Origin of the sequence: Georgenia ruanii, from assembly GCF_009193175.1 — a bacterium.
Classification (GTDB): domain Bacteria; phylum Actinomycetota; class Actinomycetes; order Actinomycetales; family Actinomycetaceae; genus Georgenia; species Georgenia ruanii.
In genome coordinates, this window is sequence record NZ_VUKE01000018.1 from 1 (window position 1) to 98,767 (window position 98,767).

80 protein-coding genes and 1 tRNA gene are annotated in these 98,767 nt (G+C 75.4%); 38 read left to right on the forward strand and 43 right to left on the reverse strand.

Annotated elements, in window-relative coordinates; translation table 11 throughout:
- Positions 1–1,319: NAD-dependent malic enzyme (locus GD880_RS16045; RefSeq protein WP_152232629.1), on the reverse strand; the 1,319-nt coding region annotated here is incomplete at its 3' end.
- 112 nt (positions 1,320–1,431) lie between these two features.
- Between GD880_RS16045 and GD880_RS16050 the strand changes: the two genes are divergently transcribed.
- Entirely contained in the window at positions 1,432–2,178 is a 747-nt protein-coding gene (locus tag GD880_RS16050; protein WP_152232630.1) for an IclR family transcriptional regulator, read from the forward strand.
- Positions 2,179–2,311: 133 nt separating this feature from the next.
- Here the strand turns inward: GD880_RS16050 and pucL are convergent, their stop codons facing one another.
- The 4 genes from pucL to GD880_RS16070 form a co-directional block, all read right to left on the reverse strand.
- Positions 2,312–3,271, reverse strand: a complete 960-nt coding sequence (gene pucL / locus GD880_RS16055; protein WP_152232631.1) for a factor-independent urate hydroxylase — start codon at positions 3,269–3,271, stop codon at positions 2,312–2,314.
- Positions 3,272–3,342: 71 nt separating this feature from the next.
- The gene (gene uraH, locus GD880_RS16060) at positions 3,343–3,681 is read right to left on the reverse strand and encodes a hydroxyisourate hydrolase (RefSeq protein ID WP_152232632.1); all 339 of its coding nucleotides are present in this window, start codon (positions 3,679–3,681) and stop codon (positions 3,343–3,345) included.
- Positions 3,678–4,181: a 2-oxo-4-hydroxy-4-carboxy-5-ureidoimidazoline decarboxylase gene (gene uraD, locus GD880_RS16065; protein ID WP_152232633.1), complete on the reverse strand. Its 504-nt coding sequence runs from the start codon at positions 4,179–4,181 to the stop codon at positions 3,678–3,680. The genes uraH and uraD overlap by 4 nt, the downstream gene beginning before the upstream one ends.
- 213 nt (positions 4,182–4,394) lie before the next feature.
- Positions 4,395–5,891 (reverse strand): nucleobase:cation symporter-2 family protein, encoded by a 1,497-nt coding sequence (locus GD880_RS16070; protein ID WP_152232634.1) that lies wholly within the window; start codon positions 5,889–5,891, stop codon positions 4,395–4,397.
- A 447-nt stretch (positions 5,892–6,338) separates the two neighbouring features.
- On the opposite strand from GD880_RS16070, the gene GD880_RS16075 reads away from it, so the two are divergent.
- The gene (locus GD880_RS16075) at positions 6,339–6,899 is read left to right on the forward strand and encodes a DoxX family protein (protein ID WP_152232635.1); all 561 of its coding nucleotides are present in this window, start codon (positions 6,339–6,341) and stop codon (positions 6,897–6,899) included.
- A gap of 159 nt (positions 6,900–7,058) precedes the next feature.
- Here GD880_RS16075 and GD880_RS16080 read toward each other — a convergent pair whose 3' ends face one another.
- The 5 genes from GD880_RS16080 to GD880_RS16100 form a co-directional block, all read right to left on the reverse strand.
- Entirely contained in the window at positions 7,059–8,486 is a 1,428-nt protein-coding gene (locus GD880_RS16080) for an NAD-dependent malic enzyme (protein WP_152232636.1), read from the reverse strand.
- Between the two features lie 178 nt (positions 8,487–8,664).
- Complete coding sequence (gatB, locus tag GD880_RS16085; RefSeq protein WP_152232637.1) at positions 8,665–10,170, reverse strand: Asp-tRNA(Asn)/Glu-tRNA(Gln) amidotransferase subunit GatB; 1,506 nt, start codon at positions 10,168–10,170, stop codon at positions 8,665–8,667.
- Positions 10,167–11,675: an Asp-tRNA(Asn)/Glu-tRNA(Gln) amidotransferase subunit GatA gene (gatA, locus tag GD880_RS16090; protein WP_152232638.1), complete on the reverse strand. Its 1,509-nt coding sequence runs from the start codon at positions 11,673–11,675 to the stop codon at positions 10,167–10,169. The genes gatB and gatA overlap by 4 nt, the downstream gene beginning before the upstream one ends.
- Positions 11,672–11,971, reverse strand: a complete 300-nt coding sequence (gene gatC / locus GD880_RS16095; RefSeq protein WP_152232639.1) for an Asp-tRNA(Asn)/Glu-tRNA(Gln) amidotransferase subunit GatC — start codon at positions 11,969–11,971, stop codon at positions 11,672–11,674. Before gatC ends, gatA begins: the two co-directional genes overlap by 4 nt.
- Positions 11,972–12,024: 53 nt before the next feature.
- A complete protein-coding gene (locus GD880_RS16100; RefSeq protein ID WP_152232640.1) occupies positions 12,025–12,435 on the reverse strand; it encodes a pilus assembly protein CpaE in 411 nt (136 codons plus the stop codon).
- 89 nt (positions 12,436–12,524) lie between these two features.
- Here GD880_RS16100 and GD880_RS16105 point away from each other — a divergent pair, with 89 nt between their 5' ends.
- Complete coding sequence (locus GD880_RS16105; protein WP_152232695.1) at positions 12,525–13,808, forward strand: phospholipase D-like domain-containing protein; 1,284 nt, start codon at positions 12,525–12,527, stop codon at positions 13,806–13,808.
- A 3-nt stretch (positions 13,809–13,811) separates the two neighbouring features.
- Here the strand turns inward: GD880_RS16105 and GD880_RS16110 are convergent, their stop codons facing one another.
- On the reverse strand, positions 13,812–14,324 hold the full coding sequence (locus tag GD880_RS16110; protein WP_226909732.1) for a GNAT family N-acetyltransferase: 513 nt from the start codon (positions 14,322–14,324) through the stop codon (positions 13,812–13,814).
- Positions 14,325–14,631: 307 nt separating this feature from the next.
- On the opposite strand from GD880_RS16110, the gene GD880_RS16115 reads away from it, so the two are divergent.
- Genes GD880_RS16115 through xdhC form a run of 3 tightly spaced genes read left to right on the forward strand, consistent with a single transcriptional unit; the run spans position 14,632 to position 19,404 of the window.
- Positions 14,632–16,131 (forward strand): xanthine dehydrogenase small subunit, encoded by a 1,500-nt coding sequence (locus tag GD880_RS16115; protein ID WP_152232641.1) that lies wholly within the window; start codon positions 14,632–14,634, stop codon positions 16,129–16,131.
- Positions 16,128–18,560: a xanthine dehydrogenase molybdopterin binding subunit gene (xdhB, locus tag GD880_RS16120; protein WP_152232642.1), complete on the forward strand. Its 2,433-nt coding sequence runs from the start codon at positions 16,128–16,130 to the stop codon at positions 18,558–18,560. Before GD880_RS16115 ends, xdhB begins: the two co-directional genes overlap by 4 nt.
- Position 18,561: 1 nt before the next feature.
- Positions 18,562–19,404 (forward strand): xanthine dehydrogenase accessory protein XdhC, encoded by an 843-nt coding sequence (xdhC, locus tag GD880_RS16125; protein ID WP_152232643.1) that lies wholly within the window; start codon positions 18,562–18,564, stop codon positions 19,402–19,404.
- Between the two features lie 10 nt (positions 19,405–19,414).
- Here the strand turns inward: xdhC and ligA are convergent, their stop codons facing one another.
- The gene (gene ligA / locus GD880_RS16130) at positions 19,415–21,715 is read right to left on the reverse strand and encodes an NAD-dependent DNA ligase LigA (protein WP_226909745.1); all 2,301 of its coding nucleotides are present in this window, start codon (positions 21,713–21,715) and stop codon (positions 19,415–19,417) included.
- A gap of 252 nt (positions 21,716–21,967) precedes the next feature.
- Here ligA and GD880_RS16135 point away from each other — a divergent pair, with 252 nt between their 5' ends.
- The 3 genes from GD880_RS16135 to GD880_RS16145 all read left to right on the forward strand — a co-directional run bounded on the left by GD880_RS16135 (position 21,968) and on the right by GD880_RS16145 (position 24,886).
- The gene (locus GD880_RS16135) at positions 21,968–22,777 is read left to right on the forward strand and encodes an SOS response-associated peptidase (protein ID WP_152232645.1); all 810 of its coding nucleotides are present in this window, start codon (positions 21,968–21,970) and stop codon (positions 22,775–22,777) included.
- A gap of 139 nt (positions 22,778–22,916) precedes the next feature.
- On the forward strand, positions 22,917–24,197 hold the full coding sequence (locus GD880_RS16140) for a sensor histidine kinase (RefSeq protein WP_152232646.1): 1,281 nt from the start codon (positions 22,917–22,919) through the stop codon (positions 24,195–24,197).
- Positions 24,194–24,886 carry a response regulator gene (locus GD880_RS16145; protein WP_152232647.1) on the forward strand — a complete coding sequence of 231 codons (693 nt, stop codon included), beginning with the start codon at positions 24,194–24,196 and terminating at the stop codon, positions 24,884–24,886. Before GD880_RS16140 ends, GD880_RS16145 begins: the two co-directional genes overlap by 4 nt.
- A gap of 136 nt (positions 24,887–25,022) precedes the next feature.
- Here the strand turns inward: GD880_RS16145 and GD880_RS16150 are convergent, their stop codons facing one another.
- Genes GD880_RS16150 through GD880_RS20870 form a run of 3 tightly spaced genes read right to left on the reverse strand, consistent with a single transcriptional unit; the run spans position 25,023 to position 27,173 of the window.
- Positions 25,023–26,396, reverse strand: coding sequence for a glutamate decarboxylase (locus tag GD880_RS16150; protein ID WP_226909733.1), 1,374 nt, complete (start codon positions 26,394–26,396; stop codon positions 25,023–25,025).
- 54 nt (positions 26,397–26,450) lie between these two features.
- Positions 26,451–26,975: a hypothetical protein gene (locus GD880_RS16155; RefSeq protein ID WP_226909734.1), complete on the reverse strand. Its 525-nt coding sequence runs from the start codon at positions 26,973–26,975 to the stop codon at positions 26,451–26,453.
- A gap of 9 nt (positions 26,976–26,984) precedes the next feature.
- Positions 26,985–27,173: a hypothetical protein gene (locus GD880_RS20870; protein WP_226909735.1), complete on the reverse strand. Its 189-nt coding sequence runs from the start codon at positions 27,171–27,173 to the stop codon at positions 26,985–26,987.
- Positions 27,174–27,485: 312 nt separating this feature from the next.
- On the opposite strand from GD880_RS20870, the gene GD880_RS16160 reads away from it, so the two are divergent.
- The 3 genes from GD880_RS16160 (at position 27,486) to GD880_RS16170 (ending at position 34,604) form a co-directional block, all read left to right on the forward strand.
- Positions 27,486–28,259: an ABC transporter ATP-binding protein gene (locus GD880_RS16160; RefSeq protein ID WP_152232649.1), complete on the forward strand. Its 774-nt coding sequence runs from the start codon at positions 27,486–27,488 to the stop codon at positions 28,257–28,259.
- Positions 28,259–30,853, forward strand: a complete 2,595-nt coding sequence (locus GD880_RS16165; protein ID WP_152232650.1) for an ABC transporter permease — start codon at positions 28,259–28,261, stop codon at positions 30,851–30,853. Before GD880_RS16160 ends, GD880_RS16165 begins: the two co-directional genes overlap by 1 nt.
- Before the next feature lie 109 nt (positions 30,854–30,962).
- Entirely contained in the window at positions 30,963–34,604 is a 3,642-nt protein-coding gene (locus tag GD880_RS16170; RefSeq protein ID WP_152232651.1) for an FtsK/SpoIIIE domain-containing protein, read from the forward strand.
- Here the strand turns inward: GD880_RS16170 and GD880_RS16175 are convergent.
- Entirely contained in the window at positions 34,565–35,002 is a 438-nt protein-coding gene (locus tag GD880_RS16175; RefSeq protein ID WP_152232652.1) for a hypothetical protein, read from the reverse strand. The genes GD880_RS16170 and GD880_RS16175 overlap by 40 nt on opposite strands.
- Positions 35,003–35,246: 244 nt before the next feature.
- Between GD880_RS16175 and GD880_RS16180 the strand changes: the two genes are divergently transcribed.
- Positions 35,247–35,495 carry a WhiB family transcriptional regulator gene (locus tag GD880_RS16180; RefSeq protein ID WP_152204242.1) on the forward strand — a complete coding sequence of 83 codons (249 nt, stop codon included), beginning with the start codon at positions 35,247–35,249 and terminating at the stop codon, positions 35,493–35,495.
- A gap of 167 nt (positions 35,496–35,662) precedes the next feature.
- On the opposite strand, the gene GD880_RS16185 is transcribed toward GD880_RS16180, so the two are convergent.
- On the reverse strand, positions 35,663–37,114 hold the full coding sequence (locus GD880_RS16185) for a sensor histidine kinase (protein ID WP_425552173.1): 1,452 nt from the start codon (positions 37,112–37,114) through the stop codon (positions 35,663–35,665).
- Positions 37,115–37,269: 155 nt separating this feature from the next.
- On the opposite strand from GD880_RS16185, the gene GD880_RS16190 reads away from it, so the two are divergent.
- The gene (locus GD880_RS16190; RefSeq protein ID WP_152232653.1) at positions 37,270–37,764 is read left to right on the forward strand and encodes a DUF2505 domain-containing protein; all 495 of its coding nucleotides are present in this window, start codon (positions 37,270–37,272) and stop codon (positions 37,762–37,764) included.
- Positions 37,765–37,818: 54 nt separating this feature from the next.
- Here GD880_RS16190 and GD880_RS16195 read toward each other — a convergent pair whose 3' ends face one another.
- Together GD880_RS16195 and GD880_RS16200 are read right to left on the reverse strand one after the other, a co-directional pair.
- Entirely contained in the window at positions 37,819–41,430 is a 3,612-nt protein-coding gene (locus tag GD880_RS16195) for a proline dehydrogenase family protein (protein ID WP_152232654.1), read from the reverse strand.
- 280 nt (positions 41,431–41,710) lie between these two features.
- Positions 41,711–43,153, reverse strand: coding sequence for a glucose-6-phosphate dehydrogenase (locus GD880_RS16200; RefSeq protein WP_152232655.1), 1,443 nt, complete (start codon positions 43,151–43,153; stop codon positions 41,711–41,713).
- A gap of 95 nt (positions 43,154–43,248) precedes the next feature.
- On the opposite strand from GD880_RS16200, the gene GD880_RS16205 reads away from it, so the two are divergent.
- From GD880_RS16205 to GD880_RS16215, 3 genes are all read left to right on the forward strand, one after another.
- A complete protein-coding gene (locus tag GD880_RS16205; protein WP_152232656.1) occupies positions 43,249–43,725 on the forward strand; it encodes an OsmC family protein in 477 nt (158 codons plus the stop codon).
- Positions 43,722–44,402 carry a hypothetical protein gene (locus GD880_RS16210; protein WP_152232657.1) on the forward strand — a complete coding sequence of 227 codons (681 nt, stop codon included), beginning with the start codon at positions 43,722–43,724 and terminating at the stop codon, positions 44,400–44,402. Before GD880_RS16205 ends, GD880_RS16210 begins: the two co-directional genes overlap by 4 nt.
- 74 nt (positions 44,403–44,476) lie before the next feature.
- Positions 44,477–45,274: an aldo/keto reductase gene (locus GD880_RS16215; protein ID WP_152232658.1), complete on the forward strand. Its 798-nt coding sequence runs from the start codon at positions 44,477–44,479 to the stop codon at positions 45,272–45,274.
- Between the two features lie 36 nt (positions 45,275–45,310).
- Here the strand turns inward: GD880_RS16215 and GD880_RS16220 are convergent, their stop codons facing one another.
- The 5 genes from GD880_RS16220 to GD880_RS16240 all read right to left on the reverse strand — a co-directional run bounded on the left by GD880_RS16220 (position 45,311) and on the right by GD880_RS16240 (position 48,079).
- Entirely contained in the window at positions 45,311–45,796 is a 486-nt protein-coding gene (locus GD880_RS16220; protein WP_152232659.1) for a flavodoxin domain-containing protein, read from the reverse strand.
- A gap of 91 nt (positions 45,797–45,887) precedes the next feature.
- Positions 45,888–46,421, reverse strand: coding sequence for a flavodoxin domain-containing protein (locus GD880_RS16225; RefSeq protein WP_226909747.1), 534 nt, complete (start codon positions 46,419–46,421; stop codon positions 45,888–45,890).
- 140 nt (positions 46,422–46,561) lie between these two features.
- On the reverse strand, positions 46,562–47,560 hold the full coding sequence (locus tag GD880_RS16230; RefSeq protein WP_152232661.1) for a zinc-dependent alcohol dehydrogenase family protein: 999 nt from the start codon (positions 47,558–47,560) through the stop codon (positions 46,562–46,564).
- Positions 47,561–47,779 (reverse strand): DUF1918 domain-containing protein, encoded by a 219-nt coding sequence (locus GD880_RS16235; protein ID WP_152232662.1) that lies wholly within the window; start codon positions 47,777–47,779, stop codon positions 47,561–47,563.
- 66 nt (positions 47,780–47,845) lie between these two features.
- Positions 47,846–48,079, reverse strand: coding sequence for a hypothetical protein (locus tag GD880_RS16240; protein ID WP_152232663.1), 234 nt, complete (start codon positions 48,077–48,079; stop codon positions 47,846–47,848).
- Between the two features lie 182 nt (positions 48,080–48,261).
- Between GD880_RS16240 and GD880_RS16245 the strand changes: the two genes are divergently transcribed.
- The gene (locus GD880_RS16245; RefSeq protein WP_226909736.1) at positions 48,262–50,175 is read left to right on the forward strand and encodes a heavy metal translocating P-type ATPase; all 1,914 of its coding nucleotides are present in this window, start codon (positions 48,262–48,264) and stop codon (positions 50,173–50,175) included.
- On the opposite strand, the gene GD880_RS16250 is transcribed toward GD880_RS16245, so the two are convergent.
- Entirely contained in the window at positions 50,162–51,502 is a 1,341-nt protein-coding gene (locus GD880_RS16250; RefSeq protein WP_152232664.1) for a nicotinate phosphoribosyltransferase, read from the reverse strand. The two genes, GD880_RS16245 and GD880_RS16250, sit on opposite strands and share 14 nt — an antisense overlap.
- A 39-nt stretch (positions 51,503–51,541) precedes the next feature.
- Positions 51,542–52,120, reverse strand: a complete 579-nt coding sequence (locus tag GD880_RS16255) for an Hsp20/alpha crystallin family protein (RefSeq protein WP_226909737.1) — start codon at positions 52,118–52,120, stop codon at positions 51,542–51,544.
- Between the two features lie 236 nt (positions 52,121–52,356).
- Here GD880_RS16255 and GD880_RS16260 point away from each other — a divergent pair, with 236 nt between their 5' ends.
- Positions 52,357–52,911: an HdeD family acid-resistance protein gene (locus GD880_RS16260; protein ID WP_152232665.1), complete on the forward strand. Its 555-nt coding sequence runs from the start codon at positions 52,357–52,359 to the stop codon at positions 52,909–52,911.
- A gap of 21 nt (positions 52,912–52,932) precedes the next feature.
- Here the strand turns inward: GD880_RS16260 and GD880_RS16265 are convergent, their stop codons facing one another.
- Positions 52,933–53,520: a GNAT family N-acetyltransferase gene (locus tag GD880_RS16265; RefSeq protein WP_264372294.1), complete on the reverse strand. Its 588-nt coding sequence runs from the start codon at positions 53,518–53,520 to the stop codon at positions 52,933–52,935.
- 257 nt (positions 53,521–53,777) lie between these two features.
- Here GD880_RS16265 and GD880_RS16270 point away from each other — a divergent pair, with 257 nt between their 5' ends.
- The 6 genes from GD880_RS16270 (at position 53,778) to GD880_RS16295 (ending at position 57,713) form a co-directional block, all read left to right on the forward strand.
- Entirely contained in the window at positions 53,778–54,224 is a 447-nt protein-coding gene (locus GD880_RS16270; protein WP_152232666.1) for an Hsp20/alpha crystallin family protein, read from the forward strand.
- Positions 54,225–54,424: 200 nt separating this feature from the next.
- Positions 54,425–54,886 (forward strand): Hsp20/alpha crystallin family protein, encoded by a 462-nt coding sequence (locus GD880_RS16275; protein ID WP_152232667.1) that lies wholly within the window; start codon positions 54,425–54,427, stop codon positions 54,884–54,886.
- A 148-nt stretch (positions 54,887–55,034) separates the two neighbouring features.
- Positions 55,035–55,847 carry a thymidylate synthase gene (locus tag GD880_RS16280; RefSeq protein WP_152232668.1) on the forward strand — a complete coding sequence of 271 codons (813 nt, stop codon included), beginning with the start codon at positions 55,035–55,037 and terminating at the stop codon, positions 55,845–55,847.
- Positions 55,847–56,341, forward strand: coding sequence for a dihydrofolate reductase (locus tag GD880_RS16285; RefSeq protein ID WP_193314564.1), 495 nt, complete (start codon positions 55,847–55,849; stop codon positions 56,339–56,341). The genes GD880_RS16280 and GD880_RS16285 overlap by 1 nt, the downstream gene beginning before the upstream one ends.
- Positions 56,342–56,496: 155 nt before the next feature.
- Positions 56,497–57,087 (forward strand): hypothetical protein, encoded by a 591-nt coding sequence (locus tag GD880_RS16290; RefSeq protein WP_152232670.1) that lies wholly within the window; start codon positions 56,497–56,499, stop codon positions 57,085–57,087.
- Positions 57,084–57,713: an OmpA family protein gene (locus tag GD880_RS16295; RefSeq protein WP_152232671.1), complete on the forward strand. Its 630-nt coding sequence runs from the start codon at positions 57,084–57,086 to the stop codon at positions 57,711–57,713. Before GD880_RS16290 ends, GD880_RS16295 begins: the two co-directional genes overlap by 4 nt.
- Here GD880_RS16295 and mgtA read toward each other — a convergent pair.
- The 3 genes from mgtA to GD880_RS16310 all read right to left on the reverse strand — a co-directional run bounded on the left by mgtA (position 57,701) and on the right by GD880_RS16310 (position 61,925).
- Entirely contained in the window at positions 57,701–60,442 is a 2,742-nt protein-coding gene (mgtA, locus tag GD880_RS16300; RefSeq protein WP_152232672.1) for a magnesium-translocating P-type ATPase, read from the reverse strand. The genes GD880_RS16295 and mgtA overlap by 13 nt on opposite strands.
- A gap of 146 nt (positions 60,443–60,588) precedes the next feature.
- On the reverse strand, positions 60,589–61,536 hold the full coding sequence (locus GD880_RS16305) for a VOC family protein (protein WP_226909738.1): 948 nt from the start codon (positions 61,534–61,536) through the stop codon (positions 60,589–60,591).
- Positions 61,537–61,848: 312 nt separating this feature from the next.
- Positions 61,849–61,925, reverse strand: a tRNA-Met gene (locus GD880_RS16310).
- A 519-nt stretch (positions 61,926–62,444) separates the two neighbouring features.
- Here GD880_RS16310 and GD880_RS20435 point away from each other — a divergent pair.
- Positions 62,445–62,708, forward strand: coding sequence for a hypothetical protein (locus tag GD880_RS20435; RefSeq protein WP_193314565.1), 264 nt, complete (start codon positions 62,445–62,447; stop codon positions 62,706–62,708).
- A 159-nt stretch (positions 62,709–62,867) separates the two neighbouring features.
- On the opposite strand, the gene GD880_RS16320 is transcribed toward GD880_RS20435, so the two are convergent.
- Entirely contained in the window at positions 62,868–65,888 is a 3,021-nt protein-coding gene (locus GD880_RS16320) for a UPF0182 family membrane protein (protein ID WP_226909739.1), read from the reverse strand.
- Between the two features lie 271 nt (positions 65,889–66,159).
- Here GD880_RS16320 and GD880_RS16325 point away from each other — a divergent pair, with 271 nt between their 5' ends.
- On the forward strand, positions 66,160–66,720 hold the full coding sequence (locus GD880_RS16325; protein WP_152232675.1) for a PPA1309 family protein: 561 nt from the start codon (positions 66,160–66,162) through the stop codon (positions 66,718–66,720).
- 13 nt (positions 66,721–66,733) lie between these two features.
- Here GD880_RS16325 and GD880_RS16330 read toward each other — a convergent pair whose 3' ends face one another.
- A complete protein-coding gene (locus tag GD880_RS16330) occupies positions 66,734–67,945 on the reverse strand; it encodes a YlbL family protein (RefSeq protein ID WP_226909740.1) in 1,212 nt (403 codons plus the stop codon).
- A 211-nt stretch (positions 67,946–68,156) separates the two neighbouring features.
- Here GD880_RS16330 and GD880_RS16335 point away from each other — a divergent pair, with 211 nt between their 5' ends.
- Together GD880_RS16335 and GD880_RS16340 are read left to right on the forward strand one after the other, a co-directional pair.
- Entirely contained in the window at positions 68,157–69,665 is a 1,509-nt protein-coding gene (locus GD880_RS16335; RefSeq protein ID WP_152232677.1) for a zinc-dependent metalloprotease, read from the forward strand.
- Positions 69,666–69,890: 225 nt separating this feature from the next.
- The gene (locus GD880_RS16340; protein WP_193314566.1) at positions 69,891–71,021 is read left to right on the forward strand and encodes a ThiF family adenylyltransferase; all 1,131 of its coding nucleotides are present in this window, start codon (positions 69,891–69,893) and stop codon (positions 71,019–71,021) included.
- A gap of 17 nt (positions 71,022–71,038) precedes the next feature.
- Here GD880_RS16340 and GD880_RS16345 read toward each other — a convergent pair whose 3' ends face one another.
- The 3 genes from GD880_RS16345 to GD880_RS16350 form a co-directional block, all read right to left on the reverse strand.
- The gene (locus GD880_RS16345; RefSeq protein ID WP_319593270.1) at positions 71,039–71,413 is read right to left on the reverse strand and encodes a WhiB family transcriptional regulator; all 375 of its coding nucleotides are present in this window, start codon (positions 71,411–71,413) and stop codon (positions 71,039–71,041) included.
- 117 nt (positions 71,414–71,530) lie between these two features.
- A complete protein-coding gene (locus GD880_RS21070) occupies positions 71,531–71,665 on the reverse strand; it encodes a hypothetical protein (RefSeq protein ID WP_264372295.1) in 135 nt (44 codons plus the stop codon).
- 268 nt (positions 71,666–71,933) lie between these two features.
- On the reverse strand, positions 71,934–73,970 hold the full coding sequence (locus GD880_RS16350; RefSeq protein ID WP_152232679.1) for an ATP-dependent DNA helicase UvrD2: 2,037 nt from the start codon (positions 73,968–73,970) through the stop codon (positions 71,934–71,936).
- Between the two features lie 142 nt (positions 73,971–74,112).
- On the opposite strand from GD880_RS16350, the gene GD880_RS16355 reads away from it, so the two are divergent.
- The 5 genes from GD880_RS16355 to GD880_RS16370 all read left to right on the forward strand — a co-directional run bounded on the left by GD880_RS16355 (position 74,113) and on the right by GD880_RS16370 (position 83,838).
- A complete protein-coding gene (locus tag GD880_RS16355) occupies positions 74,113–74,373 on the forward strand; it encodes a mycoredoxin (protein ID WP_152232680.1) in 261 nt (86 codons plus the stop codon).
- A gap of 336 nt (positions 74,374–74,709) precedes the next feature.
- Positions 74,710–75,018 carry a hypothetical protein gene (locus tag GD880_RS20440; protein ID WP_193314567.1) on the forward strand — a complete coding sequence of 103 codons (309 nt, stop codon included), beginning with the start codon at positions 74,710–74,712 and terminating at the stop codon, positions 75,016–75,018.
- A complete protein-coding gene (locus GD880_RS16360; protein WP_193314568.1) occupies positions 75,015–77,750 on the forward strand; it encodes a vWA domain-containing protein in 2,736 nt (911 codons plus the stop codon). Before GD880_RS20440 ends, GD880_RS16360 begins: the two co-directional genes overlap by 4 nt.
- 23 nt (positions 77,751–77,773) lie before the next feature.
- A complete protein-coding gene (locus GD880_RS16365) occupies positions 77,774–81,244 on the forward strand; it encodes a tubulin-like doman-containing protein (RefSeq protein WP_152232682.1) in 3,471 nt (1,156 codons plus the stop codon).
- The gene (locus GD880_RS16370; RefSeq protein WP_152232683.1) at positions 81,241–83,838 is read left to right on the forward strand and encodes a hypothetical protein; all 2,598 of its coding nucleotides are present in this window, start codon (positions 81,241–81,243) and stop codon (positions 83,836–83,838) included. The genes GD880_RS16365 and GD880_RS16370 overlap by 4 nt, the downstream gene beginning before the upstream one ends.
- Positions 83,839–83,876: 38 nt before the next feature.
- On the opposite strand, the gene nudC is transcribed toward GD880_RS16370, so the two are convergent.
- Both nudC and GD880_RS16380 read right to left on the reverse strand, forming a co-directional pair.
- Positions 83,877–84,830, reverse strand: coding sequence for an NAD(+) diphosphatase (gene nudC / locus GD880_RS16375; RefSeq protein ID WP_226909741.1), 954 nt, complete (start codon positions 84,828–84,830; stop codon positions 83,877–83,879).
- A gap of 137 nt (positions 84,831–84,967) precedes the next feature.
- The gene (locus GD880_RS16380) at positions 84,968–86,809 is read right to left on the reverse strand and encodes a hypothetical protein (protein WP_152232685.1); all 1,842 of its coding nucleotides are present in this window, start codon (positions 86,807–86,809) and stop codon (positions 84,968–84,970) included.
- 637 nt (positions 86,810–87,446) lie between these two features.
- On the opposite strand from GD880_RS16380, the gene GD880_RS16385 reads away from it, so the two are divergent.
- On the forward strand, positions 87,447–87,824 hold the full coding sequence (locus GD880_RS16385) for a nuclear transport factor 2 family protein (RefSeq protein ID WP_152232686.1): 378 nt from the start codon (positions 87,447–87,449) through the stop codon (positions 87,822–87,824).
- 118 nt (positions 87,825–87,942) lie between these two features.
- Here the strand turns inward: GD880_RS16385 and mnmA are convergent, their stop codons facing one another.
- The 3 genes from mnmA to GD880_RS16400 form a co-directional block, all read right to left on the reverse strand.
- Positions 87,943–89,085, reverse strand: coding sequence for a tRNA 2-thiouridine(34) synthase MnmA (mnmA, locus tag GD880_RS16390; protein WP_152232687.1), 1,143 nt, complete (start codon positions 89,083–89,085; stop codon positions 87,943–87,945).
- Entirely contained in the window at positions 89,085–90,317 is a 1,233-nt protein-coding gene (locus tag GD880_RS16395; RefSeq protein ID WP_152232688.1) for a cysteine desulfurase family protein, read from the reverse strand. The genes mnmA and GD880_RS16395 overlap by 1 nt, the downstream gene beginning before the upstream one ends.
- Before the next feature lie 222 nt (positions 90,318–90,539).
- Positions 90,540–91,181, reverse strand: coding sequence for a hypothetical protein (locus GD880_RS16400; protein WP_152232689.1), 642 nt, complete (start codon positions 91,179–91,181; stop codon positions 90,540–90,542).
- 219 nt (positions 91,182–91,400) lie between these two features.
- On the opposite strand from GD880_RS16400, the gene GD880_RS16405 reads away from it, so the two are divergent.
- On the forward strand, positions 91,401–92,006 hold the full coding sequence (locus tag GD880_RS16405) for an NADPH-dependent FMN reductase (RefSeq protein ID WP_152232690.1): 606 nt from the start codon (positions 91,401–91,403) through the stop codon (positions 92,004–92,006).
- 174 nt (positions 92,007–92,180) lie between these two features.
- On the opposite strand, the gene GD880_RS16410 is transcribed toward GD880_RS16405, so the two are convergent.
- Together GD880_RS16410 and GD880_RS16415 are read right to left on the reverse strand one after the other, a co-directional pair.
- On the reverse strand, positions 92,181–93,149 hold the full coding sequence (locus GD880_RS16410; RefSeq protein WP_152232691.1) for an electron transfer flavoprotein subunit alpha/FixB family protein: 969 nt from the start codon (positions 93,147–93,149) through the stop codon (positions 92,181–92,183).
- A gap of 13 nt (positions 93,150–93,162) precedes the next feature.
- Positions 93,163–93,972, reverse strand: a complete 810-nt coding sequence (locus GD880_RS16415) for an electron transfer flavoprotein subunit beta/FixA family protein (protein ID WP_152232692.1) — start codon at positions 93,970–93,972, stop codon at positions 93,163–93,165.
- Between the two features lie 204 nt (positions 93,973–94,176).
- Here GD880_RS16415 and glgX point away from each other — a divergent pair, with 204 nt between their 5' ends.
- Together glgX and trpS are read left to right on the forward strand one after the other, a co-directional pair.
- Positions 94,177–96,573 carry a glycogen debranching protein GlgX gene (glgX, locus tag GD880_RS16420; RefSeq protein WP_226909742.1) on the forward strand — a complete coding sequence of 799 codons (2,397 nt, stop codon included), beginning with the start codon at positions 94,177–94,179 and terminating at the stop codon, positions 96,571–96,573.
- 142 nt (positions 96,574–96,715) lie between these two features.
- Positions 96,716–97,852 carry a tryptophan--tRNA ligase gene (gene trpS, locus GD880_RS16425; RefSeq protein ID WP_152232694.1) on the forward strand — a complete coding sequence of 379 codons (1,137 nt, stop codon included), beginning with the start codon at positions 96,716–96,718 and terminating at the stop codon, positions 97,850–97,852.
- A 144-nt stretch (positions 97,853–97,996) separates the two neighbouring features.
- Here the strand turns inward: trpS and GD880_RS16430 are convergent.
- The coding region (locus GD880_RS16430) for a transposase (RefSeq protein WP_193314569.1) at positions 97,997–98,767 on the reverse strand (771 nt) is incomplete at its 5' end.

Sequence of the window (98,767 nt, forward strand, 5' to 3'; positions counted from 1 at the left end):
CCGGGGATGACGAAGGCGCTGTTGAGCTCCTCGGCGCTGACCACCTCCGCGATCGCGACGGCCGCCACCCGCAGCATCTCGTCGGAGATGTACGAGGCCCCGGCGTCCAGCAGCCCCCGGAACAGCCCCGGAAAGGCCAGGACGTTGTTGATCTGGTTCGGGTAGTCACTGCGCCCGGTGGCCACCACCGCCGCGGTCTCCCCCGCCTCGATCGGGTCGACCTCCGGGGTCGGGTTGGCCAGCGCGAACACGATCGCCCCCTCGGCCATCCGCGCCACGTCCGCCCCGGTCAAGATGTTGCCCGCCGAGACCCCGATGAACACGTCCGCACCCACCAGCCCCTCCTGCAGCGAGCCGGTGAACCCCTCCTCGTTGGTGTGCTGAGCGATCCAGTTACGGTACTCATCCCCGTTGACCTCACCGCGGTGCAAGGCCCCCTGACGCCCGAAGCCCACGATGTGCCGGGCCCCCTGGGCCTTGAGCAGCTTGATGATCGCCGACCCCGCAGCACCGACCCCGGAGACGACGATCCGCACGTCCTCCATCTTCTTGTCCACCACCCTCAGCGCGTTGAGCAGCGCCGCCAGCACCACGATCGCCGTGCCGTGCTGGTCGTCGTGGAAGACCGGGATGTCCAGCTCCTCGCGCAACCGCGCCTCGATCTCGAAGCACCGCGGCGCGGAGATGTCCTCCAGGTTCACGCCCCCGTACACCGGCGCCAGCGCCTTGACGATGCCGATGATCTCCTCGGTGTCCTTGGTGTCCAGGCACACCGGCCACGCGTCCACGTTCGCGAACTGCTTGAACAACGCCGCCTTGCCCTCCATCACCGGCAACGCCGCCGCCGGGCCGATGTCCCCCAGCCCCAGCACCGCCGTGCCGTCGGTGACCACCGCGACCGTGTTCCGCTTGATCGTCAACCGGCGCGCGTCCTCGGGCTTCTCCGCGATCGCCAGGCACACCCGCGCCACCCCCGGGGTATACGCCCGCGACAGGTCCCGCCGGGTCTTCAACGGCACCTTCGCGTTCACCTCGATCTTCCCGCCCAGGTGCAACAAGAACGTCGAGTCGCTCATCTTCAGCACCCTGACCCCCTCCAGGGCATTGAGCGCCTCGACGATCCGGTCGCCGTGCTCGGCATCGACCGTGTCGCACGTGACGTCCACGACCAGCTTCGTCGTGGTCGAGTGGGCGATGTCCACCCCCATCACCGCCCCGCCCGCCTCGGCCACCGCCGCGACGAGCATGCTCGTGGCACGCTGCGAGGCAGGCACCTCCACGCGCATGGTGATGGTGTAGCTAGGGCTGGGCATGGCCATGACGGGTCGTCCTTTCGACTGACAGCGACTTTCGACATGTGGAAGAATCTTTCTGTGCGCCGCGTCGGGCGCGCAGTCCCGCCGGGCGAGCCCGGCACGAGGGAGGCGAAGCATGGCGGATGGCGTGCAGTCCGTGGACCGGGCGATCGACCTGCTCGAGATCATGACCGACCTCGGCGGCGACGCAGCGCTCAGTGAGCTGGCCACCAGCTCGGGCCTGCCGCTGCCGACGATCCACCGCCTCATGCGCACGCTGGTCCTGCGCGGCTACGCCCGCCAGCTGCCCTCGCGCCGCTACACCCTGGGCCCCCGGCTCATCCGTCTGGGCGAGAGCGCGGGCCGGCAGCTCGGCGCCGGGGCCAAGCCGCACCTCGAGCGGCTGGTCCGCGAGCTCGGCGAGTCCGCGAACCTGGCGATGATCGACCGGGACATGGCGGTCTACGTCGCTCAGGCCTCCTCCCAGCACTCGATGCGCACGTTCACCGAGGTCGGCCGGCGGGTGTACTGCAGCTGCACGGGCGTCGGCAAGGCGGTGCTCGCCCAGCTCCCCGACACCACCGTGCGCGAGATCGTCGGCCGCACCGGCATGCCGGCGGCCACCGACCGCTCCATCACCGACCTCCGCACGCTCCTGGACGAGATGGCGAAGGTGCGGGACCAGGGGTACGCCGTCGACGACGGCGAGCAGGAGATCGGCGTGCGGTGCTTCGCGGTGCCGGTCCCCCACGCCCCGACGCCGTCGGCGCTGTCCATCTCCGGGCCCGCCGCCCGGGTGTCCTTCGAGTTCGGCGAGCAGGCCCTGCCGCTGCTCCACGAGATCGCCGGCCACATCTCGGACGAGCTCATCACCGCCCGCTGAGAGGGCGGCGCGGGCGCCGCCGGTCGGGTGTCCTCCCCCGGCCCCGCCGCGCCGTCCGGGACACCATCGGGTGCACCACCGCCAGGACGCGATGGTGGTCATGTCGCGCTCCTTGGTGTCGGACGGCTCCCGGTCAGCAGAACCCCGTCACGGTCGCCCAGGCACGCGGCTCGGGGGTGACGTCGGAACGCTTCACCTCCGCCTCGATGAGCCCGTAGGGCCGGTCCGCGGCGTAGAACACCTCCTTCGGGTTCTCCAGCCCGAACGGGGCGAGGTCCACGAGGAAGTGGTGCAGGTTCGGCATGGAGAACTTGATCTCCCCGATCTCCGGGTGGGTCTCCAGGACCCGCTTGCCCATCTGGTACAGCGTCTGCTGCAGCGCCAGGGAGTGCACGTCCGCGAAGGTCTCGAGCATGACCCGCCGCACGTCGTCGTAGGCGGCGTTGAAGTCGATGTCGGTGGTGGTGTAGCGCCACCGGGCGGTGACGGAGGTCGCGAGGATCCGGTCGTCCGTCTCCACCAGGGTGGTGTACCGGTCGCGCGGGAAGCCGTGGAACTCCGAGCCGGTGGACTTCAGCACCGAGAGGTCCTCGAGGCCGGCGACGACGAAGACGTCGTCGCCGTCGCGCTGGACGACGGCGGTGCGCGTCTCGGTGCCCGCCTTGACGAAGGCATGGTCGTGCTCGCCGTCGGAGGCGTTGGTGGTCAGCGAGGTCGGGATGTGCTCCCAGGTGTACTCCTTGACCTCCCACCGCCCGCCGGTGACCCAGTCGAAGGAGGAGGTGAAGTGCTCGGCCAGCCGCATCGCGAACTGCTCCGGGGAGCCGACGCCGTCCTTGGCGAGCGCGAAGATCGTGTTCTTCTGCGTGTCGGTGGCCACGACCGGGGAGTTGTCACCCTGGGTGTGGGCGACCGTGAAGTCCCCGCGGAGCTGGGAGGTCACGGACAGGTCGGTGATGCGGTGGCGGGGCTTGTCCCGGTCGACCTTGACGACCCGGACCTCGGCCTTGCCGTACTGGTTGTCGCCCAGGACGATCGCACCGTCCTGGCCCGCCTCGGAGGCGGGGGCGGGGGTGGCGATGGTGTCGCTCATCTTCTAGCTCCTTCGATAGGTCGTGCGACGGGTTGCGGGTCGGTGGGCTGGCGGCGAGGCGCCCGACCCGGTCAGCTGCCCCGGTAGGTGGAGTAGGCGAACGGGCTGAGCAAGATGGGGACGTGGTAGTGGTCCTGCCCCTCCTCCACGCGGAAGTCGATGGTGACCTGGGGGTAGAACGTCGGCCGGCCGGCGGCGGCGAAGTACTCGCCGGTGGCGAAGACGAGGCGGTAGGTGCCCGGCTCGAGCACGGCGGGGCCGAGCTCGCGGTTGCGGCCGTCGGCGTCGGTGCGGCCGGTGGCCACCTCCGCCAGCCCGTCACCGGCGTGGCGGGACAGCGTCAGTCCCACGCCGGCGGCCGGGACCCCGGCGACGGCGTCGAGGACGTGGGTGGTGATGTGGGACGTCATGCGAGCTCCTTCTCGAGGCGGAGGACGGCGATCTCCCGCAGCTGCTCGGCGGCGATGCGCCGCTCGGTCGCCGGGTCGTGGGTGAGGCGCTCCTCGAGCGCGGCGAGGATCTCCGCGGCGCTGCGGCCCGCGGCGCGGACGAGGAAGACGTGGCCGAACCGCGCCTCGTAGGCGGCGTTGCCCTCGCGCAGCCGGCGGGCGACCTCCGGGTCCGTGCCGTCGACGGCGGCCTGCTCCCGGCGGGAGTGCGCGGCGTCGGCGTCCGCGCCCTGCGGGCGTTCGCCGATGCGCGGGTGGCGGGCGAGGGCGGCGTCCACCTCCTCCTCGCTCCAGGGCTCGGCGGCCGCGCGCGCCGCGACCAGTGCGGTCTCGACGTCGGCGTAGGGTCGGCGCTGGACGATCTCCTCCGCCCAGCGCGGCACCGCGGCGCAGGTGAGCAGCAGCGCCCGGGCCTCCCGCGCGTCGGCCTCGTTGAGCCGCGCCAGGCCGGTGAGCGTCATTCTCGACTCCCTCGTCGCTGTTTCGTATCGCGGAAGTGGCTTTCCGTTCTAGAAAGTAGACCCTGGCGTCACGAGGCCTGTCAAGACGCTGCGGCGACCCCCGCGGCGACCCCCATTCGGACCGTCGCGTCGCGCCGCGGCGGGCACGGCGGCGGGCGCCGCCCCGGGCCGAGAACCCCGGGGCGACGCCCACCGGACCGCGCGGCCGCTCGGCTAGGCCCGCTCGGGCGCGGCCACCCGGTCCGGCCCACCCTGCGGGACCAGGGGAACCTCGCGGCCCTGGGCGTCGACGAGCCGGCCGCCCTCGACGCGGTCCCCGTCCTCGAGCACCTCGAGCAGCTCGGGGCTGACGTAGCGCGCCCCGCGCGCGACGAAGACCGAGGACTGCGGGGCGTTGCCCGCGCGGAGCACGTTGAAGACGAGGTTGAGCAGCACCGCCATGATCGCCGCGGAGCTGATGCCGGAGTGGAAGATCGTCACGAACCACGCCGGGAAGCCCTCGTAGAAGCTCGGGGAGACGATCGGGATCATGCCGAAGGCGAGCGAGCTGGCCACGATGACGAGGTTCATGTTGCCCTCGTAGTCGACCTTCGCCAGCGTCCGGATGCCGCTCGCGGCGACCGTGCCGAACAGGACGATCCCGGCCCCGCCGAGCACCGGCGTGGGGACCGCCGCCACGAGCCGGCCGAGGACCGGCAGCAGGCCCAGGACGACCATGATGACGCCGCCGGCGCTGACGACGAAGCGGCTGCGGATCCCGGTGATGGCGACCAGGCCGACGTTCTGCGCGAAGGCCGTCTGGGTGAAGGAGTTGAACACCGGCGCCACCGCGCTGGAGAGCATGTCCGCCCGCAGCCCGTCGGCGATGCGGCGGGAGCCGACCTTGGTGCGCACGATCTCCCCGACGGCGAGGATGTCGGCGGTCGTCTCGGTCATCGTCACCAGCACGACGATCGTCATCGAGATGATCGCGGCGATCTCGAAGTGCGGCATGCCGAAGGCGAACGGCGTGGGCACGGCCACCACCGCGCCGTCGCCCACGCCGGAGAAGTCGGCCATACCCAGGGCCGCCGCCACGAGCGTGCCGACGACGATGGCCAGGAGGATCGAGAGCCGCGAGACGGCGGCGATGCCGACCTTGCTCAGCACGAGGACGACGACGAACGTCAGGGCGGCCAGCCCGATGTTCGCGGGGCTGCCGTACCCCTCGGCCTGAGGGTTGCCGCCCAGGGTCCAGCTGGCCGCGACCGGCATGAGCGTCAGCCCGATCGTGGTGATGACGACGCCGGTGACCACCGGCGGGAAGAACCGGATGACCTTGGCGAAGAAGGGGGCGAGCACGAGCCCGACGAGCCCGGCGACGAGGACGGCGCCGAAGACCGCCGGCAACCCGCCGCCGCTGGCGAGGATCGCCAGCATGGTCGCCACCCCGGCGAACGAGACGCCCTGGACGAGCGGCAGCTGGGACCCGAAGAACGGCACGCCCCAGCTCTGCAGGATCGTCGCCGCGCCGCCGACGAACAGCGCCGAGGCGATGAGGACGGCGATGTCCGGGCCCTGGAGCCCGGCGGCGGTCCCGACGATGAGCGGCACGGCGATGATCCCGCCGTACATCGTGAGCACGTGCTGCAGCCCGTACACGAAGGAGCGGGCGACGGGCAGCCGCTCGTCCTCGGGCCGCGCCGCCGTGGTCGTGGTTCGACTTGCCATCCGTTGACCTCCTCGTCAACCGGCCCTCGGGCCGCATCGATGTGTGCCTGCCGCGCCGGGGGGCGGACGACCCCCGCTGGTCCGCCTCGGAAGGGCCCACGTCACGCCGCCACCTCCGGCAGCGTTTCCGTGATGTGGAACACATCTTCCGAGCAGGCGCGGTCAACGTAACCGGCCCGTGGGGCCGCGTCAAGGGGCCGGTCCCGGCCCCGAGGCCTCTCCGTCGGTCGCACGGGCCGGCCCTGCGCCTGCTCCACGGGTGCGACGACCCGGGACCTTCGCCCCGCCGTCGCCCCGGCCGCCGCGAGGTCGCGACGGGACGCCGCCGCGTCGGGACGTAAGCCCCAGGAACCGGACATTGCGGGCGGCCATGCTTGAGACCAAGGAGCTCAACCCGAGCCCGACACGGAGCAAGGTCGCTCCACCACTGCTCACAAGGAGAGCATGATGGCCACCTCATTCGAGCACCGCACCGCGGGCACCACCCCTCGCCCGGCAGCCCGGTACCAGGAAGAGCTCGTCACCGCCCCCGCGGCCCGCAGGGTGCTGGCCGCCGGCCGCATCATCATCGGCTGGGTGTTCCTCTGGGCCTTCCTCGACAAGCTGGTCGGCCTGGGCTTCATGACCACGGCCGACAAGGCCTGGCTCCACGGCGGCACCCCGGCCCAGGGCTTCATCAAGGGCATCGAGGGCCCGTTCCACGGCGTCTTCCAGGTCTTCGCCAACCCGTTCGGCGACACGCTGTTCATGCTCGGCCTGCTCGGGATCGGCGTCGCGATGATGCTCGGCGCCGGCCTGCGCATCGCTGCCGTGACCGGCACGCTGCTCCTGCTGTTCATGTACCTCGCGGAGCTGCCCCTGGCGATCGGCGGCACCAACCCGGTCGTCGACTCCCACTGGATCGAGGCGATGCTGCTCATCATCTCCGCGGTGACCCTCTCGGGCGACACCTGGGGCGTGGGCAAGTGGTGGGCCGGCGTCATCGGTAAGAACACCTGGCTGCGCTGACCGACGCCGCCCCCTCGGGCGGCCGACTCGGAGACCCGGCCCGTCCCGGGCGCCCGACACCATGACCGAGGCCCTGGTCCGATCGGACCAGGGCCTCAGTCTCGAGACGACGGCGCATGCCTTCTTCAGCCCCGGGGGGCCGGCGTGGCGCCGCCGCCGTCAGGCGGTGACGGCCTCCTCGGCGGCGCCGGCCTGCTCGGCGAGGTACTTCTCGGCCTCCGCGCGCACGGCCTCGGCGACGGCCTCGGCGACGCGGTGGTCGAACACGCCGGGGATGACGAAGGCGCTGTTGAGCTCCTCGGCGCTGACCACCTCCGCGATCGCGACGGCCGCCACCCGCAGCATCTCGTCGGAGATGTACGAGGCCCCGGCGTCCAGCAGCCCCCGGAACAGCCCCGGAAAGGCCAGGACGTTGTTGATCTGGTTCGGGTAGTCACTGCGCCCGGTGGCCACCACCGCCGCGGTCTCCCCCGCCTCGATCGGGTCGACCTCCGGGGTCGGGTTGGCCAGCGCGAACACGATCGCCCCCTCGGCCATCCGCGCCACGTCCGCCCCGGTCAAGATGTTGCCCGCCGAGACCCCGATGAACACGTCCGCACCCACCAGCCCCTCCTGCAGCGAGCCGGTGAACCCCTCCTCGTTGGTGTGCTGAGCGATCCAGTTACGGTACTCATCCCCGTTGACCTCACCGCGGTGCAAGGCCCCCTGACGCCCGAAGCCCACGATGTGCCGGGCCCCCTGGGCCTTGAGCAGCTTGATGATCGCCGACCCCGCAGCACCGACCCCGGAGACGACGATCCGCACGTCCTCCATCTTCTTGTCCACCACCCTCAGCGCGTTGAGCAGCGCCGCCAGCACCACGATCGCCGTGCCGTGCTGGTCGTCGTGGAAGACCGGGATGTCCAGCTCCTCGCGCAACCGCGCCTCGATCTCGAAGCACCGCGGCGCGGAGATGTCCTCCAGGTTCACGCCCCCGTACACCGGCGCCAGCGCCTTGACGATGCCGATGATCTCCTCGGTGTCCTTGGTGTCCAGGCACACCGGCCACGCGTCCACGTTCGCGAACTGCTTGAACAACGCCGCCTTGCCCTCCATCACCGGCAACGCCGCCGCCGGGCCGATGTCCCCCAGCCCCAGCACCGCCGTGCCGTCGGTGACCACCGCGACCGTGTTCCGCTTGATCGTCAACCGGCGCGCGTCCTCGGGCTTCTCCGCGATCGCCAGGCACACCCGCGCCACCCCCGGGGTATACGCCCGCGACAGGTCCCGCCGGGTCTTCAACGGCACCTTCGCGTTCACCTCGATCTTCCCGCCCAGGTGCAACAAGAACGTCGAGTCGCTCATCTTCAGCACCCTGACCCCCTCCAGGGCATTGAGCGCCTCGACGATCCGGTCGCCGTGCTCGGCATCGACCGTGTCGCACGTGACGTCCACGACCAGCTTCGTCGTGGTCGAGTGGGCGATGTCCACCCCCATCACCGCCCCGCCCGCCTCGGCCACCGCCGCGACGAGCATGCTCGTGGCACGCTGCGAGGCAGGCACCTCCACGCGCATGGTGATGGTGTAGCTAGGGCTGGGCATGGCCATGAGGCGGGCCTTTCAAAGGTGGGACGAATCACGATGAGCGGCATGAATCGTAACCCCCCGCACACCCGGGCCCCGACCCGCCACCCCCGGGACGACGACGCCCCCTTCCCGGCGGCAGGCGGGAAGGGGGCGTCTGGAGGCTCGACCGGTGCGGTGCGAGCCCGGTGCGGTGATCGCGTCAGCCGATGCGTTGCATGAGGAGCTCGCGCACGCGGGCGGCGTCGGCCTTGCCGCGGGTGGCCTTCATGACCGCGCCGACGATCGCGCCGGCCGCCTGGACCTTGCCGCCGCGGATCTTCTCCACGACGTCGGGGTTGGCGGCCAGCGCCTCGTCGATGGCCGTCTCGAGGGCGCCGTCGTCGGAGACGACCTCGAGGCCGCGGGCGACGACGACCTGCTCCGGGGAGCCCTCGCCGGCGAGCACGCCCTCGAGCACCTGCCGGGCCAGCTTGTCGGTGATCCGGCCGGCGTCGACGAGGGCGGCGAGCTCGGCGACCTGCTGGGGGGTGATCGCCAGCTCCTCCAGCGCCACGCCGTCGGTCTTGGCGGTGCGGGCCAGCTCGCCCATCCACCACTTGCGGGCGGCGGCCGGGCCGGCGCCGGCGGCGACGGTGGCCTCGACGAGGTCCCCGGCGCCGGCGTTGACCAGGTCGCGCATCTCGGCGTCGGAGTAGCCCCACTCGGCCTGCAGGCGGCGGCGGCGCACGGCCGGCAGCTCGGGCAGGGTGGCCCGCAGCTGCTCGACCCACTCGCGCGGCGGGGCGAGCGGGACGAGGTCGGGCTCGGGGAAGTACCGGTAGTCCTCGGCGTCGGACTTCACGCGCCCGGGCGAGGTGGTGCCGTCGTCCTCGTGCCAGTGACGGGTCTCCTGGACCACCCGCTCGCCGGCGTCGAGCACGGCGGCCTGGCGGGAGATCTCGTAGCGCACCGCCCGCTCGACCGAGCGGAAGGAGTTGACGTTCTTCGTCTCGGTGCGGGTGCCCAGCGGCGAGGTCGGCGTGGGGCGCAGGGAGACGTTGACGTCGGCGCGCACGTTGCCGCGCTCCATGCGGGCCTCGGATACGCCGAGGGCCCGGAAGATGTCGCGCAGGGTGTTGACGTAGGCGCGGGCGACCTCCGGCGCGCGGGCGCCGGCGCCCTCGATGGGGCGGGTGACGATCTCCACGAGCGGGATGCCCGCCCGGTTGTAGTCGACCAGGGAGTACTCCGCGCCCTGGATGCGGCCCGCGGCGCCGCCGATGTGGGTGTTCTTGCCCGCGTCCTCCTCCATGTGGGCGCGCTCGATCTCCACCCGGAAGATCGTGCCGTCCTCGAGCTCGACGTCGAGGTGGCCGTCGTGGGCGATGGGCTCGTCGTACTGGGAGGTCTGGAAGTTCTTCGGCACGTCCGGGTAGAAGTAGTTCTTCCGGGCGAACCGGCAGCTCTCGGCGATGGAGCAGTTCAGCGCCAGGCCGATCTTCACCGCGTACTCGACGGCGGTGGCGTTGACCACCGGCAGCGCGCCGGGCAGGCCGAGCGAGACGGGCGTGACGGCCGTGTTGGGCTCGGCGCCGAAGGTCTGCGGGGCGCCGTCGAACATCTTCGACCTCGTGCCCAGCTCGACGTGGACCTCGATGCCCAGGACGGGGTCGTAGCGGGTGACGGCGTCGTCGAAGTCGACGAGGAGAGACGTCTGCGTGCTCATCGGGAGGCCACCTCCAGCTCGGGGGCCTGGGCCAGCAGCGGGCCGCCCCACTTCTCGGTGAGCAGGCGCTCGAGCACGCCGCCCACCCGGTACAGACGGGCGTCCTCGCGGGCGGGCGCGAGGACCTGGAAGCCCACCGGCAGGCCGTCGTCGCTCAGGCCCGAGGGGAGCGAGATGCCGGGGATGCCGGCGAGGTTCGCCGGGATGGTGGCGACGTCGTTGAGGTACATCGCCATGGGGTCGTCGAGCTTCTCGCCGAAGCGGAACGCCGTGGTCGGCGCGGTGGGCGAGACGAGGACGTCGGCCTTGGCGAAGGCCTGGGCGAAGTCGCGCTGGATGAGGGTGCGCACCTTCTGCGCCGAGCCGTAGTAGGCGTCGTAGTAGCCGGCCGAGAGCACGTGGGTGCCCAGGATGATGCGGCGCTTGACCTCGTCGCCGAAGCCGGCGCCGCGGGTGGCGGCCATGACGCGCTCGGCGGTGACCGGGCCCTCGGCGGGCTCCACCCGCAGGCCGAAGCGCATGCCGTCGAACTTGGCGAGGTTGGAGGAGGCCTCCGCGGGCATGATCAGGTAGTAGGCCGCGAGCGCGTAGTCGAAGCTGGGGCAGGAGACCTCCACGACCTCGGCGCCGGCCTGCTTGAGCAGCTCGACGGACTCGAGGAAGCTGCGGCGCACGCCCTCCTGGTAGCCCTCGCCGCCGAGCTCCGTGACGATGCCCACGCGCAGGCCCTTGAGGTCCGCGGCGCGGGCGGCGGCCACGTAACCGGTGGCCGGGTCGGTCAGCGAGGTGGAGTCGAGCGGGTCGTGGCCGCCGATGACCTCGTGCAGCATCGCGGCGTCGAGCACCGTGCGGGTGACCGGGCCGGCCTGGTCCAGGGAGGAGGCCATGGCGATGAGGCCGTAGCGGGAGACCGAGCCGTAGGTGGGCTTGACGCCGATGGTGCCGGTGACGGCGGCCGGCTGGCGGATCGAGCCGCCGGTGTCGGTGCCGATGGCCAGCGGCGCCTCGTAGGCGGCGACGGCGGCCGCGGACCCGCCGCCGGAGCCGCCCGGGATGCGCTCGAGGTCCCAGGGGTTGCGGGTGTTGCCGTACGCCGAGTGCTCGGTGCTCGACCCCATCGCGAACTCGTCGAGGTTGGTCTTGCCCAGGATCGGCATCCCGGCGGCGCGCAGCCGGCTGACCAGGGTGGCGTCGTAGGGCGGCACCCAGTTCTCGAGGATCTTCGAGGCCGCGGTGGTCACCTGCCCGCGGGTGACGACGATGTCCTTGACGGCGATCGGCACGCCGGCCAGCTCGGGCAGCTCCTCGCCGGCGCCGCGGCGGGCGTCGACGTCGGCCGCGGCGGCGAGCGCCTCGTCGGTGTTGACGTGGAGGAAGGCGTGGACGGCGCCGTCGACGGCGGCCATGCGGTCCAGGTGGGCCTGGGTGACCTCGACGGCGGAGACGTCGCCGGCGGCGAGGAGGCCGGCGAGCTCGGCGGCGCTGCGGCGGGTCAGGTCGCTCATGCGTCCTCCCCGAGGATCTGCGGGACGGCGAAGCGGCCCTCGGCGGCGGCCGGGGCCGCGGCGAGCACCTCGTCGGCGTCGAGCGTGGCCACCACCTCGTCCGGGCGCATGACGTTGGTCAGCGGGATGGGGTGGGAGGTGGCGGGCACGTCGGGCGTGGCGACCTCGTTGACCCGAGCGACCGCGGAGGCGATGACGTCGAGCTCGCCGGCGAGGCGCTCGACCTCCTCGGGCGTCAGCTCGATGCGGGCGAGCGCCGCGACGCGCGCGACCTCGTCGGAAGAGATGGTGGACATACGAGCGAGTCTAAACGTCCGCCGCCCCGCGGCGCCGGGGCCGGCGGCGTTCCTCAGATGGCGGCCGGCCCGATGAGCTCGAGCAGCGCCCGGGCGTAGGCGTCCGCCGCCCCGGGGGCGCGGTGCTCGACGGCGCCCCGGCCGGGCACGGCGGTGGTGACGAGGAAGGCGCCGTCCTCGCGGCGCAGGGACCGGAAGGTGCCGCCGAGGAGCTCGCGCAGCTGGTCCTCGCGCGGCAGCCAGACCGTCTGGTCGAGCGTGACGGCGTCCAGCGCCCACTCCACGGTGCCGTTGAACCCCAGCACCGTGCCGGTGGGAAAGCGATGGGTCTCGATGCTCATCTCGGCGACCGTGAACACCTCCCCGACCAGCCCGGGCTGGTCGATGGTGAACCGGTCGCCGGACGCGGGACGCCACCGCAGCCCGGCGGCGCGCAGCGCCCGGGCGAGCTCGAGCGAGATCACCGGGCCAGTATCCGGTCAGGGCCGCCCGGCCGCGCGCGATCGGCTGCCGGGTCCGAGGGGCGCCGAGCCGTTAGGTTGACGCCATGCCGATGAGATCACGCCTGGGGCACGCCCTCCTGCGGGCGCAGCGCATCCAGGGCCGCGACGTGTGGCGCGCCGTCCGCTGGTACGTGACGGGCACCGTGGCGGTCCAGGCCGCGGCGGCCGCCGCCGTCGTCTCGGTGGACCGGGTGCGCAAGCGGCGCCAGCCGCCCACGGGCGAGTTCCCGCGCACGCCGCCCGCCACGTTGCCGGTGGCGCACTCGACGGTGACGACCTACACCTTCGGCGCGGACCTCTACGAGGACATGCTCGCGGCCATCCGCGACGCCCGCCGCACCGTCTACTTCGAGACCTTCATCTGGAAGTCCGACGACGTCGGCCAGCGGTTCAAGGACGCGCTCCTGGCCGCCGCGCGCCGGGGCGTGGAGGTCTACGTCGTCTTCGACAGCTGGGCGAACCTCGTGGTGCCGCCGGCATTCCAGCGGTTCCCTCGGCTGCCGACCCTGCACGTCCTGCGCTTCCCGCTGGTCCGGCCGGGCCTGCTCACCCTCAACCTGCGCAAGACCGGCCGCGACCACCGCAAGATCCTCGTCATCGACGGCGAGGTGAGCTTCGTCGGCGGGTACAACATCGGCTCGCTCTACGCCACGCAGTGGCGCGACACCCACGTGCGCGTCGAGGGCCCGAGCGCGTGGGAGCTGGAGAACGCCTTCGTCGACTTCTGGAACGACCATCGCAAGCGGAGGCACCCCCAGATCCCGGACCGCGGCGCCCGGGCCTGGGAGGCGCGCATCCGCGCCGCGCAGAACGCCCCGAACCGGCTGAGCTTCCCCGTGCGCGGGCTCTACCTGGAGGCGATCGACCGGGCCGAGCACCGCATCTACATCACCCAGGGGTACTTCATCCCCGACCGCGACATCCTGCGGGGACTCGTCCAGGCCGCCCGCCGCGGCGTCGAGGTCAAGGTGCTCATCCCCGAGGTCTCCAACCACGTGCTGGCCGACTGGGCCGCCCGCGCCTACTACACCCAGCTCCTCGAGTCCGGCGTGCAGCTGTGGCTGTTCCAGGACGCGATGGTCCACGCCAAGACCATGACGGTCGACGGGCGGTGGACCACGGTGGGCACCACCAACATCGACCGCATGTCGATGACGGGCAACTTCGAGGTGAACCTGGAGATCTACGACGACGACCTGGCCGCCCAGATGGAGAAGATCTTCGCCACCGACCTCACCAACTCCCGCCAGCTCACCCTGCGCGAGTGGGAGTCGCGCGGGCTGCTGTCGAAGATCGGCGAGCGGATCCTGCGCCGGCTCGGCCCGCTGCTGTAGCGCTCAGACCTCCAGCTCGTAGAACCACATGACCGCCGTGGGGTCCCAGGAGCCGACGTAGTCGCGGCCGGGGTTGCGCCGGTACCCCACGCGCTCGTAGAGGCGGTGCGGGATGGCCGGGCCCGCCACGGACAGCACCGACAGCACCAGTCGCGGATAGCCCTGCTCCGCCGCCCACTCCTGGGCGGCGCGCAGCAGGGCCTCGGCGACGCCGCGGCGCTGGGCGGCGGGGTCGACGGCGAGCATGCGCACCTCGAGCTCGTCCTCGCGCGCCAGGTCGGCGTAGGCGGTGCCGGCGGCGGCGAGCGTGAGCGTGCCGAGCACCTCCCGTCCGGCGCGCGCCACGAGGACGATCGCCTCGGCCGCCCGGCGGCCCACGTCGCGCAGGGCGAGGGCGTACCCGTCGTCCTCCTCCGCCATGCCGGCCGCGCGGTAGGCGGCCACGCTGAGCTCCCCGACGCGGTCGAGCTCCTCGGGACGGACGGTGGAGACGGTGATCGAGGCGGTGTGCGGCACGCGACCATTATCGCGTGGCGGCTCGCCCGTCCCGGGCCCCTGGGGACCGGCAGCTGCGGGCCCGCGGCCGGGCACCCGTGGGGACCGGCAGCGTGCGGCGCGCGGCGCCCCCAACTCCGGCAGGCGGAAAACTTCTTCCGCAATTGTGGAGCCGGTCGGCCCTCCCCATGTATGGTCCGTGTCACACCGAGTCGCTGTTCGGCATGGATAACCAGCGGCTCGGGCCGGCTCCCAACCATGCCTCGCACGCCCGCGCGCAATGGCGCCGCCGGGGCGGAGCGGGAACAGTAGACGAGGAGTGTGAGCCATGAGCGGCATCCGGGTCACGGTCAACGGCGAGACCCGTTCGGCCACGGCGGTCTCGCCCCACACGCGGCTGCTCGACTGGCTGCGCGGCGAGGGGCTGACCGGCGCGAAGGAGGGGTGCGCCGAGGGCGAGTGCGGCGCGTGCGCGGTGCTCGTCGCCCGCCCCGACGGCGCCGGGCGCACCCGGTGGACGGCGGTGAACGCCTGCCTGCCCGCCGCGGCCGCCTTCGACGGCCAGGAGATCGTCACCGCCGAGGGGCTCGGCGCCGCGCCGGGCGTCGGCACCGGCGCCGCGCTGCACCCCGTCCAGCGGGAGATGGCCGAGCGCGGCGGGTCCCAGTGCGGCTACTGCACGCCGGGCTTCGTGTGCGCCATGGCCGCCGAGTACTACCGGCCCGGCCGCTCCCCCGCCGACGCCGACGACGCCGCGGGCACCGCCGTCGCCGGCCCGGAGCACGCCGCCGACCACACCACCGGACCCAACGGCTTCGACCTGCACGCCCTGAGCGGCAACCTGTGCCGGTGCACCGGCTACCGGCCCATCCGCGACGCCGCGTACGCCCTGGGCGCCCCCGAGCCGGCCGACCCGCTCGACGCCCGGCAGGAACGCCCCGCGCCCGGCGCCTGCCCCACCCACCTCGCCGGGGACGGGGCCGAGCTCGTCCGCCCGGCCACGCTCGCGGAGCTGCTCGCCCTGGTGGCCGGGCGGCCGGAGGCGCGCCTCGTCGCCGGCGCGACCGACGTCGGCGTGGAGGTGAACATCGGTCAGGCCCGCCCGCCGCTCGTCCTGGCGGTCGACCGGCTCGAGGAGCTGCGCACCCTCGAGGTCTCCGCCGAGCGGATCGAGATCGGCGCGGCCCTGACCCTCTCCGAGATCGAGCACCGCCTGGCCGGGCGGGTGCCGCTGCTGGCCGAGCTCTTCCCGCAGTTCGCCTCCCGGCTCATCCGCAACGGCGCCACGCTGGGCGGCAACCTCGGCACGGCCTCCCCCGTCGGCGACGCCGCGCCCGTGCTGCTCGCGCTCGACGCCGCCCTGGTGCTCGCCTCGGTCGACGGCGAGCGGGAGGTGCCGCTGGCGGAGTACTTCACCGGCTACCGCCGGACGGTGCGCACCGCGCAGGAGATCATCCGGGCGGTGCGCCTGCCGCTGCCGGTGGCGCCGCACGCGGCGTTCTACAAGATCGCCAAGCGCCGCTTCGACGACATCTCCTCCGTCGCCGTCGCCATCGCCATGGAGCTCGACGGCGGGACGGTCGCCTCGGTGCGCATCGGCCTGGGCGGCGTGGCGGCCACCCCCGTCCGCGCCCGCGCCACCGAGGCCGCGCTCACCGGCCGGCCCTGGGACCTGACCACCGCCACGGCGGCCGCGGCCGTCCTCGCGGCCGAGGGCACCCCGCTCGACGACCACCGCGCCAGCGCCCGGTACCGCACCGCCATGCTCGAGCAGTCCCTGCTGCGCTTCCTCGACCAGACCCAGCCCGCCATGGAGGTGGCCCGATGAGGTCCCTGGCCGACCGCCCCGAGAGCCCCGTCGTCGGGCTGCCCGTCGCCCACGAGAGCGCCGACCTGCACGTCACCGGGGCCGCCCTGTACACCGACGACCTCGTCGGGCGCACCCACGACGTCCTGCACGCCTGGCCCGTCCAGGCCCCCCACGCCCACGCCCGCGTCACCGCCCTGCGCACCGCGCCGGCCCTCGAGGTGCCCGGCGTCGTCCGGGTGCTCACCGCGGCCGACGTGCCCGGCGTCAACGACGCGGGCATCAAGCACGACGAGCCGCTCTTCCCCGACGAGGTCATGTACCACGGTCACGCGGTGTGCTGGGTGCTCGGCGAGACCCTCGAGGCCGCCCGCCGCGGCGCCGCGGCGGTCGAGGTCGACTACGAGCCGCTGCCCTCGCTGCTCACGCTGCCCGAGGCCATCGAGGCGGGCAGCTTCCAGGGCAACCAGCCCACCGTCAGCCGCGGCGAGGTCGAGGCGGGGCTGCGCGCCGCCGCCCACCGGTTCACCGGCGAGACCACCATCGGCGGGCAGGAGCACTTCTACCTCGAGACCCACGCGGCCCTGGCCCAGGTCGACGAGGCCGGGCAGGTCTTCGTCCAGTCCAGCACCCAGCACCCCTCCGAGACCCAGGAGATCGTCGCCCACGTCCTCGGCCTGCACAGCCACGAGGTCACCGTCCAGTGCCTGCGCATGGGCGGCGGGTTCGGCGGCAAGGAGATGCAGCCGCACGGCCTGGCCGCGGTCGCCGCGCTCGGCGCCGCGGTCACCGGGCGGCCGGTCCGGGTGCGGCTGAACCGTACCCAGGACATGACGATGACCGGCAAGCGGCACCCCTTCCACGCCACCTGGGAGGTCGGCTTCGACGGCGAGGGCCGCCTGGTGGCCCTGCGCGCCACGCTGACCAGCGACGGCGGCTGGAGCCTGGACCTGTCCGAGCCGGTGCTCGCCCGCGCGCTGTGCCACGTCGACAACGCCTACCACGTCCCGCACATCGAGGTCCGCGGCCGGATCGCCAAGACCCACAAGACCTCGCAGACGGCGTTCCGCGGCTTCGGCGGCCCGCAGGGGATGCACGTCATCGAGGACATCCTCGGCCGGTGCGCCCCGCTGCTCGGCGTCGACCCGGCCGAGCTGCGCCGCCGCAATTTCTACCTGGCCGGCCAGGCCACCCCGTACGGCCAGCCGGTGCGCCACCCGGAGCGGCTGCACGCCATCTGGGCCCGGCTCACCGAGCGCGCCGAGGTGGACCGGCGCCGCGCCGAGATCGCCGCGTTCAACGCCGCCCACCCGCACACCAAGCGCGCCCTGGCGCTGACGCCGGTGAAGTTCGGCATCTCCTTCAACCTCACCGCCTTCAACCAGGCCGGCGCGCTCGTGCACGTCTACAAGGACGGCTCGGTGCTGATCAACCACGGCGGCACCGAGATGGGCCAGGGCCTGCACACGAAGATGCGGCAGGTGGCCGCCACCGCGCTGGGGGTGCCGCTGGAGTACGTCCGGCTCGCGCCCACCCGCACCGACAAGGTGCCCAACACCTCCGCCACCGCGGCGAGCTCGGGAGCGGACCTCAACGGCGGGGCCGTGAAGAACGCCTGCGAGCAGATCCGCGAGCGCCTCGCCGAGGTGGCGGCCCGCAAGCTGGGCATCCACCCCGACGACGTGCGCTTCACCGACGGCAAGGTCACCGGCATCCGCTTCCACGACCGCGACCTGGCCTGGGCCGACGTCGTCCGCGACGCCTACTTCCAGCGCGTGCAGCTCTTCGCCGCCGGCTACTACCGCACCGAGGGGCTGCACTGGGACGGGGCCCGCATGCAGGGCGAGCCGTTCAAGTACTTCGCCTACGGCGCCGCCGCCACCGAGGTCGAGGTGGACGGGTTCACCGGCGCCTACCGGTTCCTGCGCGCCGACATCGTCCACGACGTCGGCGACTCCCTCTCCCCGCTCATCGACGTCGGGCAGATCGAGGGCGGGTTCGTCCAGGGGGCGGGCTGGCTGACGCTGGAGGAGCTGCGCTGGGACGTCTCCGACGGCCCGGGCCGCGGCCGGCTGCTCACCCGGGGGGCGAGCACCTACAAGCTGCCGAGCTTCTCGGAGATGCCCGAGGAGTTCCACGTCCACCTCTTCGAGCAGGCCACCGAGCGCGGGGTGGTGTACGGGTCGAAGGCGGTCGGCGAGCCGCCGCTCATGCTCGCCTTCAGCGTCCGCGAGGCCCTGCGCGAGGCGGCCGCCGCGTTCGGTCCCCCTGGCCGGTCGGCGGAGCTGGCCAGCCCGGCCACGCCCGAGGCGGTGTTCTGGGCGGTCCAGGCCGCCCGGCAGGCCACCGCGGCAGACGGGGACGGCGCCACAGGCACCACGGGCACCGCCGGCGACGCCGTGGCGGCCGGCGGTGCGGAGCCCAGCCCGCGGGCGCTGTCGAGGGGCTGAGGTGGACTGGCTCGCGGCCCTGGAGCACCTGCGCGAGCAGGGCCGCTCCGGCGTGCTCGTGACCGTCACCACCGTGCGCGGGCACGCCCCGCGCGACGCCGGGGCGAAGATGGTGGTCGCCGCCGACGGCACCTGGGACAGCATCGGCGGCGGCAACCTCGAGGCCACGGCGATCGACCGAGCGCGGGCGATGCTGCGCGACGGCGCCGAGGCGCCCGAGACGCTGCTGCTGCCGCTCAACGAGCACGTGGCGAACCGGCACGGGCAGCAGTGCTGCGGCGGGGAGGTGACGGTGCTGCTCGAGCCGCTGCGCGCCTGGCCGACGGTGGCCGTCTTCGGCGTCGGCCACGTCGGCCACGAGCTCGCCCGGATCCTGTCCCGGCTGCCGCTCGACCTGCACCTCGTCGACAGCCGGCCCGGGCAGCTCGCCGACGACGCGCTCGCCGACGTCCGCGGCGGCCGCGCCCGGGTCCACGTCCATCCCGCCCCGGCCCCCGAGGCGGTGCTGCGCACCCTGCCTGCCGGCGCCCACGTGCTCATCATGAGCCACGACCACGCCGAGGACTTCGTCCTGTGCGACGCCGCGCTGCGCCGCGGCGACCTCGAGGTCGGGCTCATCGGCTCCCGGGCGAAGTGGGCCCGGTTCCGCCACCGGCTGCGCGGCGAAGGCCACGCCGACGCCGCCGTGGACCGGATCGTGTGCCCCATCGGCCTGCCGGGCCTCGGCGGCAAGGACCCGGCCGTCATCGCCGTCAGCGTCGCCGCCCGCCTGCTCCAGGACCTCGAGGGCACGCCGCCGCCTGCCCCGGCGCCGGAGCGGCGCGCGTCGGCCGCGCCGGCCTGACCCGGGCGCGTCAGGACGCGGCGCCGGCCTCCACCCGGTCGGCCACCGCCGCCGGACCGCCCTCGAGCAGCGCGACGAAGCCGGCCTCGTCGAGGATGGGCCGGCCGAGCTCGCGGGCCTTGTCCTCCTTGGAGCCGGCGTTGGCGCCCACGACGACGAAGTCGGTCTTCTTGGACACCGACCCGGCCGCCTTCCCGCCGCGCACGATGATCGCCTCCCTGGCCGAGTCGCGGCTGAAGCCCTCCAGCGAGCCGGTGACCACGACGGTCAGGCCCTCGAGGGTGCGCACGATGGACTCGTCGCGCTCGTCGGCCATCCGCACACCCGCGGCCGCCCAGCTCTCGACGATCTCGCGGTGCCAGTCCTCCTCGAACCACGCCTGCAGCGCGGCCGCGATGACGGGGCCGACGCCGTCGACGGCGCTGAGCTCCTCCAGGCCGGCCGCTCGGATGGCGTCGAGCGAGCCGTAGTGGGTGGCCAGGGCGCGGGCGGCGGTCGGGCCGACGTGGCGGATGGACAGCGCCACGAGGACCCGCCACAACGGCTGCGCCTTGGCCTTGTCCAGCTCGGCGATCATCAGCTCGGTGGTGGCGGTGGGCTTGGACGGCTTCGACACCGTGCCGTCGCGCTTGTAGGTCGGGGTGGTCCAGAAGAACAGGCGCTGCTCCCACCGGCCGGTGCCCACGCCGTCCTTCTTGATCTCGCGCCACACCCGCACCTCGCGCAGGTCCTCGGCGGCGACGTCGAACAGTCCGGCCTCGGTGGTGAGGACGGGGCGCTGGCGCGGCGGCAGCTCGGTCTCGGCCACGGCGAGCTGCTCGGGGGTGGGCACGGGGCCGTGGCCGGCCTGGACCGCCAGGGCGGCGGCCGCCAGCTCGCGGTTGGCCTCGGGGTCGGTGAGGGCGAGCGCGGCCTCGCCGCCGAGCGCCTCGATGTCGAGGGCGCCGCGGGAGGCGATGTGCGCCACCCGCTCGGTGAGCTGGGCGGGGCAGGAGCGGGAGTTGGGACAGCGCAGGTCGACGTCGCCCTCCTTGGCCGGCGCCAGCGGGGTGCCGCAGGAGGGGCACCGCTCGGGCATGACGAACTCCCGTTCGTGCCCGTCGCGCAGGTCGACCACGGGGGCGACGATCTCCGGGATGACGTCCCCGGCCTTGCGCAGCACCACCGTGTCCCCGATGAGCACGCCCTTGCGCTTGACCTCGTTGGCGTTGTGCAAGGTGGCCATCGCCACCGTGGAGCCGGCCACGAGCACCGGCTCCATGACGCCGTAGGGGGTCACCCGCCCGGTGCGGCCGACGTGGACGCGGATGTCCAGCAGCTTGGTGTTGACCTCCTCGGGCGGGTACTTGTACGCCGCCGCCCACCGCGGGGCCCGGGAGGTGGCCCCCATCTGCCGCTGCAGCGCGTAGTCGTCGACCTTGATGACGATGCCGTCGATCTCGTGCTCGACGGTGTGCCGGTGCTCGCCGTAGTAGGCGATCATCTCCTCGGCCTCGGTGCGCGAGCGCACCAGCCGGGTGTAGGTGGAGACCGGCACGCCCCACTCGCGCAGCTGCGCGTACAGGCCCCACTGGGTGCGCGTCTCCGGCGGCGCGACGCTGCCCCAGTTCACGGCGCCGACGCCGTGGGCGATCATGTCCAGCGGCCGCGACGCCGTCACCCGCGGGTCCTTCTGGCGCAGCGACCCCGCCGCGGAGTTGCGCGGGTTCGCGAACGGCGCCTTGCCGGCCTCCACCAGCGAGGCGTTGAGCTCCTCGAACTTCTCGACGGGGAAGAAGACCTCGCCGCGGATCTCGATGCTGGCCGGGTGGCCGTCGCCGGCGAGCTGGTGGGGCACCGAGGCGATGGTGCGCACGTTCAGGGTGACGTCCTCGCCGGTGCGCCCGTCCCCGCGGGTGGCGGCGCGCACGAGCCGGCCGTCCTCGTACAGGAGGTTGACGGCGAGACCGTCGATCTTCAGCTCGCAGGTCATCGCGACGTCGCTGCGCCCGGCGGCGGCGTGGACGCGCGCGGCCCACTCCCGCAGCTCCTCGAGGGAGAAGACGTCGTCCAGGCTCATCATCGGCTCGTGATGGGTCACCGTGGCGAACTCGGTGGAGAACGTGCCGCCGACGCGCTGGGTCGGCGACTCCGGCACGCGCAGGTCCGGGTGCGCCGCCTCGAGGTCCTCCAGCTCGCGGAACAACCGGTCGTACTCGGCGTCGGAGAGCGTCGGGGCGTCGCGCACGTAGTAGGCGAACTGGGCCGCCTCGACCTGCTCGGCCAGCTCGGCCCAGCGCTGGCGCACGTCCGCGGCGGCCGCGGCCGGCACCGCCGCGGCGGCTTCGGTGACGGGGCCGGCGTCGTCGGGGGTCGGGGTGCTGGTCTCGCTCACCGTCACATCATGGCGCAAGGCACCGACACCGGCCCCGCCACCGCACCGCCGCCGATGGCACGCGCGCCGGCGCGAGAGGAGGCTGCGCGGCGGCGCGGGGGACGCCGGGCGGTGCGCGGGCGGGGGCCGCGCGCGCCGGGACGCGACCGCCGTCCGCGCCCTGTCACCGGGCGGTGGCACCCTGGGGGCATGTGCGGCCGGTACGCCTCCTTCCGCCAGGCCCAGGACCTGGCGGACTTCTTCGACGTCGCCCTCGTGGACGACGACGCCGCCGAGCTGCCGCCGTCGTGGAACGTCGCGCCGACGGACGGCGCCCGGGTGATCGTCGAGCGGGTGCTGCCCGCGGGCGCCACGCCGTCGGGCGATGGTGGCGAGGGGGCCGGACAGCGGCCGACCGGGCAGCGGCCGGCGGGTCGGCGGCCGGCCAGCCAGCAGCCTCCGCCCGCGGTGCGCCGCGAGATGCACGTCGCCCGGTGGGGCCTGGTGCCGGAGTGGGCCACCGACCCGTCCGCCGGCGCGCGGATGTTCAACGCGCGGGTCGAGTCGGTGGCGACGAAGCCCGCGTTCGCCGCCTCCCTGCGCACCAGGCGCTGCGTCGTCGTCGCCGACGGCTACTACGAGTGGCGCAAGCCCGCGCCCGGTGAGACGCGGAAGACGCCGTTCTACATCCACCCCGCCGACTCCGGGCCGCTGGCCCTCGCCGGCCTGTACTCCTGGTGGCGCGCCCCGGCGCCGGCCGGCGCACGAGGACCCTGGCTGCTCAGCTGCACCGTGCTCACCGGCGCGGCGCAGGGTCGGATGACCGAGCTGCACGACCGGGTGCCGGTGGTGCTCGACCGTGCCGCGGTGAACCGCTGGCTCGACAAGACGGTCACCGCGCCCGACGGTGCGCTCGCCGCCCTGACCGCCCCGCCCGAGCTGACCTGGCACGAGGTGTCGCCCGCCGTCGGGGCCGTGCGCAACAACTCGCCCGAGCTCGTCGCCCCGGTCGCGGCCTGAGCCGGCGCGCACCATCCGGAGCCTCACGCCCGGCCGGGACGAGCCGCGCGCCCGTCGTCCCCGGGCATGACCCGCGGGCCGGCGGCGTCCACCTCCCGATGGATCCGGACGGCACTGTCCCGCTCGTAGGCTGAGCCATATGGGACGGACAGGGCTGGGGGCACGCCTGCGTGATCCCGTGCTGCGCCGGACCACGGTCGACTCGTTGGTGGCGCTCGGGCTCCTCCTCCTGGTCGGGCTGACGTCGGCCGGCGTGGCGCTCCGGAGCACGGCGGGGCCGGCATCCATGGCGGTGGCCGCCGCCGTGATCGCCATGCCCGCCGCGCTGGCGTGGCGCCGCACCCACCCGGTCGCGTCCGCGGTGGCGGTCTACCTCTGCGCGCTCATGCACCTGGTGCTCGGGGTCGCGGCCTTCTCGTCGGACCAGCTGATCGTCGTCCCCACCGACGTCCTCGTGCTGGTGGCCCTGTACTCGGTCACCGTGTACGGACCGCCCTGGGCGCGCCGCGCCGCCCTCGCCGGCGCGCTGCTCGGCGCCGTGCTGCTCGCGCTCGTCGCGGCCACGTGGTTCGGCGGGGCGGGCCTCTGGAACTTCCTGGCCACGCTCGTCGGCGTGGCCGGGATGGTCCTGGCGACCTGGGGGTACGCCCAGTTCCGCCGCGGGCGCATCGAGCGGCTGGAGAACCTTCTCGAGCGCGCCCGCCGGCTGGAGATCGAGCGTGACCAGCAGGCCCAGCTCGCGACCGCCGCGGAGCGCGCGCGGATCGCCAGGGAGATGCACGACGTCGTCGCGCACACCCTCTCCGTCGTCATCGCCCAGGCCGACGGCGGGCGCTACGCCGCGCGCACGGACCCGGTGGCCGCCGAGCGGGCGCTGACGACGATCGCCGAGATGGGCCGCGACGCCCTGGCCGACATCCGCCGCATCCTCGGCGTGCTGCGCGACGGCGACGCCCGGGCGACCGCCCTGCTCCCCCAGCCCGTGGACGCCGATCTCGACGCCCTGGTCGAGCAGATCCGCACCTCCGGCGTCGCCGTGTCGCTGGTGCGGATGGGCGAGTCTCGCCCGCTGCCGCCGGGCGCCGGCCTGACGATCTACCGCATCTGCCAGGAGGCGCTGACCAACGCCCTCAAGCACGCCGGCCCCGGGGCGCGGATCACCGTCCTGCTGCAGTGGCTGCCCGGCGCGCTCACCCTCCAGGTCGACGACGACGGCCGCGGCGCCGCCGCGCCGAGCGACGGCAAGGGGCAGGGCCTGGTCGGCATGCGCGAGCGCGCCGCGCTCTTCGGCGGCACGGTCCAGGCCGGCCCGCGCCCCGGCGGCGGCTTCCGGGTGCGCGTCCAGCTGCCCCTGCCCGAGCTCGGCGCCGCGACCACCGCCCCCGCACCGGTTTCCCCCCCGATCGAAGGAGCCCGATGACCACCCCGACCACCGACCCGGCCCCCATCCGCGTGGCGCTGGTCGACGACCAGCAGCTCGTGCGCGCGGGCTTCGCCATGGTCATCGGCTCCCAGCCGGACATGGAGGTGGTCCTCGAGGCCGGCGACGGCGCCCAGGCGGTACGCCTGCTCGGCAGCCACCGCGCCGACGTCGTCCTCATGGACGTGCGCATGCCCACCATGGACGGGCTCGCGGCGACCGCCGAGGTCACGGGCGGGGCGGACGGCGAGGGCCCGCGGGTGATCATCCTGACCACCTTCGACGTCGACGAGTACGTGCTCAAGGCCATCAAGGCCGGGGCGAGCGGGTTCCTCCTCAAGGACGCCCCGCCCGAGGAGATGCTCGCCGCCATCCGCACCGTCCACGCCGGGGACGCCGTCATCGCGCCGTCGTCGACGAAGCGGCTCATCGGCCACCTCGCCCAGGTGCTGCCGGAGACGGAGAAGGCCCCGCCGGCCGTGCTCGACGCGCTGACCGACCGCGAGCGCGAGGTGCTCGTGCTCATGGCCCGGGGCCGGTCCAACACCGAGATCGCGGCCGACCTCTACGTCGCGGAGGCGACGGTGAAGACCCACGTGGGACGCGTGCTGGCCAAGCTCGGCGCGCGGGACCGGGTCCAGGCGGTAGTGCTCGCCTACGAGACCGCGTTGGTCACCCCCGGCTCGTAGGGCCCGGCCGGGCCGGGACCTCCGGCCGGACGCACGGAGGCCGCCGGTGCACCCTCCGCCGGCCCGGCGCGGGGTCCGCCCTCGGGTCCGCCCTCCGCCGGCCCGGCGCTCGGTCCGCCCTCCGCCGGCCCGGCGCTCAGTGCCCGCTGCCGGTGACCACCTTCTGGCGTTCGGACTCGTGGGCGCCGCCCTTCTTGGCCAGGGTCGTGCAGGCCTCCTCGATGTCCCGCGCGAGGGTGTCGACGTGCTCACGGGTCAGCGTCTGCTTCACGAGCGCCCGCATGATCGTCACGTCCTGGGCGTCGGGCGGGAGGCTGTAGGCCGGGACCATCCAGCTGCGCTCGGCCGCGAGCTGCCAGGCGATGTCGAACTCGTCGTAGCCGGGGTCCCCGGCGAGCCGGAAGGCCACCAGCGGCAGCTGCTCCTTGTCGGCGCCGATCAGCTCGAAGCGGCCCATGGCCTGCAGCTTCTCCGCCAGGGCCTGCGCGTTGAGCTGCATGTTCCGCATGATGTAGGCGTAGCCCGCCCGGCCGTAGCGGACGAAGTTGTAGTACTGCGCCAGGACCATCGCGGAGCCGGTGGAGAAGTTCAGCGTGAACGTCGCGTCGGTCTTGCCGAGGTAGTTCTCCTCGAACACCAGCTCGGGGGCCAGGTCGGCCCGCTCCTTGAAGATCAGCCAGCCGATGCCGGGGTAGACGAGCCCGAACTTGTGCCCGGACACGTTGATGGACCGCACCTGCTCCAGGCGGAAGTCCCACGGGGTGTCGGGGTAGAGGAACGGCCAGACGAAGCCGCCGCTCGCGCCGTCGACGTGCAGGGGGACGTCGAGCCCACGCTCGGCCTTGAGACGCACGAGCAGGTCGTTGATGCCCACGATGTCGTCCTTGTGCCCGGTGAAGGTCGTCCCGAGCACGGCGGCCACGCCGATGGTGTTCTCGTCGACGTGCGGCGCGACGTCCTCGGGGCCGATCGTGTACTTGCCCCTGCTGAGCGGCACGATCCGCGGCTCGACGTCGAAGTAGCGGCAGAACTTCTCCCACACGACGTGGACGTCGCCGCCGAACACGAGGTTGGGGCTCGACGTCGACTCCCCGGCCGCCTCCCGGCGCTTGCGCCACCTCCACTTCAGGGAGAGCGCGCCGAGCATGATCGCCTCGGACGATCCCTGGGTGCGGGCGCCGGTCGTCTCCCCGGGCGCGTGGAACAGGTCGGCGAGCATGCGGATGCACCGCTGCTCGATCTCGGCCGTGCGCGGGTACTCGGCGTGGTCGATGAAGTTCCGGTGCAGGTTCTCGGCGATGAGGCGCTGCGCCTCCGGCTCCATCCAGGTGGTCACGAAGGTCGCGAGGTTGCGCGCGGGATCGCCCTCGAGGGCCAGGTCCTCCGCGACCAGCCGCATCGCGTCCACGGCGGTCATGCCGTCGTCGGGAAACTCCCTCGTCGGCACCTCCTCGATGGCGAAGCGGTTACCGAACAGTGCCGCGTCGGCAGCGTGGGGCAGGACGCTCATGGACATCTCCTTCGGTCGAGGGCGGGGCGACGTGGTGCCCCAGCCCGTGCTGCGTCATCCGGGGTCGGTTAGCGGGCCGGCGGGGTGCGCGCGCTGTCGCGACTCCACGGCCGACCTCCACGCGGGGAACATGAGGCCTGCTCCCGCGAGGAAGCACAGCGCTCCGAGCAGGGTCCCGGCGCCGGAGAGCCGGGGGCCGAGCATCTCTGCCGTGCCGGGGAGCACATAGCTCGCGACCGCCGAGGCCATGAAGAAGACGGAACCGATCATGTTGAGCCACGCGATGCCCCTCGGCACGAGATCGGCCCATGCCTTCCGGATCCGGCCACCGACGGCGACGATGCCGAACGCGCTCGCCACGAGGAAGAGCGTCGACCCGAAGAAGTCGGGGCGCCAGATGCGCCGGTTCTCCTCGGCGACGGTGGCGTTGTACGTGAGGGCGGCGAAGGTGCTGACGTTGAAGAAGAGGGTCCCAGGAAACTGTGTGGCGGCGGCGAGCCAGCTCGGGTCGCGGGGCCGCCAGCCCCGTAGGCGCAGCGACTGCCGGGCGTGCTGACCGGTGAGGTCGACGTCGGTCATCGCCGGGGTCTACGCCTGCAGCAGCTGGGCGAACGAGGCGGCCGTGAAGAAGAGCGAGCCGACGAAGAACGTCACGGAGTCGACCGCCGCGCCGACGGCGTTCTCGTAGCTCGGCACCGCGCCCAGCGCGAAGCACGCCGCCCCGATGATGAACAGCCAGGCGATGGCCGCGTTGAACGCGACCGGCCGCACCATCATGCCGGTCCCAGCCGCACCATCATGCTGATCCCCTCTGCCGGGTTCTCACATGCTGCGCCCGGCGCCGCGGCAGGAGACTCATCCTGTTCGGGTGAGCGGGCCGCACCGGCGGCCCCCTCCCCAGCGCCCCCCACCCCGGCGTCCCGCCGGATCCCCGCGCTCCCGGCCGTGTCCCCCCACGGGATGACGTGGGGTCCAGACCGAGGACCGACGCCGCGTCCGGTGTTCGTCCGTAACGTCGGAGGGGCCGGCACGTTCCCGGCGACGGCCCGCGCGTCGGCGCGCCGTCCCGCACGACCCAGGAGCCTTCCCATGACCACCCCGACCCCGCCCGCCTCGACCGAGGGCCGCGCCGCCGTGCGCGCCGTCGGGCTGCGCAAGACCTACGGCACCGGCGACGTGGCCGTCCACGCCCTCGACGGCGTCGACGTCGCCTTCGAGGCCGGCCGGTTCACCGCGATCATGGGGCCCTCCGGGTCGGGCAAGTCCACCCTCATGCACCTGCTCGCCGGGCTGGACGAGGCCAGCGCGGGGCGGGTCTTCCTCGGGGAGACCGAGCTGACCGCCCTGGACGACCGGGCCCTGACGCTCCTGCGCCGCGAGCGCGTCGGCTTCGTCTTCCAGTCCTTCAACCTGCTGCCGATGTACACCGCCGAGCAGAACATCACCCTGCCCTGCGAGCTGGCGGGCACCGAGCCGGACCGGGCGTGGCTGCAGCAACTGGTGGCCACGCTCGGGCTGGGCGAGCGGCTGGGCCACCGGCCGGCCGAGCTCTCCGGCGGCCAGCAGCAGCGCGTGGCCATCGCCCGCGCCCTCATCACCCGCCCCGACGTGGTCTTCGCCGACGAGCCGACGGGCAACCTCGACTCCCGGGCCGGGACGGAGGTGCTCGCCCTGCTGCGCACCAGCGTGCGCGAGCTCGGCCAGACCGTCGTCATGGTCACCCACGACGCCGGCGCCGCCGCCTACGCCGACCGGGTGGTGCTCATCGCCGACGGACGCATCGCCGGGGAGATCTCCGACCCCACCCCCGAGGCCGTCCTCACCGGGCTCGACGCCCTGCGCACCCTGGACGGGGTGGCCTGATGCTCCGCCTCACCCTGGCGCAGATGCGCCAGTCGGCCGTCCGGCTGGCCGCCGCCGGCGTCGCCATCGTCGTGGGCACGGCGTTCGTCGCCGCCACCCTGCTGGCCGGCGCCCTGATCCGCGACACGACCTACCGCACGGTGACCGCCTCGCTCGGCGACGCCGACGTCGTCGTCCGCCCGACCGACGCGCCGCTGACGGCGGAGACCGTCGCGTCGATCGCGGCGCTCGACGGCGTCGCCGCGGCCGACGGCGTCGCCACGCTCGGCGGCCAGCTGCGGGCGGCCGGCCGGCAGGACGCCGCGCTGCTCACCGCGGTGGCCGCGACGGAGCGGCTCGACCCGTTCACCGTCGTCGCCGGCCACGTGCCGACCGCCAACACCGAGATCGCCGTGACGGCGGCCAGCGCCGAGCGGCTGGGCCTGGCGGTGGGCGACCCGGTGCGGGCGGAGTGGGACGTCTTCGCCGCCGACCCGGCCGCCGACGGCGGGGGGACCTGGACCAGCGCCGGCGCCGACCTCGTCCTCAGCGGCATCCTCGCCGACCCGCCCGCGATCGCCGCCCCCGGCTCCGCGGCCCTGGTGACCCGGGCGAACCTCGAGCGCTGGCGGGCCCCCGACGACACGACCGGCTACGACCGGGTGCTCGTCGCCACCGACGCGGACCCGGAGACGGTGGCGCACGAGATCGCCCAGCTCGGCGCGGACGTGCGCACCGCCCAGCAGGAGGCCGAGGAGCAGACCCGGATGCTCACCGGCGACACCCAGACGCTGACCTATCTCGTGCTCGGCTTCGCCGCGGTGGCGATGTTCGTCGCCGGCCTGGTCATCGCCAACACCTTCCAGGTCCTCGTCGCCCAGCGCACCCGCTTCCTCGCCCTGCTGCGCTGCGTCGGGGCGACGACCGGCCAGGTGCACCGCTCGGTGCTGCTCGAGGCCGTCGCCCTGGGCGTGGTCGCCAGCGTGGTCGGGCTCGTGGCCGGGCTGGCGCTGGGACAGGGCGCCCTGTGGGTGCTGCACGGGGCCGACCTCGGCCTCGAGGTCGCCCCGACGATCACGGTGACCCCCGCCGTCGTCGCGGTCCCGCTCCTGACCGGCACGGTGGTCACCGTGCTGGCCGCGCTCGCCCCGGCTCGCTCGGCCACCCGGGTGCGGCCGCTGGCGGCGCTGCGCCCCGCCGCCGCGCCCACCGCCCGCGGCGGGGGCCGCGGGCGGCTGTGGACGGCCGTCGCGCTGACCGGGGTCGGCGCCGTCCTGCTCGGCGCCGGCGCGGCCGTGCCCCACCTGCCCGGGCTCGACGGGATGTCGGCGATCGGGCTGGCGCTGATGGTCGGCGTCCTCGGCGGCATCTTGTCCTTCGCCGGCGTCATGGTCGGCGCCGTCTTCCTCGTCCCGCGGGCGCTGCGCGGCCTCGGCCGCGCCCTGACGGCGCTGGCGCCCCGCGCCTGGCGGCCCACCGTGCGCCTCGCCACCGTCAACGCGACCCGCAACCCGCGGCGCACCTCGGCGACGGCGTCGGCGCTGCTCATCGGCGTGGCCCTGGTGACCATGATGGCCACCGGCGCGGCCGGGGCGCGCGCCAGCCTCGGCGCCGCGCTCAGCGCGCAGTTCCCGGTGGACGTGGCGGTGATGTCCCCCGAGGGCCCCGACGCCGCCTTCTCCGTCGGCCAGCTGGAGGCGGTCGCCGCCACGCCCGGCGTCGCCGAGGCGATCCCCACGCCCACCGCGAAGGCGTGGCTGGACTCCGGCTCGGCGGCGACCGACACCTCCGTGGTCGCGCTGACGGCGGGAGACGCGGCCACGGTCGTGCGCGACCCGGGCGCGTTCGGGGTGCTCGCCGACGGCGTGGTGCTGCTCGGCGACGACCTCGCGACCACGCTCGACGTCGCCGACGGCGACGAGGTCACCCTCGCCGGTCAGCCGACCGGCGACGACGCACCGGCGGGCGCGACGGTGACGGTGCGGGTGCTCCGCGACGGCGGCTACCTGGCCGTCGCGGAGCCCGCGACGCTGGCCCGCGCGGGACTGGCGGCGCCCGTCGGCGGCGCGTGGGCCCGGCTGGACGGTGACGATGCCGCGGGCACCGTCGTCGCGATCCAGGACGCCCTGGCCGCGGCGACGACGACGACGGACCCGGTGCCGTACGTCGTGGGGGCCGCCGCCGAGCGGCAGCAGTACGAGCAGATCATCGACACCCTCCTGGCGATCGTCGTGGGGATGCTCGGCGTGGCGGTCGTCATCGCGCTCATCGGCGTGGCGAACACCTTGTCGCTGTCGGTGATCGAGCGGCGCCGGGAGCACGCCCTGCTGCGCGCCACCGGCCTCACCCGCGGTCAGCTGCGGGGCGTGCTCGCCACCGAGGGTCTCCTCATCGCCGGCGTCGGGGCGCTGCTCGGCGCCGTGCTGGGGCTGGTGTACGGCTGGGCCGGCACCGCGGTGATCCTCGGCGGCACGGGCGACGTGGTGCTGGCGGTCCCGTGGCTCTCCCTCCTCGGCGTCGGCGCCGTCGCGGCGCTGGCCGGGCTGCTCGCCTCGGTGCTGCCGGCCCGCTCGGCCGTCCGCACCCCGCCGGTGGCCGCGCTGGCCGCGGAGTAGCCGCCTGCGGCGGTGGCGGCCGCCGCGCAGCCACCGGCGAGATGCGGTGAGGTGGCCAGGTCCACAGGCGCGCGCCACCGCTCGACGCGGGTCGGGCACGCTGGGCGACGTGGGCGGCGATCCGCACGACGGCGGCGACCCGGCGGGCCGTGAGGGCCTCGCCGCGGCGGCGCTGCGCGCCGCCTGGCACCTCGCCGTCGTCGCCGGCCCGGACACCGGGTGGTGCCTGCCGCTGGCGCCGGGCCCGGCCACCGTCGGGCGCGGCACCGCAGGCCTGACGGACCCCGCGGTCTCCCGCCGCCACCTGGAGGCCCGCACCCGTGGGGGTCGGGTCCAGGTCCGGGACGCCGGCTCGGCCAACGGGACCCGGTGGCGCGCGCCGGGCCGCCTCCGCCGGCCGCGCCGGCTGGGGCGACGCTGGCGCGCCGTGCCCGCGGGCACCCGCCTGGCCGTGGGCGGCACCGTGCTGGAGGTGCGCCCGCGCCCCACCCGCCTCGCCCTCGCCGACCTACAGGCCGGCGACGACCGCGTGCCCGTGGACCTTCTCCGGGTGGCGATGCCGGTCCTCATGTGCCTCGGCCTCGCGCCGCTGCTCGCCTCGTCCGGGGCCGGCGGCTGGCGGTGGGCGCTGCTCGCCCTGCCCGCCGGCGCCCTCCTGCTCACCGTGCTCGAGGCGCGCCGGCGGTCGCGGCGGGCGCCATCCGAAAGCCCCGGGTCCGGTGCGCGGGTCCCCGGGCGGGGGACGTGGGGCGCCGGGCGCCGCGCGGGGGCCGGCCGGACCGGGCCCGACCCGGCCTCGTTGCTCCTCCTCGCGGCGGCCGGCCCCGTCACGGCCGAGGGAGGCGAGGTGCTGCGCGTCGCCGTCGCCGGCACGCGGCGTCGATGGCCCGAGCCGGGCCCGCCCCTGGGCCGGCGGAGGCGGCGCCAGGTGCCCACTATCGAGCTGGCCGGCGGCGACCGGGTGGCGCTCGTCGGGCCGGCGGCGCGGGTGCTCGGCGCCGGGCGCTGGGTCGTCGCCCAGCTGCTGGTGCGCCACGGGGCTGCGATGTCGTGCTCCCTGCCGCCCGACTGGCCCTTCGCCGGTCATCCGGCGGGCGGCCGCCGTCACGACGCGCCGGCGCGGGCCGGCCCGTGGCACCTCGACGTGCGCGCCCCGGCTGCCGGTCCCGCACGATCGCGCGTCAGCTCCGCGGCGGCCCCGTCACCCCCGCCGACGGCCACCGAGCCGGGCGGCGGCCCCCCGCCGGCCCCACCGACGGCGCGGCACGCCGTGCTGGTCCTGGCCGAGCGGCTCGAGCAGGTGCCCACCTGGTGCACCCGCGTCGTCCCGCTACCCGCCGAGGCCGTGACCGTCACCGCGGCGTGGCTGGCCGCCGTCACCGCCGTCCTGGCGCCGACGGCGGGCACCGGCCTCCCGGCCGGCGTCCCGCTCGCCGGCCTGCTCGGCGACCTCGAGCGCCTCGAGCGCCGCTGGGCGGCGCCGCCGCCCGGCCTGGCCGCCGTCGTCGGTGTCGACCGCGCCGGGCCGGTCGAGCTCGACCTCGCGGCCGAGGGCCCGCACGCCCTCGTCGCGGGCACCACCGGGGCGGGCAAGTCCGACCTGCTGCTCGCCTGGCTGCTCGGCCTCGCGGTGCGCCACTCCCCCGGCGACCTCCAGCTCGTGCTGGTCGACTACAAGGGCGGCGCCACCTTCGACGTGCTCGCCGCGCTGCCGCACACCGCGGGGGTGCTCACCGACCTCGACCCGGCGGCGACCACCCGCGCCCTGGCCAGCCTGCGGGCGGAGGTCCGCCGACGTGAGCGGGTGCTGGCGGGCGCCGGCGCCCGCGACCTCGCCGCCTACCGCGCCGCGGCGGGCAACGCCACGCCGGACAGCATCGCGCCGGACAGCATCGCGCCGGGCGGCGCGGCGCGGGGCATCGCTGCGCTGCCGCGCCTGCTCGTCGTCGTCGACGAGTTCCGGGCCCTCGCCGACACCCATCCGGCGGCACTCTCCGACCTGGTCCGCCTGGCCTCGCAGGGCCGGTCCCTGGGCATCCACCTGGTGCTGGCCACCCAGCGTCCCGCCGGTGCCGTCACCCCCGAGATCCGCGCCAACCTCACCGCGCGAGTCTGCCTGCGCGTGCTGGACGCCGCGGACTCCCTCGACGTCCTGGCCGTGCCCGACGCCGCCCGGCTGCCGGCGTTGCCCGGCCGGGCGCTCCTGCGCACCGCGGCGCTGCGCGAGATCCAGGTGCCCTGGGTCGGCGCGGACGGCGCGCTGGCGGCGACCGTCGTCGCCGCCGCCCGGTCGGCCTGGCGTCGCGCCGGGCACGGGACGGCACCCGCCCGGCCGTGGGCCGAGCCGCTGCCCGCCGCGCTGGCGCTCACGGACCTGCCGCTCCCGACCGCCGGTGACTCGGGGGCCGGCACCGCGGCAACCGGCTCGGCCGCGGCCGACTCCGCCGCGGCCGACCCAGCACCAGCCGCGCTCGCCTTCCCGCTCGCCCGCACCGACCTGCCGGCCGAGCAGCGCCTGGGCGTGTGGACCTGGGACGGCGCCACGCTGCTGGTCACCGGCGGGCCGCGCACCGGTCGGACCGAGGCGCTGCGCGCCGTCGTCGCCCAGGCGCTGCGCGCCGGCGTGGAGGTGCACGTCCTGGCCGCGGCGCCGGAGCGGTTCGCGGACCTGCGCGGCCCGGCCCTCGGCACGGTCGTGGGCGCCGAGGACCCGCGGCGGGCGGCGCGGCTGCTCCGCCTGCTCGCGTCCGGACGCCCCGGCGCGGCGGTGCTCGTCGTCGACGACGCCGACGTCGTCGCCGACCGGCTCGACCTCACCGGGCCGGGTCGGGGCGTGGCGGCGCTCGGCGGGCTCGTGCGCGGCGCGGGCCGGGTCGGGCTCGCCGTGGCCCTCTCCGGCCCGCCGTCGATGGCCACCGTCCGGTGGGTCGAGGCGGTGCGCACCCGCCTGGTGCTGGCCCCGCGCGACGAGACCGAGGCGCTCCTCGCCGGCGTGCCCGCCGCGCTGCGCTCGCCGCACGCCGGTGCCGGCCGCGGCGTGCTCCTCGCGCCCGGCGCCGCGACCGTGGTCCAGCTGGCTCGGGCCGCCCCGGTGCGGCTGGCCGGTGCGCCGGTGCCGGGCGTCCCCCGGCTCGCGCCGCTGCCGACGGGCGTCGCCGCGGCGGACCTGCCCGCCCCGTCGGGGCACGAGGTCGCCGTGGGCCGCGGCGGCGACGACGGCGGCCCGGTGCGGGTGGCGTGCGGGCCGGGCGCCCGCGTGCTCGTCGTCGGCCCGCCGGGCAGCGGGCGCACGACGGCGCTGGCGACGGTGCGGGACCAGCTGCGGCGGGCCGGCCGCACCGCCGCCGCCCCGATGCTTCCCGGCGCCCTGCCGCGGGCCGACGCGCTCGTGCTCGACGACGTCGACGGCTGGCCGCCCGGGGCGCTGGACGAGGCGGCGCCCGCGCTGCACGCGTACCCCGGCGCCGTCCTGGCGGCGGCCGGGGTCGACGCCGTGGTGGCGGCCTACCGCGGGCCGCTGGCCACCTGGCGCGGCGGCGCGACGCTGCTGGTGCTGCGCCCGGCGGCGATCCCCGTCGCCCAGCTCACCGCGGCCGACGTCGCCGCGGCGGCCGATCCTGCCCGGCCGTTCCACCCCGGACGCGGGGCGCTCGTCGAGCGCGGCGTCGTCGTGCCCGTCCAGGTCGCCCGAGTGTCTAGTGGTGAACCCGCTCAGGGCAGGAACGAGGGCGTGCCGGTGTGGGAGGCGTAGTCGCGCGAGGACGGCCAGAGCACCCCGACGATGACGCCGACCGAGACGAGGATGAGGAGCACGACGAGGTAGATCGGCAGCGCGCCGGCGGTGGCGACGGCGACGACCGCCTGGAGCAGCTGCCAGGTGATGACGGGCCCGCGCCCCCAGCGCCGCCGCCGCCACAGCGCCCGCCCGCCGACGATGAGCAGCAGCGCCAGCCCGACGAAGAACACCGCCATCGCGACGGTGGTGCTGACGTCGACGACGAGGCCCCGCACGACGTCGAGCAGGAAGGCCACCGCCATGCCGAGCAGCGCCGCCGCCTCCAGCACGACGGCGAGCAGCGCGGCGGCGAGCGGTGCGGGAACCGGCTTGTGGCCCTCGGGGGCGGTGGAGGCGTCGCGGGTGGTGCTCACCCCACGAGCCTAGTCGGCGCCCCCGCGGCCGCCCGCGGGGCCCCGACCTGGGGCGATGGACGAGCCCCCATATCATGTGACGAAGGCCACGTCCGTAACCGGATAGTCACTTGTCCGAAACCTCTTGTCGTCGCACCTTTGACCGTGCCAACCTTGGTGTCAGCCGCAGAACCCCCCAAGAAGTTGGGCCCCATTCCCCGTGCCGAGGAGTCGGACCCGACGCGTGCCCTGAAGGAGCCCCCGAATGGATTGGCGTCACCGCGCTGCCTGTCTCACCGAGGATCCGGAGCTGTTCTTCCCCATCGGGAACACCGGCCCCGCCCTCGCGCAGATCGAGGAGGCGAAGGCCGTGTGCGGGAAGTGCGAGGTGGTCGACACCTGCCTCAAGTGGGCCCTGGAGACGGGTCAGGACTCGGGCGTGTGGGGTGGCCTGAGCGAGGACGAGCGGCGCGCGCTCAAGCGGCGCACCGCCCGCGCCCGCCGCGCCGGCTGACCGCCGCGCCCCACGCTTCACCACGACGCCGTCGGGAGACCGGCGGCGTCGTCGTGTCTGCGGGCACCGCCGGGGAGCCGGCGTCGTGGTGGACCCAGGCACCGCGGCCGACGGGCCGCGCGCGAGTCTCGGCCGGTCGCACCCGCCGGACGGGCCTCGACCGGTCCTCACCGCTCCCGCTGACGCGCGTGCAGGATCACCTCGGTGCCGCCCTCGGGCACGGCGCGCCACTCGATCGACCCGCCGAGCTCGCCCGTGACGAGGGTCTTGACGATCTGCGTCCCCAGCCCGGAGAGCACCTTGCCCTCCGCGATCCCCCGCCCGTCGTCGTGCACCCGGACCTCCAGCTCGGACCCGTCGCGCTCGGCCTGCACGGTCACCGTGCCGGTGCGCCCGTGCAGGCCGTGCTCGACGGCATTGGTCACCAGCTCGGTGAGCACGACCGCCAGGGTGGTCGCCGCCTCGGCGCCGACGAGGCCAAAGCTGCCCTCCACCACCGTGCGCACCGAGGAGTCCGGGGAGGCGACGTCGGCCGCCAGGCGCAGCACCCGGCCGAAGACCTCGTCGAAGTCGACGACCTCGTCGATGTTCTGGGAGAGCGTCTCGTGCACGAGGGCGATCGTGGACACCCGGCGCTCGGCCTCCTCGAGGGCGTCCTTGGTCTCGGGGTTGTCCGAGCGGCGGGCCTGCAGCCGCAGCAGCGCCGAGACGGTCTGCAGGTTGTTCTTCACCCGATGGTGGATCTCCCGGATGGTGGCGTCCTTGGTGATGAGCTCGCGCTCGCGCCGGCGCACCTCCGAGACGTCCCGGCACAGCAGCAGGGCGCCGCGCCGCTCCCCGCGGTCGGTCAGCGGGACGGCGCGCAGGCTCAGGGTGACCCCCCGGACGTCCACCTCGGTGCGCCAGGCGGCCCGGCCCATGACGACGACGGCGAGGGTCTCCTCCACCGAGGAGGACTCCTCCAGCAGCTGCGTGACGACCTCGGCGAGCACCTCCCCGCGCAGCTGCCCGATCACGCCCAGCCGGTGGAAGTTGCTCACCGCGTTCGGGCTCGCGTAGATGACCCGGCCCTCGGCGTCCAGGCGCACCAGGCCGTCGCCCACGCGCGGGGCGCCGCGCCGGGACCCGGTGGGGGCGCCGGCCTGCGGGAACTCCCCGCGGGAGACCATCGCGCAGAGCATGTCCGCGATCTCGGTGTAGGAGATCTCCAGGCGGGAGGGCACGCGGGTGGCCGGCAGGCTGGACTCGCGCGTCATGACGCCGAGCGCGCGGCCCTCGTGCACGACCGGGACGAGCACCTCCCGGACCCCGTACGCGGTGCGCGACTGCTCGGCGCGCAGGTGGATCCCGCCGTCGACCATGGTCTGGCGCAGGAGCTCCTGGCGCTGCTCGGGGATGCGGTGCCCGACGATGTCGTCGTAGTGGACGGTCGCGGCCGTCGAGGGGCGGCAGTGCGCCGCGGCGACGAAGCCGCCGTCACCCGTCGGCAGCCACAGCACCAGGTCGGCGAACGCCAGGTCCGCCACCACCTGCCAGTCCCCGACGAGCTGATGGAGCCACTCGGTGTCCTGGGGCTCGAGCTCGACGGTCTCCGCGATCATGTTCGCCAGGGTGGGCACGCCCCCACCCTAGTGCCGCCGCCACGCCCGGCCCGCCGGGGGCCGACCCCGCGGCCCGGCCCCCGGCCCCCGATTCGGTCGCCCTCGCCGGTTACGCTGTCGAGGTCCCGCCGGCCCGCACGTCGCGCCGGCGTCCACGACCCCGAAGGAGCACCGTGCACTTCTCTGCCACGTCCGACTACCCCGCCGACGCCACCACCGTCGCCGCGATGCTCGCGGACGAGGACTTCGCCCGCCGCCGTGCCGCGGCGACCGGCCCGCTGGAGCAGTCCACCGAGGTCACCCGGGACGGCGAGGCGTTCACGGTCACGACGAAGCTGAAGATGCCCACGACGATGGTGCCGCCGAAGTTCCGGTCGTTCGCGCCCAGCTCGCTCAACGTCACGCTGGTGGAGGCGTGGGCCGCCCCGGCCGCCGACGGCGTGCGGACCTCCGCGTTCACCGTCGACATCCAGGGCGTGCCGGCCAAGGTGCGAGGCACGCAGAAGCTGGCCCCCTCCGCCGCGGGCAGCACGATGACCTACGACGGCGAGGTCACCGCCTCCATCCCGCTGGTCGGCAAGAAGATGGAGCAGATGGCGGTCGCGGCCGTGGACAAGATCGTCCAGGTGGAGCGTCGCGTCGCCCTGGAGTACCTCGCCGAGCACTGAGACGCGGGAGACGGGGCGCGTCCGGCCGCGCAGGCCGGCCGGACGCGCCGCCGCTCAGTGGCGCTCGGCCGGCAGGTGACCGAAGCGGTGCCGCGTGAGCGAGATGGCCTGCTCGCGCAGCACCGTGAGCAGCTCGCGTCGGCCGGTCGCCAGCACCGGCTGGGTCAGCAGGGAGACGTCCTCCCCGGCGAGCGCACCGGGCAGGGACGCGGCCTCGTCGCCGATGACCCGCACCCGCCCGGTGACCTCGCCGCGACGGACCCGGCCGATCAGCTGGTCCGCCGACTCGGCCGCGTCGACGTGGGCGGCCAGGCGCCGCAGGCCCAGCCGGGCGGGCTCGCCCGTGGCGTCGAGCGCCTTGAGCGCGTTGGAGAGCTCGGGGTGCAGGCTCACCCGGACCTCGCTGCCGGCCAGCTCGCCCGCGAGCAGGACGCGGACGAGCTCGACGGCGCTCGCGCCGACCCCGGCCCGCACGGTCACCGGCACGGGCCGGTAGCGGAAGGTGTTCTCCTCGCTGCGCAGCCCGGTCCAGTCGACCTCCCGGCCGAGCTCGCCGGCCCAGGCGGCGGCGTCGGAGGCGACGGCGGCGCGCAACCAGGACCGGTCGGCCTGGGAGGTGATGAGCCCGGTGTAGTCCGCCAGGGCGCGGCGCACCTCCCGGGCGGGCTCGCCCTGGCGCCCCGGGACGCCGTCGGCCGCCCAGGTGCCGAGCTGAGCGACATAGTTCGGCCCGCCGGCCTTCGCGCCGGGGCCGACGGCGGAGTCCTTCCACCCACCGAACGGCTGGCGCTGGACGATCGCGCCGGTGATGTGCCGGTTCACGTAGGCGTTGCCCACCTCGACGCGGTCGAGCCAGGAGGCGATCTCGTCCTCGTCGAGGGAGTGCAGGCCGCCGGTGAGGCCGAAGGCGGTGGCGTTCTGCAGCGCGACGGCCTCCTCGAGGGTGCGGGCCCGCATGATCCCGAGCACCGGGCCGAAGCACTCGGTGAGGTGGAAGAACGAGCCCGGCGCTACGCCCTCCTTCAGCCCGGGCGCCCACAGCCGGCCGGTCTCGTCCAGGCGGCGGGGTTCGACGAGCCAGGACTCCCCCGGCTCCAGCGTGGTCAGCGCGCGCTCGAGCTTGCCCGTGGGCGGCTCGATGACCGGGCCCATCGTCACGCCCAGATCGTCGGGCCAGCCCACCCGCAGGGACCGCACCGCGTCGACGAGCTGGCGGCGCAGCCGCTCCGACCGCCCGGCGGAGCCGACCAGGATGACCAGCGAGGCCGCCGAGCACTTCTGCCCGGCGTGGCCGAACGCGCTCTTGACGAGGTCGGCCACCGCGAGGTCGTAGTCCGCGGCGGGGGTGATGACGAGGGCGTTCTTGCCCGACGTCTCGGCGTACACCCGCGGGCCGCCAGGCCGCTCGGCCCGCCACCGCTCGAACATCCGCGCGGTCTCGATGGCGCCGGTGAGCACGACGGTGTCCACGCCCTCGTGGGCCACCAGCGCCCGGCCGACCTCGCCCTCGTCGGTGCGCACCACCTGCAGCAGGTCCGCCGGCGCCCCGGCGGCCGCGAGCGCCGCCTGCACCGCCCCCGCGGCCACCTCGGTGCAGCCGGGGACGGCGTGGGCGGGCTTGATGACGACGGCGGAGCCGGCGGCCAGCGCGGCCAGCACCCCGCCGGTGGGGATGGCCACGGGGAAGTTCCACGGCGGGGTCACGAGCGTGAGGGTCGACGGGGTGAAGGCTGCGCCGTCGGTGGACAGGTGCCCGGCGTCCGGGGCGAGCTCGGCGGCCCGGTCGGCGTAGTAGCGGGCGAAGTCGATCGCCTCGGAGACCTCCGGGTCGGCCTCGGCCACGGTCTTGCCGCCCTCGGCGGCCATCACGGTGACCAGATCGCCGCGGCGGGCCTCGAGCTCGTCGGCGGCCGCGCGCAGGACGGCGGCGCGTTCGGCGCCGCTGCGCGCGGCCCAGGCCGGCTGCGCGGCGCGTCCGGCGGCGACCACGCGGTCCACCTCCGCCGGCGAGTCGAGCACCGGTGAGCTCGGCGGCGCGGGCCGGGCGGTGACCCGGTCCCCGGCCCAGGCGCGCACGGCGGGCAGCGCGGGGTCGGCGTCGGTGGTGTTGGCGAAGCGCTCGCCGGCGCGGGGGTGCTCGGGCGTGCGGCGCGGCTCGGCGGGCACGGTCGCCATCGCGGCGACCGAGGCACGGAACCGGGCCTCCTGGTCCGCCATCGCGCCCGCCGGCCCCGCGCCGTCCCCGGCCGCCGGCCCAACGCCGTCGCCGCCCGCCGGCCCGACGCCGTCGCCGCCCGCCGGCCCGACGCCGTCGCCGGCGAACAGCGCGTGGAGGAAGTTCTGCGACTGGGAGTTCTCCTCCAGCCGGCGCACCAGGTAGGAGACGGCGACGTCGAAGTCCTCCGGCGCCACCACCGGGGTGTAGAGGATGACCGCGCCGACGGTGTCGCGCACCGCCCGCGCCTGGGCCGGGGCCATGCCCTGGAGCATCTCGACGTCGAGCGAGGCGCCCACGCCGCGGCGCTCGGCGAGCAGGTGGGCCAGCGCCACGTCGTAGAGGTTGTGCGACGCCACGCCCAGCCGGACCACACCGGCGAGCTCGGGCCGCAGGGTCCGCTCGATCAGCCGCAGGTAGTTCGCGTCGACCTCGGCCTTGTCGGCGTAGGGCGCCTGCGCCCAGCCGTGCAGCTCGGCCTCGACGCGCTCCATCGACAGGTTCGCACCCTTGACGAACCGGATCTTGATGCCCGCCCCGCCGGCCATCGCCCGCTTCTCGGCGAAGGCGATGAGTCGCTCGAGCGCGGCGCGCGAGTCGGGCAGGTAGGCCTGCAGCACGATGCCGGCCTCGAGGTCGCGCAGCTCCGGCTCGGCCAGCAGCGCCGTGAACACCTCCACGGTGAGGTCGAGGTCGCGGTACTCCTCCATGTCGAGGTTGACGAACGCGTGCGGCGAGCGGGCCCGCGCGGCCTGGTAGAGCGGCCGCAGGCGGCGCAGCACCCGCGCGCAGGTGCCCTCGGTGTCCCAGGTGGAGATCTGGGAGACGAGGGAGGAGACCTTGATGGAGACGTAGTCGACGTCCTCGCGCGCGAGCAGCGCGAGGGTGCGCTCGGTGCGGGCGGTCGCCTCGGCCTCGCCGAGCACGGCCTCGCCGAGGAGGTTGATGTTGAGCCGGAAGCCCTGCTCCCGGGCGCGGGCGAGGTGCTCGGCCAGCGCGGGGTCGTGGGCGTCGACGACCAGATGGCCGACCAGCTGGCGCAGCCGCTTGCGGGCCAGCGGCACCACGACGCCCGGGGCCAGCCGCGCCACCCGGGCGCCCACGGCGAGCAGCGCCTGGTCCGTGGGGCGCAGGAAGCCCGCGGCGCCGGCCGAGATGCCGGCGAGCTCCTTGGCGGCCACCCGGGAGTCCTCCGGCCGCGCGACCTGGTCGACGAAGCGCACCGCGAGGTCGAGGCCCTCCGGGTCGCCGACGAGCCCGGCCAGCTGGGTGGTCGCGACGCGCTCGGCGTCGGTCTGTCCGGCCTCGGTCGCCGCCAACCAGCGGCGGCCGAGCGCGACGGCGTCGTCCACCAGCGCCCCGACGTCGTCGCGCACCACGTCCGCGGCGCGCGTCCGGCGCCCCTGCGGCACGTCGTCGGCGGCGGAGGTAGGAGCGTGCTGGGTGGTCATGGGGTGGCCTCCTCACCAGACGGGCGGCGGGGTTCGCCGCTGCCGACGGCCCGCGGGGTGCGCCGGCCGGGTCGGCGTGTCGCGATCCACGGTACTGGGCACCCTGCCACGCGCGCATGGGTCGGGCACCCGCAGCGGGCCTGTCATCTGCGCTCTTGCACGCTGGGTCCCGGCCGGGGCCGGGGGCAGTGATGCCCTGGCTCGCCGTTGAGCCAGGTGCGTGACGTACGTTACACCCCCGAAACACGTGCTCGGGGGATCTGCGGACCGGTACGCGCCGCTACTCGCCCAGCATCCACCGGTGCGGCGCGGCGAGGCGGCGCGCCTCCTCCGGCCCCCAGGAGCCGGGCGGGTAGGGCAACGGGGCGGGTCGGTCCGGTCCCTGCAGCGGCGCGAACGCGGTGAACGCGGCCCGCAGGCCCTCCGCCGTCGTGAACAGCGACCGGTCCCCGACGAGGGCGTCGTTGATGAGCGAGGCGTAGGGCGAGAGCCCCTCCCCGCCGACGACGTCGTCGAGGTTGAGCCGGGCGCGCCCGGAGGAGTACGTGAGGTCCGGGCCGGGGGTCTTGACGGTCATGCCCAGCGCGACCTCGCCCTCGCCGGCGAAGTCGATCTCGACGGTGTTGGGCACCTTGAGCTCGTGGGCGAGCGGGCCGAACGGCGGGCGGAGGACCAAGGTGATGCGCTGCTGCTTGGTGGCCATCCGCTTGCCGGTCCGCAGCAGGAAGGGCACGCCGCGCCAGCGCTCGGTGTCGACCCACAGCCGGGCGGCGACGAAGGTGTCCTGGGTGGAGTCGTCCGGGACGCCGGGGATGTCGCGGTAACCGTCGAACTGGCCGAGGACCACGTCCTCCTTCGGGTCCAGCGGGTGGAAGGACTTCAGCACGGCCTCGCGGGCCTGCAGGACGCTGTTGGGGTCGCGCAGGTCCATCGGCGGCTCCATGGCCACTTGGCTGGCGACCTGGAAGAGGTGGGTGACGAGCATGTCGAGGGCGGCGCCGGTGGCCTCGTAGAACGTCGCCCGGTTGGCGACGTCGAGGTCCTCGGGCACGTCGATCTGCACCTGCTCGATGCTGGAGCGGTTCCACTCGGAGCCGAAGAGCTGGTTGGCGAAGCGCAGCACGTAGATCGTCTGCACGCCCTCCTTGCCGAGGAAGTGGTCGATGCGGAAGACCTGCTCCTCGGCGAGCACCTCCTTGACCAGGGCGTCGAGCTTCTCGAAGGACTCCAGCGAGGTGCCGTACGGCTTCTCGAAGATCACCCGGGCGCCGTCGGCGAGGTGGTGCGCGCCCAGCCCCCGGGTGATGGGGGCGAAGGCCACCGGCGGCACGGCGAGGAAGTGGATGACCACCGGCTCGCCGCCCGTCTCCCGGCGCAGCTCCTCGCGCACCTCCCCCAGCACCTCGGGCAGCCGCCCGGGGTTGTCGACCCCGAAGGTCCCGGCGCAGTAGCGGACGTTGCCGCGGATGTGGGCCCAGTCGTCCGGCAGTCCGCCGCCGCGGCGGGCGACCGCCTCGTCGACGTGCCGGCGGAATCCTTCATCGTCGAGCTCGTCCGCCGCGCAGCCGATGATGCGCCACGCCCGCGGCATGAGGCCCCGCTCGTGCACCTCGACGATCGCGGGGAGCACCATGCGGCCGGCGAGGTCGCCGGTGGCGCCGAACAGGACGATGACGGCGGCGTCGGGCAGCTGCTGGGTGGTCGACGACGGGGTGTGCGGCATGCCCGCAACCTACGCGGCCCCCGCGTTCCGGGCGCGCCGACCCCCGCCCCCCGGTTGCGAGCGACGGCGCCGCGGTGACGTGCGACGATCAGGCCATGACCGACGTCGACCCGGACCTGAAGTCCGCCGCCTCCCCCGACCTGGAGGCCTCCCCCTCGCCGGCGCTGTGGGCCGAGCGCACCGGCACCCGCACCTACACCGGGCGCAACACCCGCGGCGCCCAGGTGCTCATCGGCGACAGCAAGGACGACGGCGTGTTCTCGCCCGGCGAGCTGCTCCAGATCGCGCTCGCGGCCTGCAGCGCGCTGTCCGCCGACCACCGCCTGGCGCACGCCCTGGGCCCCGACTTCCGCGCCGTCGTCGGGGTCTCGAACGCGAAGAACCAGGAGGAGAACCGCTACGAGTCGATGACGGTGGAGATCGTCACCGACCTGTCGGGCCTGGACGAGGCCGCGCGGGCCAAGACGCTCGAGCGGGCGGAGATCGCCATCGAGCGGCAGTGCACGGTCGGGCGCACCCTCGAGGCCGGGGCCTCGCACACCATCGTCTTCACCGACGAGGCGGCCGGATGAGCACGACGACGGCCACCAGCCCGGGGTCGCCGCTCGAACGGCTGCTCGACCGTGCCGTGCGCCGCTCGAAGGGGCACGAGGTGGCCCTCGAGCTGCGGCAGGAGCACCCGGGTGCCACGCCGGCCGAGCTCATCGGCCTCCTCGAGCGGCGCTACCTGCGGCGGTCCGCCCTGCTGGGCGGGGGCGTCGGGGCGGCCGCGACCGTGCCGGCGGTCGGCACCGGCACCGCGGTGGTGCTCACCGCAGGCCAGGTGGCCTCCTTCCTCATCTCGTCGGCGACCTTCGCCATGGCCGTGGCCACCGTCCACGGGGTCGAGGTCGACGACGTCGAGAGGCGCCGGACGCTCCTCGCCGCGTCGCTGCTCGGCGAGGAGGGCGCCGAGATCGTCTCCGGGCAGGTCGGCCTGGGCACCTTGTACTGGGCGCGGACCCTGCTCACCAAGCTCCCGATCGGGCGGATCCGGGCGGTGAACAAGCTGCTCGCCCGGCGCCTCATGCGCTTCGGGTTCGCGCGCGGCGGGGCGCTGGCGCTCGGGCGCCTCGTGCCGTTCGGGGTCGGCGCGGTCATCGGCTACGTCGGCACCCGGGGCATGGGGCAGAACGTGGTCGACGGCGTGCACGAGGCCTTCGGGCCGCCGCCGGCCCGCTTCACCGCGGACCTCGAGCCGGCCCGCTGACCCGGCCGCCGGCGTCGGCCGCCCCGGCCGCCCGCCCCCGCGCCGCACCGGGCCCGGTCCGGCACGATGGGCACGTGAGCGTCCCCGTCCCGTCCGTCCCCCTCACCGCGCCGGGCGGCGTCGTCGAGATCCCCGTGCTGGGGCTGGGCACGTGGCAGGCGCGGGGCGCCGAGGCCTACGACGCCGTCCGGGCCGCCCTCGACGCCGGGGTCCGCCACGTCGACACCGCGACGATGTACGCCAACGAGCGCGACGTGGGCCGGGCCCTGGCCGACTCGGGCGTGGCTCGCGAGGAGCTGTTCGTGACCACCAAGCTCCCGCCGGACCGGGCCGGGCAGGAGGCCGCCACCCTCGAGGCGTCGCTGCGGGCGTTGGGACTGGACCACGTCGACCTCTGGCTGGTGCACTGGCCGCCGCAGGGGCGCGCGCGGCCGGAGACCTGGGAGCGGTTCATCGAGGCGCAGGCCGCGGGCCGGGCCCGGGCGATCGGGGTGTCGAACTACTCGGCCGCGCAGATCGACGAGCTGGTGACGGCGACCGGCGTGACGCCCGCGATCGACCAGATCCCGTGGAGCCTGCCCGACTACGACCCCGCCGTGGTCGACGCGCTGCGCTCCCGGGCGGTGGTCCTCGAGGGCTACAGCCCCTTCAAGCGGACCCGCATGTCGGACGCGACGCTGAGGGCCGTGGCGGACGCCCACGGCGTCACCCCGCAGCAGGTCGTCCTGCGCTGGCACGTCCAGCACGGCTTCGTCGTCATCCCCAAGTCCGTCACGCCCGCGCGCATCGCGCAGAACGCCGACGTGTTCGGCTTCGCGCTCACCGACGAGGAGATGGCGGCCCTCGACGGGCTCGGGCAGACCCGGCGCTGACCACCGGTACCGTCGGCGCGGGCCCCGGCCGCCCGCTCAGCTGCTCATCTCGGCGGCGATGTGCCGCGACCAGCGGGCGACGGCGTCCCAGTCGCGGAAGTCGCCCACCGGCGCGTGCAGCGCCCGGGCGACGGCGCGCTCGGCGTAGGCGAGCTTGTGCTTGTCGAGGCAGCCGGGGAAGACGGTGTGCCCGCGCGCGGCGGTCGTCACCATGACGGAGGAGATGTCGACGTCCTCGGAGGGCATCGGGGGGTCGCCGAGCGGGCCCGAGGAGAACAGCCACACCTCGCGCGCGGCGAGCTCGGGGCCGAGGCGCTCGACGAAGTCGTACCCGCTCTTGAGCCACCGGCCGGCGTAGATGGCGCTGCCGAGGACGACGGCGTCGAAGGCGGTGACCTCGTCGACGTCCTCGACCCGGCGGTAGTCCACGTCGTGGCCCGCGTCGGCGAGGTGGCGCGCGACCGTCCGGGCGATCTCCGCGGTGGAGCCGTGCCGGCTCGCGGCCGTGACGAGGACCTTCATCGCCGCACCTCCCCGGTGCCACCCCCAGCATCCTCCCGGCGCAGACGTCCGCGCCAGGGTGCTCCGCCCGTGCGCGGGCGGGCGAGGGGCCTCACAGGCCCGGCGAGGGGGCGGCGAGGTCCCGCGCGATCTCCCGTGCCCAGCTCTCGACCTCGTCGACGTCGGCGGCCTCCTCGCCCGCCCGCGGGCCTTCCCCGGGCTGCGCGCGCCCGGCCCGCCCGGGCGGGCCGACGTCGCCGGACGGCAGGGCGGCGGAGAAGGCGTGGTGGTCGCGCGGCCGCAGGGTCTCGGCGATCGAGGCGAGGTCCTCCGGTGCCGCGGCGCCGCCGTCCTCCCGCGCCGCGCCGCCGGTGCCGGCGCCCGTCGGTCCGTTGCTGAACAGCCACACGGGGCGGTAGAGCAGCTCGTGCATGTGGGCACGCAGGAAGGCGACGACCTCGGGATGCCAGCGCCCCAGGTGCACCGACCCTCCGACGACGAACGCGTCGTACCCGGACAGGTCCCCCACCGTGCCCACCGGTCGGACGTCCACGACCTGCCCGGCCGCGCGCAGCACCTCCGCCACCCGGTCCGCGATGCCCCGCGTCGCCCCCTGCCTGCTCCCGTAGGCCACCAGCACCGGCATCTCGCTCACCCCTCCCCGGCGTCGCTGCGCGCCGGGCCCGCGGCGCGCCCACTTCCCACGATGCCCGCCCCGGCCCGCTCGCGGAGGCCGAACGCGCCCCCGGCTTCGGGCGGGTCGGGCCGGGCACGCCCTCCCGGTGCTCAGGGCACCAGCACGGCCGCGCCCTCGTAGGCGTCGGCGGCGAGGTCGGCCAGGGTGTCCGCGGCCGCCGCGAGCGGCCGGACCGTCGTCGTCGGCCGCAGGTCCAGCGTGACCGCCAGGCGCAGCAGCTCCTCGCCGTCGACGCGGGTGTTGGCGGTGACGCTGCGGATCTCCTTCTCGTAGAACACCTCGCGCTCGTAGCTCAGGGGCGGGATGTCGGTGAGGTGGATGCCGGCGATGACGCAGACGCCGCCGCGGTCCAGGGCCCGCAGCGCGGGCGGGACGAGCGTGCCGACCGGCGCGAAGAGGATGACGGCGTCCAGCGGCTCGGGCGGCGCGGCGTCGGCGCCCACCGCCGAGGCCGCGCCGAGGTCGAGCGCCAGGCGGCGGGCCGCCGGCGACCGGGTCATGACGTGGACGACGGCGCCCTGCCGGATCGCCACCTGCGCCACCAGGTGCGCGGAGGCGCCGAACCCCGACAGCCCCAGCCGCCCGCCGGGCGGCAGGCCCGCGCGCTTGAGGGCCCGGTAGCCGACGATGCCCGAGCACAGCAGCGGGGCCGCGGCGGTGGCCGGGACGCCGTCGGGGACGCGGTAGGCGAAGCGCTCGTCCACGACCGCCCGCTCGGCGAACCCGCCGTCGGCGTCCCACCCCGTGAAGCGGGCCGACGGGCACAGGTTCTCCCGTCCGGAGCGGCACCAGCGGCACCGGCCGCAGGTCCCGCGCAGCCACGCCACCCCGATCCGGTCCCCCACCGCGAACCGTCCGGCGCCGTGGCCGAGCCGGTCCACGCGGCCCACGACCTCGTGCCCGGGGACCGTGCGGGGCCGGCGCGGGGCGAGGTCGCCCTCGGTCAGGTGCAGGTCCGTGCGGCACACCCCGCACGCCTCGACGACGAGGCGCACCTGCCCGGGCCCCGGCTCGGGGTCGGGCAGCTCGGTCCACTCCAGCGGTCCGGTGGCGACCGGGCCGGGCCGGGCGACCACCCAGGCGCGCACTCAGGCCTCCGCCCGCTGGTGCTCGACGCCGGCGGCGGTGTGGATGACGGCGTCGGGCCCGGGGTAGAGGAGCGAGACGTGACCGGTGTCCGACCAGCGCACGAGGTAGGGCGCCGTGCCGCCCGGTCCGCGGGCCTCCAGCACCTCGCCGTCACACTCGGGCCCGCCCACGCGCACCGCCTGGACGACGATCCGGTCCCCCGGCGCGGCCGGCGTCATCGCCGTCCCTTCGCGCACGCCCCCGCCGCAGTCATCGGCGTCGCCCCGACCGCACCCCGGCCGCCCTCACCGCTGCGGCTGGCCGGCGCGGCGGGCGAGGTCCTGCCCCCAGGCCCGGGCCCGCTCCCGCTCGCCCGCCCGCAGCGGCCCCTCGACGTCCTCGACGACGAACCGCTCGGGGTCACCCACGAGGGTGGAGCCGTGGCGCCGCAGACCCCGGGCGATGCCATGGCTCGCGCCGCCCGAGAGCGGGGAGGGCAGGTGGGTGTCGAGGGCGGCCGCGCGCCACTCCCCCTCCACCGCCGGCAGGGTGCCACGACAGCGACGTCCATCGGTCACCTCCGCCGGGGCCGGCGCCGGTGCCGGTGCCGGCCGTCGTCCTCATGGTCCTCCCACCCGTCGGCGGCGGGAAGGGTCTTGCGGCCCGCCGGCCGGGTCGAAGGCCCCTTCCCCCGCTCCGGGGGGCGGGTCATGCTGGCTGCATGACCGGCGCCATGGCCGCCGTGGGCCGGGCGGCGCGCAGCTACCCGGTGGTGGCCGCGACCCTGGCCGTCGGCGCCGTCGGGGGTGTCCTCGAGCTGACCGGGGCCGCGCCGGCGGCCCGGGTCGTCCTGTCGGTGTACGCGCTCGTCGTCGCGCTGCGCCAGTCCCGCGGCATGGTGGCCGACCTGCGGGCCGGCACCTACGGCGTCGACCTCCTGGCCGTCCTCGCCGTCGTCTCCACCGTCCTCGTCGGGGAGTACTGGGCGGCCCTGGTGGTGTGCCTCATGCTCTCCGGGGGCGAGGCGCTGGAGGCCTACGCCGCGGGCCGCGCCCGGCGGGAGCTCTCCGACCTGCTCGCGCGGGTGCCACGGGTCGCGCACCGGGTCCGGCCCGACGGCGGCTCCCTCGACGTGCCGATCGACGAGATCGGCCCCGGGGACGAGCTGTGGGTCCGGCCCGGCGAGCTCGTCCCGGTCGACGGCGAGCTGCTCACCGCCGACGCCGCGTTCGACGAGTCCTCGGTGACCGGGGAGTCGCTGCCGGTGGAGCACCGCCGCGGCGACGCCCTGCTGTCCGGCTCGGTCAACGGCGGCGAGGCCGTCCGGGTGCGGGCCACCGCCACCGCCGCCCAGTCGCAGTACCAGGCCATCGTCGCGCTGGTGGAGGAGGCGCAGGCCTCCAGGGCGCCGTTCGTCCGGCTCGCGGACCGGGTCGCCGTGCCCTTCACCCTGGTCGCCCTGGGCATCGCGGCGGTGGCGTGGGCGGTCGCCGGCCAGGCGTCCCGCTTCGCCGAGGTGCTCGTCGTCGCGACGCCGTGCCCGCTGATCATCGCCGCCCCGGTCGCGTTCATGGCCGGCATGTCCCGGGCGGCCAAGACCGGGATCATCGTCAAGTCCGGCGGCACGCTCGAGCAGCTCGCGCGGGTGCGCACGGTCGCCTTCGACAAGACCGGCACCCTCACGCACGGGGTCCCCGTGGTCGCGGCGGTCCACCCGGCCCGGTGCTGGGGGGCCGACGAGGTCCTGGCCCTGGCCGCGGCGGTGGAGCAGTACTCCGCGCACCCGCTCGCCGCCGCGATCGTCGCCGCCGCCCGGCAGCGGGCGCTGCCGGTCCCCGCGGCGCGGGACCCCGAGGAGCACACCGCCCACGGGGTGCGCGCCACGGTGGGTGGCCGCGCCGTCGTCGTGGGCAAGCAGGGGTTCGTCCGCTCCGCCGCGCCCGACGTCGCCGGCGCCCCGCTCGCCCCCGGGCAGACGGGGGTGCACGTGGGCGTGGACGGCGGCTACGCCGGCGTGGTGGCCCTGGCGGACGAGGTGCGCGCCGAGACCCCCGCCACCCTCGCCGCGCTGCACCGCAGCGGGGTGCGCTCGACCCTCATGCTCACCGGCGACGCGGAGCCCACCGCCCGGCACATCGCCGGCCGGATCGGCATCGACGACGTCCGGGCGGGGCTGCTCCCCCAGGACAAGGTCGACGCCGTGCGCGCGGTGACCGACCGCCCGGTGATGATGGTCGGCGACGGCGTCAACGACGCCCCGGTGCTCGCCGTCGCCGACATCGGGGTGGCGATGGGCGCGAAGGGCTCGACCGCGGCGAGCGAGTCGGCGGACGTGGTGGTCATGCTCGACGACCTCTCCCGCACCGTCCGCGCGGTCCGGATCGGCCGGCGCACCCTCCGGGTGGCCTGGCAGGCCATCGGCCTGGGCGTCGGTCTGTCGATGGCGCTCATGGTGGTGGCCGCCTTCGGGCTGCTGCCGGCCATCGTCGGGGCGTGGCTGCAGGAGGCTGTCGACCTGGCGTGCATCCTCTGGGCGCTGCTGGCCTCCCGCCCGGGCCGGGAGGAGCGCGCCGCGGAGCCCCTCCCCCTGCCCGCCCCGCTCCGGGTGCCCGCGGGCGGGTTCAGCCGGGGGTGACCGCGGCCGGGGGCGCCGAGGCCGTCCGCAGGCCCGCCCGCACCTCCTCGTGGAGCCGCTTCAGCCGCTCGCCGGTGACGCACACGGCCGGGACCGGGTCGCGGACCCGCTTCGCCTCGCCCGGCAGCCACGCCAGGCCCTCCGCCAGCCGCGCGTGGGCCTGGGCGAGCGTCGCGGCGGGGCGCAGCCGCCGGCCGCCGCGCACGACGGGCTCGAGCAGCGCCCGAGCCCCCGGTGGGCCCTGGTCGTCGCGAGGGGTGAGCACGTCCGCCGCGCCGGGGCGGCGCCACACCTGCTTGGGGCCGGGCGGGTACCCCTTGCCGGCGGAGAGCTTCGTGACGGGTCGCCCGTGGTACTGCGCGAGCTTGTAGGCGGAGTCCAGCGACGGCGCGTCGGCCGCGGTGCCCACGCGGGTGCCGACGGCGAAGACGTCTACCGGGGCGCCGCGGGCAGCCAGGTCGTCGACGGCGAGCTCGTCCAGGCCGCCGCTCACGACGATGCGCACGGCGGGCAGCCCGGCGTCGTCGAGCAGGCGCCGGGCGAGGCGGGCCTCGGCGGCGAGGTCGCCGCTGTCGAGCCGGACGGCGGCCCGTTCGGCCAGCCCCCGCGCCTGGATGACCGCGGCCGCCGCGCGGACCCCGCCGGCCGTGTCGTAGGTGTCGACGAGGAACGTCGGGCTCGCCGGGAACGCCGCCGCGAACGCCTCGAAGGCGGCGCGCTCGTCGCCGGTGGCCTGCACGTAGGAGTGCGCCATCGTCCCCGTGGCCGCCAGGGCGAGCTGGCGGGCGGCGGCGACGTTGCTCGTGGCGGCGAACCCGGCGAGGGCGCCCGCGCGCGCCGCCGCGGTGGCCGCCTCGAGGCCGTGGTCCCGGCGCAGCGAGAAGTCGACCACCGGCCGGCCGCGGGCCGCCAGGACGCACCGGACCGCCTTGCTCGCCAGCGCCGTCTGGTAGGTGACGGCGTTGAGCAGCATCGACTCGGGCACCTGGGCCTCGGGCAGCGGCGCCGTGATCTCGAGGAGCGGCTCGCCGGCGAGGACCACCGTGCCCTCCCGGACCGCCCAGGCCTCCCCGGTGAAGCACAGGCCGGCGAGCGGGGCGAAGGTGTCCTCGCCCGTGCCGAGCTGGGTCGCGAGCCAACGGGTGTCGGCGTCGGTGACCTGCCAGGCGAGCAACCGGCCCACCGCCTCGTCGACCCCGGCCGCCACCAGGAAGCCCCGGTCGGGCGGCAGCGTGCGGACGAACAGGCTGAAGGTCGCCGCCGCCTCCATCCCCCGGCGACGGTAGATCGCCGCCATGGTCAGCTCGTACAGGTCGGTGACGAGCATCGCCCCGTCCTCCCCGCGGAAGCCGGCCCCCGGCCGCCGTCAGCTGCGCTGGACGTCGATGCGCCTCGCCGAGGGCGCCTCGGGTGGAACGGGCAGACGCACCTCGAGCAACCCGTCGCGGTAGCTGGCCGAGACGACGTCCGGGCTGGTGCCCTTGGGCAGGCGGATCTGCCGTTCGAACCGCCCGTACCGGAACTCGCTGCGGTAGCTGTCGGCCTGGCGGTCCTCGGTCCGCTCCTGCCGGTGGGCCCGGATGGTCAGGACGCCCTCGTCGACCGTGACGTCGATGTCCTTCTCCGGGTCGACACCGGGCAGCTCGGCGCGCACGACCAGCTGGTCGCCCTCCCGGACCTCCTCGACGCGGATCGGCGCGCCGGCCGGGCGGCCGGCCTCGCGGAAGGGCCACCCCGCCTCGCCGAACGGCCAGTCCCAGCGGGGCGGCCAGCCGCCCCACAGGTGCTCCGCGAGCTCACGGGGCGACCAGCGGGCGGGGGTCATCTGGCGACCCGTCTCCTCCTGGCCCTGCTGGGGGGAGGCGGGCTGCTGTCCGCCCGGGGCCTGTCCCCCGCCGAGCGGCGGCTGTGGGGCGCCCGGAGGCTGTGCGGACTCCGTGCTCATCGCGATCCTCCTTGACCGGTCAAGCCGGGCCGAGGTGACCCGGCCCGTCTACCGTGCGCCCGCGCGAGTCCCGGTGCAAGGGTCGATCGTCGGCGCCGGGCACGCGCGCCGTCGGGCACTCGCGCAGGACGCGGGGGGCGTGGTGCACTGGCTCCAGGACTCCCCGCGCCGTGACCACGATGTGCCGGCGGGCCGACCGGGCGCCGGCCCGACTCGAGGGAATTGGGGGAACGACCATGACCACCACCCCAGAGCGACGCCGCACCGCCGGGGACGTCGTTCTCGGCATCCTGCTGCTCCTCGCTGGTCTGTTCGTGCTCGGCAACGCCGTTCTGGCGACGAAGGCGTCCATCCTGCTGCTGGGCTGGATCGCCGTGTGCGCGGGCCTCGCGCTCTTCCTCGGCGCGTTCTTCCGGATCGGCTCGGGCCGATTCTGGTCGGCGGCGCTCGGCGGGGGGCTGCTCGTGGTGCTGGGCGTGTTCACGCTGCGCAACCCCGCGATCGGTGCGGCCACGCTCACCCTGCTGGCCGGCTCGTTGTTCCTCGCGGGCGGTCTGGTGCGGGTCGTCTTCGCCTTCCAGCTCGCCGAGGCGCGCTGGCTGCTGCTCGTCAGCGGGATCATCTCGGTGCTGCTCGGGCTGTACGTGCTGTTCAACCTCAGCACCGCCTCGCTCGCGCTGCTCGGCGTGCTCATCGGCATCCAGATCCTCGTCGAGGGACTCACGATGCTCGTGGCCGGGCGGGTGCGCAGCGCCCCGGCCGGCGGGATGCGGCTGGGCGCGGCGACCTGAGGGCGCGCCCGGCCGGCGGCGTCACGCGCCCGGCCGGGCGCTCCACTCGGGCGCGAGCGCGGCCATGCGGATCATGTCGACGCGCCGGCCGTCGAAGAGCAGCGCCTCGCGGTCCACCCCCTCGACGACGAAGCCGGCCTTCTCGTACACGTGCCGGGCGCGGGGGTTGAAGGCGTAGACCCCCAGCGAGACCCGGTGCAGCCGGAGGTCCGCGAAGGCGTAGCGGAGCAGGAGGGTCGTCGCCTCGGTGCCCAGCCCGCGGCCCCGGCCGTCGGGGCCGATGAGGATCCGGAAGTTGCAGGCGGCGTTGGCCGGCTCCCACTCGTTGAGCACCACCTCGCCCACGCACCGGCCGCTGCGCCGGTCCTCGACGGCGAGATCGAGGCGGCCCTCCTGCGCGCCCCGGGTGGAGTACCAGGCGGCGAGGTCGCCGAACCGGCCGTCGTCGGCCTGGGCCTCGGTGGTGCTGGACGCGCTGCCGGTGAGGATGCGCACCTCGGGATCGGCGATCGCGGCGGCCATCGCCGCGACGTCGTCGTCGCGGAAGGGCCGCAGGGCGACGCGCGCGCCCACGAGCGTCGGCTTGGCGGCGAAGGGGGTTCCGGTCACGGGGAGGATCCTGCCCGAGCCGCCCGCGGCGGACCAAGACGCGCGGCGCGTGCCCCCGAGAAAACGGCACTGTGGCAACGGATAAGCAGTGGGTTGAGCGTGGGCGGCTCAACTTTTACGCCGAGAGCGATCTACCGCTAGCACTCCCCGGGTCCGAGTGCTAAAACGGGTGTCACGAAGACCGCCGGCCCCACCGGATGCGGGCCGGCGGCGACACGGCCCGGAAGGCCCGGGCCGCACGGAGTGAGGTGGTATTCATGGCTACCCGTTACGACCCGTTCCGGGAGATGGACCGCTGGCTGTCGAACGTGCGCCAGGTTCCCGCGGCCCCCGGCCTGCCCCTGGACCTCTACCGCCAGGGGGAGGTCTTCGTCGCCAAGGTCGACCTGCCCGGCGTCGACCCCGCGACCATCGACATCGACGTGGAGGACCGGACCCTGACCATCCGGGCCGAGCGGCGGCGCGAGGAGGCGGAGGACCTCCAGTGGCTGACCCACGAGCGGCCCACCGGCACCTTCGCCCGGCAGCTCTCGCTCGGTCAGGGCCTGGCCCTGGACCGGATCGAGGCGGCCTACTCCGACGGCGTGCTCACGCTGACCATCCCGGTCGCCGAGGAGGCCAAGCCCCGCAAGATCCAGGTCGCCCACACCGGCCGGCCGGCCTCCGTGGAGACCGGATCGAGCGAGGAGGCCGCGTCCATCTGAGACGCCCACGTCCCGGCCCGCGCGGCCGGGGCCGCCGAGCCCCGGGGTGCAGCACCGAGGAGACCCGACGTCTCGGTGACGCACGAAGGGCCCGCCCCGGGCTCGGCCCACCGAGGAGCAGTGACAGGACAGGAACCGTCCCGGCCGGCACCGGCCGGACCGGCCCGGCACCCCGGGCCGCCACTCTGGAGGTGACACCGATGCGTACCGACCCGTTCCGTGAGATGGACCGCCTGCTGGACACCGTGCTGCGCCAGGCTCCGACGACGCACCCGATGCCCATGGACCTGCACCGCGACGGCGACACGTTCGTGGCGAAGATCGACCTGCCGGGAGTGCGCCCGGAGAGCCTCGACCTCGACGTCGAGGAGCGCACGCTGACGGTGCGCGCCGAGCGGGCCGCCGACGTCGCCGAGGGCGTGCAGTGGCTCTCCCGGGAGCGCCCCACGGGCACCTTCGCCCGCCAGCTCACGCTCGGCCCGCGGGTGGACGCCGACCACATCGACGCCACCTACGCCGACGGCGTGCTGACGCTGACCCTCCCCGTCGCCGAGGAGGCCAAGCCCCGCAAGATCCAGGTCGCCCACAGCGGCGGCCGGACCACGCTGGAGCAGGGGTCCGCGCGCACGATCGAGGGCGCCGCGAGCGGCACCGACAGCTGACGGCACGCGCCAGGGGCCGGGCGGGTTCGTCCCGCCCGGCCCTTTCGCGGGCGCCGCGGTCCTTCCCCCCGGTTCGGACGCCAGGGACGCGAGCCGTGCCGTCGCCCGTGGTCCGCGTCCCGCTCGGCACTCCGCCTACGATGCACCCGTGACCCCCCAGCCCCGCGTCAACACCGCCTACGAGGACCTGCTCCGCCACGTCCTGGAGAACGGCACCCCCAAGAGCGACCGCACCGGCACCGGGACCCGCAGCGTCTTCGGGCACCAGATGCGCTTCCCGCTGACCGAGGGGTTCCCGCTCATCACCACCAAGCGCGTGTTCCTGCGCGGGGTGGCCGAGGAGCTGTTCTGGTTCCTGCGCGGGGAGCACAACGCGCGCCCGCTGCAGGACAAGGGCGTGCACATCTGGGACGAGTGGGCCAGGCCCGACGGCGAGCTCGGACCCGTCTACGGGGTGCAGTGGCGCTCGTGGCCGGCGCCGGACGGGCGCCACATCGACCAGGTCCAGCAGGTCCTCGACACCCTGCGGTCCAACCCCGACTCCCGCCGCATGATCGTCTCGGCCTGGAACGTCGCGGACCTGGATCAGATGGCGCTCATGCCGTGCCACGCGCTGTTCCAGTTCTACGTGGCCGACGGCCGGCTCTCCTGCCAGCTCTACCAGCGCAGCGCCGACCTCTTCCTCGGCGTGCCGTTCAACATCGCCTCCTACGCACTGCTCACCCACATGATCGCCCAGCAGGTCGGCCTCGACGTCGGCGACTTCGTCTGGACCGGCGGGGACTGCCACATCTACGACAACCACGTCGAGCAGGTGACCGAGCAGCTCACCCGCGAGCCCTACCCCTTCCCCACGCTCCAGCTCCGCCAGGCGCCCTCGCTGTTCGACTACACCTTCGACGACGTCGAGGTGGTCGACTACCGGCACCACCCCGCCATCAAGGCGCCGGTGGCGGTGTGATGCTCGGGATGATCTGGGCCCAGGCCCACGACCGCGTCATCGGCGCCGACGGCGCCATGCCCTGGCACCTGCCCGAGGACCTCGCCCACTTCAAGCGCACCACGTCCGGCTCCGCCGTCGTCATGGGGCGGGCCACCTGGGACGCGCTGGACCCGCGGTTCCGGCCGCTGCCGGGCCGGCGCAACATCGTCCTCACCCGCCAGGACCGGTTCACGGCCGAGGGCGCCGACGTCGTCGGCACCCTCGAGGAGGCGCTGCGGCTGGCCGGCGAGGACGGCTGGGTCATCGGCGGCGGGCAGATCTTCGCCCAGGCCCTCCCCCGGGCCGGCCGGCTCGTCGTGACCGACATCGACCTCGCCGTCGACGGCGACGCCCGCGCCCCGGCCATCGACGACACCGTGTGGGAGATCGAGGCCGCCGACCCCGACCGCGGCTGGCACACCTCGCGCACCGGGCTGCGCTACCGCATCACCACGTTCCGCCGGCGCGGCTGAGCCACCACGTTCCGCCGGCGCCTCTGAGCCTGCTTCGCCGACGCGGCGGCCGGGCACCGCGGCGCCGGCGCACGCCCCCGGTCGCGCGGCCGGTCCGCCGCGCCTGCCGGATATGCTCCGGTTTCAGAAGATGCCGTCCTGAATCTGGAGAGTCGATGAGACCCGTCCGTCGCGCCGCCCTGCTCGGCGCCACCGCCCTCACCGTGGCCCTGCTGGGCGCCTGCTCGTCCTCGGCGGACGCCCCCGCGGACGCGGCGTCCACCGCCGCCTCGCACGGCGCGGCCAAGGACGGCGCGAAGGCCGCCCCGGCGTCCGGGGCCGGCGTCGACGACCTGGACCCCGCCGACGTCATCGCCGAGCAGACGTACACCGTGCCGGGCAGCGAGGACAAGGTCACCGTCGGGGTGCACTCGCTCGTGGTCAAGGGCGACGTGATGGTCCTCAACCTCTTCTTCACCCCGGAGTTCGCCGACCACCCCAAGGACGAGCCGATCTCCGTCTTCGACATGGTGGGCGCCGCGTGGGACCCGAGCCTGATGGACCGGGAGAACCTCAAGGAGTACACGATCCTCAGCGAGAACGTCACCACCGACTGGGCCGCCGACCAGGTCCACACGGAGGCCACCAACGGCCAGCCGGTGCTGTGGTGGGGCGGGTACGCCGCCCCGCAGGACGACATCGACACCGTCGACGTCCGGGTGCTCGACGAGCTGCCCGAGTTCACCGACGTCCCGATCACCCGATGAGCGCGGCGCCCTCGCCGCGGTGGTGGGCACCGCGCGGGCGCCGGCGCGACCGGTCCCGCGCCGGCCGCGCCACCCGAGGCGGCGCCGCGGCAGCCCTCGCCGTCGTCCTCGCCGCGACGCTCGCACCGCCGGCCGCCGGCTTCGCCGGCCCCGACGAGCTGCCCGATCCCACGCCCGAGCTGCTGGCCGCCTCGGTCATCGCGTGGGACCCGGCCGGCACGGTCATCCAGTGGGACCCGGCCGGCACGGTGCGCTCGGTCGAGCAGGTCGAGACCCAGGCGGGGAAGACCACCATCACCCTCGCCACGGACATCCTCTTCACCCCCGACAGCGCGGACCTGCCGGAGACGGCGGCGGCGCGGATCGGCGAGCTCGTCGCCCAGGTGCCGCAGGGCGCCGCGGTGCAGGTGCACGGGCACACCGACTCCGTCCAGGGCGCCGTGGACAACCAGCAGCTCTCCACCGGCCGCGCCGAGGCGGTGGCCGAGGTGCTGCGGTCAAGCCGGCCCGACCTCCAGCTGGAGGTCGCGGGCTTCGCGGCCACCCGGCCGGCCGTGTCCGAGCGCGCCGACGACCCCGCCACCCGCGCCGCGAACCGCCGCGTGGAGATCGTCTACACCGGCTGACGCCCGGGTTCGCCGTCCCGGGCGGCGACGGGCGCGGCGACGGTGGCGGCGCCGGCCGGACGACGTCGCCGGCGCCGGCCCGCGGCACGCCCGGGGGCCGCACGCCGGGAGGAGAAGCGCCGCGACCGGCGCAGCACCCGGTACCCCTCGCGGCGCACCCGCGCTGCCGGCGCGCCCGGCAGCGCGCGGTAGAACCACACCTTGCCCAGCTCGATGAGGCCCAGGTAGCACACGACCAGCACGACGAGCACGGCGAAGAAGCCCACCGGCAGGGGCCGGAAGCCGAGGGCGGGCGCCACGGGCAGGTATGGCAGGACCGCGCCCAGCGCGACGACGGCGAACATGGCCGCCGTCAGGGCCAGGCTCGGGCGGCTGCGCAGGAACGGCACCCGGCGGGTGCGGATGACGAAGATGACGAGGCACTGGGTGGCCAGCGACTCGACGAACCACCCGGTGCGGAACAGCGCGGGCCCGGCGTGGAACACCCACAGCATCACGCCGAACGTGAGGAAGTCGAACACGGAGCTGATCGGCCCGAAGAACAGCATGAAGCGGCGGATGAACCCCACGTCCCACCGGGCCGGCCGGGCCAGCTGCTCGGCGTCCACGCGGTCGGTGGGGATCGCGAGCTGGCTGGCGTCGTAGAGCAGGTTGTTGAGCAGGATCTGGGTCGGCAGCATCGGCAGGAAGGTCAGCAGGGCCGAGGCGCCCGCCGCGCTGAACATGTTCCCGAAGTTGCTCGACGTCCCCATGAGCACGTACTTGATGGTGTTGGCAAAGATGCGGCGCCCGTCCACCACGCCGTCGGCGAGGACGTCGAGGTCCTTCTCCAGCAGGATGATGTCGGCGGCGTCCTTGGCCACGTCGGCCGCGGAGTCGACGGAGATCCCCACGTCCGCGGCGTGCAGGGCCAGGGCGTCGTTGACGCCGTCGCCGAGGAAGGCGACGTCGAGGCCGGTGCTGCGCTGCGCGCGCACGATGCGGGCCTTCTGCGCCGGGCTCACCCGCGCGAACACCGTCGTCCGGGCCACGAGGGCGGGCAGCCGCGCCTCGTCGGTGGCGTCGAGCTCGCCGCCGGTGACGACGGCGGCCACGGGCAGGCCGAGCTGCTCGCAGACCCGGGCCGCGACCTGGGCGTTGTCGCCGGTGACGACCTTGACCGTCACCCCCAGGCGGGCCAGGCGCTCCAGCGCCCCGGGCGCGCTGGCCTTGGGGGCGTCGAGGAAGACGAGGAAGCCGCGCAGCGTCAGCTCGCGCTCGTCCTCGGGCCCGATGGCCGCGCGGCCGGGCAGCGGCCGGGTGGCGACGGCGACGACGCGGCCGCCGGCGCCGAACTCGGCGTCCAGGACCCCGCGGGCGGCGGCGGGCACCTCCGCGCAGCGCTCGAGCACGCCCTCGGGGGCGCCCTTGGTGATCAGGGTGGGGACGCCGTCGCCGTCGGACACGAGGACGGAGGCGAGGCGCCGGTCGTGGTCGAAGGGCACGGCGGCGAGCCGCCGGTAGCGGGCCAGCTCGTCCACCTGGTCGGCGGCGCCCGCCCACAGGGCGGCGTCGAGGGCGCTGCCGCCGCCGCGGTCGGCGCCGGCCACGTCCGGGTCGCTGCAGAGCAGGCCGAGACGCAGCACCTCCGCGCTGGGGGCGCCGCCGGGGCCGACGGCGCGGAGGAAACCGATGCGGCCCTCGGTGAGCGTGCCGGTCTTGTCGGTGAAGAGGACCTCGATGTCCCCGAGGTCCTCGATGCACACCAGGCGTTTGACGAGCACCTTGCTGCGGGCCAGCTGCCGGGAGCCGGCGGCCAGGGAGGTGGAGACCACCGCGGGCAGCAGCTGCGGGGAGATCCCGACCGCGATGGCAAGGGCGAACAGCAGCGCGTCGAGGATGGGCCGCTGCAGCAGCACGTTGGTCACGAAGATCGCCACCGTCAGGGCGGCGCCGACCTGGACCAGCAGGAGGGAGAACCGGCGCAGCCCCACCTGGAACTCGGTCTCCGGCTCACCCTCGGTCAGGCCGGCGGCGATGCGGCCGAACTCCGCCCCGGCGCCGATGGCCACCACCACACCGAGCCCGGAGCCGGCGTGGACGACGGTGCCCATGAGCGCGGCGCTGGCGAGGTCCGCGAGGGCGACGCCGTCCGGGACCGGGACGACCGACTTCGCCACCGGCACCGACTCCCCGGTGAGCACCCCCTCGTCGCACTCGAGGCCGGTGACCTCGAGCAGGCGCAGGTCGGCCGGGACCACCTCGCCGAGCCGGAGCTCGACGACGTCGCCGGGGACCAGCTCGGTGACGTCGACGGCCGCCGTCCGCCCCTCGCGCCGGACCACGCACCGGTGGCGGATCTGCGCGTGCAGCGCCTCGGCGGCCCGCGCCGCCCGGAACTCGTTGCCGACGCCCAGGCCGACCGAGAAGACGAGGATGACGCCGATGATGACGGCACTGGTGCGCTCGCCGAGGAAGAACGACAGCGCGGCCGCGACGGCGAGAAGCAGCAGGAGCGGCGAGCGCAGCTGGCGCACCACGAGCGGGGCGAGGCGGGCGCGGTCCGAGCGGACCGCGTTGGGCCCCACGCGAATGCGGCGCCGGGCGACTTCCGCCCCGGACAGACCGGCGCGGTCGGTTCCCAGGTCGCGCAGGACCTCTTCGGCCGTCTTGGCGGCGGCGGACCCGACGGCGAGCCCCGGCGGCTCGGCGGGGGCGGTGACGGACCTGGCGACCATGGGCACCCCCATCGCCGCCAGGCTAACCCCGCGCCGTCGGCCGCGGGCGGGACGGACGGCCCCCCGGCCCGGTCAGGGCGCCACGGGCACACCTCCGGCCCTCAGGCCGCCACCACCGGCACGGCTCCGGCCCTCAGGCCGCCACCACCGGCACGGCCTCAGGCCGCGGCGCGCACCTCGATGAGGTTGTTCCACGGGTCGTCGACCCGCAGCACCGCGCCGTCGTGACGCACCGCCACGCCCTGCTCACCCATCCGTGCCGAGAGGGCGTTCACCTGCTCGGTGGTGGGCAGGACGATGTCCACCGTGCCGAGCCCGAGGGCCGGCACGCGCGGGCCGGCGCCCGCGCTGTTCCAGGTGTTCATGGCCATGTGGTGGTGGTAGCCGCCGGCCGAGACGAACAGCGCCTGGTTGCCCAGGCTCGTGGTCTCCTCGAAGCCGAGCTTGCGCACGTAGAAGTCACGGGCCGTGGGCACGTCGCCGACCTGCAGGTGCACGTGCCCGACGACCGCGCCCGCCAGGCCGGAGGCCGGGGAGGTCGGGATGGTGGGCTCGGCCGTCGCGATGAGCTCGCGCGCGGCGTCGGTGAGGTGCTGGGCGAGGAACCGGTTCGGGTCGAGCCAGTTCGTCCCCATCTTCACGCGGCCGTTGGTCCACTCCCAGGTCTCCCGGGGCCGGTCGGCGTACAGCTCCAGGCCGTTGCCCTCGGGGTCGGTGAAGTAGAAGGCCTCGGAGACGTCGTGGTCGCCGGCGCCGGCGAAGGTACCCGGGGCGCGCACGGCGACGGAGGCGAGGGCGGCGGCCAGGGCGGACTGGTCCTCGAACAGGATCGCGGTGTGGAACAGGCCGGCGCTGCGGGGCGAGCCCGCCGGCAGCGAGGGGTCGTGGCGCAGCACGAGCAAGGGCACGCCGTGGCGGCCGAGGGTGACCTCGTTGCCCTCCGCGGCCAGGACGGTCAGCATGACGGCGTCGCGGTAGTACCGGGTCATGAGGTCGAGGTCGCCGACCAGGAGCGTGACCGCCCCCATGGCGGTGTCGGCGGGCAGCAGGTCGTCGGCCGGCCCGGAGACCGCGGCAGTGGGCTGGAGGTTGGGGATCTGGGTCATGGCTGCTCCTCGGGGACGGCGATTACTTGACGCTTCAACTTGCTCCGTCGTCAGAGTATTCCGACTGGGACCCAACGGTCCACGCGTTGCGGGGTGAGCCGCGTCTCCTCCGCCGCCTCCCTCACGCTCGCCCGGGGCGCGCGCCGCGGCGCGCCTGTAGCGACACCCTTCGCCGTCCGCCGTCCATCGGGCCGGCCCCCCCCGCCGTCCGGCACTCATCGGCAGCGACACCCCTGGCCGTCGTGCGGTCTCCGACAACAGCAGAAGGCCCGCTCATCGGAATGATGAGCGGGCTTTCTGGTCAACTACCACTGGTAGCGGGGGCAGGATTTGAACCTGCGACCTCCGGGTTATGAGCCCGGCGAGCTACCGAGCTGCTCCACCCCGCGTCGGCCTGAACAGGTTACGTCGCGGTGACGTCCTGGGGCAAATCGCGTGACGTGCCATCGCTCACACAGGGGCAGGCGCCGTACGGTCACGGCACTGGCAGGCAGGGAGGCGTCGGAGGAGGCCGGATGGGCACCAGCTGGCGCGCTCGACCGGCCGGCCCCGTAGTCCTGGCCGCCGTGACCGCGGCTCTTCTCGCGGGCTCCGGCGGGTCGGGTGTGAATCCTGCGCCGCCGCTGGAGGCCCGAGTGGTGGCCGAGGTGGCGCGTGGCGGTCCCGACTGCCTCGCCAGGGAAGTCCTGCTCGAGCTCGTCGGCGTGGAGCCGGCGGGGTCCGCACCCGCGGCATCACGTTCCGGCGCAGTGCCGGAGGGGTTCGAGCCGGTTCAGGTGGTCCTGTGCCGACCAGGTCCGCTGTCCCCGGTCGAGCCGGAGCCCCGCGTGGTCGTCCCCACCGTTCCTGCGTTTCCCAGCGCGCCCGCGGCCGACGCATCTCACGACCGTAGGCCCACGACTGCGACGGTGGAGCAGGTGACGCTTGCCGGTGACATCTCGCCCCTGCTGACCGCCCTCGCACGGCCGTCCGACGCCGAGGACGGCCGCCCGTGCCCGGCGGTGTGGCAGTCGAAGCCGCAGATCTATCTGGTCGACGCCGGCGGCGGCGCCGTCCGGCCGCGCTGGCCCGTCACTGCCTGCGGGTTCCTGCGGCAGGGCGCCGCGGATGCGCTCGCACAGCTCGAGGAGGTCAGTTCCGTCGACCTGACCGCCGAGATCGACCTGTGTTGAGGGGCAGCGGGCCGGTCCACCCGGGATCGGCCGACGGCGGCCAGCGCCACGTGCCTGGCGTGGCAGCTGTCCGGGGACGCACCGAGGGGCCGTCCGCATGGGACGACCCCTCGGTGGTCACGGCCGGGCGGAACCGCCTCAGCGGACCGCCGTCAGCCCCTAGCCGGCGGCCGCCGGCGTCGGCGTCGCCGAGGGCGCGGGGGCAGGCGCCTTGCCGCCGGTGGCCGCGGCGATCTCCTGCTCGGCGGCCAGGGCGTCGGAGACGGCCTTGCTCAGCCGGCTCTGCGCGTCGCCGTAGGCGCCCCAGTTGCCCTGGGACAGCGCCGTGTTGCTGTCCGCGAGCGCCTTCTGCGCGTCGGAGAGGGCCTGGTTGAGCCTCGCCTGGGCGTCCGCCGGCACATTGGTGCCCGGCTGCTGCCCCTGCCCCTGCCCCTGTCCCGGCGGGGCCGCGGGCTGTTGGCCGGCGTCGCCGGCCGCGGCGCCCGAGTTGCCGCCGAAGACCTGGTTGAGCGCCTCGTCCAGGGTGGAGGCGAAGCCGATCTCGTCACCGAAGGCCACGAGCACACGCTGCAGCAGCGGGTAGGACGTGCCCGCCGCGGACTGCACGTAGACGGGCTGGACGTAGAGCAGGCCGCCGCCGACAGGCAGCGTCAGCAGGTTGCCGAATCTCACGTCCGACCCACCCTGGCGCAGCAGGTTGAGCTCCGTGGAGACGGTCGGGTTGGAGTTGAAGTTGTTCTGCACCTGGCCCGGGCCGGGCACGGTGACGGTGCTGGGCAGCTCGAGCAGCCGCAGCTTGCCGTAGCCCTCGCGCACCTTGCCCGGGTCGTTGCCGGTCTCGGAGTCCACGGCGAGGAACCCGGTGAGGATGTTGCGCTCCGTCTGACCGCCGGGGATGTAGCTCGACGTGAGCGAGAACTGTGCGGAGTCCTGCCCGGGCATCTGCATCGTCAGGTAGAACGGCGGCTGCGGAACGTTGTTGACGTTCGGGTCCTTGGGGATGTTCCAGAAGTTGGAGCCCGAGTAGAACGAAGCCGCGTCCGTCACGTGGTAGGAGGCGAGCAGCTGACGCTGGACCTTGAAGAGGTCCTCGGGGTAGCGCAGGTGCGCCATGAGGTCGCCGCTGATGTCGCTCATCGGCTTGATCTCGTTGGGGAAGATGTGCTTCCAGGTGTTGAGGACCGGGTCGTTGTTGTCCCACTGGTACAGCGTCACCGTGCCGTCGAAGGCGTTGACCACGGCCTTGACCGAGTTGCGGATGTAGTTCACCTGCTCGGGTGCCACACCCGCCGGCGCGGGCGCCCCGGTCGCGTTGGTCAGCGAGTCGGTGGTCGCCTCCTGGAGCGACTCGCGGGCGGAGTACGGGTAGTCGTTCGTGGTGGTGTAGCCGTCGACGATCCAGACCAGCTGCTTGGGCGTGTTCGGGTTGCCGTCCGTGTCCACGACGGCCGGGTAGGCGCGCTGGTCGAGCGTGAGGAACGGCGCCACCTTGGCGACCCGGTCGAGCGGCTCGCGGTCGAAGAGAATCTGGGAGTCGCTCGTCACGCGGTCGGAGAAGAGGATCTGCATGTCGCCGAACTTCAGCGCGTAGAGCAGCTTGTTGAAGAAGTTGCCCACCGAGGGTCCGCCGTTGCCGGTGTAGGTGTTGTTGACCTGCCCGTTGGGGGCGGAGTCGTCCGGGTAGTCGAGCTCCCAGGGCTTGGTTCCCTCCGGCGCGCCGACGATGGAGTACTCGGGGCTGTTCTCGCCGAAGTAGACCCGGGGCTCGTAGCTGCCCAGCTCGCCGGTGCTGGGGATGCCCTGCTCGAAGAAGGCCGGGCGCCCGTCGGTGGAGACCTTGTTGCCGTAGGCGGCGACGACGCCGTAGCCGTGGGTGTAGACCGTGTGGTCGTTGACCCAGGTGCGCTGGTTCTGGCCCAGGCCGTCCTGGTTGAGCTCGCGCACCGCCACGACGGTGTCTTGGCTCTGCCCGTTGATCTGGTAGCGGTCGACGGCGAGGGTCTCGTTGAAGCCGTAGTACTGGCGGTTCTGCTGGAGCTGGTTGAACGTCGGCGAGACGATGTTCGGGTCGAGCAGGCGGATCGAGGCGGTGGACTGGCTGTCGTGGCGCAGCTGCCCGGCCTCGGCCTGGGTGGTGGCCGAGTAGGTCTGCACCTCCACGTCCTTCAGCCCGTAGGCCGCCAGGGTGGCGTCGATGTTCCGTTGGATGTAGGGCTTCTCGACCTCCTGGGCGTTGGGGTCGACCTGGAAGCGCTGGACGATCGCCGGGTAGGCGGAGCCGACGACGATCGCCGAGAGGATCATCAGGCCGATGCCGGCAACCGGCAGCCGCCAGGTGCCGCGGAAGGCGGTGACGACGAAGAGGATCGCCACGATCACCGCGATGCCAGCGAGGATCGCCTTGGCGGGCAGGGTGGCGTGCACGTCGGCGTAGGAGGCCCCGGCGAAGCGGCCGCCGTTGCCGACCAGCAGGGAGTACCGGTCCAGCCAGTAGCTCGCGGCGATGAGCAGCGAGAAGATCGCGGCCAGCACCGCGAGGTGCACGCGGGCCGCCGGCGTGATCTTCTGCTGGCGCGGCGCCAGCGAGATGCCGCCGTAGAGGTAGTGGGTGATGACTGCCGCCGCGGCCGCGATGAACACGACCGTCATGAGGAAGGAGACGAGCGAACGCACCACGGGCAGCGTGAAGACGAAGAAGGCGATGTCGAGCCCGAACTGCGGATCCTTGGTGCCGAACGGCACATGGTTGATCCAGGTGAGGACCGGGCGCCACTGGCTGGCCAGGCTCGCGCCGGCGAAGAGGCCCAGGACGATCGGGGCTCCGATCATCACCAGCTTCCGCAGCGGCTCCACACTCTCCCGATACCGGTCGAGGTTGCGCTCCTCCGGTGTCGTCGGCGGGTAGATCTCGCGGCGCGAGTACGCCAGGTGCAGGTTGAGCAGCACCGCGCCGCCCATGACGACGAAGCCCAGGACGAAGAGGACCAGGCGGGTGACCCACTCGGTGACGAGGACCCTGGTGAAGCCGAGCTGCTGGAACCACTGCACCTCCGTCCACACCTGAGCCATCGCCATGATGATGGCGGCCAGGACGGCGAGGACCACGATGGTGGGGACGAGCGCCCCGCGGCGGTGCTCCCTTCTCGGGCCGGGCGGACGGGGGACGGATGCGGTCGTCACGGAGCAGCACCTCAGGTCGGTCGAGCGGGAACAACGATGTCGGGACGAGACGCGGACTGGCAGGCCCCGAGGCGGGCGAACACGCCCTCTTCGTGCAACGTCCGGTCCCGGGACAAGGTTCCCACACGCCGCACCCGCCCCGGCAGGGTGCACGGTCATCTACCCTGACGCCGGCTCCCGGGTGGCGGTGCACCGGCTCACGGGTGGTCGTGCGCCGGCTCGCAGATGGCCGTGCGCCGGCTCGCGGGTCACCGTGCGCCATCATGAGGTCATGAGCGAGCAGCCGGCGACGTCCCCCACCCCCCGCGTCCATGCCCTGCGCTCGGCGGTGCTCGACGTCGAACGCCACGTGGCCTCGCTGGGGTGGGACGGCCCGGTGTTCGTCTTCGCGCTGGTGCGCACCGCCGACGCGCTGGCCCGGACGCCCGGGCTGGCGGCGGAGCTGCCCGCCGAGTCTCTCCGCCTGGCGGCCGAGGACCCCGAGCACCTCACCAGCGTCCAGCAGGAGGGCCTGCCCGATGCCGACACCCTCGAGGAGCTGCTCGGGCACCTGTCCTGGCCCGACGCCGTCGACGGCGCGGCCGTCGTCGTCGAGCGGATGGTCGTGCCGCCCGAGGCCGAGTCGGGGATGCCGGCGGACCCGCAGGCCGCGGTCGACTACCTCATGAACCACCCCGACCGCGAGGACGTCCGCATGGCCGCGGGGGTGCTGCGCACCGGCGAGTCCTGGTGCGCCCTGCGGACCCGCAGCCACGACGCCGACGACGCCGTCGCCGGCTCGCCCGACGCCGTGCCCGGGCTGGTCGAGGCCCTGCGGGCGACGTTCGCCTGAGCGCCGGCGCCGGTCAGCCCGCGCAGGTCGGCAGGCTCGCGCCGTCGCCCGCCCCGATCTCCTCGACCGCCTTGTGAGCCTCGGCGAGGGTCGCCACGGACACGACGTGGAGGCCGTCGGGCACGTGGCCGCGGACCTCGCCGCAGTTGGCGCGCGGGGCGAGGAACCACTCCGCGCCGTCGCGGCGAGCCGCGACGAGCTTCTGCTGGATACCGCCGATGGCGCCGACCTCGCCGGCGAGGTTCATGGTGCCGGTGCCGGCGATGTCCTTCCCGCCGGTCATCTCCCCGGGCGTGAGGACGTCGATGATCCCCAGGGCGAACATCGTCCCGGCGCTGGGCCCGCCGATCTTGTCGATGTCGAAATGGACGTCGATGGGCAGCTGGACGTCGGGCTTGAGGACGACGCCGAGGATGCTGCCCTCGTGCGGCGCCGCCCCGTCCGCGGTGGACCGGTCCACCGGTAGCGCCATCGTCGGGACGTCGACGGTGCGGGCCTGCCCGTCGCGGCGGATGCCGACGGCGACGGTGGTGCCCGGCGCCGTGGCGGCGAGCACGTGGGCGAGGTCGGAGAAGGTCTGCACGTCGGTGCGCGGGCCCCCGGCGGGCTGGATGGAGGTGATGACGTCGCCGGCGAGGAGAATGCCCTGGGCGCCGGAGCCCTTGGCGGCCTCCTGGACGGTGAGCACCATCGGCACCTTGTGCCCGAGCTCCTCGAGCGCGGCGACCGTGGCGTTCGTCTGGGAGGAGGTCATCTGGGCGCCGGCCTGCTCGTCGACGGACTGGCGGGTGCTGCCCGCGGGGAAGAGGGCCTCGCGCGGCAGGACGACCTCGTCGCTCGAGAGCCAGCCGGCCACGACGTCGGCCGCGGTCACCGGGTAGCCCGGGCCGCCCGAGACCGACACCGTGGTCAGCCGCAGCTCGCCGCTGGTCGGGTAGGTGGGCGCGCCGTCGACGGTGATCAGCGGCTTGCCGTCGACCTCGGAGAGGGTGTTCACGGTGGGGCCGGGTCGCTCGATCGCGTACGGCAGCGGGACGACGACGGCGACCAGGATCAGCACCGCGAGGAGCGCACCGGCCACGACCAGGGTGACCGACCGGCGGGAGACCAGCGGGGCGTCCTCCACGCTCTCCGGGGCCGGCCCCACTCCGTGCGGGGTGGCACCGCCCGCCGGGAGGATGTCGGGCCCGCGCCGGTCGGCGGTGCGGCGGCCGGGAAGAATCACCGGCTCATCATGCCGCACCCGCCTGGACGTCTCCTGGACGCAGACCGTCGCCGTCCGGGGTGAGGGTCCGGGCGCCGGCCGGTGCGGCCGTGGACCACACCGGCCGCCGTCGTGCGCCGTGAGCGAACCGGCGCCGCCACGACGCCCCCTGCCCTGCCCGGCGTCACCGCCGCCGGTTACCGTGGTGGTCCACGACCGGAGGAGCACTCTCATGAGCCAGGACCCCACCCGCCCGGGCGGCGGCGAGCCCGACAGCTGGGAGGAGCTGTTGCGCTCGATGATGGGACCCGAGGCGGCCGAGGAGGCCATGCGCGCGATGCGCGCGAGCGGCCTCGACCCCGAGGCGATGTCGCGCGCCGCGGGACTGCCCACCGACCGCAACCAGCTGATGATGATGCTCAACCAGATGCAGCAGCTGCTCGCCTCCGGTGGCGGCGGCCCGGTCAACTGGAACCTTGCGCAGAACCTGGCCCGGCAGACGGCGCACGCCGGCGGCGACCCCGCCGTGACCGCGGCGCAGGCCGAGCAGGTCCGCTCCGCCCTGACCGTGGCGGACCTGTGGCTGGACACGGCCACGGAGCTGGCCCCGGCCGGCGGGCGTCACGAGGCGTGGAGCCGGGCGGACTGGGTCGAGCAGACCCTGCCCACCTGGAAGCGGCTGTCCGAGCCGGTGGCCGCGTCCGTGGCGCAGGCGCTGGTGGACACCATCTCCGCCCAGAGCGAGCAGATGCCCCCGGAGATCCGGGCGATGGCCGAGCAGATGGGCGCGGCGCAGGGCATGCTCCGCCAGCTGGGCGGGGCGGTCTTCGGCATGCAGGTGGGCCAGGCGGTGGGCACGCTCGCCCGGGAGGCCTTCGGCCCCGCCGACACCGGGCTGCCTCTCGTCGAGACGCCGACCTCCGCGCTCGTGCCGGCGAACGTCGCCGAGTTCAGCGAGGGCCTGGACGCCTCCGCCGAGGAGGTGCGGCTCTTCCTCGCCGTGCGCGAGGTGGCGCACGCCCGGCTGTTCGCCCACGTGCCGTGGTTGCGGGCGCATCTGCTCGGGATCGTCGAGTCCTACGCGCGCGAGATCACCATCGACACCGAGGCGATGGAGGAGGCGGTCCGCAGCATCGACCCCACCGACCCCGAGCAGCTGCGCGAGGCCTTCTCCGGTGGCGTCTTCGCCCTCGAGCAGTCCCCCGCCCAGAAGAGCGCCCTGGTGCGCCTGGAGACGGCGCTGGCGCTGGTGGAGGGCTGGGTGGAGGAGGTCACCGCCCAGGCGGTCGCCCCGCACCTGCCCCACGCGGTGCCGCTGCGCGAGATGCTGCGCCGCCGCCGGGCCACCGGCGGCCCGGCCGAGCAGACCTTCGCCGCGCTCGTCGGCCTGGAGCTGCGGCCGCGGCGGCTGCGCGAGGCGGCCACGCTGTGGGCGCGGCTCGGCGCGGCCCGCGGCATCGCCGACCGGGACCGGCTGTGGTCGCATCCGGATCTCATGCCCACGCCGGAGGAGCTGGACAACCCGGAGGGCTTCGTCGCCGGCCGCCAGGCCGCCCGCGCCGCCGAGCAGGACGTCGACGCGGCCCTGGCCGCGCTGCTCGCGGGCACCCTGCCCCAGGGCGGCGAGCCCGGGACGGACACCCCCGACGAGCGGCCGCCCGGGGCTCCCGGTGCCGAGGGAGACGGCGGCGACGCCGGCCCGGCCGAGTCCGACCGCCCGGGCGGGCCCGCTCCCGCGTAGCCCGACGGCGGGCCGGCCCGCTCCCGCGTAGCCCGGCGGCGCGGGCCCACCGCACACGCCGACCCACGCACGCGCACACCCCGGGACGACGACGGCGCCCAACCGCCCACCCGACCCCGGGGTGCGCCGTGTCCACAGCGCCCCGCGCGCATCCCCCACGCGGTCGGCGCCCCGTGCCACGCTCGGCACGGGCCGGTCACCGGACCGGCGGGGAGGGGAGCTGCCGTGCGACTGCGTCCTGGCCTGACGGTGCTGTGGCGAGGGGCCGGCGAGAGCCAGGTCGGCGTGGACCCCCGATGCTCGGTGCTGCTTCGCGGCCTCACCCCCGCCGAGCAGCGCGTGCTCGAGGCCCTGGTGCGGGCACCGACGGAGGCCGACCTCCTCCGCCTCGGCCGCTCGGCGGGCGTCACCCCCGAGCGCGTCCGTGAGCTGGTCGCCGAGCTGGAGGCCGCGCACGTGCTTGATCCCCGCCCCCGGCCGGCGTGGCCCCTGGTGGAACCTCGTCCCGAGGTGGCCTACTGGTCCCGCCTGCGCCCCGACGGCGACGGCGCCGCGGTGCTCGACGCGAGGGCACGGGCCAGCGTCGGGGTCCTCGGCCTGGACCGGCTGGGGCTCACGCTCGCCATGGCGCTCGCCGGCGCCGGGATCGGCGCGGTGCTCGCCGAGGACGACGCGCTCGTGAAGGACGCCGACGTCGGCCCCTACCACCCGCGCGACGTCGGCGGGCGGCGCGCCGAGCAGGCGGTGAGTCACCTGCGCTCGGTGCACCCCCACGTCCGTACCTCGGCGCCGGCGGGCGCGCGGCCCGACGTCGTGGTCGTCGTCGCGACGGCGGTGGCCGACCCGGTGCGGCTGGCGAACCTGCGCCGGGCTGCCGTCAACCACCTCCCGGTCGTCGTCGGCGAGGTGGAGGTCGCCGTGGGCCCGCTCGTCGTGCCCGGCCGTGGCCCGTGCACCCGGTGCGTCGACCTGCACCGCACGGACGCCGACCCGGCGTGGCCCGCCGTGGCCACCCAGCTGCTCGCGGCCGCCCCCGCGCCGACGGAGGCCACGCTGGCGACGCTCGGTGCGGCCTTGGCGGCCCACCAGGTCCTCGCGGCGGTGGACGGGCGCGAGGTGGCGGTGGCGGGAGCGACCCTCACGGTCGACGCGCTCAGCCCGCAGCCCGTGGTGCGCGTGTGGAGCGCGCATCCGGACTGCACCTGCGAGACGGACGCCGCCCCGATGCGCCGGCGGCGGGGCCGTCGCGACGCGGCGGCGGTCAGCGGCACAGCGGGACCGGACGAACACCAACGGCCGGACACCTCGTCGGCGCCCGGCCGGCGGTCGAGCCCGAAGGCGGCGGCGGGCAGCTAGGGCCGCCCGCCGCGTGGTCACGCCGCCGACTCGTCCTTCCGCGGGCGGCCCCGGCCCCGCTTGCGCGCGACGACGACACCGTCCTGGAAGACCTCGCCGCCCCAGACGCCCCACGGCTCGTTGCGGTCCAGGGCCCCCGCGAGGCACGCCTCGCGCACCGGGCAGGTGCGGCACAGGGTCTTGGCGCGTTCGACGTCGGCGGTGCGCTCGGCGAACCACAGGTCGCTGTCCGCGGCCTCCTGGCAGGGCGTGCCCCCGGGCGACGTCGGGGTGGACAACAGGCCCCAGCCGGCGTCGCCGGCCAGGCGCCGCTCCGCGTCGGACTCGGGCGTCGCGGGCCAGGACATGGACGCGCCCTGGCTGATCTGGTCGAGAAGGCTGGTGAGCTGCACGAGTGCTCCTGGTTTTTCGTTCACGTCTTCCGGGGTCGTGGCCCGCGGCCCGTCGAGATGACGGCGGCCGCGGACCCGATGGGTTCCGCGGCCGGTGAACGTGCAGCTGGTGCAGTCCTAGATCCGGTGGGCGGTCCCCTGGGAGGTGCCGATGGGCGCGGTGCGACGACGCACCTTCGCCACGGCGGTGCCGAGGAGGGGGGTGTGATCGTCAATCGCCGGCGTGCACACGGCAAACATTTCCTTGATCACTTCCTTGGCACCTCCCTCAGCAGCGGGGACCCCATGATGCTGGCTAGGCGGGATCCGGTCGACTCGGACATGAAGGAGCCTAGAGGGCGCCCGATCGTGAGGGCAATCTCTTTTTCCGAATTCGCCCACAATTCACCCGCGCGGAGGAGTGCGGTCATCCCCGGGGATGAGACCGAAGCGGTGCGGCACCCCTGCTCGCGGTGCCCGCGGCCCGGTGGGCATCCGCGGCGGGGCGCCGTGCTGGCGCCACCCGTGCGGGGGGCCTGCGTCACCGCGCGAGCCACTCCTGCACGTCGACGTCCTCCCCGCGCACGACGGCGAGGACCTGCGGGCCGTAGGCCTCGAGCTTCGTGGCGCCGATGCCCCGCAGCACCGCGAGCTGGCGCAGGTCCTTCGGTTTCGCGGTGGCGATCGCCTGCAGCGTGGTGTCGTGCAGCACCGTGTAGGCCGGCTTGCTCACCGCCTTGGCGACCTCGCCGCGCCAGCTGCGCAGCCGCTCGAACAGCTCCAGGTCCGCAGGGTTCTCGGCGGCGAAGGTCTCGGTGCGTGCCCGCGCCGCGGCCCGGCGTGAGAGACGACCCCCGCGGACACCGTCCCCGCCGTCGGGCCACACCCCGTCCAGGAAGCGCGAGCGCTTGCGGGACGCCCGCCCACCGACGGTGCGGGCGCGGGCGAAGGAGAGCTGGAGGTGCTCGCGGGCGCGGGTGATGCCGACGTAGAGCAGGCGCCGCTCCTCGGCGACCGCCTCCTCGCCCTCGGCCAGCGAGATGGGCAGCAACCCCTCCGACACACCGACGAGGAACACCGCGTCCCACTCGAGGCCCTTGGCCGCGTGGAGGCTGGCGAGGGTCACCCCCTCCACCGTGGGGGCGTTCTGCGCGGCCATGCGCTCGTCGAGCTCGGCGACCAGACCGGCCATGTCGGCGCCGCGGGTGGCGTGCAGGTCGTCGGCGAGGTTGACCAGGGAGTTGAGCGACTCCCACCGCTCGCGCACCGCCCCGCGGGCCGCCGGCGGCTCCGGCGTCCAGCCGCCGGAGGCGAGCACGTCGCGCACCGCCTCCGGCATCGGCTGGTCGGCGCTGGCACGCACCGCCCCGCGCAGCATGACGATCGCCTCGCGCACCTCCCGGCGCGAGAAGAACCGTTCGCCCCCGCGCACGAGGTAGCCGATTCCGGCGTCGGCCAGCGCCTGCTCGATCGCCTCGGACTGGCTGTTGGTGCGGTACAGGACGGCGATCTCGCTGAGGGACAGCCCCTGGCGCTGCAGGGCGCCGATGCGCTCGGCGACGCCGCGGGCCTCGGCGAGCTCGTCGTCGTAGGTCTCGAACCGCACGGGAACGGAGGACGGCCGCTGGGCGACGAGCTCGACGGCGGCCGAGGACCGGTGCCGCCCGGCCCGCGCGAGGACCCGGTTGGCCAGGTCGACCACCTGCGGGGTGGAGCGGTAGTCGCGGACGAGCCGGACCACCTGCGCACCGTCGTAGCGGCGCGGGAAGTCGGTGAGGAAGTTGGGGGTGGCGCCGGTGAAGGAGTAGATGGTCTGGGAGACGTCCCCGACCACGCACAGCTCGCGCCGCTTGCCCAGCCACAGGTCGAGCAGGCGCTGCTGGAGCGGGGAGACGTCCTGGTACTCGTCGACGACGAAGTGGCGGTACTGGCTGCGCACCTGCGCCGCCACGTCCTCCCGCTCGAGCAGGATGCCCACCAGCAGGAGCAGCACGTCCTCGAAGTCGATGACGCCGCGCTCGCTCTTGACGTCCTCGTAGACCGACAGCAGCCGCGCGACGGTGGCCAGGTCGTGTCCCGCGGCGCCCTCTCGGCCGAGCCGGGCCGCCTTGGCGGCGTAGTCCTCCGCGGTGACGAGGGAGACCTTGGCCCACTCGACCTCCCCGGCGAGGTCGCGGACGGCGACCCGGTCGGCGCCCAGGCCGAGGCGCCCGGCCGCCTCGGCGACGAGGGAGGCCTTGTGCTCGGCGATCCGCGGGACCTGGCCGCCGATCGCCGTCGGCCAGAAGTAGGACAGCTGGCGCAGCGCGGCGGCGTGGAAGGTGCGCGCCTGCACCCCGCCGACCCCGAGGTCCCGCAGCCGCGAGCGCATCTCCCCCGCCGCGCGGGCGGTAAAGGTCACCGCCAGGACCGTCTGGGGGTTGTAGACCCCGGACCGCACCCCGTTCGCGATGCGGTAGGTGATCGCGCGGGTCTTGCCCGTGCCCGCTCCGGCCAGCACGCACAGCGGCCCGGTCAGGTGCTCGGCCACGGCGCGCTGGTCGTCGTCCAACGCGGCCAGCAGCTCTTCAGTACTCATCCCGCCCAGTCTCTCAGCCGCCACCGACACGCCCGGCGCCCGTCCCCGCGTCGTGAGGCTCCTCACTGCGGCGCGCCGCGGCCCGCGGAAGAATCGGGTCAGTGCGGGCGTTTGAACCCGCAACGACAGGAAGGAGCGCTCCATGACGACGCAGGCACCCGAGGCCGGCACGATCACCATGTACTCGACCACCTGGTGCGGCTACTGCCGCCGGCTGAAGAGCCAGCTGGAGAGCGAGGGCATTCCCTACACCGAGGTCAACATCGAGGAGGACGAGGCCTCTGCCACGTTCGTCGAGTCGGTCAACGGCGGCAACCAGACCGTGCCGACCGTCGTCTTCCCGGACGGGACGGCGGCGACCAACCCCTCCCTCGCCGAGGTCGTCAAGCGCCTGGGGAACTGACCCACGCCCCTGCCCGGCCCGCGATCGCCCGGCCGGACCGACCCCGCACCCCGCCCGGGGTGCGGGGTTCGTCGGCTCCGCGCCGCGTCCGGCCGGGCCTGACGCACCCAGGTCGCCCGAGTAACGTTCATCACCACAGTGCTCGAGGGCGAGAACGGGAAGGGCGCCCCGATGGCTCACGGAGGAGCGGGATCGCGGGCTGACGGCGCAGGTGCGCGGGCCGGCCCGGCGGCGGGTGCGCGGGCCGGCCCGGCGGCGGGTGCGCGGGCCGGCTCCGGGGCCCGGGCGCGGGCCCGCCCGGGCATCGGTCCCGGCGCGGCAGCCGGGTCGCGCGCGGTGCGCGCCCCGGCGTGGCCCGCGGCGGCCGCGCTGGCCGCCGCGACCGCGTCGGTCCTGCTCGTCGGCGTCGACCTTCTCGCCGACACCCCGACGGCCGTCCGCGCCGCCGCGGCCGGGTACCTGCTCGGCGCCGTCGCCGCGGGCGTCCTCGTGCAGGTCCATCGGATCCTGCGCCGTCGGGCCAGTGCCTCCCCCTGGTACAACCCCGCCGCGGCGCTGGACCGGGCCGCCACCCTCGCCCTCGTCCTGGGGCTTTCCTCCGGGGCGTGGCACGCCTTCGTCGTCGCCACGGAGCTCGCGAAGTGACCGCCCGCCGGGCGGCCGGCCTCGTCCTCGCCGCGGCCCTGCTCCTGCTCGCGCCCCCGGCGCGGGCCCAGACCGACGCGCTGAGCGACGTCGGGCAGCGCACCTTCGCCCAGGTCGCCGGGTGCGCGGCCGGCGCGGACCACCTGCTCGTCGCCATCGTCGTCGACGAGTCGAGCAGCCTGCGCCAGACGGACCCGGGCAACCGGCGGGTGGGGGCGATCACCACCGCCGTCAACGCCCTCGCCGGCCTGCCGGGCGCCGCCGCCGGCAAGCTGGACGTCGAGGCCACCCTCGCCACGTTCGGCTCGACCTACACCCAGCTGGTGCCCTGGGGCGGGGTCGAGGGGGCGCACGCCGACGCGCTGACGGGCGCCGCCCGCACGCAGCTGCCCGGGCGCGACCGGGCCGACGAGACCGACTACCGCGTCGCCCTGCGCGGCGCCCAGCAGTCCCTGCAGCAGCGTCAGGCCGCCCTCGGCGGCACCTCGTGCCCGGTGCTGCTGTGGTTCACCGACGGCGAGCTCGACGTCGGCGCCGGCACGCAGGCCGCCGCCGCCGAGCTGTGCGACCCGCAGGGCCTGGTCGACGGGCTGCGCGGCGCGCACATCCCGGTCATCGCCGTCGCCCTGTTCACCGACGCCGGCGCCGGGGCGGTGCCGCCAGCCGCCCGCGAGCAGCTGCGCGCCATCGCCGAGGGCACCGGCGACGGCACCCGCTGCGGCGCCCAGCCGGTGCCCGCCGACGCCGCGCCCGGCGCCTACCTGCGCGCCGACCGGCCGGCCGACCTGCGCCGGCTCTTCGCCGGCGTCGCCGCCCTCCTCGAGGGCGGCCGCGCCGCCGCCCGGACCACCTGCCCGGGGGACGCGTGCCCCGGCGGGGCGCTGCCCGTCCCGCTCGACCGCGGCGTCGCCGGCTTCCGCGCCGTGCTCGAGACCTCCGCGCCGCCGCGCCTGATCGCGCCCGACGCCGGCCGGCACGACCTCGGCGCCGGGTCCAGCACGGTGCTGGGCGCCGCCGTCCTCGTCACGACCGCCGAGGGGCTCACCACCGTCTCGGTCACCTACCCCGCCGGCCCGCCCCGGTCGGGGGTGTGGACCCTGGAGACCGACGGCCCGGCCGCGGTCGACGTGTACTACTTCTGGGGTGTGGCGCTCGGCGCCGCCGCCCCGGACGGGATCGTCGTCGGCCAGCCGTCGCGGCTGGAGGTGACGGCCCGCTTCCCGGACGGCACCCCGGTCGACCCCGCCGCCTACCAGTCCCTGCACCTCTCCCTCCGGGCCGGCGGGGCCGACGTCCCGCTCGGGACGCTCGCCGGCGGCACCGCGAGCGGCGAGGTGACGCTCCCCCCGGGCGGGCCGGCGGCCGTGCCGCTCTCGGCGCTCGCCACGGCCACCAGCGCGCCCAGCGGCATCGCGCTGGGACCGGCGGCCGCGAGCGCCACCGTGACCGCCGCCCTCCCGCCCGCCTTCCCGCGCCTGGACACCCCCCGGCTGACGTTCCCCACCCTGTCCGACACGACCGCCGCGACCGGCACCCTGCTGCTCACCGGCAGCGACCGCGGTCCCACGCGCGCCTGCTACGCGCCGGGCCCCCTCACCGGCCCCGCGATGGCGGGCCGGGTGGCCGTGACCTCGGACCAACGGTGCCTGGACCTGCCCGCCGGCGCCGCCCGCGCCTGGGACTTCCACCTGCGCACCGGCGCACCCGCCGACGGGCGCGTCGAGGGCACGCTGCCCCTCACGCTGACCGCCGCGGACGGGCAGGCCACCACGACCGTGGCGGTCCCGGTCACCGCCGGCCTGGTGCGCCCGGTCAACGAGCCGCTGCGCTGGGGGCTCACCGCGGCGCTGGTGCTGCTCGCGCTGGCCGTGCCGTGCGTCATCGGCTGGGCGGGCAACGCGGCGGTGGGCCGGTTCGCCGTCGGGCCGCGCACCCGGGTGGCGAGCGTGCCGGTGGTCCTCACGCCCGGCGGGCCGCGCCGGGCCGACGACGCGCCAGCCCTTTTCACGGCCGACGACTTCCGTTACCTGCCCGAGCCGGCGCCGCGGCGGGTCACCCGTCTCGACGCCGCCGGCCTGCGCTTCTCCCGCACGCTGCCGCTCGTGCCGTTCGCCGAGCCGGCCGCCTGGGTGCGCAGCGCCTCGGGCAAGCTCGTCGCCAGCACCGACCCGCGGCAGCCCTGGCTGGACGGGCGGCGGGCGCGCGCCAGCTTCGGGCTCGGCTCGGCGCTGTACGTCGCGCTCGAGCCCGGCGCGGGCGAGGTCCGGGGGCGCCTGGTGTGCGTCGCCGAGGACAGCGCGGGACTCGGCGACCTCGTGGAGGCCGGGCTCGCCGAGGTCGCCCGCAGCGGCGCGGTGTGGGATGAGATCCACCGGCGGGTGACCGCGCTGTGCCCCGCCGAGCCGGCGGTCGTGGCCGCGGGAGCGGGAAGGGCCGCCACAGGCCGGGGCGCCGCCGCCGCAGGGCGGGACGCCGCAGGGCGGGACGCCGCAGGGCGGGACGCCGCAGGGCGGGACGCCGGGGGCCGGGACGCCGACCCGCAGTACCGGCCGCTGTGGGACGACGCGGACGAGCCCGGCGGCGCCGACGCGGCGCCCTGGGACGACGGCGGGCAGCGCTGGGACGAGGACTCCCCGTGGGGCGGCGATGCCGGCCCCCATCGCCCCGACGACCACCACCACGGCCACCCACCGGCCCGGGACGACGACGCCCCGCCGTCAGTGTTCCGATGAGCGACCCGAAGGGGTGAGCACGCATGCTGCGACCGTTCCTCATGATCGGGGTGGGCGGGTCGGGCGGGAAGACCCTCCGCGTCGTCCGCGACGAGCTGCTGCGCCGCATGGAGCAGCTGGGCTGGGAGGGCGACCTGCCCGCCGCCTGGCAGCTGCTGCACCTCGACGTGCCGACCCAGGCCGACGGCAACGACCCGGACCTGCCCGCCCAGCTCCCGCCCGGCGGCTACCGCGGGCTGGTCAAGGCCGGCCTCACCTACCGCCACATCGACGCCGCGCTCGCGGGCACCGGGCGCACGCCGGCCGGCGACGCCATGGGCACCTGGCGCCCCGACCCGGACAAGGTCAACATCCCGGCGAGCAAGGGCGCCGGCCAGTACCGGGCCCTGGGGCGGGTCATCACCCTGGCGAGCCTGCAGGACCTCCGCGAGGCCGTGGGCGCCGCGCGGCGGGCGCTGACGGGCGCGGAGGTCGCCGGCGAGCTCCAGCGGGCCACCCGGCTGCTGGGCGGCGCGCCGGCCGCCGCCGCGCCGGACCCGGTGGTCCTGGTCATCTGCTCGGTGGCCGGCGGGACCGGCGCCGGCGCGGTCATCGACGTGTGCGACGCCGTCCGGGCGCTCGGGGAGCCCTGGGCCTCCGAGAGCATCGGCCTGCTCTACGCCCCCGACGTCTTCGACTACCTGCCCGAGGAGCACCGCCGCGGGGTGCGGCCCAACTCCCTGGCCACCCTCGGGGAGCTGCTGGGCGGGTACTGGAACACCGAGGGCCCCGGCGAGGAGACCAGCGCCCTGCTCGCCGCGCACGGCATCCAGCTCGGCGCGGTCAACCGGCTCGGCCCGCGCTACCCCTTCCTCGTGGGCAACCGCAACGAGCAGGTCTCCTACGGCACCCAGAACGCCGTCTACCGCGCGATCGGCCGCTCGGTCGCCTCGTGGGTGACCTCGGCGACCCTGCAGGAACGGCTGACGGCGACGGTGCAGGGCAACTGGTCGGCCACGGCGCAGGCCGTCACCGACCACCTGCCCATCCACGCCGCCGGGACCGAGACCCCATTCACCGCGCTGGGGTCGGCGCGGGTGGGCCTGGGGCGCGACCGATTCCGCGACTACGCGGCCGAGCACCTGGCGCGGGCCGCCGTCGAGCGGGTGCTGCGCCGCCATGAGGAGCTGCGCCTGCCCAACGACGAGCGCATCCCCCGCCGCCTGGTCGCCGACGTGGCCCAGGACGTCTTCGGTGCCTTCCTCGCCGCCTCCGGCCTGGACGAGCGCGGCGACGGCGCCCACGACATCCTCGACGGGCTGCGGCCCGAGAACCAGGCCGGGCTCGCCCGGGCGCTGGCCGACACCCTGCACCGGCGGGTCGCCGAGGGCGTCGGCGAGCGGGGCCTGTCCGCCGTCGAGGTCCGCCACCGCATCCTCACCGAGACGGCCGCCCGCGAGCCGGCCTTCCGCGACGAGCTGCGCCTGGCCCGGCACGCCCGGGGCCGGGACTGGGTGGGCGGGATGCAGCGGCGCCTGACCGACCACACCGCCCGCTTCCTCGCCGTCCACGGCGGGCCGGTCACCGCCGCCGTCCTCGGCATGCTGGCCACCGAGCTGGGCCGCGTGCGTGAGGAGCTGCGCGAGGCCGCCGCGCGCCACCAACGCTGGGCGCTGGGCCGCGAGCAGGCCGTCGCTCAGGAGGTGGACCGCGGCGGCGCCACCCTCACCGGCGCCTCCCCCGCCATCCTCGCCGGGGTGCGCCGCGCCGTCGACGTCCTCATCAGCCAGGACGAGGCGGAGCTGCGCGAGATGGCCGCCGCCCTGCTGCCCGACCTCGTCGACAACCTGCTCGAGCCGCTGCACGCGGCGGTCGAGCGCGGCACGGCGGCGCTGGCGCAGGAGGAGGTCGCCCCGGTCGACGGGCGGCCGTCCCCGATCGCGCTGTGGCCCGTCGGCGACGCGGTGCCCGAGCGCCTGCGCCCCGCCCCCAACGAGTTCCTCCTCGAGCCGACCACCGCCTACCCGCGCATCCTCGCCGACCTCGTGACCCGCACTGTCGAGGCCGCCGGGCCGGGGGACGCCCGCCGGACGGCGGTCACCCAGGTCGTCCTCGACGCCGACGACGTCACGGCCGGCGCGCAGCACCTGCTCCACCAGCGCACCGGCTGGGTGCCGCGCGAGGACGCACTGCGCACGGGCGTCCTCACGCCGCCGTCCCGTGCGGCCTTCGACCTCGACGTCTCCGGCGCGGCGCTGCTGGGCCGGGCGCGGCGCTGGCTCCGCCGAGAGGGCACCGCCGTCGGGCGCTACCTCGGCGAGGGGCTGCGCGACCACCTCGACCCCGACCGCGCCGAGCCCGCCGACCACGCCCGGCGCCTGGCGGCCTTCGAGGGCGCGCTCATCTCCGCCCTCGACGCCTCGGCCCCGCTGGTGAAGATCAACCCCGGGGTGCTCGTGCAGGTCCACGACGTCCACTCGGCCTCGCACGTGCTCTCCTTCAGCGAGATCCCGCTGCCCGAGCGGTCCCCGGGGCGGGAGATCGTGCGCCGGGTGCTGCAGAGCCGCGGGCAGTGGTCCGCCGACGTGGCCGCCGCCCTCGGCGAGGGCACCGAGGCGGCGATCGACGTCTTCAGCGTGCTGGCCACGCCGTACGAGCCGGTCGCGTTCGACTCCCTCATGAAGCCCATCGCCAGCGAGTGGGGGGCGCGCAGCACGACGCCGGACACCCGGGCGGAGTTCTGGCGCTGGCGCCGGGCGCGCTCGCTCACTGAGGCGCTGCCGATCTCTCCGGCCATCCGGCGGGCGATGGTGCGCGGCTGGTTCACCGCCCGGATCCTCGACCAGATCCGGCTCGCCCCACTCACCGCGCAGATCTGGGTGCCCGACCAGGTGGGCGGGGGCGGCAGCTTCCGCGGGTTCCCCGACCCGCTCCTGACCACCGACGTCGTGCACAGCCGGGAGATGCTGCCGGTGGTCCTGCAGTCGATCCTGCTCGCGCTGGTCGAGGTGAACACCCGGGCCAGCCGCGAGCCGCTGGCGCCGTACCTGCGGCTGCGCGAGCTGGGCCGGTCCGGGCTGGGCGGGGGCTACGAGGCCTACGAGAACCCCGCCACGGAGCTGCGGGACTGGATCGTCGGCGGCCCGGGCGCCGCCTACGACGGCGTCCGCGGCACCCGCGCGCGTGCCGGCGCGCTGACCGGCGGCGCCCCGGAGGCCGGCGTCCCCACGCCGGGCCCGGAGCCGTCCGCGAGCGCGGGCGCGGCCGCGACGTCGCCGGCCGAGGCGCCCGCCGACGCCGGCCCTACTGGCATGGAGTCCCGACAGGGGCAGGTCGAGGCGCAGCTGGACCGCCTGCACGCCAACTACGCGCGGCACTTCGCCGCGGTGGAGGCGCGGACCGATCCCTTCGACGTGCCGCTGTCGTACGACCTGCGCCTGGACATCCTCGCCGCCCTCACCGACCTGCGGCGGGCCGTCGGGCACATCGAAGACGACACCGAGGACCGGTGGTGAGGACGGACGGCGCCGTCCTGCTCGTCACCGGCGACGCCGGCCGCGAGCTGCGGGCGCTGGTCGAGCGGTGGGCCGGTGCCGGGCTGCTGACGGAGTCCCTGTGGGTACAGGCCGAGGACGTCACCACCGGCGCCGGGCCGCCGCGCGTCCCGGCCCGGCTCGTCGGGGCGGGCGCGGGGCGCGACGGGGACCTCTTCGCCCTTCTGGGCCTGCAGCGCCTCGACCTCGTCCGCCTCGTCGCCGTCCAGCTCGTCACGCGGACCTCCCGCCCGCCCGCCGCGTTCCTCGAGCGCGCCGACCTCGTGGCCGACGTGCTCCAGGCCGCGATGCCGCTGCCCCCGGCGGGCACCCGGGTGCACCGGGTCAGCCTCGTCGTCGCCGAGAGCGGGGCGACGGGACTCGGGCGTGAGCACCTGCTGCCCGGCTGGGACGTGGCCGCGGTGGTCGCGGCCGAGGACCGGCCCGACCTCGACCGCAACAGCGTCTTCGTGCGGGAGCCGGGCAACTTCCTCGGGCACGCCGCGGCGGCCGTCGCCGCCGTCGGCGGGCTGTGGGCCGGCGTGGGCGAGGGCGCGCTCGACGGCGTCCGGACGGACTCGACGAGCACCGAGGGTGACCTGGTCGTCCTGCGCGCGTCGGTCCGCGCGGTGCTCGGGCCGGACCCGGTGGAGGAGGTGGTGCGGGACGCGATCGCGCTCGCCTCCGGCGAGGCCGGGCCGGCGCCGGCGCTGCCGTGGGCACGTCCGGCCCGCGACCCCGGTGCGGTCGCCGACCGCGCCGCCCGGTTCCTGCTGGACGGGCGCGACTGGCGCCAGCCGCCCCGGGCGACGCGCCCGGGGCCGGGGCGGCGCGTCCGGCGGGTGCGGGCCGCGCTGTGGGAGGCGCTGCGGTTCAACCTGATGATGTTCCGGGTCGGGTTCGGCGTGCTCGCCCGGGGCGTCCGCCGGCTCGTGGAGAACGTGGCGACGGCGGTGCTCGTGGGTCGCGGCAGCGACACGCTGGTCCGGACCCGGGCGCGCACGGCGGACTCGCTGTTCGACGTCGTGCGCGAGGCCGCCGCGCGGCGTGCGGGCCCGGCCTCGGCGCCGGAGGGCACGGATTCCCGGCCGAGCGTGCCGGACGGCGGGGCGGCCGGCCCCGCGGGCCCGCCGGGGCCGGGCTCGGTGGAGGCCGGGGGTGGCGTGCCGGCCCCCCGGCCCCAGACCTGGCAGGACCTTCGCCGGGTGTGCTTCGGGCTCGTCGACGGCGGCGGCCTTCCCCCGGGACTTCCCGTCCCGGAGCTGGCCGGGCTGCGCTTGCTTCTTCCGGCCGGCGCCGTCGCGCCTTCCGTGGCGGGCCCCGGCCGGCGCGGCGAGGTCACCGCACGGCCCGAGACCGCCGCGCCGCCCGAGCCCACCGTGCCGCCCGAGCCCACCGTGACAGGGCGCCTGACCGAGGCCCTCGACGCCCGCATCGCCGCGCTCGAGGCCGCCGACGCCGCCCCGCCCCCCGCGGAGCCCGACGCCATGGCGCAGGCCGAGCGCCGGGTCAAGCGCCGGTGGCTGGTCGCGCTGATCCTCCTGGTCGTTGCCGCGGCGGCCACCGCCGCCTACCTCGCCGGCCGCCCCAGCGCCGCCGGGGCCACCCGCGCGGTGACCTTGACGCTGAGCGTCCCGCTCGTCCTGGCCGTCTCGGCCCAGCACGGGTACTACCGCGCACTGCGCCGGCACGCGTGGACGGCGGCGACGGAGGACGAGGCGAGCCGCGCGCACGCCCAGCTCGCCGACGACATCCGCCGCGAGCGCGCCCGTCTCGGGCTGCTGCGTGAGGCCCTGGTGGACTGGTGCGAGATCGTCGGCCACCTCCTGCACCGCCCGTGGGCGCCGGTGGCGGCCGGCCCTCCCGAGCCACCGGCGGACGTCCTCGCCACCCTGCCCGCCGCCGTCGCCCTGGGCGTGCCGGCCGGCACGGACGAGACCGAGCGCGAGCGCGCCGTCCACGCGGCGCTCGCCGCGCTCTGCCATCCGGGATGGTGCGCCGAGAACTTCGACGAGCTGGTCGCCGCGGTCGGCGACGCGGGCCGTCGCTCTGCTGGCGCCTACCTCGCGGCGGACCTCGACGTGCGTGGCGGCCCCTTCGCGCCCCGGCGGCGCCTCGTGGAGGCCTGCCGGGCGGGCCGAGGCGGGGTGCTGGCCACCCGACGCGCCCTCGCCGAGGTGCGCCAGGCGGTCGAGCAGGGCCGGCTCCGCCTGGCCGACCGCCACGTCGAGCGGCTCGGGCCCCTCGCCGCAGGCACGGTCGACGAGTCGGCGTTCTTCCGCGCGGCGCACGGCCCGGCCGTCCCCTTCGCACCGGACCAGTGGAGCCCGCGCGGCCTGCAGGCGGCCCGGCACCAGCCCGAGACCGCGCTGACCTGGGTCCGGCCCGCGCCGGAGCCGGGGGGCACCGGGGCCGGCGCGGCCGGGATGCCCGGGCGGCTGATGCTGCGGGTCGACCTCTCCCCCCGCGCCCAGCCCGGCGACCTCCTGCTCTTCGCCCCCGCGCGGCCGCGGGCGTCGGCGACGCCCGCCGCGGCCAGCCCCGCCACCACGGAGGGGGAGTTCATCGAGTGGTGACCCCGCCCACCCGGGGCCCAGTCAGAGGGCGAGCGGCCTCAGCGCGGCAGCGGGCCGCCGAACCACTCCTCGATGAGCGCCAGCGCGATGGAGGAACGCATCGGCAGCAGCACCTCGCCGTCGCGCACCGCGGCGGCCAGCTCCTCCCGGGTGAAGAACCGGGCCTCGGTGAGCTCGACGCCGTCCACCCGCACCTCCGCCGCCGCGCCGTCGGCCACCCGGGCCCGGAAGCCGAGCATCAGGGACGCCGGGAACGGCCAGGGCTGGGAGGCCCGGAACTGCACCTCCCCGACGGCGATGCCCGCCTCCTCGGCGACCTCGCGGCGCACCGCGGTCTCCACCGACTCCCCCGGCTCGACGTAGCCGGCGAGGGTGGAGAAGCGCCCGGCGGGCCAGTGCGCCGCGTGCCCGAGGAGGATGCGGTCCGCGGCATCGGTCACCGCCATGATCACGGCCGGGTCCGTGCGCGGGTAGTGCAGCGAGTGGTCCGCGGTGCAGCGGCGCACCCACCCGGCGTCGATCACCTCGGTGACCTCCCCGCAGCGGGGGCAGCGCGGGTGCCGCGCGTGCCAGCCGGACAGGGCGACGGCGGTGGTGGCCAGGCCGGCGTCGCGGTCGGGCAGGGCGTCGCCGACGTCGCGCAGGTGGGAGAACGTCAGCCCCTCGACGAAGCCGACCAGGGCGGCGTCCTCCTGCACCGGGACGCCGTCGAGGTCCCGCTCGTCGCCGAGGGTCTCCGGCAGGGTGAGCGAGACGTAGGCGGCGTCGGCGTCCCGGCCGAGGTAGGCGAGGTGCTCGGGATCCCACGTGGCGCCGGTGACCTCGGCGGGTGGGCGCAGGTCCAGCGCGCCGTCGTGGGTCGCCACCTGCCCGTGCCGGACGAGCAGCACCCGGGTGGTGGGCTCGGCCACGAGCACGGCGAACAGGGCCGGCCGGGTGCGGGCGGCGGCGTCCGGGTCGACGGTGGACCGGGCGAGCGGAAGATTGTGCACGAGGCCAACCGTAGAGCGTGGCGGCCGCGGACCATCACCCGCGGGCCGGTGCCGTCCCGCGCCGCGAGGAAGGCGGCCGCGCGCGGCGGCACCCACGGTCCGACGCCGCCGGGGAGGTCCCCGACGGCGCCCGGGCGCTACCGGCGTCCTTCGGCCCGGATGACGCCGCCGGGGTCCGTGACGAGCCACGCCTCGTCCGCCGTCGCCCCGCCGTAGATGACGACGACGCCGTCGGGCACCGCGTGGACGGTGACCTCGCCGCGACCGCCGCGGCCGGGCACCGGGGCCCACGACCAGTCCTCGCCGTCCGCGGAGAACCACACCACCGGTCCCTCGTGGTCCGCCGTGCGCAGGTGCCCGGCGGCCACAATCCCGCCGTCGACCTCGACCGCGATGCCGCGGCGGACACCGTCGGGCAGGCGCTCGATCTCCTCGAGGCTCACCCCGTCCGTGGTGCGCCACGTGACGCCCCTGTCGTCGAGCGTGCCGCCCACGAGGATCGCGTCCCCGGCGGCGGCGCACCAGGTGAAGGCGGACCCGAGCGCGCCGTCGGCCGCCCGCTCCCAGCGGTCGTCACGCAGCCGCCACAGCGCCCCCGTCGTGTCGCGGGCGTCGTCCTGCCTCCACCCGACGCCGACGGTCGGGCCGTCCGGGAGCGTGCACACCTGCTCGACGAGGCTGTCGCGCGGCGCCCCGAGGTCCCCGGCCATCGCCTCCCAGGCCGTGCCGTCCCGGGATGTCCAGACCTGCCCGTGGCGATCGTCGTCGACGTGGGCCGACGGGGCGACCTGTCCGGTGGCGAACCATCGGCCACCTGCCTGTCCCAGCCACCGCGTCTCGACGTAACCATGCCCGTCCAGGCCCGTCACCGGGTGCCACGCGCCCGCGTCCTCCCGGGACCACCCCGAGGTCACGACGCCCGTCGTCGCCCACCGCCCGGCGGCGAGCAGCACCGTCGTCCCGCTGACCGGATCGGTCTCGGTCAGCAGGTCGGGATACTGCTCCGTCCCCTCGGGGCCCCACGCCTGGCGGCGCACCGTGGTGCCGTGCAGGACGAGCTGCTCGGCCGTCGCCCCGGTGCGCCACCCGGTCTCGCCCTTCTCCTCGAAGAACGGGCGCGCCGCGACGGCACCGACGACGTCGCCGAGCGCGTGCACCGACTGCAGCCGGGCGCCCGGGTCGTGCGCGACGAGGTCGTGGGCCGGCGCGGGCCCGGTGGGCAGGAGGTGCTGCAGCTGGGCGGCGGAGCCGTAGTCCGTGAGGATCCAGGCGTCGCCGTGCCGGCCCTGCCAGGCCATGCCCGTCGCGTCCGCGGCGGGCACCGGGTCGGCGGCGTGCAGGAACCGCCACGGGCCGCTCCCCTCCCGGGCGAAGGAGACGAGCTGCCAGGTGTACTCGAGCTCGGTGACGGCGATCACGGCCGCCCCGCCGCCGGGGCCCACGCCGAGCGTCGGGGCGCCGAGCCAGATGGGTGTCGGTGGCTCGGCCCCGCTGGGGAGCTGCAGTTGCACGGTCTCGGCCGTCCAGGCCGTGCCGTCCGGCGAGGACCAGGCGCCCGGGACGAGCGCCCGGCGTTCCGGGTCGAGGCGTGCCCCGGTGGCGACGAACTCCGAGCCGGTCCAGACCACCCCGTGCACGTCCGCGCGCACGCCGGCCTCGACCGGCACGGGGCCCTCCCACGTCGCCCCGCCGTCGCCGGAGACGAAGGCGTGGTGCGTTCGTGGCACCCGGGGGCGGCCCACCTCGACCGTGACCACCACCCGGCGCCCCGCCGCCGCGATGCCCGTGAGGGCGAGGTGGTCGCCCTCGGCGACGGCGGGAAGCGCGACGGTCCGCACGGTGTGCCCCGCCGCGGCGCCGGCGTCGACGAGGACGGCCCAGGCGTGCTCCTCGAGGTCCTGCCCGACGGCGAGCACCGTCTGGCCGGCGACCGTGACGGCGGTGAGGCGGACCGCCGCCGCCTCGTCCGGCAGCGCCACCTCGGCGAACCGCTGGTCCCCCGTCGGACAGTGCCACGAAGCCCCGCGAGCGCCGCCCGTCCCACGCCGTGCCCGCCAGGGCGACGCCGTCGGCGGAGCGGGCCCCGGCGACCGACCACACGTCTCCCGTGGTCCGGAACCTGACGGCGGTCAGCGTGCCGTCGGCGGCGGGGCGCCACACGCCCACCTCCGACGCCTCCCCCCGGCTCTCGACGACGCCGACCGCGTCCGGCGCCTCGGAGCCGTCGGAGGCCACGAGGCTCCATCCCCACGACGCCGCGGCGGCGCCGAGCTCCGCGGACAGCTCGATCGCCGCCATCGGCGCCTCCACCCGCGACAAGGCCGGGCCCGCGGGCCGGGGCACCGCCGGTTCGCCGGTGCAGGCCGTCAGGGCCATCAGCGCCACGACGAGCGCGGCGAGGCGCCGCGGAACCATCCCTGACGCAGCTGCCATGACCCGGCCTTCCCCTCGCTCGACCTGCTGGTGGCGGTCAACGTAGGGGCCCGGGGGCACCGGCCGACAGAGAGAGACCCTCGCCTGTGGACAAGCGTTCCCCGGGTTGCTCCGCTGGTTCGCCGCCGCGGCGCCGGGCGGCTGCCCTAGCCTGCGGACAATCGAGAAGCCAGGAGTGCCACGATGAACGAGACGCAGCTCGGGCGGTGGATCGAGGGCTACGTGCGGGCGTGGAATTCCAACGCCCCCGCGGAGATCGGCGACCTCTTCACCGCCGACGCCAGCTATCGCACCGAGCCGTACGCGGAGCCGTGGCACGGCCGGCAGGCGATCGTCGACGGATGGCTCGCCCACAAGGACGAGCCCGGCCAGGCGACGTTTCGCTGGCACCCGGTGGTCGTCTCCGCCGACGTCGGCGTCGTCGAGGGCCGCACGGAGTACCGCACCGACCCGCCGCGCACCTATCGCAACATCTGGATCATCCGGCTGGACCAGCACGGGCGGTGCCGGGACTTCACCGAGTGGTGGATGAGGGAGCCGGCCACCGGCGACGCCGCCTGAGTCGCACCCGCAACCGGCCGCGCGCGGTCAGAGACTGGTCAGATCTGACGCCCTCGTTGCGCCTCCTGCTCAGGGCGGTCACACCGACGGGGATCGCGCCCCGGCGCGGCTGCCGACATCACGCCGGCAGCGGCGCCCCCCGCCGGGCGCGGGTGATCGTCGACTGCCCCAGCACCCGGCTGCCCGCGTAGACCACCAGCGACTGCCCGGGCGCGATGCCCCGCAGCGGGGTGGCCAGCCAGGCCTCGAGGAGGTCGCCGGCCCCCCCATCGTCGGGCACGCCCGGCCTCCGGCGGACCTGCGCGGGCACCGGGTCCCCGTGGGCGCGCACCTGGACCTCGGTGGCGGTCCACTCCCCCGCGGGGACGTCGTCGGCCAGCCAGACCGTCTGCGCCCCGCCGATCTCGTCGACGCTGAGCAGCTCGGCGGGCCCGACCACGACCTGGTTGCTCTGCGGCCGGACCTCCAGGACGTAGCGCGGCCGGCCGTCGGGTGCCGGGCGGGTCAGCCCCAGGCCCTTGCGCTGGCCGACGGTGTACGCGTACGCGCCGTCGTGCTCGCCGAGCACCCGCCCGTCGGCGTCGACGACCTCCCCGGGGCGGGCGCCGAGGCGCTCGCGCAGGAAGCCGTGCGTGTCGCCGTCGGCCACGAAGCAGATGTCGTAGGAGTCCGGCTTGGCCGACACGCTCAGCCCGCGGGCGGCCGCCTCCGCGCGCACGGCGTCCTTGGAGGGGGCGTCGCCCAGCGGGAACAGCGCCCGCGCGAGCCGCTCGGCGCCCATGACGGCGAGGACATAGGACTGGTCCTTCGCCGGGTCGACGGCGCGATGCAGCTCCCGGCGGGTGCCGCCGGCGCCGTCGGGCACCTCGGTGATCCGGGCGTAGTGGCCGGTGGCGACGGCGTCGAAGCCCAGGGCGACGCCCCGGTCGAGCAGCGCGGAGAACTTGATGTGCTCGTTGCACCGCACGCACGGGTTGGGAGTGCGGCCGGCGGCGTACTCGGCGAGGAAGTCGGCCACCACCGTGTCCTCGAACTCCTCGGAGAGGTCCCAGACGTAGTACGGGATGCCGAGCACGTCCGCGGCGCGGCGCGCGTCCCCGGCGTCCTCGATGGAGCAGCAGCCGCGCGAGCCGTTGCGGTGCTGGGCGCGCGAGCGGCTCAGCGCCATGTGCACGCCGACCACCTCGTGCCCCGCCTCCACGGCCCGCGCGGCGGCGACGGCGGAGTCCACGCCTCCGGACAGGGCGGCCAGGACCCGCATCAGCTCACGCTCCTCGCGGTGGTGGTGGTTCGTGGGCGCCGGGTCGCGCGCGCGCGCCGGGCCTGCTCGACGACGCCCGGCAGGGCAGCGGCCACCGCGTCGACGTCGGCGGCGGTGCTCGTCCAGCCGAGGGAGAAGCGCAGCGCCGACCGCGCCTGCTCCTCGCTGCGGCCCATCGCGAGCAGCACGTGGGAGGCCTCCTGGACCCCGGCCTGGCACGCCGAGCCGGACGAGGCGTCGATGCCGGCCATGTCCAGGCCGAACAGGAGCGCGTCGGCGTCGGCGCCCTCGATGGTCAGGTGCGCCGTGCCCGGCAGCCGCGCCTGGTGAGGTCCGGACGGCGTGACCGGGGGCCCGGACAGCGTCACCCCGGGCACCGCGAGCGCGGCGGCCACCAGCCGGTCGCGCAGCACGCCCAGCCGCTCGGCCTCGGTCTCCTGCTCGGCGACGGCGGCGCTCACCACCACCGCGAGCGCCCGGGCGCCGGCGACCGCGAGGGTGCCCGAGCGGACCCCGCGCTCCTGCCCGCCGCCGTGCTCGACCGGGCTGAGCCCGAGCCCGCGCCGGGCGAGCAGCGCCCCGACGCCGACCGGCGCGCCGAGCTTGTGCCCCGACAGGCTCAGCGCGTCCACCCCGCTGCCCCGGAAGCGCACCGGCACGTGGCCGACCGCCTGGACGCCGTCGGTGTGCACCGGCACGCCGACGGCGTGAGCGAGGGCGGCCACCCGCTCGACCGGCTGCAGCGCCCCCGTCTCGTTGTTGGCCCACATGACGGACACGACGGCGGTGGCCGGCCCGTGCGCGGCCAGGTGCGCCTCCAGCGCGGCGGTGTCGAGCACGCCGTCGGCGCCGACGGGCAGCGTGTCCAGCACCGCGCCCTCGTGGGCGGCGAGCCAGCCGGCGGCCTCCAGCACGGCGTGGTGCTCGACGGCGGAGATCGCCAGCCGGGTCCGCTCCGGCGCCGCGCCGCGGCGGGCCCAGTACGCGCCCTTGACGGCGAGGTTGTCCGCCTCGGTGCCGCCGGAGGTGAAGATCACCTCGGCGGGGTCGGCATCCAGGGCGGCGGCCAGCCGCTCGCGAGCCTCCTCGAGGCGGCGGCGGGCGTCGCGGCCGGCGGCGTGGAGGGAGGAGGGGTTGCCCAGGCGGGTCAGCTCCTCGGCGTACGCCTCCGCCGCCGCGGGGCGCACCGCGGTGGTGGCCGCGTGGTCGAGGTAGTGCCGGGTGCCGCTCACGGAGACCCAGTGTAAGGACCGGCCTGCGCCGACCGCGGGCGCCGGCGTCACACCAGCTCCGCCGCCTCGATGACGGCCTCGAACCCCGCCCCCGCGTCGGTCCCGCCGATCTGCTCCACGAGCACGCAGATCCCGGTCGCCTGGTCGAGCCGCACGCGGGCCCCGTCGCCGGAGACGTAGTCCGCGGGCAGGCCGGGCGGGCCGCCGCTCCCCCACTCGCGCTCATCCTGGCCGGGATCGCGGAGCAGCGAGCAGCGAGCAGCACCCGCACCGCGGCTGGTAGGCCGGCAGCGCCCGCACCACCGCCTCCCAGGCCGGCCGGCCGCGGTGGTCGACGACGGCGAGCGCCCCGACCGCCGTGCCGGGCCTGGTCGCCGGGTCCACGCCGTCCGGGTCGCCGCCGTCCGCGAGCTCGACCGGGTCGAGCATCGCCACCCACCGGTAGTCGCGGTACATCGCATCGTCGGTGTCGGCGAACAGAGGTCGCACGGCCACCAGGCCGTCGGGCCGGTAGACCGGCGGCTCCGCGGCGCGCGCGGCGAGCTCCGCCGCCGCTGCCTCGCGCGCGCGGCGCCTGGCACGGCGGCCGACCCGGCCGAGGAGTGAACGGTCGACGGCGACGAGCATCCCCCTGCTCTGCCCGTGATCCTCAGCGTGCTCGTCGAGCACCAGCACGCCGTCGAGGCTCTCCACCCGCACCGACCGCGGATCACGCCGGACCCACGCGCGCACCGCATCGACGTCGCCGGGCGCCACCGCCCCGTGCCAGCGCACGGTGAGCTGCGCCGTCGTCCACCGCCACGGCGAGGAGCGGGCGAGCGCGCGGAAGGCGTCCTCGTCGGGCACCGCGTCGGTGAGGACCATCCATCGATCGTCCCGCGGACCGGGCGTCGCCGTCGAGGACACCGCCGACGGGGCGCGCCGCGATCCCCTGCCCGTCACCACACCGGCCCCTCGGCCATCGGGACGCCTGGCCGCCGCGGGGCTCGGCGCGACAGCGTCCGGCGCAGGGGGCCACGATCGACAGGCACGATCCACCGTCGACGCGTCGGTCACCGGCCGGCCGGAAGTGAGGAACGAACAATGGCCACATTCAAGATCGGCTACTTCGTGGGGAGCCTCGCCACGGGCTCCATCAACCGGATCCTGTCGAAGGCCCTGATCAAGCTCGCGCCCGACACGCTCGAGTTCACCGAGATCCCCATCAAGGACCTGCCGCTGTACAGCTGGGACTACGACGCCGACTACCCGCCGCAGGGCCGGGCGCTCAAGCAGGCGATCGAAGCCTCCGACGGCATCCTGTTCGTCTCGCCCGAGTACAACCGCTCCATCCCCGGCGCCCTGAAGAACGCGATCGACTGGGGGTCGCGCCCGTGGGGCCAGAACTCCTTCGCCCGCAAGCCCACCGGCATCATCGGCGCCTCGCCCGGCGGCATCGGCACCGCCGTCATGCAGTCCAGCATGCGCAGCGTCCTGAGCTTCCTCGACGCCCCGCAGCTCAACGCCCCGGAGGCGTACATCACCTTCAAGCCCGACGTCTTCGGGGACGACGGCGAGGTGCGGAACGAGTCGACGGCAGAGTTCTTGCGCCACTACATGGAGGAGTACGCGGGCTTCGTCGAGCGCGTCCTCGCCGCGAGCGCGCCCGGCCACATCGGCGACCGCGAGGTCGACTACTCGCGCAAGTGAGGTCACCACGACGCGGCCGCGTCGTCAGCCCGGCCGGCGGCGCGGCCGCGTCGTGAGCCCGGCCGGCGGCGCGGCCGCGTCGTGAGCCCGGCCGGCGGTGCGGCCGCGTCGTGAGCCCGGCCGGCGATGAGCTCCGCCGGTCCGGCGCCGCGGCCACCGGGACGGATAACCCGCTCAGCCGCGCAGCCGGCGCAGCTCCTCGACCGCCTGCGGCAGCACCTGCGCGGCGTCCCCGACGATCCCGAGGTCGGCCATCTCGAAGATGGGCGCCTCGGGATCGGTGTTGACGGCCACGATCGTCTCGGCGGCCTGCATGCCGGCGGTGTGGTGGATCGCCCCGCTCACGCCCGCGCCGATGTACAGCCGCGGCGCGATGGTCACGCCGGTCTGCCCGATCTGGGCGGCGTGGTCGATCCAGCCCTCGTCGGTGGCCACGCGGGTGGCCCCGACGGCGGCGCCCAGCTCGTCGGCGAGCGCCTCGACGGCGCCGAAGTCGCCGTCCACGCCGCGACCGCCGACCACGACCACCTTCGCCTCCGCCAGCGGCGCCCGGCCCCCGCGCGGGTGCGGCGTGCGCGAGACCAGGCGCACCGCCTTGGCGGCGGCGGAGAACTCCACGGGCACGTCGACGACGGCGGGCTCGGCCCCCGGCGCCTCCACCGCGTCGACCGACGTCGGCTTGACCGCCACCACCGGCAGGCCGCGGGTGACCGTGCACGTCGTCTCCCACGTGCCCTGCAGCACCGTCTTGGACACGACGAGGCCGCCGTCGGCGACCTCGATGCCGGTGGCGTCCACGATCGCGCCGGAGCCCAGCGCGGCGGCCAGGCGGGCGGCGACCTCCTTGCCGGCGAAGCTGGAGACGAGCAGCACCGCGGCCGGCCCGGTGCGCTCGACGACGGCGAGGACGGCCTCGGCGGCGACGGCCGAGACCTCGGGGGCGAGCCCGGCGAGGTCGGGCACGGCCACCTCGCCGGCCGCGTAGCGGGCCAGCGCCGGCAGGTCGGGAGCGGTGAGGGCGACGGCCGTCACGCCGCCGGAGGTCAGGGAGCGGGCGAGGGTGAGGACCTCGCCCGAGGGCGCGGTGAGGGCGCCGTCGACGTGGTCGACGACGACGAGCACGGGGGCATCCAGCACGGTCATGTTCTCTCCTGCCTCAGACCAGCTTGTTCTCGACGAGGTACGCGGCGAGCTGCGCGCCGGCGTCCCCGGAGTCGGTGATGATGCGCCCGGCGGTGCGCGCGGGGCGCGGCGCGGCGGTGAGCACCTGCGTGCCGGCCCCGACGGTGCCCACCTCCGGGCCGCCGTCCGCCTCCGCGCCGGTGGTGGCCAGGGCGAGGTCGTCGAGGTCCCAGATGGTCACCCGCCTCTTCTTCGCCGCCATGATGGCCCGGAAGTTGGGGTAGCGCGGCTCGTTGGCCTGGTCCGTCACCGACAGGACGGCGGGCAGCTCGGCGGCGAGCACCTCGTCCGCCTCCCCGATGGTCCGGGTGATCGTCAGGGTCCGGTCCTCGAGCCGGACGCCGCTCGCCAGGGTCAGCTGGGGCAGCTCCAGGGCCGCGGCCAGCGCCGAGGGCAGCATGGCCGTCAGCCCGTCCATCGACGCCATGCCGGTGACCACGAGGTCCACGGGCGCCTCCTCGCCGAGCTTGCGCACCGCCGCGGCGAGCACCCGCGCCGTGCCGAGCACGTCCGAGCCGGCGATGCGCTCGTCGGTGACGTGCACCCCGGCGTCGGCGCCCATCTGCAGCGCCCGGCGCACGGCGTCGACGGCGTCGTCCGGGCCCGCGGTGACGGCCACGACCTCGCCGCCGGCCTGCTCGGCGAGGCTCACCGCGGCCTCGACCGCGTTCTCGTCGAGCTCGTTGAGCACGTCGTCCTCCCCGCGCACGAGGCGGCCGTCGGGGCCCAGGGTCCGTTCCGCCTGCAGGTCCGGGACGTGCTTGACGCACACGACAATCCTCATGGCGCCCAGCCTGCCACCTGCGCCGGGAGGGGCGGGAATCGGGGACCGACGCCGTCTGGCCGGATGTGCCCGGCGCCACGCCGCCGCCGGCCCGGCGGAGCACCGCCCCCGCGCGGCCGCCCGGGACGGAGGTCCCGTCCCTCGCGGTCCCCGGCCGCGCCCGGGCGTCACGCGGGTGTCGGAGGGGTGAGGTTGAATGTGAACGTGAGTACCACGGGCACCCGCGCGAGCGGGGAGGTCAGCGCGCCCTCGCCGCCTGCCGCGCGGCCGTACGAGGACGCCCCGGCCCCCCGGGCCCCCGGCCGGGCCCGCAACCACCGCCGGCTCGGTGTCCACGTCGTCGGCGACGGGATCGACGTCGCCGTCCACGCCTCCCGCGCCGAGCGGGTCGACCTGTGCCTCATCGACGTCGCGGCCGACGGCACCCTCCACGAGCGCCGATACCGGCTGCGCGGCCCGATCGCGGGCATCTGGCACGGGCACGTCCCGGGGGTGCGGGCCGGGCAGCGGTACGGCTTCCGGGTGCACGGGCACTGGGACCCCGCCGCCGGCCTGCTCCACAACCCGGCGAAGCTGCTCCTCGACCCCTACGCCCGGGCGCTGGCCGGCGGCGTCGAGCTCGTCCCGGCCATCTACGCGCACACCGTCGACGAGGCGCTGCGCCCGGTCGACGGGTTCGTCCGCGACGACCGTGACTCCGCCCCGTTCGTCCCCCACGGCGTCGTCCTGCACGACGGCGTCCCCACCGGCGGCCCGCGCCCGCGGGTGCCGTGGCCGGAGACGGTGATCTACGAGGCGCACGTGCGCGGCCTGACGATGCGCCTGCCCGGGGTGCCGGCCGAGCTGCGGGGCACCTACGCGGGGCTGGCGCACCCCGCCACCGTCGCCCACCTGCGGCGCCTCGGCGTGACCACGGTGGAGCTGCTGCCGATCCACGCGGCCATGAGCGAGCCGTTCCTCACCCAGAAGGGGCTGAGCAACTACTGGGGCTACAACACCCTGGCGTTCTTCGCGCCCGAGCCGCGCTACGCCACCCGCGCCGCCCGGCTCGCCGGCCCCGAGGCGGTGCTCGCCGAGGTCAAGCACATGGTGGCGGCGCTGCACGCGGCGGGGATCGAGGTGCTGCTCGACGTCGTCTACAACCACACCTGCGAGGGCGGCGCGGAGGGGCCCACGCTGAGCCTGCGCGGTCTGGACAACACCGGCTACTACCTGCACGACGGCGCGCACCCCGGCGAGCTCGTCGACGTCACCGGGACGGGCAACTCCCTGGACTTTCGCCGCACCCGGGTGGTGCAGCTGGCGCTGGACTCGCTGCGCTACTGGGTCAGCGAGGTGGGCGTGGACGGCTTCCGCTTCGACCTGGCCGTGACGCTGGGCCGCCACGGCGCGGAGTTCACGCCCTACCACCCCTTCCTCGTGGCCCTGGCCACCGACCCCGTGCTCGCCGGCACCAAGCTCATCGCCGAGCCGTGGGACCTGGGCCCGGGCGGATGGCGCACCGGGCAGTTCCCGGACCCGATGGCGGACTGGAACGACCGGTTCCGCGGCGCCGTGCGCGGTTTCTGGCTCGCCGACGCCGGCGCCCAGGCCAAGGGCCATCCGGGGCGGGACCTGCGCGAGCTCGCCACCCGGCTGTCCGGGTCGGCGGACCTGTTCGGCCTCGGCGAGGTGCCCGGCGGGCGCGGGCCGCTCGCCTCGATCAACTTCGTCACCGCCCACGACGGCTTCACGCTGGCCGATCTCGTCGCCTACGACCACAAGCACAACGCCGCCAACCTCGAGGACAACCGCGACGGCTCGGACGACAACCGCTCGTGGAACCACGGGGTCGAGGGGCCGGTGCGCCGGGACTCCCCCTTCGCCGTCGTGCTCCCGCTGCGCCGGCGCTCGCTGCGCAACCTGCTGGCCACCCTGCTGCTCTCGGCGGGCACCCCGATGCTCACCGCCGGGGACGAGCTCGGCCGCACCCAGCACGGCAACAACAACCCCTACTGCCAGGACAACGAGATCTCCTGGGTGGACTGGGACCTGCAGCCCTGGCGCGAGGACCTGCTGGCCACCACCACCTACCTGCTCCGGCTGCGGCGCGAGCACCGGGTGCTGCGGCCCACCCGGTTCGCCTCGGGCCGGCCGGTCTCCGGCGACGACGTCGCGGACCTGGGGTGGTTCGACGCCGCCGGGCAGCCGATGACGCCCCAGCAGTGGCACGACCCGCACCCGCGCGTGCTGCAGATGCTGCGCTCGGGCCTCCGGTTCGGCGACGGCGACGCCCTGCTGGTCCTCAACGGCTCCCTCGACCAGCAGGAGGTGGCCCTGCCCCGCGGCCGCGGGCGCGACTACGAGCTGGTGTGGGACTCGGCCTGGGAGCGGCCGGACTTCTCCCGGATGTCCTCCGACAGCGAGCCGCTCAGCCTCGTCGCCTCGCCCGGGGAGCGGGTCGAGCTGGAGGCGCTGAGCATGCGGCTGTACCTGACCGACGCCGCGTCGCCGGCCCCGGGGGCGACGGCGGGAGCGGCCGGGGAGCCCACGCCGAGCGCGGCCGGGGGGCCGGCGCCGGGTGGCGGGCGCCTCGGACGGCCCGCACCCGACGCAGACTAAAGTGGCTGGCGTGCCGAGCACCCTGCGTTCCTGGCGGCCGTCCGCGCGACGGCCCTGAGGCGCACCCTTCTTCTCCACCCCGGCCGTCCGTGGACGGCCACACCAGGCACGCCACGCACGGCCCCGACCGACGAGGACACGCATGAGCACCGAGCAGACCTCCCCCGCCCCGACGCTGGCCGAGGACGACGTCGACCTCATCGAGACCACCTCGGACGCCTCGCTCGAGCGCACCCAGCGCCGCAGCGACGCGATCGAGCGGGAGATCGGCGAGGACCCGACGCGGTTCCGCATCCTCACCGGCGACCGGCCCACGGGGAACCTGCACCTGGGGCACTACTTCGGCAGCCTGCTCAACCGGGTGCGGCTGCAGGACGCCGGCGTGGAGACGTGGGTCCTCGTGGCCGACTACCAGGTCATCACCGATCGCGACGGCGTGGGGCCCATCCGCGAGCGGGTGCTCTCCCTCGTCGCGGACTACCTCGCCGTCGGCATCGACCCGCAGCGCTCGACGATCTTCACCCACTCCGCGGTGCCGGCGCTGAACCAGCTCATGCTGCCGTTCCTCTCCGTGGTCACCGACAGCGAGCTGCGCCGCAACCCCACCGTGAAGTCCGAGCTCGAGGCCACCGGCGACCGGGCGATGTCCGGGCTCATGCTCACCTACCCCGTCCACCAGGCGGCCGACATCCTCTTCTGCAAGGCCAACCTGGTCCCGGTGGGCAAGGACCAGCTGCCCCACCTCGAGCAGGCCCGGGTCATCGCCCGCCGCTTCGACGAGCGGTACGGCCGCGCCGGCGACGGCTCGCGCCCGGTCTTCCCCCGCCCCGAGGCGCTGCTCTCCAACGCCCCGAACGTGCTGGGCACCGACGGGCAGAAGATGAGCAAGTCGCGCGGCAACGCCATCGAGCTGGGCATGGACGCCGACACCACGGCCAAGCTCCTCAAGCGCGCGGTCACCGACGCCGACCGGCACATCACCTACGACCCGGTGCTGCGCCCGGAGGTCTCCAACCTCGTGCTGCTCACCGCGCTCGCCAGCGGCCGGCGCCCCGAGGACGTCGCCGCGGAGATCGGCGACGGCGGCGCCGCCACGCTCAAGAAGGCGGCCATCGAGGCGGTCAACGACATGCTCGCGCCGGTGCGCGCCCGGCGGGCCGAGCTGGCCGCCGACGAGGGCTACCTCCTCGACGTCCTGCGCCGCGGCAACGAGCACGCCAACGCGGTCGCCGAGGCCACGCTCAGCGAGGTGCGCCAGGCCATGCACATGGTCTACTGAGCCCTGATCCACCGACGTTGCCTGGTTTGTCGCTGATCGGGTGAGGTGATGGGGGCGAGCAGGTCCGAGGCGTGGTGGGGCTGCCGGTCTGCGCCGGCTCTTCCACTTCGGGTTCCTCGGGTCGTGCCCGCTGGGGCTGGGTGGTCAGGACGCGGCCGTCGGTGGCGGTCCGGTCGCGGCGGTGTGGAGGGCGGTCCAGTGTTCGGCCCAGGGCCAGCGGCTGGGCAGGTGCAGGATCAGCCGGCGGCCCGTGGCGGCGATGCGGGCGGGGACGTTGATGATCCGGCGACGCACGGTCGCCCACCGGGCGGTGGCCATGTCGGCGGCGACAGTGGCGGCACGGGCGATGTTGAACGCGATCGTGGCCATGGCCACCCAGGCCGCGTTCGCGGCGTACTTCCCCGAGGGCAGGTGGGCCAGCGGCCCGTCCTTGAGCTCGGCGATGACCTGCTCGACGATCGCGTGGCCGCGGTGACGCTGATCGGCCTCGACCGTGTCCAGGGTCGAGTTGGTGATGAACGCGTGGTGGCGGTAGGCCGCGAACAGCTCGCCCTGTTCGCTGCCGTCGGAGGCCAGGGGCTGGAGCCGTCTGACGCGCCGCACGATCAGCCGGCAGGGCACGTGCTCGGCCTTGCGGCGGGAGGTGAAGGCGACGAAGGGGACCTCGGCGACCTCGGCGTCGGAGACCCAGCGCTGCTCGGTCTCCTCCCAGACCGCGTGGGGGTACTTGATCGGGGTCCAGGCGTCCTCGTCGATGCCCGCGATGGTCGCCTTGACCTGCGGGTTCATCCGCGCGGTCACCGAGAACCACACCCCGTGGCGCAGCGCGGTGCCGACGAAGGCGTGGCCGTAGTACGCCGAGTCCGCCCGACACAGCACCCGGCCGCTCACGCCCGCAGCGCGGGCAGTCCCCAG

Excerpts from the sequence above, each read along its gene's own strand:
- GD880_RS16050 (WP_152232630.1), top strand. The coding sequence starts at position 1,432 with ATGGCGGATGGCGTGCAGTCCGTGGACCGGGCGATCGACCTGCTCGAG.
- pucL (WP_152232631.1), bottom strand. The coding sequence starts at position 3,271 with ATGAGCGACACCATCGCCACCCCCGCCCCCGCCTCCGAGGCGGGCCAG.
- uraH (WP_152232632.1), bottom strand. The coding sequence starts at position 3,681 with ATGACGTCCCACATCACCACCCACGTCCTCGACGCCGTCGCCGGGGTC.
- uraD (WP_152232633.1), bottom strand. The coding sequence starts at position 4,181 with ATGACGCTCACCGGCCTGGCGCGGCTCAACGAGGCCGACGCGCGGGAG.
- GD880_RS16070 (WP_152232634.1), bottom strand. The coding sequence starts at position 5,891 with ATGGCAAGTCGAACCACGACCACGGCGGCGCGGCCCGAGGACGAGCGG.
- GD880_RS16075 (WP_152232635.1), top strand. The coding sequence starts at position 6,339 with ATGGCCACCTCATTCGAGCACCGCACCGCGGGCACCACCCCTCGCCCG.
- GD880_RS16080 (WP_152232636.1), bottom strand. The coding sequence starts at position 8,486 with ATGGCCATGCCCAGCCCTAGCTACACCATCACCATGCGCGTGGAGGTG.
- gatB (WP_152232637.1), bottom strand. The coding sequence starts at position 10,170 with ATGAGCACGCAGACGTCTCTCCTCGTCGACTTCGACGACGCCGTCACC.
- gatA (WP_152232638.1), bottom strand. The coding sequence starts at position 11,675 with ATGAGCGACCTGACCCGCCGCAGCGCCGCCGAGCTCGCCGGCCTCCTC.
- gatC (WP_152232639.1), bottom strand. The coding sequence starts at position 11,971 with ATGTCCACCATCTCTTCCGACGAGGTCGCGCGCGTCGCGGCGCTCGCC.
- GD880_RS16105 (WP_152232695.1), top strand. The coding sequence starts at position 12,525 with ATGAGATCACGCCTGGGGCACGCCCTCCTGCGGGCGCAGCGCATCCAG.
- GD880_RS16115 (WP_152232641.1), top strand. The coding sequence starts at position 14,632 with ATGAGCGGCATCCGGGTCACGGTCAACGGCGAGACCCGTTCGGCCACG.
- xdhB (WP_152232642.1), top strand. The coding sequence starts at position 16,128 with ATGAGGTCCCTGGCCGACCGCCCCGAGAGCCCCGTCGTCGGGCTGCCC.
- GD880_RS16135 (WP_152232645.1), top strand. The coding sequence starts at position 21,968 with ATGTGCGGCCGGTACGCCTCCTTCCGCCAGGCCCAGGACCTGGCGGAC.
- GD880_RS16140 (WP_152232646.1), top strand. The coding sequence starts at position 22,917 with ATGGGACGGACAGGGCTGGGGGCACGCCTGCGTGATCCCGTGCTGCGC.
- GD880_RS16145 (WP_152232647.1), top strand. The coding sequence starts at position 24,194 with ATGACCACCCCGACCACCGACCCGGCCCCCATCCGCGTGGCGCTGGTC.
- GD880_RS16150 (WP_226909733.1), bottom strand. The coding sequence starts at position 26,396 with ATGAGCGTCCTGCCCCACGCTGCCGACGCGGCACTGTTCGGTAACCGC.
- GD880_RS16155 (WP_226909734.1), bottom strand. The coding sequence starts at position 26,975 with ATGACCGACGTCGACCTCACCGGTCAGCACGCCCGGCAGTCGCTGCGC.
- GD880_RS20870 (WP_226909735.1), bottom strand. The coding sequence starts at position 27,173 with ATGATGGTGCGGCCGGTCGCGTTCAACGCGGCCATCGCCTGGCTGTTC.
- GD880_RS16160 (WP_152232649.1), top strand. The coding sequence starts at position 27,486 with ATGACCACCCCGACCCCGCCCGCCTCGACCGAGGGCCGCGCCGCCGTG.
- GD880_RS16165 (WP_152232650.1), top strand. The coding sequence starts at position 28,259 with ATGCTCCGCCTCACCCTGGCGCAGATGCGCCAGTCGGCCGTCCGGCTG.
- GD880_RS16180 (WP_152204242.1), top strand. The coding sequence starts at position 35,247 with ATGGATTGGCGTCACCGCGCTGCCTGTCTCACCGAGGATCCGGAGCTG.
- GD880_RS16195 (WP_152232654.1), bottom strand. The coding sequence starts at position 41,430 with ATGACCACCCAGCACGCTCCTACCTCCGCCGCCGACGACGTGCCGCAG.
- GD880_RS16200 (WP_152232655.1), bottom strand. The coding sequence starts at position 43,153 with ATGCCGCACACCCCGTCGTCGACCACCCAGCAGCTGCCCGACGCCGCC.
- GD880_RS16205 (WP_152232656.1), top strand. The coding sequence starts at position 43,249 with ATGACCGACGTCGACCCGGACCTGAAGTCCGCCGCCTCCCCCGACCTG.
- GD880_RS16210 (WP_152232657.1), top strand. The coding sequence starts at position 43,722 with ATGAGCACGACGACGGCCACCAGCCCGGGGTCGCCGCTCGAACGGCTG.
- GD880_RS16220 (WP_152232659.1), bottom strand. The coding sequence starts at position 45,796 with ATGAAGGTCCTCGTCACGGCCGCGAGCCGGCACGGCTCCACCGCGGAG.
- GD880_RS16225 (WP_226909747.1), bottom strand. The coding sequence starts at position 46,421 with ATGCCGGTGCTGGTGGCCTACGGGAGCAGGCAGGGGGCGACGCGGGGC.
- GD880_RS16235 (WP_152232662.1), bottom strand. The coding sequence starts at position 47,779 with ATGACGCCGGCCGCGCCGGGGGACCGGATCGTCGTCCAGGCGGTGCGC.
- GD880_RS16245 (WP_226909736.1), top strand. The coding sequence starts at position 48,262 with ATGACCGGCGCCATGGCCGCCGTGGGCCGGGCGGCGCGCAGCTACCCG.
- GD880_RS16250 (WP_152232664.1), bottom strand. The coding sequence starts at position 51,502 with ATGCTCGTCACCGACCTGTACGAGCTGACCATGGCGGCGATCTACCGT.
- GD880_RS16255 (WP_226909737.1), bottom strand. The coding sequence starts at position 52,120 with ATGAGCACGGAGTCCGCACAGCCTCCGGGCGCCCCACAGCCGCCGCTC.
- GD880_RS16260 (WP_152232665.1), top strand. The coding sequence starts at position 52,357 with ATGACCACCACCCCAGAGCGACGCCGCACCGCCGGGGACGTCGTTCTC.
- GD880_RS16270 (WP_152232666.1), top strand. The coding sequence starts at position 53,778 with ATGGCTACCCGTTACGACCCGTTCCGGGAGATGGACCGCTGGCTGTCG.
- GD880_RS16275 (WP_152232667.1), top strand. The coding sequence starts at position 54,425 with ATGCGTACCGACCCGTTCCGTGAGATGGACCGCCTGCTGGACACCGTG.
- GD880_RS16285 (WP_193314564.1), top strand. The coding sequence starts at position 55,847 with ATGCTCGGGATGATCTGGGCCCAGGCCCACGACCGCGTCATCGGCGCC.
- GD880_RS16290 (WP_152232670.1), top strand. The coding sequence starts at position 56,497 with ATGAGACCCGTCCGTCGCGCCGCCCTGCTCGGCGCCACCGCCCTCACC.
- GD880_RS16295 (WP_152232671.1), top strand. The coding sequence starts at position 57,084 with ATGAGCGCGGCGCCCTCGCCGCGGTGGTGGGCACCGCGCGGGCGCCGG.
- mgtA (WP_152232672.1), bottom strand. The coding sequence starts at position 60,442 with ATGGGGGTGCCCATGGTCGCCAGGTCCGTCACCGCCCCCGCCGAGCCG.
- GD880_RS16305 (WP_226909738.1), bottom strand. The coding sequence starts at position 61,536 with ATGACCCAGATCCCCAACCTCCAGCCCACTGCCGCGGTCTCCGGGCCG.
- GD880_RS16325 (WP_152232675.1), top strand. The coding sequence starts at position 66,160 with ATGAGCGAGCAGCCGGCGACGTCCCCCACCCCCCGCGTCCATGCCCTG.
- GD880_RS16335 (WP_152232677.1), top strand. The coding sequence starts at position 68,157 with ATGAGCCAGGACCCCACCCGCCCGGGCGGCGGCGAGCCCGACAGCTGG.
- GD880_RS16350 (WP_152232679.1), bottom strand. The coding sequence starts at position 73,970 with ATGAGTACTGAAGAGCTGCTGGCCGCGTTGGACGACGACCAGCGCGCC.
- GD880_RS16355 (WP_152232680.1), top strand. The coding sequence starts at position 74,113 with ATGACGACGCAGGCACCCGAGGCCGGCACGATCACCATGTACTCGACC.
- GD880_RS16365 (WP_152232682.1), top strand. The coding sequence starts at position 77,774 with ATGCTGCGACCGTTCCTCATGATCGGGGTGGGCGGGTCGGGCGGGAAG.
- GD880_RS16385 (WP_152232686.1), top strand. The coding sequence starts at position 87,447 with ATGAACGAGACGCAGCTCGGGCGGTGGATCGAGGGCTACGTGCGGGCG.
- mnmA (WP_152232687.1), bottom strand. The coding sequence starts at position 89,085 with ATGCGGGTCCTGGCCGCCCTGTCCGGAGGCGTGGACTCCGCCGTCGCC.
- GD880_RS16400 (WP_152232689.1), bottom strand. The coding sequence starts at position 91,181 with ATGGTCCTCACCGACGCGGTGCCCGACGAGGACGCCTTCCGCGCGCTC.
- GD880_RS16405 (WP_152232690.1), top strand. The coding sequence starts at position 91,401 with ATGGCCACATTCAAGATCGGCTACTTCGTGGGGAGCCTCGCCACGGGC.
- GD880_RS16410 (WP_152232691.1), bottom strand. The coding sequence starts at position 93,149 with ATGACCGTGCTGGATGCCCCCGTGCTCGTCGTCGTCGACCACGTCGAC.
- GD880_RS16415 (WP_152232692.1), bottom strand. The coding sequence starts at position 93,972 with ATGAGGATTGTCGTGTGCGTCAAGCACGTCCCGGACCTGCAGGCGGAA.
- trpS (WP_152232694.1), top strand. The coding sequence starts at position 96,716 with ATGAGCACCGAGCAGACCTCCCCCGCCCCGACGCTGGCCGAGGACGAC.